Source organism: Marinobacter sp. MDS2 (assembly GCF_030718085.1).
Taxonomy (GTDB): domain Bacteria; phylum Pseudomonadota; class Gammaproteobacteria; order Pseudomonadales; family Oleiphilaceae; genus Marinobacter.
This window is the reverse complement of the sequence record NZ_JAVAJF010000003.1, coordinates 173015-288073: the sequence shown is the minus strand read 5'-3', so window position 1 is coordinate 288073 and position 115059 is coordinate 173015. Positions and strand designations below refer to the sequence as shown.

The window sequence follows — 115059 nt, the reverse complement described above, 5'->3', positions numbered from 1 at the left end:
ATAGCGAAGGACTTATTTCTTTATCGCAGTTCCGCGAAGAGCCGCGTTAATGAGGACAGTCTTACAGGTCTCCCGAGCCGTTCAACATTCGAAAACCGAATCCGCGATACACAGTATATAGGGGAGCAACTCGCGGCTGTTTTGATCATCAATCTGGACGACTTCGGTTCAGTTAACCGCCACCTTGGCCACGACATTGGTGACAGGTTGCTCCAAGAAGCGGCGAAACGCATAAATGAAGGTCTACAACCCGGCGATTTTCTTGCGCGCTTTGCAGGCGACGAATTTGCTTTGCTTCTGCCCAATATCGCAACCGAAGAGATTGCACTGCAGATTGCAGAAGGATACCTATACCTACTCTCCTGCCCATTCGTTATAGACCAACACGTACTTCAAATAACAGCCAGCATCGGAATTGCGTTCCACCACCGCCCCAATCCTCATACCGAGACTCTGATTCAGCGCGCCTGCATCGCTGTAACCGATGCAAAAACACAAGGTCGCAACACGTGGGGCTGGTATTCCGACGATTCCGATTCCGTGGTTTTGGAGCATATTTCGCTTCGCCGCGACCTAGCCGATGCCATTGAGACCAACCGGCTCGTTCTTCACTACCAACCGTTGGTGGATGCGCGAACCGGAGTAATAAGGTCGCTGGAAGCGCTGGTCAGATGGCAACATTCAGACCGCGGCTTGATGTCTCCTCAAGAATTCATTTCGCTGGCTGAAAAAACCGGACAAATCATCGATATCGAACGCTGGGTGCTTCGCCGGGCATGCAAGGATATTCAAGCACTCAATTCCGACCGCGAAGTTCCTATATCCATTGCCGTCAATATTTCCTCTGCTCATTTCGGGCGAAACGGCTTCATTGAGGAGATAGAACACATACTGCAGGTCAGCGGCCTAAATCCTCATCATTTGGAACTCGAGGTGACGGAGAGCTCATTGATGACCGACACACGAAAATCGGTCGAGCGCCTTCAGGCCCTGCGGTCTCTGGGAGTCAGAATCGCAATCGACGATTTTGGTACGGGTTACTCAAACCTCGCGTATCTGCACCGGTTCCCGATCAACAAGATAAAGATTGATCAAGCTTTTATCAGGAATATCGACTCCAACAATGCCAATGCTGCGATTGTCGAGGGAGTTATCACCATGGCTCACCGTTTGGACCTGGAAGTTGTTGCCGAAGGTATTGAAACAGCTGATCACCGAAATCATCTTGTTGAACTCAATTGCGACACACTACAAGGCTACCTGTTTTCCAGAGCTCTGCCGTTTGAGCAAATTGAGCAGCTCCCTGCTCATCTATATGACCAAACCGAGACCTATTAATGTGGAGTTCTGAATACCCGATCCATTTTCAGCGGACGCCTTGCCCCGCCATTGTGGCAATTGCCTTGGTGTACCAGCCGATATGTAGCTGTTAAAGTTCACACCAACCACTATTAATAACCAATTGCGAGTAGAAACCATTCTTTGCGGGCCGTAAGGAGGTCTTATGAAGACGCTATTTCCTAAATTATTATTGGCCATGTCATTGGTCGTAAGCATGCCTTTGTTGGCTCAAGAGGACCCTTTACGAGTTGGTATGTCTGGTTCCTACTTCCCTTTCACTTTCGTTGAACAAGACGAACTCAAGGGTTTTGAAGTTGACGTTATGAACGCCTTGGGCAAAGAAATGGGGCGTGAGATCCAGTACGAAACGGCGAACTTCTCCGGGCTGTTTGGCATGTTGCAATCCGGACGCATCGACACCGTTGCTAACCAGATAACGATCACCGAAGAGCGCAAGAAAGCCTACGTATTCAGCGATCCTTATGTTTATGACGGTGCGCAAGTGGTCACCAAAAAAGGCAACACTGAAGTGCGATCCGTTGAAGACCTCAAAGGGAAAACGGTTGCTGTAAACCTGGGATCTAATTTTGAAGACCTCCTTGAGCAACTTCCTTACGCCGACCAGATCAACATCAAAACCTATGAAAGCAATCTTGAGCGGGACACCGCACTGGGGCGTGTCGATGCATTCGTGATGGATCGAGTGAGTGCCAGCCAGATTATTAAAGAAAAACCCCTGCCCCTCGAACTAGCAGGCCCCACCTTCTCTCAAATCAAAAACGCCTACCCTTTCCACGACAATGAAGCCGGCCGCGCGCTCCGCGACGAAGTAAACAAGGCTATGGCAACCCTGCGTGAAAACGGCACTCTGGCCAACATTTCTGAAAAATGGTTCGGCACCGACATCACTCAGCCTTGAGCGGCTTACCGAGGACTAACACTATATGGACGTGTTGAACGTCGAGTACATGCTTGGCTTGGTACCTGTACTACTCAGGTACCTCCCCCTCACGTTACAGCTGGCAGGCATCGGGATGGTCTTTGCGCTGATCCTCGCATGCCTGTTTGCGGTTGTCCGGGTACTGCGCATTCCGGTCCTTAATCAGCTAACGATCGTCTTCATTTCCTTCTTTCGAGGCACCCCGTTATTGGTGCAGCTGTTCCTGTTCTACTACGGGCTGCCACAACTGTTCAGTGCATTAACCGTCATCGATGGCATTACCGCCACCATCATGGGACTTACCATGCACTTTGCAGCCTACATGGCCGAATCCATTCGAGCCGCCATTGTAGGCGTCGATCGCAGCCAAACCGAAGCCGCCTTATCCATCGGCATGACGAACGGTCAGCTGATGCGCAGAATCGTGCTCCCGCAAGCTACCCGAGTAGCTCTACCAACGTTGATGAATTATTTCATTGACATGATTAAAGCAACATCGCTCGCATTTACTTTGGGCGTTACCGAACTGATGGGTGCGACACAAAAAGAAGCCGCCGGAAGTTTCCTGTACTTCGAGGCGTTCATCGTCGCAGCCATCATGTACTGGATCGTGGTAGAAATTCTGTCCAAGCTTCAAACCTATCTAGAATCACGCCTGAACAAGGCCTATAACCGATGATCAAACTAGCCTCACTGAGCAAGCATTTTGGCAAAACAGTCGTACTCGACGAGATCGACCTGACCATTGAAAAAGGCGAGATTGTTGTGATCATTGGGCCTTCCGGCACAGGTAAATCCACCCTGCTCCGCTGCATTAATTTTCTGGAACAACCAACGGCCGGAACCATCACCGTTGGCGACCTGACGGTCGATGTAAAACAGGCCAGCCGCGCCGACATTCTTTCACTGCGCCGTCAAACCGCCTTCGTATTCCAGAACTACGCCCTGTTTGCCAACAAGACCGCCTTGCAAAACATCGCCGAGCGTCTGTTGGTTGTCGATAAATGGCCGAAAGAAAAGGCTTATGAGAAGGCTCGCGAGATTCTGGGGAAAATCGGTTTGGCGGAAAAAGCTGATGCCTATCCAGCATCTATGTCTGGCGGCCAGCAGCAACGAGTTGCGATTGGGCGGGCCATGGCTGCGGGCGCAGAGGTAATCCTGTTTGATGAACCCACTTCATCTCTGGATCCCGAGTGGGTAGAAGAAGTGCTGGGGCTAATGAAGCAGCTGGCTGCTGAGCGCCAGACTATGCTGGTGGTCACCCATGAAATGTCGTTCGCCCGAGATGTGGCTGATCGCGTGATCTTTGTCGATGGTGGCCATATTGTGGAACAAGGACCGCCCAGCGAGATATTCCAGAATCCGAAAGACCCTCGAACTCAGGATTTTCTCAAGAAGATACTCGCCACCAACCCCGTGTAACACCAGCTCTCATTCGTACATGGCAATTCAAAGGGGCGAAGCACCCAGCGGGTGCTTCTCCTTAGAGCGCCAGCTATTCAGTAGCCTGTTCGGCTTTGTCACCCAACTTTTCAGCGCCTTGTTTAACGTTATACCACGCTGAAGATGTTGCTTCTTTGGTATTCTCCCAAGCACTCTGAGCGCTCTTTCCGTAACTACGATCACTCTCCGGATCAAACGATCCGATAAACGATAGCGCATTTCCAACCTACCAAAGGCGTTGGTAACGACCAAGTGACGTTAAGGTAACAACCTGTACAGGAAAGCAAAAAAAGAATAGTTAGGATCGATATCTCGCTATCGCCGCGATGATTAAGAGGGCGAGACTCTGCTCGATATAAGACGAAAAATAAAAATGGAGGCGCGGGTCGGAATCGAACCGGCGTACACGGAGTTGCAGTCCGCTGCATAACCACTCTGCCACCGCGCCGGGTAAGCCTTTTCGGGCTTTGCTCTCAGGGGGCGTGAGAGACTTGGAAATTGGAGCGGGAAACGAGATTCGAACTCGCGACCCCAACCTTGGCAAGGTTGTGCTCTACCAACTGAGCTATTCCCGCTCTTCGTTTAAGAGGCTTTGCCTCGTCAACGGATGCGTATTCTACGGATTCCTTCGCCGCCGTCAACAACTTTTTTCAACCTTTTGTTTTTTAGCATGTTTTGGGCATTTTTTAGCCAAACGAGACGATTCTTTGCCGTTCATCTCCACAGCGAAGTCATTCGCGCCATAGATTCAGCCTGACTCATCCCCGAGAATCGCCGCCTATCGATAGTTCGTTCCATTAAAGGCTTGTGTTGACCATGCGACATTTCAATTTTTCGACCCTGGTTTTTCTCACTCTAACGCTGTTCAGTGTGAGTCCCACCCTTGCCTCTGACTGGGTCGTCAAACAACAGGGAGCAAAGCGTTCCGACATTACAACCTATGTTCGTGATGCAGAAAACTCTCCTATCAAGCAATTCCGCGGTGTGGTGGAAACTCAGCATTCCATATTCTCAGCGATGTCGGTCATAAACGACATTTCCCTGTGCCAACAATGGATCTACAACTGCCAAGAAGCTCGTTACCATCACGCGGATGACGGCGAGAAGTTTCTTTGGATGATGTTTGATGGCGTATGGCCGGCCTCAGACCGTGACCTTGTCATGAAGTCTTCATTCAACCAGGACGAAGTGGATGGCCCTGTCACTGTTCAATCGATTGGTCAGCCTCATGCCGCGCCGGAGCAATCTGACTATGTTCGCATTCCAATGCTGAACAACAGTTTTTACCTTGAGCCATTGGCAGACGGCTGGACACGCATTACGTTCACGACGCAGGTAGATCCGGGTGGGCTGGTTCCGGCATGGATTGCCAACATGGTCGCTACCGATGCGCCCATTCGAACTTTGGAAGGTCTTCAGAAGATGATGAACAAGGAGCCGTTCAGAGACTACAGCGATGAGAACGTGCCAACCGAATTAGTTGAGAAGCACAATCTGCGCTTCTCAACGCTGGGTTCCTAAGAACGCTCGTTGGCTTACGAGTTATTACCCTGCGCCGGAGTGGCTTCGGCCACTTGGGCGGGGGCATCGCAATTCAGGAAGCTGGAACTCTGAAGCCACTCCTGATCCGGATAGTAGGTGAATACCAGCTGCCCTCCCTTCAGATTATCAACAACTGAGCGAATCACTTTTCGGTCTACTGCCGGGCAGCCGTGGCTGCGGCCAATCCGCCCATAGTCTGCCACCCAATCGGGGCTAACGTAATCTGCGCCATGAATCACAATGGCTCTTTGGCGGGCCAGGTCGTTTACCCCAGGCTCCAATCCGTCCAGTCTCAGCGCGTAACCATGGGTTCCACTGTAGCTTTCGTTGCCTTTGAACAAACCGATGCTGGACTGGTGGCTGCCTTCGATGTTCGAGAAGGCGCTGGCTTCCAAATTTCCGGAATTCTTTCCATGCGCAACCAAATCCCTGAGCAACAAATCGCCCTTGCTCAGATCGAAGATCCACATACGCTCTTCACTGGATGGCAATGAAAAATCAATCACCGCCAGCCGCTCGGGCATGGCAACGCCATTGTTCACCGCGCACTGGGTTGCTTTATACGCTGCGCCCAACACCTCGGGGTTCAAGTAAGGTGCAGACTCTCCCAACTTATCGAGCAGAGCTTTATCAAAGGATGAGGCATTCGCTTGTACGGAAAACGACACAAGTAATGCCAAGCCCGATAACCATGTAAAAGGGCGTCGTTTGGTGTGCAAAGACATACGCACATAACCTCAAAAGTTGGAATAGCTTTGTAGCTGGCTGAAAAGTGCCTCATTCTAACAGCGAACTTTTAGACTTTCGTGTTTCCGTACATTTTTTAACCTTTAGCCTACAAACACCTCGAATTTGTCCTGCCCCGGCGCCATGGTAGAATCCCGGTAACTCAACGGGGTGCCCTCGTTAAAGGGCTGAGACCACACCCGCGGAACCTGACACGGATAATGCCGACGAAGGAATTGAGTCACGCTGAACATCACAGTGTGCGCCGCGGCATGGCCCCCTCTTATAAGGATGCCGCATATGTTTTATCGCCTATCCCTTTTGCTGCTGGCCATGACCTTGCCTTTGGCCGCGCACTCCGCCGACCGTACTGTTTTAAACGTGTATACCCATCCGTCGTTCGCGGCTGAATGGGGCCCCGGGCCCGGCGTTAAAGAGGCTTTCGAGAAGCAATGTGACTGCACGCTCAATTACACGGTACTGAACAGCGGTGGTGATATTTTGCAAAGGCTGCGATTGGAAGGTGCTTCAACTCCGGCCGATCTGGTTCTGGGGCTGGATACCGCCACCATGGAAACCGCTCTTCGAACCGGCCTTATAGGTGAGCACGGGCGGTCTTTAGAAGCACTGGACTTGCCTATCGACTGGGACGACGCCCACTTCATCCCTTATGACTGGGGTTACTTTGCGTTTGTGTACGACACCCAACAGCTGCCCGAACCGCCCACCAGCTTTGAAGAACTCATCAACGCACCCGATGATCTGAAGATCATTATTCAGGACCCCCGCACCAGCACCCCGGGGCTCGGCCTGTTACTGTGGATGCATTCCGTCTACGGCGAGGAAGCCTCTGCCAAGTGGGCGCAGTTGAATGACAAGGTTCTGGCCACCACTCAAAGCTGGAGCGATGGCTACTTCTCGCTGTTCATGAACGGCGAAGCCCCGATGATTCTCTCGTACAGCACTTCGCCCGCCTATCACATGGCGGTGGATAAGACCGACCGTTACCAAGCCGTTCAATTTGACGAAGGTCACTACCTGCAAGTCGAAGTGGCAGCGCTGGTTGAGTCTTCCGATCAGAAAACGCTGGCGCGGAGTTTTCTGGATTTCATGTTGACCCCGGAGTTTCAAACGCACATCCCGCTCAAGAACGTCATGTACCCGGCCATTGATCTGGGCGACGATCTACCCAGTGTTTTCGACCGGCTGATTACCCCTGAACACACTTTTTTCCTTCCCCCTGCAGAGGTTGCCGGGCAACGCCGCCAGCTCGTTAACAACTGGCTGGATGCGATGACCCGATAACCCTATGCACTCCACACCCACGAAAGCGCCCTTCAGCCACCCGGGATGGCAGCTCATCCCGGGTCAGCTAATCGGGTTGGCTTTGTTGATACTGGTTGCCCTTGGTCTTGGCAGTATGGTGTTGACCGCAGGCGGCCTTGACCTCTCAACGGTTCTCAACAGCCGTTATTTGCGGGGTGTGGTGTGGTTTACGGTTTGGCAGGCGACCTTGTCGGTTTTGCTTAGCCTGGCACTGGCGCTCCCCATAGCCCGAGCCTTGGCAAGGTACCGGCGTTTTCCGGGCCGTTCGGCGTTACTTCGGGTGATGGAACTCAGCCTTGTACTGCCGACCATCGTTGCGGTTTCAGGCATTATTGGCGTGTATGGCCGGCAAGGCTGGGCTACCGGTTTGTTGAACGAATGGTTGCCCGGAAACGGCTGGAATCTTTATGGGCTGAACGGCATTTTACTCGCTCATGTGTTCTTTAACGCGCCGTTAGCCGCACGAGTGATGCTGCAATCGCTGGAAGCCATCTCGCCAGCGCGACTCCGTATAGCATCGCAACTTGGGCTTCGTGGCTGGTGGCTCTGGCGTTCGGTTGAATGGCCAGCCCTGCGCGCCGTGTTACCGGGGCTGAGCGCCTTGGTCTTCACCTTATGCTTTACCAGTTTTGCCATCATCATGACTCTCGGTGGAGGCCCCTCGGCCACCACACTGGAAGTGGCGATTTATCAGGCTCTGCGGTTTGAGTTCGACTTCCCACAGGCTGCCGTTTTAGCGGTCATTCAATTGTTGATTTGCGGTAGCTTGTGGTGGTTGGTGTTTCGCCAGCGCGTGGAATCCGCACTTCTTCCCAACCGGCAAGTTTCTCACGCTGTGCCGTTGAGAGCCTGGCGTGCCCAACCGTTGCTGGCTGCAGCCTTACTGGCCTTGTTCAGCTTGTTCTTGCTGCTACCCTTATTGGCGATCGGCATCCGTGGATTACCGGCACTGTTGGCACTCGATGCCGGCGTGCCCATCTATAAACAACTGTTACCCGCTACCGGGCGCAGCTTGCTGATTGCCTTGCCCGCCGGTTTGGCATCGGTTGCGGTGGCATTAATGATTCTGGCCTCGGCTAACCGGGCCAAGAACCCGCTATTGAAAGGCATCCCCACAACCACCGGCTACCTGCCACTAATTGTACCGCCCATCGTACTTGGCACCGGGCTTTTTCTGCTGCTTCGCCCCGGCCTGGGTAATCATGCACAGGGTTGGGTACTGGTTGCTTTGATCAACAGCTTGATGGCCCTGCCCTTCGTGATCCAGGTACTGCGCGGCCCCCTGAGCAGTTTTGATCGCCACTCGCTTCGCGTGGCCGATCAGCTGGGTATATTGGGCTGGTACCGTTGGCGACGTATGTATTGGCCCCTGTTACGACGCCCGATGGCGCTGGGTTTGGCCTATGGGATTGCACTGTCAATGGGGGATTTCGGGGTAATCGCACTCTTCGGAAGCCCCGGCCAGCCTACCCTGCCGGTGTTGCTGTACCAACAACTGGGCAGCTATCAGGTAGTCGCAGCCGCTGGCACCGGTTTATGGTTGCTGATGCTATTGGTGTTCATTTTCGGGCTTCTATCGGCTATCGGACGGCCGCCCGCCCACCAAAGCAAATCCCGTTTACCTGAAACCACTCTGGAGCCCGAGCATGCTTGAGGTCGAACACCTGTGTTTTCGTTACCCGGGCCAAGCCAAAGGCTGGGAGTATCACTTCTCATTGCACCCCGGCCGTTGCGTGGCGATTCATGGTGCCAGCGGGAGCGGCAAAACCACTTTGCTGAATCTGATCGCCGGCTTTCTGCAGCCGGATTCAGGCCAGATTCTCTGGCAGGGTAAGCCGATCCAGAACCTAGAGCCTTGGAACCGCCCGGTGACCAGCGTGTTTCAAGAACACAATTTGTTTGAGCACCTGGATGTGGCCACCAATATTGGCCTGGGGCTTCACCCGGGATTGAAGCTGACCTCTGATCAAAAGCAAAGCATCGTCCAGGGGCTCGAGCGCACCGGGCTAGCAGGATTCGGCTCGAGAATGCCCGGCGATCTTTCCGGTGGGCAACGACAACGAGTGGCTTTGGTGAGAGCGATTCTGCGGCGACAGCCTCTATTGCTTCTGGATGAGCCACTCACCGGTTTGGACAGCGAGGCCAAAGACAGCCTCAGAGCCATGCTGCAGGAAGAGAAGTCTCGGGGCGTCGCCCTGATTCTCGCCAGCCACGACGAAGATGACCGAAAGTTATTGGCAGACTCCTACTGGAATCTCTAAGCTTGGAGTGAACGGCAGCAAGGATTTAATTTCGTAGTGGCACTCTCTTCGCGGCAATCTTCACGCTCACCCGAACCGTCCGCAGGTAACGTAGAACTGAGCGATTCAGGCCTGACGTTCAGCGGGGACTGGACACTTCCGAACTACACCACTCTGACCCGATTGGTCGGGCTGATCGAAACGAAGGATTTTGCAAACGTTACTCTCGATGTATCCCAGCTCCGCCGCGTGGATACCGCGGGTGCCTCTTTACTGGTAAAACTGGTCGGCTCCTCCGCACTGATACAAGCAGTCCAAAGCAGCAATCTTGCCACCGAACAACAAGCTTTGATTACAACGGTTGCGTCCGCCATGAAGGCAGAGGCACAACCAGCACCGAAGACCAACCCAATATTGGCGTTTCTGGCAAGTACGGGTAAAAAGGTCACCGATGTATGCCGCCTGGTTTGGCTATTGGCCGGCTTCATTGGCGAAACATTAGCCGCGTTGTTTTACATCCTGCCCCGCCCGAAACGCTGGCGCGTCACCTCGTTTGTCGCAGCCGTTCACGACACTGGCCTCAACGCCCTGCCGATTGTTGCCTTACTTACCTTTCTTGTCGGTTCCGTCGTCGCTTTTTTGGGCGCCACTGTGTTGCAGGATTTTGGTGCCACCATTTACACCGTGAACCTGGTGGCGTTTTCGTTCCTACGGGAGTTTGGCGTTTTGCTGGCCGCCATTCTGTTAGCCGGTCGCACCGCCAGCTCCTTTACCGCCCACATCGGCGCGATGAAGGTTAACGAAGAACTGGATGCCATTCGCACTCTGGGCCTGAATCCGGTCGAACTGCTAGTGGTACCCAGAGTACTGGCCATGATGGTGAGCCTGCCGGTACTCACGTTCGTCGGCATGATTTCAGGGATGATTGGCGGCGCGGTGGTCTGTGCCATTACGCTGGACATTCCACCAAGCCAGTATTTAGCCATCGTTGAACGGGACATTGGCTTGACGCACTTTCTGGTGGGAATTGGTAAAGCACCGGTGTTTGCCTTTCTGATCGCCGTAATCGGCTGCCTCGAAGGGTTCAAGGTGTCCGGCAGCGCACAATCCGTCGGTGAGCACACTACCTCTAGCGTCGTTCAGTCGATCTTCATGGTGATTCTGCTGGATTCAATCGCCGCTTTGTTTTTTATGGAAATGGGCTGGTAACGCATGACCGACTCCCAAGCCCGGCGCCATCCCCCGGGCGAAGCCATTATTCAGGTACGTGGTTTAAGCACACGTTTTGGCGACCACATCGTTCATCAAGATCTGGGCCTGGATATGTATCCGGGCGAGATCCTCGGGGTGGTTGGCGGCTCCGGAACCGGTAAATCGGTTCTGCTGCGAACCATTGTCGGTTTGAACAGCCCGACCGCCGGGCATATTCGGTTGTTCGATACGGATCTTACTGAATTACCCGCCGAAGAGCGCTCCCGGTATGAACAGCGATTCGGCGTCTTGTTTCAGGGCGGCGCTCTGTTCACCTCACTGAACCTGGTGCAAAACATTTCGGTTCCGCTGATCGAACATGCAGGGCTTGCTCGCGCTGATGCAGAAGAGCTGGCCCGCATGAAACTGGCGCTGACCGGATTGCCGCCAGAGGCGGCCTTGAAATACCCAGCCGAACTCTCGGGTGGCATGGTTAAGCGGGCCGCACTGGCTCGTGCACTGGCTTTGGATCCTGAAATACTGTTTCTGGACGAGCCTACCGCCGGATTGGATCCCATCGGCGCCGCAGCGTTCGATGAATTGATCGTTACGCTGAGCAAAGCACTGGGTCTGACGGTTTTTCTGGTCACCCACGATCTGGACACCCTCTATTCGACCTGCGACCGTGTGGCGGTGCTGGCACAACGTAAGGTCTTGGTCGCGGATACGCTTGACCGGGTTGCCCAAACCGATAACGCTTGGGTCCAAGAGTATTTTCATGGCCCCCGTGGCCGAGCTGCCATCGCTGCAGGAACGAAAGCACATCAAGAGGAGTTCCGTTAATGGAGCCGAAGGCCCATCACATCATAATTGGATTCTTCACGCTGGCCGCGGTGACGGCTGCTCTGCTGTTTGCACTATGGCTTGGTAAATCCTCGGCAGACCGGGAATGGGCATACTACCAGATCGGCTTTGACCACCCCGTAAGCGGTTTGGCCAAGGGCAACCCGGTTCTGTACAGCGGCATTCAGGTGGGCGACGTACTAGAACTGACATTGGCCCCGGATAACCCGGCCCACGTTCGCGTGCTGGTGCGCGTTGAGCAAGACATTCCGGTGCGCACAGACACCAAAGCCGGGCTGGTACTGGCCAACATCACCGGGAGCATGAGCATCCAGTTTACCGGGGGCACACCTCAGAGCGAGAGGCTTCAGGGCAACCGTGATAACCCACCATTGATTCACGCAGAACCGTCGGCCCTGAACAATCTCATGAATAACGGCGAAGCCATGCTCGCCCAGGCAGAGCAATTGCTGACGAATATGAACCGTTTACTGGCGACCGAAAACATCGAAAACGTGTCCGCTTTGCTTAATAACGCTCGTGAGGCGAGCGTATCCCTTCTGGAAAACCGAGAAGCGCTGATTGCCCTGATGGACCAATTCAACACCGCCGCGGTGCGCGCCGAGGAAGCGGCCATTAAGGTTTCCAGCGTATCTGACAATACCCGAGCGGTGCTTAATGACCGGGTCGTGCCCGTGCTGACTGCGATGGATACCGCCATTGCGACCCTGCAACCTTCTCTGGAGCGGGTTAACACCCTCACCGCCGATAATGAGCATTCACTGAACGCCGGGCTTCAGGGGCTTTCTCAGCTTGGCCCCGCGCTACGCGAATTAAAGTCTACCTTGCGCAACCTGAACAGCTTCACTCGCCGCCTTGAACAAGACCCGGCGGGCACCCTGTGGGGCGGGCCGAGCATCAAGGAGTTTGAGCAATGAAAACAAGCCTCACACGCATTGCCGTGCTGTTGGCAGCGCTTTCAACTGCCGCCTGCACGGTTCTCCCTCGGCCAGAACCGCCCCGAGTGATGGACCTGGCTCCGGCAAGCTCTCAGCCAAATCACGAAAACCTTTTGCCTGTCAGCCTGCGCATCAACACCCCGCTTGCTTCAGATCCCGTAGACAGCTCGGCAATTCTGCTGAAGCCCACCGCCTACGAGTTTCAGGCCTATCAGAAGGCCCGGTGGCGAGACAGCGCCCCGGTGCTGGTTCGCGATCATCTTGCCCGGCACCTTCGAAACAGTGGGGGATTTCGTAATGTTGTGATCGATACCAGTGCAACCAACACCGAGCACGCCTTACTCACCGAACTTTCGGCCTTTCAGGTGGAACAAAGCGGTAACACGTATCAGGTGATTCTTGAGCTGCATGCGGAGGTGATCAGTGAGCAAAGCGGCAGCAGTTTATGCGTTCGCAACTGGTCAATTCAAGAGATGGCCGCCAGCTCCGTGCTGGAATCGGCGGTGGAAGCCTTTTCCCGAGCCAGCAACACTCTGGCGAGCGAACTGACTCAGTGGGCTTGGAGTTGTGTGCAGCGGGCGCAGTAAACCGCGCCCGGAAAAAGCGAGTTTCTAGACCTCGCTTTGTTTCTCTTCAGCCGTCTCACCCGCCTTCGGAAACAAATCGTCCCAAGCGGCGTGCAAGTATAGATACATCGACCACAGCGTCAGTACCGCCGCCAGGTACAGCAGCCCAACGGCGATATCGGCCAGCAAATTCCCCGGCGGGAATGCCAGCAAGCCCACGATGGCGGCAATCTGAGCCGTCGTTTTAATCTTACCGATAAAGGAAACCGCCACACTGCCCCGGCTGCCAATTTCAGCCATCCACTCCCGCAACGCGGAAATCACGATTTCGCGGCCGATAATGACCGTCGCGGGGATGGTCAGTAAAACAGCGGAGTATTCTTCTATCAAAACCGCCAGCGCCACAGCCACCATTAATTTGTCTGCAACCGGATCCAAAAACGCGCCGAACGGTGTACTTTGGTTCAACCGGCGCGCCAGATAGCCATCCAACCAGTCCGTGATCCCTGCCAACGCAAAAATCGCCGCACTCGCCATGTAACTCCAGCTCGCAGGCAAATAAAACACCACCACGAACACCGGAATCATGACAATGCGGGACAGGGTAATCAGGTTCGGTAAATTCATTGTGTTCCTATTCGTTATGCAATGCTGCGTAAATGGTTTCGGCCAATGCTTTGCTGATGCCCTGCACCTTGGCAATCTCGTCTACTCCGGCTTTTCGGATACCCTGTATTCCACCGAAGTAACGTATCAACTCTCGCCTGCGTTTCGGCCCCACACCCTCAATGCCTTCAAGGGTGGATTGCCGGCGTTTTTTATCTCGCCGCGCCCGGTGGCCGGTAATGGCAAACCGGTGCGACTCATCCCGTATGTGCTGAATCAGGTGTAACGCCGGCGAATCGGCCGGCACCCTGAACACCGCATCGGTCATGGCATCGATCAATTGTTCCATGCCAGCCCGGCGAGTAACACCCTTCGCCACGCCAATTAGGGGAATATCTGAAATCTCAAGCTCATCAAACACTTCACGGGCAATGTTCAGCTGACCTTTACCGCCATCGATGAACACCAAATCCGGCTTTTTGCCTTCGCCATTCGCCAATCGACGGTAGCGGCGAGTCAGCACCTGGCGCATGGCGGCATAGTCGTCCCCGGCCGTCACACCTTCGATATTATACAGGCGGTAATCGCTTTTCAGGGGGCCATTCTCGTCGAAAACCACGCAGGATGCGACGGTATTTTCGCCATGGCTGTGGCTGATATCAAAACATTCCATGCGACTGGGCGTTTCGGTTAGTTCCAGCAGGTCCCGCAGCGCCAGCAAACGACGATACACGGTTTCCTTGCTGGCAAGGTGGCTCAGCAGTGTCTGCTGGGCGTTGGTCATGGCCAATTCAAGCCAGCGTTTACGTTCACCACGCACGTTGCCGCGTATTCTGGTTTCACGATTGGCCGCGTCCGTGAGAGCTTCGGCCAGAAGCTCCTGCCCCTCGACGTTAACCGGCACCAGTATATCGTTCGGGATCTCCCGGCGCGTATCACCCCCAAAATAATACTGGCCAAGAAACGAAGCCAGCAATTCGCCTTCCGTCTGTTCCAAAGAGAATTTCGGGAAGTAGTCCTTGGTGCCCAGCACCCGCCCCCCCCTCACAATGATCACCACGATACACACCACGCCGGCGTCTTGGGCGATGGCGATCACATCCGCATCGCCGCCCTCGCCGTCAACCGATTGCTGCTCCTGCACGTGACGCAGATGATTGACCTGATCGCGATAAGTTGCCGCTTTTTCAAACTCGAGCTTTGAAGCAGCCTCTTCCATCGCAGTCATCAGATCACGGATGATCGCCGGGTTCTTGCCCTCCAGAAACATGGTGGCTCGACGGATGTCCTGCTGGTACTCCTCGGGGCTGATGTACTCTACACAAGGCGCGGTGCACCGGTTAATCTGATATTGCAGGCAGGGCCGATTTCTGTTTCTGAAATAGCTTTCATTACAAGATCTTATCTTAAATACTTTCTGCAAAATATTAAGACTTTCTTTCACCGCTCCGGAGCTCGGAAAAGGTCCGAACCAAGTGCCACCGCCTTTTTTCGTGCGACCACGTCGAAAGGTCAAAGACGGGTAATCGCTGTGCGATGACAGGTAAATATAGGGGTAGGATTTGTCGTCCCGAAGCAGAATGTTGTAAGGCGGCCTCAGGGATTTGATCAGGTTTTGCTCAAGCAAAAGCGCTTCGGTTTCACTCCCCGTAATGGTCACTTCAATGGAGTGAATCTTGCCAACCAGGGCTTCAGTTTTCGGGGCCAGGCCGGTTTTTCGGAAGTAACTGCTGACGCGGTTCTTGAGATTTCGCGCTTTGCCGACGTACAGGATCTCCCCTGCACTATCGTACATACGATAGACACCGGCGCGTTCAGAGAGTTGTTTCAGGAAGCTCTTGCTGTCGAACTCCCCGGGGATGTAGTTGGGGTCAGACGGTATCGGCATCCAGCAACCCAAGCCGTACTGCCATCAGCGCAAGTTCTACGTCGCTGGAAATCTCGAGCTTTTCGAAAATCCGATAGCGGTAACTGTTCACGGTTTTCGGGCTCAAGCAGAGCTTGTCCGAAATATCCTGAACTTTCTGGCACTCCACCACCATCATGGCAATCTGCATTTCACGCTCGGATAAGCGCTCGAACTTCGACAGTTCGCCGTCTTCATCCCGGTCGCCGCCCCCCAGAGAATTCAACGCCATCTTCTGGGCAATCTCGGGGCTAATGTAGCGCTGGCCGGAATGGGCCTTGCGAATGGCGCGCACCATTTCCTGAATGTCTGCGCCCTTGGTGATATAAGCCGCGGCACCGCTTTGCATCACGCGCGCCGGATATGGGTCGTCCGCACAGGCGGTCACCACAATGATTCGAATCGAATCATCCAACCGAAGAATCCGCCGCGTGGCTTCCAGCCCTCCGATACCCGGCATCCGAATATCCATAAGAACGATGTCCGGCCGCGCGTTGCGCACGAAATCAATCGCATCTTCACCAGAAGACGCCTGACCAATCACATCAATGTCAGGATTGTCAGCCAGCATGCGGGTAATACCGGAGCGCACCAACTCGTGGTCATCAACAACCAGAACCCTGATCAAAGCTCACCTCACCAACAGAATAAAAACAACGCTCAGTAATTGTACCCATTACCGGAGTCACCGCATAGGTAAGGCGTTCAAAACCTTGGCCTTCGTCAACTCTTGCAATCTTTTGACGCAATACATCAGGCCGGAGAGCCCAAACTGGCGGTATTTTCGACCGGATCAAACCACACCACCAACTCCCCGGAGCCAACAGCCGCAAGCACCCGGCTGCGTTCGGCCAACGGATCCTCCGTATCATTTAGCCCGTGGTACCGAGTGCAATACTCCTCTGCCAGCCCTTCAAGCTGATCCTCGGTGAGCAAGCTGGCATCCACCACAAATTTTTCCTGGCGCGGATCCGACTCAGGTTCATTAGCATAATCGCTCATCATCAATCCTTTCGCACTATCTTCAAAAGCCACAAGCAATTCATTATCATCATGCCTTTTACAAAGTTTGGATGCTAATGAACCAGAACGTTTTCAAGCTAACACTCCCTATCCTCTTTGGCTACCTGCCATTGGGCACAGCCTTCGGCGTGCTGTTTTCCACCCAGCTGGATTATGCGTGGTGGATCGCGCCGCTTATGGGTGTGGTGATCTATGCTGGCGCCGGGCAAATCCTTGCTGTTAGCTTGCTGGCGGCTAATGCCGGGTTGCTCGAAGTGGCCGTTGCCATGCTGGTTCTCAATGCCCGCCATCTATTCTACGGCTTGTCATTACTGGGGCAATTCCGCGGCGCCGGCTGGCGCAAAGGTTACCTGATCTTCGGGCTCACCGATGAAACCTATTCGCTGCTTACTAGCCGAACACGATCCGGGGACACGCACCACGAGCAGCAAATCGATTTTCGCATTACGGCGTTCAATCAACTCTATTGGATAGCAGGCTGCGCACTGGGTGCCCTGCTGGGTGACTGGATCGCTTTCGATAGCACCGGCATCGAATTCGCACTGGTCGCTCTGTTCATCGTCTTGACCATCGAGCAGTTCAAGGCCTTGCGGAACGCCTTTCCAATCTGGGCCGGCGCACTGGCTGCCGGCGTTGCCATGTTACTGATACCGGCCACACATCAATTGATTGCCGCTATTGCAATCGTCACCGCTGTGCTGCTGATTCAGTACCGCTATCAGCGCGAGTCTGTTCTTGAGCCGGAGGCCAGCCATGAGTGAAAGCTATTATCTGGCGGCTTTCATTGCTGTCACGGCGCTCGCAACCTTCGCCACCCGCGTGGTGCCGTTTCTATTTTTCGAGCGCCATACCGAACACCCGCTGATCAAACACCTAGGAAGGTTTCTACCGGCGGCAGTAATGGCCCTTTTGGCTACGGTTTTCCTTCAGCGTTCGGCGAGTTGGGATGCAGGAATTCTGGGGTTGGACGCCCTGATTCCCGGCTTGCTTGTGGTAGCGGTCCATCTTTGGCGAGGTAATGCATTGCTGTCGATTGCGACAGGCACCGCCGCCTACATGGCTATTCAGCAAACCGGAATGATCGTTTCCGGAGGGTGATTACACGCCGCCTTCAACATTGGCGACCAAGCGGGAGTCTTCCAGTGCTGCGGTTCTATGTTTGAGAACCCCTTTGTAATCAGGACTTTCGATCATGGCCAAAAAGGCATCAGTCGAAGGGTAGCGAACCAATAACACTTGATCCCAGGCTTCGTCTGGCGGCGCAATGAGCGACCCGACACTACGGCCCGACCAAATAACTTCAGCGCCGACGGCTCTGACACATTCGGCCGCTTCCTTCATGTAGCGCTTATAGGCATCGCGCCCGGAACATTCTTCACTCGCGTCCTGGTATTCCGCGCGATCACGGAATCTCAGCAAGTTGAGCATGACCACCGGTTGATCTTTAGGGGTTTCCTGCAGGACTTTTTTCAGCTCTTCCTGGGAAGCGTCAACAGTCGCCATAAGTATCCTTTTTATTTGTTATTGAGGATGCCAAAGTTCGCAAGCACTTGGGCACCATAAACCAATTTTATCGACCATGCACCTCGAGAGAGTACTGTACTTTGAGCGGATTACTAGCCACATTCAGCTACACACTGGAAACCACCCTACCCGTCTTTGCCATGGTATTTTTGGGAATTGGTCTGCGCCGGCTGGGCTGGATTGATCAAAACTTTATTTCGACGGCATCGGCGCTGGTGTTTAAAGCCACTCTGCCCACCCTGGTTTTTCTTGCCATTATCAAAGCCGACCTAAGCGCCACGCTGAACGCCAACATGTTGCTGTTCTATCTGGCAGCGACACTCGGTAGCTTTTTCGCCGCCTGGCTGTGGGCGATCAAACGAGTGCCCAGAGATGACCGTGGAGTGTACGTACAGGGAGCGTTTCGAGGGAACTGCGGCATTGTCGGTCTCGCCCTTGCCGCCAACCTCTATGGTGATTACGGCCTCTCGGCCGGGGGACTCTTACTTGGCCTGATCATCATTTCTTACAACATACTGTCGGTGGTTGTGCTGCTTGCTTACCAACCGGGCAAACAGATGAACGTCTCAACAACGTTGCGCGACATTGTGCGCAATCCATTGATCATCGCTGTGGTGGTCGCCGTCCCCTTCGCGGGCCTGCAAATCACGCTTCCCGAGTGGATCATGACCAGCGGCGAATACTTTGCCTCGCTGACCCTGCCACTCGCCCTGCTTTGCATTGGTGGTGCCGTGTCGTTAAAAGCGATCCGAAACGACAGCGGACCCGCTCTGGGTTCAGCGGTTTGGAAGATGGTGACATTGCCGGTAGCCTGCACGCTGGCCGCTTGGCTGCTTGGATTCGAAGGGCGCGAGCTGGGGTTGATGTTTTTATTCTTCGCGAGCCCAACGGCCGCGGCCAGTTTCGTCATGGTGAAGGCTCTGGGCGGCAACGATCGCATGGCCGCCAACATCATTGCGTTAACCACTCTCATGGCGAGCGTTACTGTGACCGTGGGGGTGTTCGTGCTGCGGACAACGGGACTCGGGTGAGGAAACCGTTTTTTCTGAACCCCAACAAAAAACCCCAGCTTTCTGCTGGGGTTTAATTTGGCGGAGAGGGAGGGATTCGAACCCTCGATACGCTATTAACGTATACACACTTTCCAGGCGTGCGCCTTCAGCCACTCGGCCACCTCTCCAATAAACTGTTTCAAATCAGCGTACTCGCCGCTCATTTGAGGGCGCAAACTTTAATTGTTTTGGCGGCGTTTGGCAACCGTATCTGTAAAATTCTCTGAAATTTTCTTTCAGTACACCCGATAGGCCCTATTGGCGCGGCATTTTCGCTATGCTTAACAAGCTAACGCCCACTTATTTGGAGACACACCATGCTGATGAAAGCCGAGCAATCCACCTTGCTACTTATCGACGTACAAGAAAAGCTGATGCCGGCGATCAGCCAGGGCGCGGAGGTTATTGATCGCTGCACAACGCTGGCAATTATTGCAGGCCTTCTTGAAGTGCCCGTGATTGGCACCGAGCAGCTGCCCGAAAAGCTAGGCTCGAACGTCGAGTCCATTCGGGAACTGTGCAACACCACCGTGGGGAAAACCCACTTTGATGCCTGCCCCGATGGCCTGATCGACGAATTACCAGAGGGCCGCCAGCACATCATCATTGGCGGCTGCGAAACCCACGTTTGCATGCTCCAGACAGCACTCAGTTTGCTGGATGCCGGCTATAAAGTTTGGGTCGTTGCAGATGCCACAGGCTCACGCAACGATCTCGACCGGGATGTCGCTCTTGATCGCCTGCATCAAAGTGGCGCGCGGATTGTGACAACTGAAATGGTCGCTTTCGAATGGATGGGGCATTGCCAGCATCCGCACTTCCGCGACATTCAGGAACTGATCAAGTAACGAATTACGAGCGCCATTATGCTGAACATGGACTTTTCCGAACGCGTGGTCATCCGGACTCACGAACTTGAGTGGGCGCCGAGCCCTGCAGCCGGTGTGGAGCGCAAACCTCTGGCACGCGAAGAAGCGGAGCGCGGCCATGCAACGAGCATTGTCCGTTATAAGCCTGGCGCTTCTTTTAGCCGGCACGAACACCCTTTGGGCGAAGAAATCCTGGTACTTGAGGGGGTTTTCTCCGACGAGAACGGCCACTACCCCGCGGGCACTTACCTTCGAAACCCGCCGGGCAGCGGCCACGCCCCGTTCAGTGAAGAGGGCTGCACCTTACTGGTCAAACTGCATCAATTTGACCCGCGTGATCGTGCAACCGTATGCGTCGATACCACAGGCGCCGAATGGTTACCCGGTATCGGCGGTTTGCAGGTTATGCCGCTGCACGAATTCGAACATGAACACGTTGCGCTGGTGAAGTGGCCCGCCAATGAAGTGTTCCAGCCGCATCGACATTTTGGCGGCGAGGAAATTCTGGTGTTGTCCGGGGAGTTCTGCGATGAGCAAGGCCGTTATCCGCAAGGTACCTGGATACGCTCACCCCATATGAGCCAACACCATCCGTTCGTGGAGCAAGAAACCGTGATCTGGGTTAAGACAGGCCACCTGCCACTGGCATAAGCCAGGGGCAGATCGTTCAATCAAAGCAAGTCATTTTTTGCGGTAGATAATACCCGGCTGGCACTGCACCATCTCGTATAGTTCCGGCAGGCCGTTCAGGGACTCCGACGCCCCGAGAATCAGGTACCCACCGGGGTTTAGCGCGCCGTGCAGGCGAGTGAGGATGTCCTTCTTGGATTCAGCCGAGAAATAGATCAACACGTTGCGACAAAGAATTATGTCGAACTTTCCGAACATATAGCGTTCAAGCAAGTTCAGCTCTTTAAATTCCACCATCGCCTTGATCTGATCGTTAATCTGCCAGCCACCGTTCACCGACGGTTTGAAGTAGCGTTTCTGGCGCTCCGGCGACAACCCCCGACCGATCGCAATCATTTCATATTCGCCTTTGCGGGCAACTTCCAGGACACTTTTCGAGATGTCAGTCGCCGTTATGCGCACGTCCCTGAGTTTACCCGGGCGGGCCTGACGATACTCGTCCAGCACCATCGAAACCGAATACGGCTCCTGCCCTGTTGAGCAGGCAGCAGACCAAATTCGCAGTGGCTGCAACGATTTTCGTTCCGCGAATTCCGGCAGCAATTTATCTTGCAGAATCCGGAACGGGTGGTTATCCCGAAACCAAAGCGTCTCGTTGGTGGTCATCGCATCGATCACCACTTCACGCAACCCCATGCGCCCGGAACGTTTGAGTCGCTCCAACAGCTCACCAAGGGAGCTCAGGCCGTTATCCTCAAGAATTCTGCGTAAGCGACTTTTCACCAGATACTGCTTGTTATCGCCTAGCAAAATGCCACACGCATTCTGCAAGAACGTTTTGAACTCTTCGTATTCCCGAGGCGTAATTTCCGCGTTCATTGCATCTCTATCATGGGTAAAACGGTTAACCGAGGCATCAATCCTGACCGATCAATTCCATCACGCGCTCAGCCAACTCATCCGGGCTGAATTTTGCCATAAAATCGTCCGCCCCCACCTTCTTAACCATGGCCAGATTAAAAACACCGCTAAGCGACGTATGCAACATAATGAACGTATCTTTCAGGGCGGGGTCTTCTTTAATTCGAGTGACCAGTGTATAGCCGTCCATCTCGGGCATTTCGACATCGGAAATAATTAACGAAAGATGGTCTCGTATTGATGAACCATCCCGAACCAAGCCTTTCAGGTAATCCAGCGCCTGCCTGCCATCGTTATGAGTAATCACCTCCATTCCGATCGCAGTCAGACACCGACTGATCTGGCGTCTGGCTACGGAAGAATCATCCACCACGAGAACCGGCAGGTGACGCTTCTCCCTAGCAGCACTGCGGGTCACCAACTCATCATTGACGTCTTCACGTAGCGGAGAAACTTCTGAAAGAATCTTCTCTACATCAATGATTTCCACTAGTTTTTCATCAACCTTGGTGACCGCCGTCAGGTAAACATCTTTTCCGGCACCTTTCGGTGGGGGCAAGATCTCTTCCCAATTCATGTTCAAAATACGATCAACACCGGACACCAGAAACCCCTGAGTCTTCCGGTTGTATTCCGTGATGATGACGAAGCTTGTCGCGAGCTGCTCCTGCGGAATTCCGGGCAATCCAATAGCCATACTCATATCGACAATGGGAATGGTTTCTCCTCGGATATGGGAAACCCCCCGCACGACTGCGCGACTGTTAGGAATAGACGACAGTTTCGGGCACTGTAACACTTCTTTCACTTTGAATACGTTAATGCCGTACACCTGCCGACCACGGAGCCGGAACAGCAATAGCTCAAGCCGATTCTGGCCCACCAGCTGGGTGCGCTGATTAACGCTTTGAAGTACCCCTGTCATGTCGTTCTGCTCCTGGAATGCCCTAACCGGCACTGATTTTGCTTTGTAGCTTAAAGGCTCGGAATTAAGACTTAGTGTAACGGCCATATGCCGAGATTCTTAACTTTTTTTAAAGGGCGACAGACTTACCGACAGCATAGGACAAAGCACCCAAGATGCGTACCCTCATTTTCTTCGCGCTGACACTGGTTTTCAGTTTGCCCGTGTCCGCCGGGCAAAACACAACCGCCAGCGATATTCGCCAAATGGCAGAGCGTTTCCTGCACACATGGGCCGAAGAACAGCGCCAGCTCAATCGGCGAATTGAGTACAAAATAGGTAACGTGGATCGTCGTTTGAAGCTGGCGCCATGCGACGGGGAGCCTGAGCTGGAGTTTGTGAGTGATCCCCTGCGCACACCCAGTCCCTCGATTCTTATCAGCTGCACGGGCAAGCGCCCCTGGCGAATGTACGTAACGGCTTCCGTGGAGGCGTACGGCCCGGCGATTGTCGCCGCACGCCCGCTGACCCGTGGGGAGCGGTTATCGAGCGCGGCTTTGACCACAAGCGAAGTTCAACTGAACGCCAGCCGCCGAGGCACGCTCACCGACATAAACAATATTCAAGGGATGATGGTTAGACGCCCTGTGAAAACCGGCACCGTGCTGACACCAGACTTGCTGGAAGCGCCCGATGCCATCGAACGAGGCGACCATGTTATTATCCTTGCCCGATCCGGTTCTTTTTCGGTGAGCTCCAGAGGCAAAGCACTGGGCAACGCCAGCATCGGCGAGCAAGTGCTGGTAGAGAACCTTCGCTCCGCTCGAACCGTTAAGGCAACTGTTGTTGCACCGGGACGAGTCGAAATTCCCATGCAGTAACCCGCGGGAAGTGCGGGCGGAAATTTTTTTCCTCCATAGACTAAAGTCCGGCAACAACTTGCCGTTAACCAGATACAAACCCGATTCCGCCACTGTCCGATGTGGCCCCAGGCAAGTAGGTAATCTTATGTCAGTTGACTTAAATGGAATTGGCCCAGGCCAGGTCAACACCACCAGAACCCAGGCCGACAAAGCGTCGAGCAACACCACAACAGCACCTGCCGATCAAGCCAAGGCACAAGGCCCGGCGGCCCGTGGTGAGAACGTGAGCCTCAGCAGTCAGGCTAAGAACCTGAAACAGCTTGAACAAAAGCTCGGCGATTACCCGGAAATGGACGACGATCGAATTGCGGAAATCCGCGCTGCACTCGATAACGGCTCCTACAAGATCGACGCAGATAAACTGGCCCAGAAAATGCTTGAGATGGATGAAAGCATTTTTGGGTGAGTAGAGTATGGCCGCTATCGATGAATTGAAGACCCTTCTTCGTGAAGACATCCGCCAGTTGGACGTACTGGCGGATCTCCTCCTTCAGGAGAAAGAGGCATTGGCCTCTGCGGATATAACCCCACTGCACGAGCTCACGGAAGAAAAGAACCAAATACTTGGAACAATCCGTGATCGAGCTCGGCAAAAAATCCATCATCTTGTAAACATGGGCTACCGCCCGGACGCCGGCGAGCCTTCGCGTTTTATTCGGGCAGGCGGCATGGATGATTTGTATCAGCTCTGGAAAGCCGCCGATCAAAAAATGCGAGAGTGCCAGTCACTGAACCAGAACAACGGGCGGGTGGTCGGGCACCTGCAAAAACGGCTCGCACGGGTGACCGACATCTTCCGCGGCGCTTCCGGGCAACAGAAGCTCTACGGCGCTCAAGGCCAGCAGACCAACGTGTCCAGCAGCACCGTTTTTGCAAGCGCTTGACTCTCGTGATCCAACAAAAATGCCCGGCTAGTAGCCGGGCATTTTTTTGACCGCCAACTTTCGGTTAGCGGGTATAAATGGTCATACTGGACGCAGGGTGAAAACGAATATCCTGAATACTGACACTGCCCATCGATGCGCCATTGCTGCCTGCTACCCGGATATTGTCCATCCGGATTTCCTCGATACGCTCCGGCAGCGCCAGAGATATCGCACCATCGTCCCGGATCGAATATCGCTCTTCTCCTTCCCGGTATTTGACGCCCGATATCGTGAGGTCGGAATCCAGGAAGCTTAACACCGGCACAAACACGTTCGCCGCCAGGCGTACACCTTCAACCGCGTCCAAGCCGAGTTCCTCAGCACTGCCGCCATCCGCATCTGCAGCTTTCTCTGGCATGGCAGCCACTTTTTCAATTCGATCCAGCAAACCGACGCTGCGCTGCCCCGATACCGACGACATTTCATCGTCCGTCAAAGGTGCAAAGCCATGCCCTTCATACAACTGCCCTGCACTCGCTACAGCGTCAGCATCTTCCTGGCCCGTCGTCGTGGAGGCAAACGACACCAAGGGTTGAAAAGGCAGCGCCACAATCGTTACGAAAGCTGCGGTATTACGGTATCGAGACTGATGCTTCAACACCCGTAGCAAATCTTTCTCGCTGATACAGCCCGAGGCAAGCAGAACCTCGCCCAAGCGCTTGCCGGAGGTGCGCTGAAGCGTCAATGCGGCTTCAAGCTCCGACTCCGTCAAATACCCGCGATTGATCAACAACCGGCCTAGCCGTGACTTTTCTTCAAATCCTTTTTGGACTTTCACACGTGTTCTCCTGTGTTCGCCATGAACACCGTACAACCAGGCCCGGCATCGTGATTTTACGTCAAGCTATGGCAAGCGTAGCTGAGGGTAGCCTCACTTGCTGTTTGCTTTTACTCTTATCGACGTAAGGATCTGTTAATATCGTTAACTGCTTTGTAGCAACGATGATTATGTCACCTATTCCGACACTCACTGAAACAAAGAGCAGCCTTTAAATGACAAACTTCGTAAAACAACAATTCCTTGTGATTTATGCCGCACTACTCGTTATGTCGGCGTTGATTTTTTCCGGCGCAGCGCACGCGGACAGCCATCAAGCGTTACCCAAAGTGCGCTTCGTAACCTCCGAAGGTGCATTCGAACTTCTTTTACGCCCCGACGTTGCCCCCAAAACTGTCGAGAACTTCTTAAGCTATGTGGAAGACGGCTTCTACAGCGAAACCATATTTCACCGGGTCATCTCAGGTTTTATGATCCAGGGCGGCGGGTTTACCGCCGATATGAGCCGTAAGCCCACAAAAGCCCCGATCGTCAACGAAGGCAGTCAAACGCTCCCCAACCTGCGCGGCACTATCGCCATGGCCCGCACCAACGATCCGGACTCGGCCACATCGCAGTTCTTCATTAATGTGGTGAATAACGACTTTCTGAACGCAGGTGTGCGTGGCCCTGGTTACGCTGTTTTCGGGAAAGTGACCGAAGGCATGGGTGTGGTCGACAAAATTGCCTCGGTGCAAACCGGGCGCAAGCAAGGCATGGGGGATGTCCCCGTGTCTCCGGTGATCATTAAAAGTGTGACTCGGGTTACCGCTGAAGATTGATGGCTGTTACAGAAACTCTAAAACCGCCGGCCACAGAGCCGGCGGAATTGATTTGGCAAGACGGCGTTCCCGAGTCGGCTCGCTTCGGCGATGTTTACTTCAACCGCCACGATGGCCTGGCTGAAACACGGCATGTGTTTATTAGCCATAATAGGCTGTGCGAGCGTTTTGAGAAACTGCCAAGTCCTGGTCATTTCGTCATCGGAGAAACCGGTTTTGGTTCGGGGCTGAGTTTTTTAACAGCGTGGGCTGACTGGAAACAGCAAACCGCAAACCAGAAACACACTGTTCTGCATTTTATTTCATTTGAGCGCTATCCACTCACCCGCGAAGAGCTGAAAGCCGCGCTATCACGCTGGCCCGAACTCGCCCCGCTATCAGATCAGTTAACGAGCCAATACCCACCTCTGATGAACGGGGTTCACCGGCTGGTGTTCGAGGGCGGACGGGTCAGGCTAACTCTGTTTTTCGGTGAAATTCTGCACGGACTGAAGCAACTCCCGTTCTTCGCAGACGCATGGTTTCTCGATGGTTTTGATCCTCAGCACAATCCGCAGATGTGGTCCGATGAGGTGATTGAATCCGTTCGGGCTCATAGCCTGCCGGGTACCACCTTCGCAACGTTTACCGCAGTGGGTCGGGTTCGGCGATCTCTTGAAGCAGCGGGGTTTGAGGTTCGAAAACTGCCCGGCTTCGGCCGAAAACGGGAAATGCTTGCTGGCGCCCTGACGACGGATGCCGACATACCGGCACCTACAATTGCCCCCACTGACCCTGTGGCCATTATCGGCGCCGGAATTGCGGGAACGCTGTTAGCCCGAAATCTGGCTGAGCGCGGCGTCCCGGTTTTACTGATCGACAAAGCCGCCAACGCCGGCTCCGCGGCGTCCGGAAACGCTCAGGGCGCCCTCTATGCAAAGCTGGGCATCGAATACAACGCGCAAGCCGAGTTGGCGGCGACCGCACTGAGTTTCAGTCAGCGTTACTATCGCCCGTGGAAAGATGATTTCTGGCACCCTACCGGTTTGTTGCAACTGGCTACCACGGAAAAAGAGAGTGAGCGCCAACGCAAGTTTTGCGATCGAAATCAATACCCTGAAGACTTCTTGACGCCTGTAACGGCCAGACAAGCGTCGGAACTTGCCGGCATCGATATCCCTGTTGAAGGGCTTTGGTTCCCGCGGTCAGGCTGGCTTGAGCCGGCAAAAGCCTGCGCTCGGCTGGCCACGCATTCCTTGATTACCCCTCTTTTTGATTTTGAGGTTCAACATATTGAGCGCCTTGAAAGTGGCTGGTCCATTCAAAATACGGATGGCACACACCAACACGTTTCAAAATTGGTCATCGCCTGCGGCCACCAAACGGCCGAGATTGCCCCGGTAACGGGGACGCTAAGACTGAAGCCTATACGCGGGCAAGTCACGCATTTACCCGAAAGTACCGTTAACCCACCCGCAACCGTCATTTGTGGCTCAAAATATCTGAACCCTGTAGCCAATGGTCAAGCGACCACCGGCGCAACCTTCGACCTCAGAAATGACAACCCCGAGGCAACAGCCGAAGGCCACCAGGAGAACATGGATGAACTCCTGCGCATGCTGCCGAACCTGCCTGCCACCGGACTACCTTCAGCCGAGGACTTAAACGGCCGTGTCGCTTTTCGATGCACCACCCATGATTATCAACCTGTCGCCGGGGAACTGCGCACTGAATCCGGCGACAAAGTAGAGGGCGCATACCTTTTTACCGGGCTCGGTAGTAAAGGGTTGGTTTGGGGGCCGCTGCTTGCGGAATACCTGGGCGACCTACTCTGCGCACAACCACCCTGTTTGCCCAACCATCTTACCCGCCGCGTAGACACACGCCGCCTGTACGCGAAGCGGGAAATTGGGTAGTAAGAACAATGACTGAAGTTTACGGCCTTGCGGCCGATAAATAGCTAATCAAGTTCAAAAGGATTTGGTCGAGCGGCCACTAAAAGGTGTAGTTATGTCGATTCATGTTAGTGAACCCGGCCGTCCCATCGGCACTCGTCTCCCGGAGATTTTCCGGAACCGCACAGTGGGTGACGTCACCGAACTTGAAGCATCAAGTGCACTTTCGAATACCCATAATGAGGCTACGGATGCGGAGTTTCAACGAGCGGCGAACAGTGGCCGGCACAGGGCTCTACAACAATATGGCGCAGTGGCGGCCGGAGAGCGGAAGGAAGAGCGCGTTTACCTGCCCGTTTCGGAGATTGCGTCACCTGCCCAGTATACGGTTTCCGCAACAGCCACTATGGGCCAGGCACTTGCGGTCATGGAAGACAACGCCGTACATCATCTGGTAGTGATATCCGACGACAACGTCGCGGGATTAATCGATTTCAGATGGCTGCTGACCTGGATATACGAAAACCCTGAGGAAGCCCAGACTCAAAGCCTGTTAAACATCGAGTTACCGGCTTTTCTAACGGCATTCCCCGAAACCGACGCTCACCAACTAGCCCGGCTGATGCTTGCCCACCGCTTGAACGCAGCGTTGATTGTCGATGCCACCAGCGGCCAGCCGGCCGGCATTGTCACCAGCACCGACTATTTAAAACTTTATGCCAACGCAAGCAGGCAAGAGGGGGCGGTATAATCCTTCTTGGTTACTAAGGCGCTATCGGCGTCAGCAATTTTCCTTCGGGACTGAACACGATCAATTGCCGTTCCCCGGCCACGTCCACCAACGCCATCACTTCGTCATCGCGATAATTCACGAGATCCAGGAAGGATAAAGCTCTGGGGATTTGCGTGTTCCAGTTGCGATAATCCAGGTCATCCTGTGCGCTTCTTCGGGCCAGAATACCGTCATTACTGGTGAGCATTGGGCTATTGTCATCCAGCTGCCCATCGGTATTGCCAGCCAGCACGATGTCGTCATCGAATAGCAGGCTTTGGGTGAGCGTTTCGTTCGATGCATCAGCAAAATCATTAACCTGGTACGCATACTTAGGAACACCGTTTGCTGCTATGCCCCACACAAACCCTGCCTGACTGTTCAGGGTGCGGCTCCGTATCAATTCGTTATCGCCATCTTCGACTTCTTTGACGCCGTAAGCTAAACCACTTGAGTCACCCACTAACCATGCTAGCCCCGAACCATAAACGCCATGGCGCAACGTCTCTGAGGCATCTTCCCCGCTCTGCACTGTATTAAGTTCAGCGGTAGCCTGCCCGGTGGCAAAGAAGGGCCCGATCGCGCTGGTGCCGTCCAGCGTAACCGGCGCCTGGCCAAACAAAACCACAGAAGCTGCGTTCAAATCCCCCGCCGCCAAACGGTCATCGGCACTCGACCCGAGCAACCGGGACGCTTTCTCCTCGGGCACACCGCCGTTATCGGCGATTTCCACCAAAAACACATCCGTGCGACCTGCGTTGATCTGGGCTCCCCAACTTCCTCCGGTATCCCCGGCCAATGCCACAACGGGCTTGCCCCGGTCCGCACTTAAACCCAGCCACCGTACAAAATCATCAGCGCCTGAGCCCACTTCAAAGCCAGCACTCCAGACAGGAAGATAGGCCGAACCATCAAATCGGAACAAACCTGCGAATACGTCCTGACCGCCTATGCTTCCGGGCGCAGAGTAACCTACTGCCAATTCCTGATAGGTCACCCGCGGGGTTGCCGTGCTGTCAACTCGTTCAGCTACGCTGATATATACGTCGGTATTGGTCACACCAGAAGCGACCGTCACTGTCTCCAATAAAGTACCGTTCTGGTCGTAGATACGAACTTCCGTATCCGTACTGGTGTACCCCGCTACGAACAACCGACTGGCATGCCCCAGCTCTATGTCTGTCGGAGTAAAATCGGTAAAGGATTGTGGCGAAATCAAGCGATTCAGATTGACCCTAAGCAGGCTATCGCTTGCCCCCCTTGCATACCCCTGGCGGCCAGCTTGATAGGCATCATCGACAGCCAGATTTAAAAACAAATCGTCGAACCCGTCGTCTGTAGCCAGGCTGTAGGCTTTACCGCGAATACCAAACTCAATGTCGTTCTGGCCCACGGGAAACACGATCTCTGATACGGCAGAGCCGCTGGAATCTAGAATCTCATAGTGGGTATCTTTCTTGGCACCGGAACCTTTACCTTGCTCCGAAAACCGTACCTTTACCGGCCCGTCCCGCTGTCCGGTCAAAATGGCCTTGTAGGTTGTGGCGCTCCCGTTTCCGTCCGCATTGATGGTATCTTTTGCCCCGCCCTTGAGCGTTTGAACGGTAACCAAAGGCTCATTATCAAGAATGGTAATACCCGCTCGGGTGCCGGTGTTCTTAACTCCAAGCGAAGCAATGCCCTCACGCACTTCCGTTAAACGAATAAACGCCAGCTCGCTGGGTTCCGGAATGTCATCATCAACCACTTCCATCGGGATGTAGCATTCCGTGATTCCGGGTTCCAGGATCAGCACACCACGATCGTAAACTTGGGCGTTGTTTTTTTGGTAGACGATGTAGGACAGAGGATTACCCTCTTTATCGACCGCTTTATCCGACTCAGAGCCCAGAACGACTATGTCCTGGCCTACGATCGCCCGACCGGTATTGGATGTGCTGTATTCGCACTTCTGATGTGGCGCGCTCACGCCTGCATCGCAATTTTCCGGATCAAAATCGCTATCCAGCTGAAACGCGACGTGGATGCGCGTGACAGAAGGCTTTTCCAGGGTCACCTTGGCGAAGGTGCGGTAGGTTGTCGTGGTGATTTGATCGGTTTGCTTGAAGGTTCCGTCATCTTCGTAGGTGTTCAGCTCAAAAGAATGCTTTCCAATCGCTCCGAGAGCCGGTGCCGCACAGCTGTTCGCATTCCGGTTTTGTTCGACTTCGGCCGCCTCACCCTCAGTGAACTCAGCCACTTCGATTGACATCACATTGGGCTTTACTTCGATATCGAACGGCTGGAAGCCCGACATTTTGCCGTCAGTCGTGACGATTTCGATATTGGTGTTCTTGCCAAGATCCGCTTCACCGCGGTTGCCACCGGAAAGGCCGGGAACGCCCCGCATAATAATGCCTTGCCGGGCTTTGTTTGAGGTGTCTTCCAGAGCAAGCCAAGCAGGCGCATTTACCAGCGAGTAATCGAGAATATCCTCACCACCGTAGGCGCCCCAATTGTAATAATACTCAACGCCAAGATAGGCCGACGGTGCCGGGGCACCCAGTAACGTAGGCTGATCAGGATCTTTTTCGGTTTTGCAGCCAGCAAAAACCATAGCGATGAACGCAAGGCCGGCCAAGCGGCCAGCCGGGCAGATACGGGAAGACAAATCGGCACGCATGCAAAAATCCGTTTCTTGACGTTATTGTTAGGACGGTGGTCAGTCGCGCGTTCATACAACGCACTTACACACCGTTACAGATCAACGTCATGGTAGCCAATTTGCCCAAGGCAGGACCTGCGCGAGTTCTCAGATTCACCCGGCAGGCATGTAGTCAGATTTCAACGCCATGCTCGTTAAAAAAGGCCAGAAGCGCCTCTTCATCAAGCACCTTTACGCCGAGTTGTTCCGCTTTCGCGAGCTTTGAGCCCGCTGCTTCACCGGCGACTACACAAGCTGTTTTCTTGGAGACACTGCCTGCCACTTTTGCCCCTAATCTTTCGAGCTTTGCTTTGGCCTGATCTCGCGTCAGCTGTGACAACGTACCCGTCAGGACCCAGGTTTCGCCCGCCAATGGCTGCTCATCGGCGGAGGCGACCTGCTCTTCTTGCCAGACCACCCCCGCCTCCTTGAGTGCTGCAAGCGTTTCCTGGTTGTGAGGCTGATCGAAGAAGCTGCGAATATGCCCCGCCACAATTGGCCCGACATCCGGCACCTGCTGGAGCGCCTCTTCAGTCGCCTCGGAAATCGCCTCAAGAGTACCGAAATACGCCGCTAACGATTTCGCCGTAGCCTCACCGACTTCCCGAATACCAAGCGCGTACAAGAATTTCCACAATACAGGATTCCGGGAACGGTCAATCGCGGCAACAAGGTTGCTGGCCGATTTATCGCCCATCCGCTCTAAGCTGGATATCTGGAATTTGGTTAAACGATAAAGATCGGCAACGGTGGCGACCATACCCTCATCAACCAGCACTTCAATCAACCGATCGCCCAAGCCTTCGATGTCGAGCGCTTTGCGAGACGCATAGTGGCGAATGGCTTCTTTGCGCTGCGCGGGGCAATAAAGCCCCCCTGAACAGCGCGCCACCGCTTCCCCTTCGATTTGCACAATGTCGGACTCACACACAGGACATTGCGTGGGCATCACAACCCCTTCAGCGTTCTCGGGGCGTTTCTCGGGCACCACTTTAACAACCTGCGGAATGACATCGCCTGCCCGGCGAATAAATACCGTGTCACCGATGTGCACATCCAGCCGTCGAACTTCGTCCATGTTATGGAGCGTGGCATTGGAAACGGTCACGCCGCCTACAAACACTGGTTTCAAACGCGCAACCGGGGTTACTGCGCCGGTTCGGCCCACCTGGAATTCAACGCCTTCAATAATGGTGAGTTCTTCCTGTGCCGGAAATTTCTGGGCGATGGCCCACCGCGGCGCGCGGGATACGAAGCCGAGTTGGTTTTGCAGATCCAGCCGGTTCACTTTGAACACAATGCCGTCAATCTCATAGGGTAAGCTGGCTCGCTTATCCATCAAGTCGTTATAGGCTTCAAGGCAGGCTTTTGCCCCGGTCGCCAAGCGCATTTCCGGGTTAATTCGAAAGCCCCAGCCTTTCACCAGCTGTAAACTGTCCCAGTGGGTGGCCGGCAGCTGATCTTCATCCAAGACCGCCATGCTGTAGGCGCACATTTCCAAAGGCCGCTTCGCGGTGACGGTCGATTTCTTTTGTCGCAAGCTACCGGCGGCGGCATTACGGGGGTTTACGAAGGTTTTCTCGCCTTGGTCCGCCAGCCCCTTGTTGAGCTTTTCAAAACCGGCTTTAGGCATATAAACCTCTCCCCTGACCTCCACAAGATCAGGGTAACCGTTCCCGCGTAACTTCAGAGGCACCGATGGAATGGTTCGGATGTTGGCGGTGATGTCCTCACCGGTCGTACCGTCACCGCGCGTTGCCGCCCGTGTAAGCATGCCTTTCTCGTAATGCAGGCTTACAGCCAGCCCATCGAGCTTCGGCTCACACACGTATTCGATGGGCTCTTCAGCTCCGAGCCTGTCGCGCACGCGACGGTCGAACTCCTGCAGCTCTTCTTCACTGAACGCATTGTCCAGCGAGAGCATCGGCACACGGTGGGTTACCTCTGCAAAACTGGTATCCGCGGTGCTACCGACTCTGCGGGTGGGTGAATCGTCCGAGGCAAGCTGCGGATGTTCGGCTTCTAACGCCTGAAGCTCCCGAAATAAACGGTCGTATTCCGCGTCAGGAATTCTGGGGTCATCCAGTACGTAATATTGGTAGTTATGATCGTGGAGTGCAGCGCGTAGCTCTTCTACGCGCTGCTGCACTTCTGAGGGGATCTGTGTCATCAGGTGGGTGTCCTGGTTAAGCGTTACACCCGATGGAAACGCTGTTTACGTTCAAACTCACGGATGCGCTGTCGGCAATGCTCAATGGTTTGCGGAGTCATCACACTCCGGCGCTCATCTTTCAACTCACCACCCATGTTGCGAACCACACACTGGGCCGTTTCGAGCATGAACTCAAACGCTTGCAGCGCATTGGTCGGGCCCGGCAAGCTCATGAAGAAACTGATGCCTGGTGTACTGAGCGCTGGCATATCTTCTGGCCGGAAGGTGCCCGGCTCAACCGCACTGGCAACGCTAAACTGGACTGGGGTCGTGGTATCGCTGCCCTCATGACGGTGATAGATATCCAGATCACCGAATTCCAGCCCACAGGCTTCAAAAAGCTTTTTCAAAACCGCTCCTTCGAACGGTTTGTCTTGCGGCGACAGCACATTAATGACCAGAACTTCTTTGGCTTCTGGTCGATTTGCGCCGGCCAATGGCCGGTTGGCATCCCGCTGGGCGAATTGCCGATTTGCGGTATCTTCCTGAACATCCGAAACCACGTCTTTGCGCTGCGACGGCATGTCCTCTGCCACCGGATCAACATCGTCTGCCGAGCGATGTGAAGCTTCATCAGGAACTTCAACAGGCGCTGATTCGTGCGATCGAGTACGTTCTTCCGGTTGATCCGGGGAATACGCATCGTCTCGCTCAGCGCCCCATCCGGATTCGGGTGCAAAATCGCTGTCGTCATCCAGGCTATTCAGGGACTCCGAATGATCCGATTTCAAATAGCCATTCTCTTCAAGAGTTCCTCTGGACACAATTCGTGCCCCGCCGTTAGGTAGCTCAGGATTGAAATCCTGGTCCAGAGGCGAGTCGTCCAGCTCATCGACGCCCATTCCAGACGATATCGCGATGGATTCTTTCCGGGCACGATGCATTCTACGGATGCCGTCAACGACAATTCCGATAATAACCAGGGTACCTATGGCAATTAACCATTCCCTAAGTGACATAATTCTGCTGTCCTGTTTGCAGTTTGCAACGTTGTTACTCTAAAAAAAGCCCGTAGCGAATACAACGCGCACCGGGCCCAGATGGCCGTATTGTCATGGTTGGTGGCTTTTCCACCAGCTCTAGGCTTCAGCTAAAGCTGCCGCCTCGTCTACATCCACCGTTACCAATCGAGAGCAGCCGGGTTCATGCATGGTAACCCCCATCAGCTGATCTGCCATTTCCATAGCAATCTTGTTATGGGTAATGTAGATAAATTGTACCTGTTTGGACATTTCTTTCACCAGATTTGCGTAACGCCCTACGTTGGCATCGTCCAACGGTGCATCCACTTCGTCCAACATACAAAACGGTGCCGGATTCAGCTGGAAGATTGAAAACACCAGAGCAATAGCCGTCAGCGCCTTCTCGCCACCCGACAATAGGTGGATCGTGCTGTTTTTCTTGCCAGGCGGCCGGGCCATGATGGCGACACCGGTTTCCAGAAGGTCGTCGCTGGTGAGCTCCAGATACGCACTGCCACCGCCAAACACCTTCGGGAACAGTGCTTGCAAGCCCCCGTTGACCTGATCAAACGTTTCTCTGAACCGTTGCCGGGTTTCCCGGTCAATCTTGCGAATGGCGTTATCCAGCGTTTCCAACGCTTCCATCAGATCGTCGTTCTGCTCATCCAGATAGTTCTTACGCTCACTCTGAACCTGGTACTCCTCGATAGCGGCGAGGTTGATCGCGCCCAACCGCTGAATGCGGTTACCAATTTTGGTGAGTTCTTCCGCCCAGACCTTTTCTTCGGCGTCTTCGGGAAGCTGGCCGAGCACTTCCTGCAATTTCACACCCAGATCGGTGAGCTGCTCAATATGGTTGCCGGACCGAATCTCAAGGGCTTGCGATTCCATTTTAAGCTTTTCGAGATTCGCCCGAACATCCTGAACAACATGATCGGTGCGGCTACGCCCCTGCTCCCGGTCACGTACTTCTTTGTCAATATCTTCCAGGGCATCTCTGGCGGCACTCAGCTTTTCTTCTTCGGCCAGGCGACGCTCCAACAAGCCTTCCAATTGCAGCTTGAGATCTTCGATGGGCTCTTCGGAACCCTCGCGTGTTTCACGCAGCACCTCGAGGCGCTCTTCAAGGCGCTCGTTCTGCAGCTGCATCCGGTCAATGGTTTGCTTCAAAGCATCCCGCTGGCTGTGGAGGGTTTGCAACTGAAGCTGTAATTGATGCGCGTGATCGCGGTCGTGGCGGGCATCCTGGCGCAATCGATCAAGGTTTTCCCGGAGCGTATCCCGCTGTTCGAGCAAGCGTTCCTTTTCTTCATCACTGTCTTCGCTCGACGCCAACGCCATATCCCATTCTTCTTTGGCTTCCTGAAGTTGAATTTGCTGCTCTTCAAGATTGCCGGTCACGTCTTCGATGTCATCGTGAATCCGGGCGATACGGGCATCAATTTGTTCTGCCCGTGCCTTCAGTCCGCTTACCTGTGACGAAAGGTTCGACAACTCGCGTTGAACCTCGCTCAAACGCCCCTGGGCATCGTCGCGAGCGGTTTCAGCGCGCTCGCTCTGTTCCTGCAGCTGCTCCAATTTTGCCGTTGCCAATTCCAACTTGTCCTCAGCTGCGGCCAATTGTTGCTGAAGTTCATCAACCTTTTTCTGCCGTTCAATAACGCCAACCTGGCTGGTATCCGAATCCGGCATCAACACCCAGTCACGGCCAACCCAAACGCCTTCGGGTGTGATAACACTGCGGTTGACATCCAGGCTTGCGCGGAGGTCCAGTGCCTCCTCCGTGGAGTTCGCAGTATCGATATGGCTGAGCAAAGCTGCAATGGCGGCCAACCCGCTGACCTTGGCCGCAAGGCCCGATTTGCCTGCGCTGACCGCCGCATTCTTAGCAACCACCGCAACCCCTTTGGGCGCCCGTGCAATAACGTCACCGTGATCCTCGAGCCCCGGTAACGCCAAACCTTGAGTAAAGCGGCCAATCACCTGCTCTACAGCAAATTCCCAACCATTTTCTATGTTGAGCTGTGCCGCGACGCGGGGAGCGTCCGAGAAACCGTGCTCGGTAAGCCAGTGTTGCAAAGCATCATCCTGACCACCCATTTGTTCACTCAAAAGTGCTTGCTGGGATTCCAGCGACGCACGAAGGCTTTGTACGTGCTGGCGGTGGTTCAACACCTCTGCGTCAGCTTCTTTCAGATGCTGGCGGGCCTGATACACATTGTCCTGCAACATCTCAATTTGCTCAGACGCTTCTTCCCGTTGAAGCTCCAAGGTTTCCTGCTGCTCAAGCAATTCCTCAAGTTCGGACCGGTCCAGCTGACCCTCAAGCAACGCTTGCTCGTCTTTCAACCGTTGATGGCGGGTTTGCAGTTGCGCGATGGCTTCTTCCAGCGAACGTATTCGAGATTGAGCCAGCTCGGCTTGGCGGCGGGCATCAGAAGAGCGTGTGCTGAATTCGTCCCAGCGGTGCTGCCAGTCCGCCATGGCGTCCTCGGCCAGCTGTAGCTTCTCGCTCGACTCTTCCGACCGCATTGCCAAGGCTTCCTGCTCGGGCTCGATCATGCTGAGTTCTTCAAGAATGGTCGCAAGCTTGATGTCGTCTTGTTCGAGTTCGCGCTGTATTTCACGCTGATTGGCAACCGCCTGATCCAACTCCATGGCTGCCTGGCGGCTTCGGTCCCGATGATGCTCGAGACTCTGTTCGATGCGGGCAATATCGGCACCGGCTTCATAGTATTTGGCCTGGGCACGGTTAAAGTGCTCGGTGCGCTCGTGATGGGCCTCTCGCAACGATTCCAGAGAGGTTTCAAGATTAACCCGTTCAGTGAGCAGCTTTTCCAGCTCAAGTTCGGCATCACGAATTTTTTCTCGCCAGGTCTGCAGATCCTGATCGAGCGCCTTCCAACGAAGAACGGTCAACTCGGCCTTTTTCTGACGCTCTTCGTGTTTATAGGCTTTGTATTTTTCTGCCGCAGCGGCCTGACGCTCCAAATGCTGTAACTGCCGGCCGAGTTCTTCCCGCAGGTCCGTCAAACGTTCGAGGTTTTCCTGGGTACGCTTAATGCGATTTTCAGTTTCTCGGCGGCGCTCTTTATATTTTGAGATACCCGCAGCTTCTTCAATATAAACCCGCAACTCCTCGGGCTTCGCTTCAATCAAGCGGGAAATCATTCCTTGCTCGATAATCGCGTAGCTACGGGGCCCGAGGCCGGTGCCAAGAAACAGATCTGTAATATCACGGCGGCGGCATTTGGAGCCGTTGAGGAAGTATTCAGACTGCCCTTCTCGGGAAACCCGGCGTTTGACCGAAATCTCATTGAATTTCACAAACTCGCCGGGGGCTTTGCCGGCGTCATTATCAAAGACCAGCTCAATCGAGGCCTGGCCTACCGGTTTTCGCGCGGTGGAACCATTGAAGATGACGTCTGACATGGATTCGCCCCGCAGGTATTTCGCGGAGCTTTCGCCCATTACCCAGCGCACGGCATCAATGATGTTCGATTTGCCACAGCCGTTCGGACCGACCACCGCAGTGAGGTTAGTCGGGAATGGAACCGTTGTGGGATCGACAAACGATTTGAAGCCGGCCAGTTTAATGGACTTAAGCCTCATATCAGGCGTTCTCCTCCATGAGAATGGTCAAAATCTGCTGTCGTTGGTGCTCACCGTATTCTTGAATAACCTGCTGAAGCTCGGCTGCATCTTTGGTTGCCGCCGAATCCGCCAGCTTCAAAAACAGCTGGCCGGTTTTTGCCGCCTCACTCGGCCGGTTCTCAAGCACCATGTAATAGGTTCGGCTTATGGCCGGTCGAAAATTTTCGAGGGTTTCCTGCAGGAATGGGTTTTCAACCATCTGACAGGCATTGCGCACTAACTCAAAGCCGGCATCGATAACCTGTTCCGAGTCGTTGCGGGCCCCGTTCAAACCATCCAATAGCGAGGCGTGCGTTCGAACCTGCTCTGCCAATCCACTGATTTCGTGCCCGGACCAACGTTCCAACACCTTTCGCCCCAGCATGCACAGCAGATCAATATAAATATCGTAGAGAGCATTTACCGAGGCGAGGGTCATTTCTGAAACCACCGCCCCCCTTCGAGGGTATATCTCCACCAGATGACGACGCTCAAGTATGAGCAAAGCCTCCCGTACGGAGCCACGACTAACATTCAACTCGCCGGCCACTTTAAGCTCTTGAATACGCTCACCGGGCTCAAGACTGCGAACGACAATGCGTTGACCAATGTGCTGGGCTATCTGTTCAGACAGACTCTCTGGGGCCTCAAATCTCATACTAAAACTGCTCACCTGTGACGTTTTCGCTCAAGCGCGGAAGTTTATCACAGGCGTCCAAAGCCCCCACACCCTTGTCGGACATTTTGATGACAGCCGGTTATCGACCGGCAAACTCTTGCCAAAACATTGACACAAAAGAAGCTTACACCTGTCAAAACGGCAAACAATACGGGTATCTGTCTGGTTTTACTCCATAAAACAGCTTTGGCATCGAAGATGCATAAGTCCGACCATCTCTATTTCCCGGAACGAGCAAACTGCCGTGAAAAACCTGACCACAATCCAGTCTTCCAAATCTAAACCTGCCAAGCTGGCAGCACTTAGACAGGCATTTCAGGCATGGAGCCAAGAGCCGGATCCTCTGGCGCGATTAACCAAGAGACTCTCAACGACTTTATCGCTAGAAAAGCAGCTGGAGATAATCGCGGAAGAAATCTCCGCCATCATTCCCTTCGACTCCATGCAGTATCGCCACAGGATTGCCCGTCAGGACTTTGTTTTTTCTACCGGCGTAGGCGGCCCCCACCGCTGCGAATACCGTCTGTCCCTGGAAGACAGCCATTACGGTTGGCTCACCTTTCACCGGCGTCAAAGATTCAGCGAGGACGAACTGACAGGTTTCGAGATGATGTTGTCGGCCATCATTTGCCCCTTGCGCAACGCTTGCCAATTCATTGCTATCGAACAAGCTGCGTTGACCGATTCGCTTACGGGTATTGGCAATAAGCGGGCGCTGCAGGAAGAATTGACACGAGCAAGCTCCCTTTCAGACCGTTTAAATGCTCCTTGCAGCTTAATCTTGTGCGATCTGGACCATTTCAAGCGCATTAATGACAACCATGGCCACGTGGTGGGTGACCACATACTGGCTAAAGCGGCTGAAAACATAGAACGGGCGATACGAAACTCAGATTCTGTGTACCGCTTCGGCGGGGAAGAGTTTGCAGTCCTGCTGCCTCACACGGATATTCAGGAAGCCAGAACCGTGGCGGAGCGCATTCGAGTGGCGCTGGAAAGCATCCGGGTGGACGGAGGGGAAACACCGATTACGGTAACCGGCAGCTGCGGTATTGCAGCCCATCTAACCAACGAGCAGTCCGAACAATGGCTGGCACGCGCCGATGAGGCGCTGTATCAAGCTAAAGCCGGCGGCCGCAACTGCAGCCGCGTCTTTGCCTCTATACCTTAGCGGATCCGGGGTTAAGAACCCCGGTTGTTCCGAGCCGGGCGAGATCCGCCAGCCGTCTTCTTTTTGACGTCCCGCTTGGCTTTTGGCTGCCCTGCATCGCTGACCTGCCAACTACCGCGCTTGGATTTATGCACGGATCGACCCGGGCTCTTGCGCAGCTTCCGGTCATGTTCAGCCTGCTCTCCCGGGGTTTTCTGAGGGACAGGCACCGATTGCAGTTCGACAGTACGGCTGAGCAAATCAACCGCTTTCTGATCCAGCTCTTCCCACTTGCCCAAGGACAAACGACTTGGCAGGAAGATTGGACCATAACGAACACGTTTCAGCCTGCTCACTCGAACGCCCTGAGACTCCCAAAGCCGACGGACCTCACGATTACGGCCTTCGAGCAAGGTGACATGGAACCATTTGTTCATGCCGCTGCCACCCGCTTCGGAGATATCGGAGAACTGGGCCATACCATCTTCCAGCAGAACGCCCTGAAGCAGACGCTGAATCATGGCTTCGTCCACTTCGCCAAACACCCGTACCGCGTATTCACGGTCGATTTGGCGAGAAGGATGCATCAAACGGTTTGCCAACTCACCATCGGTGGTGAACAACACCAAGCCGGTGGTGTTCAAATCAAGACGCCCGATTGAGATCCAACGCTGGTCTTTCAAGCGTGGCAATCGGTCGAACACCGTTGGCCGGCCTTCCGGATCTTTGCGGGTGGTGACTTCGCCTTCCGGCTTGTTATAAATCAGCACTCGGCGAACAACCTGGCCAGCCGATGAGACATCCAGTTTTTTGCCATCGAGCTCAAAGGTATCTTCGATCGTTGCTTTCTGGCCGGGCACTGATGGTTGGCCATTAACCAGCAAACGGCCGGCATCCATCCAGCCTTCTATCTCCCGGCGAGAACCTACGCCGGCGCGGGCCAAAAGCTTCTGAATGCGCTCAGGGCCTTCAGTCAGTGATTTATCACCCTGTGCGACCTTTTTGCCTGCACGTGGTTTTCCGGGGCTAGATGCCGCCATGTATTCTTTCCTTCCTGAGTATCTGATGCCTTCGAGGCGTCAGTGAATTGTCTGCTCTGAGGGCGATTCGACTGGTTCCTGCACTTCGGCGGCCTCGCTGTCTGGTGAGGGGCCGTCCGCTTCAATCTCGCCCTGCATATTCTTTTCAATCTCACGCCCGATCTCTTCCAAATCCCGCACCTCTGATAAAGCGGGCAACTCGTCGAGACCGGCGAGATTGAAGTAATCCAAAAACTGTTTGGTGGTGGCATACATGGCCGGTCTGCCCGGTACATCACGGTGCCCCACAACCCGAACCCACTCTCGCTCAAGCAGGGTCCGAATGATATTGCTGCTTACCGTAACACCGCGAATTTCTTCGATCTCGCCGCGAGTGATGGGTTGCCGGTAAGCGATCAGCGCCAGCGTTTCCAACAATGCCCGGGAATACCGCTGCGGTTTTTCTTCAAACAGCCGGGCTACCCATGGCGCAAACTCTTCCCTCACCTGCAGCCGGTAACCGCTGGCCACTTGTTTCAATTCAAACCCACGGCCCTCGCATGCGTTTCCCAGCAACTCCATGGCCTGTTCCATAACCTGCCGGGTGGGCCGTTCGCTCTCCAGAAACAAATCCCGGAGTTGCTCAACCGACAAAGGCTTGCCTGCAGCTAACAAAGCTGCCTCCGCAATCGCCTGAATTTTGACAAGTTCGTCTGAGTTCATGGTCGTCGATTATCCTTCAGCTAACAGCCCGAGCCCTGACATGAATAGGGCCAAGCACCTCGGCCTGGACCAGCTCGATCAACTGCTCTTTCACCAATTCAAGCGTGGCCAGAAAACTCACCACCACGCCAAGCCGACCTTCTTCGACCGAAAACAGGCTTTCGAAAGTAACGAAACGATCTCCCTGCAACAGAGACAAGATATGCGACATGCGCTCTCGCGTAGACAGGCGTTCTTTCTCAACATGGTGACTGGTAAACAAATCTGCGCGTTTCAGCACCCCCTGGAGCGCGAGAATCAACTCTCGCATATCCACATCCGGATGCGGCTGACTCGAAGGCAGTTTAGGCAAAGCGCCCGAACCTATAAACGTGTCACGCTCCACGCGCGGCATCTGATCAATGTCTTCAGCGGCCTTTTTGAATCGCTCGTATTGCTGCAGGCGTCGAATCAGTTCGGCTCGAGGGTCCAGTTCGTCGTCATCGTCACTTTCCTGGCGCGGCAAAAGCATGCGGGATTTGATCTCGGCGAGCGTGGCCGCCATAACCAGGTATTCGGCCGCCAGCTCGAAGCGCATCGATTCCACCGCTCCGATGTACTCCATGTACTGACGGGTTATTTCACTGACATCGATGTCCAGAATGTTCATGTTCTGGCGCCGAATCAGATACAGCAACAAATCGAGAGGCCCTTCAAAGGCCTCGAGAAAGACTGCCAGGGCATCAGGCGGTATGTAGAGATCCTTTGGAACATCGACCAGCGGCTTGCCCGACACCAGAGCGAGGGGCACCTGCTCCATCTCGTTCGACGAAGCGTCGATTGGCTCCTTAATCTCGTCGGTCATACCACCGTCGCCCGTTTCCATGAATGGCCCGACTCAGCGGTAACTGAGCCCCATGGCTTCCCGAACTTCTTCGAGGGTGTCTCTAGCGGCATCCCGCGCGCGCTCCCGTCCTTCCTGGAGAATTGAGTACACCAAATCCGGATCGTCTTCGTATTCTTTAGCCCTTTCGTGCAGTGGCTTCTGCTCTTCCACGATGGCGTCGATTAAGGGCGCTTTACATTCCAGACACCCGATGCCGGCACTGCGGCAACCTTCCTGTACCCAAGCACAGGTTGCTTCGTCGGAGTAGACCTTGTGCATGCCCCAAACCGGGCATTTCTCGGGCTCACCCGGATCGGTTCTGCGCACACGCTGTGGGTCGGTCTGCATCGTGCGGATTTTCTGGGCAACGCTATCCGGCGCTTCGCGCAGGCCAATGTAGTTGTTGTACGACTTGGACATTTTTTGCCCGTCGAGCCCGGGCATTTTGGATTCCGGGGTCAACAATGGCTGGGGTTCCGGCAGGATCACCTTGCCGCCGCCTTCGATGTAGCCATACAAGCGCTCACGGTCACCCAACGAAATGTTCTGCTGCTCTTTCAGCAAGGCACGCGCGATTTCCAACGCCTCGGTACTGCCTTCTTCCTGATAACGTTTTTTCAGCGAGCGGTACAGCTTGGCGTTTTTCTTACCCATTTTGACAATGGCTGCCTCGGCAAGCTCTTCAAACCCGGGCTCTCGGCCATAGATGTGGTTAAAGCGGCGGGCAATCTCACGGGTAATTTCCACGTGGGAAACCTGATCGGCTCCAACCGGCACCTTGCCGGCGCGGTACATTAAAATATCCGCGGTTTGCAGCAACGGATACCCCAGGAAACCGTATGTGGCGAGATCCTTCTCGCGCAACTTTTCCTGCTGATCTTTGTAGGTCGGGATTCGCTCAAGCCAGCCCAGCGGGGTAATCATGGAAAGCAGCAAATGCAGCTCGGCGTGTTCCGGAACCTGGGACTGGATAAACATTGTGGACGAGCCCGGGTTTACTCCGGCGGCCAACCAATCCACAACCATGTCCCAGACACTTTGCTCAATGCCGGACGGATCGTCGTATTGCGTGGTTAACGCGTGCCAATCGGCAACGAAGAAGAAGCACTCGAATTCGTGCTGGAGTTTAACCCAGTTTTTCAGCACACCGTGGTAGTGGCCGAGGTGAAGCTTGCCGGTCGGACGCATGCCGGACAAAATTCTTTGCTGGGAATCGACGGAACTCAAAGCACAAACTCCTTCTTTCTATTTATAAAGCGCCTGAATGAACGTGAAACCGCGGGTTTCAGAATCAGGCTGACCGGGCATTATAGTCTTAACACCCCCTTGCGTTAAACAAACAGGATTAAAACATTCGCCTTCAAACGACAAACCCCCGGCATTCTTTCGAATCCGGGGGTTTGTCTCAGGTTGTGAAAAGGCTTACCAGCCAGTCACTTCCTGCAAAGCCTTGCCGATTTCAGCCAGGCTGCGCACGGTTTTAACACCGGCGTCGTTCAGGGCTGCGAATTTCTCGTCCGCGGTGCCCTTACCACCTGAAATGATGGCACCTGCGTGGCCCATACGCTTGCCTGGAGGCGCAGTGACGCCGGCAATGTAGGAAACAACAGGCTTAGTGACGTTATCTTTGATGAAGGCTGCCGCTTCTTCTTCAGCAGTACCACCAATTTCACCAATCATCACAATGGCTTCTGTCTGCGGATCGTCCTGCAGCAGCTTCAGGATATCGATGAAGTTGGAGCCCGGGATCGGGTCACCACCAATACCTACGCAAGTAGACTGACCGTAACCGAAGTCAGTGGTCTGCTTGACCGCTTCGTAAGTCAGGGTGCCGGAGCGGGATACGATACCGACCTTACCTGGCTTGTGAATGTGGCCCGGCATGATGCCGATCTTGCTTTCGCCCGGAGTGATAACACCTGGGCAGTTAGGCCCGATCATGCGCACGCCTTTACGATCAACGTATTCTTTGGCGTACAGCATATCGATGGTCGGGATACCTTCGGTGATGCACACGATCAGTTCGAGGCCGGCGTCTGCCGCTTCGATGATGGCATCTTTACAGAACGGTGCTGGCACGTAGATAACGGTAGCCTGAGCACCAGTCTGTTCTACGGCTTCACGCACGGTGTTGAATACCGGCAGACCCAAGTGAGTAGTACCGCCCTTACCCGGGCTAACGCCACCAACCATTTTGGTGCCGTATTCGATAGCCTGCTCAGAGTGGAAAGTACCCTGTGCGCCGGTAAAGCCCTGGCAGATTACCTTGGTGTCTTTATTAATCAGGATGCTCATTATTTACCCCCTGCGGCTTTAACAACTTGCTCAGCAGCGTCAGCAAGGCTGCTTGCGGCGATGATGTTCAAGCCACTGTCAGCCAGAACTTTGGAACCCAGCTCAGCGTTGTTACCTTCAAGGCGAACAACAACGGGTACTTTAACGCCTACTTCTTTCACTGCGCCGATGATGCCTTCAGCAATCATGTCGCAACGAACGATACCGCCGAAGATGTTAACCAGAACGGCTTGTACTGCATCGTCAGACAGGATGATCTTGAACGCTTCGGATACACGCTCTTTAGTCGCGCCGCCGCCTACGTCCAGGAAGTTGGCCGGCTTACCGCCAGACAGCTTGATGATGTCCATGGTACCCATGGCCAGCCCAGCGCCGTTAACCATGCAACCGATGTTGCCTTCAAGCGCAACGTAGTTCAGTTCCCAGGCAGCCGCTTCCGCTTCACGGGCGTCTTCCTGTGAAGGATCGCGCATTTCCTGCAGCTTCTTCTGACGGTACAGAGCGTTGCCGTCTGCGCCGATTTTTGCGTCCAGGCAGTGCAGATCACCAGCCGGAGTGATCACCAGCGGGTTAATTTCCATCAATGCCAGGTCGTAGTCTTCGAACAGCTTCGCCAGACCCATGAAGATCTTGGTGAACTGACCGATCTGCTTGCCTTCCAGACCCAACTGGAACGCCAGATCGCGGCCCTGGTATGGCTGAGGGCCTACCAGCGGATCAATTTCTGCACGCAGGATCTTTTCCGGAGTTTCTTCAGCAACCGTTTCAATCTCAACGCCACCTTCGGTGGACGCCATGAACACGATACGACGAGTACCACGGTCGACAACGGCACCCAGGTAAAGCTCCTGATCGATGTCAGTCAATGACTCGACAAGAATCTTGCTAACAGGCTGACCGTTTTCGTCGGTCTGGAAAGTCACCAGATTCTTGCCCAACCACTGTTCGGCAAATGCACGGATGTCGTCTGTGTTCTTGACCAGCTTTACGCCGCCAGCCTTACCACGGCCACCAGCGTGCACCTGTGCTTTGACAACCCAGCTGTCGCCGCCAATTTTTTCGGCCGCTGCAACTGCTTCTTCCGGGGTGTCACAGGCGATGCCTTGTGAGACAGGCAGGCCGTATTCAGCGAATAGCTGTTTGCCCTGATATTCATGCAAATTCATAGTTAATGTCCCGCTATTTGATGGAGGATAACCACGTACGGAGAAGAACCCGCTGCTTCCCTCATGGGAAGTCTTAAATGCGAATTCGGTTTGATGAGCAGGGGATCACCTCAGCTCATCATGTCCGCAACCAGAAATCGGTTGTTGTTATAGCGAAGGGGCGCTCTTTCGGGCGCCCCTTGCTTCTGGTCTGCGTTACTTCTTTTTGCGACGGTTGGCGACGTGAATCGCCCCGCCCGCAACGGCCAGAGCGGCTTCATGCACAGACTCGGACAGAGTCGGGTGCGCAAAGCACGTCAAGGCCAGATCTTCAGCGGTAGAACCGAACTCCATGGCGATCACGCCCTGAGCTACGATTTCTGACGCCTGCGGCCCCACAACGTGGAAGCCAAGAATGCGGTCCGTCTTCGCATCTGCGATGATCTTGACCAAACCACCGGTGGCGTTGGCTGCCATAGCACGACCGTTTGCAGCGAACGGGAAAGTACCAACGTTGTACTCTTCCCCTTCGGCCTTCAGCTGCTCTTCCGTTTTACCGACCCAAGCAACTTCCGGAGCCGTGTATATCACGTTCGGAATGCAGTCGTAATTAACCTGAGGCTTGTGGCCTGCGATACGCTCAGCAACCATGACACCTTCTTCAGATGCCTTGTGTGCCAGCATCGGGCCACGAACGATATCACCAACCGCCCACACGCCAGGCGCTTCGGTTTTGCACTTGTCGTCAACAAAAATGAAGCCGCGCTCGTCGAGACTTACGCCGGAGTCTTCAGCCAGCAGCCCGTCGGTATAAGGACGACGGCCAACCGCAACGATCAGCTTGTCGAACTTCGCTTCCTGCTTGCCTTTGGAATCTTCGTAGCTGACGTTTACCAGCTTACGCTTCACCTCGGCACCCGTCATACGAGCACCGGTGATGATGTCCAGGCCCTGCTTCTTGAACTGCTTGAGTGCGTCTTTGGCAATCTGCTGATCAACCACTGGCAGGAAGTTGTCTTGCGCTTCCAGAATGGTCACTTCGGAGCCCAAGCGCGCCCAAACACTGCCCAGCTCGAGGCCGATAACGCCGGCACCGATAACGCCCAAACGCTTAGGCACTTCGGTGAACTCAAGTGCACCTTCAGAATCGACGATGTACTCGCCGTCAAACGGCGCAGGTGGAATTTCAACCGGCTTTGAACCGCTCGCCAGGATGACGTTTTCAGCTTCGTAAGTCTTGGTTTTGCCGTCTTTATCGGTCACTTCTACCTTGCGACCGTTCAGCAACTTGCCATGACCGTGGATCGACGTTACGCCGTTGGCCTTGAACAGACCGGCGATGCCGCCGGTCAACTGCTTAACGATACCCGCCTTGCGCTCCATCATTTTGGCCACATCGATATCGACGCTCTTGGCCAAAATACCCATGGACTCGTAATCGTGGCTCGCTTCTTCGAACTTGTGAGTCACTTCCAGCAGCGCTTTAGAAGGAATACAACCTACGTTCAGGCAGGTTCCACCCAGCACCTGGCTCTTACCGTCTTCGGCAGTCCAGGACTCTACACATGCAGTTTTCAGGCCCAGCTGGGCAGCCTTGATAGCCGCCACATAACCGCCGGGGCCGGCACCAATGACAATGACATCGTACTTATCGGACATAATTATTCCTGTTCTCAGATTCGTTGCGTATCAGCTTACACGTCCAGCAGGATGCGCGCCGGGTCTTCAAGCATTTCCTTGATGGCTACCAGGAACTGAACAGCGTCTTTGCCGTCAATCATACGGTGATCGTATGACAGCGCCAGGTACATCATCGGCAAGATCTCAACCTTGCCGTTCACCGCCATCGGGCGCTCCTGGATCTTGTGCATACCAAGAATAGCCGTTTGAGGCGGGTTCAGGATTGGCGTAGAAATCAACGAACCAAAAATACCACCGTTGGTGATGGTGAAGGTACCGCCGGTCATATCTTCAATACCCAGCTTGCCACCTTTGGCCTTGGTACCGTATTCAACGATCTTCTTCTCGATATCCGCCAGACCCATTGCGTCAACATCGCGAAGCACAGGTACAACCAGACCACGCTCGGTCGATACGGCAACGCCGATATCCTGGTAGCCGTGGTAAACCATGTCGTTGCCATCGATCGAGGCGTTAACCGCCGGGAAACGCTTCAACGCTTCGGTTGCCGCTTTGGCGAAGAACGACATGAAACCCAGTTTGATGTCGTGGCGCTTAACAAAGCTGTCCTGATACTGCTTACGCAGTTCCATGATCGGTGCCATGTTCACTTCGTTGAACGTGGTCAACATAGCAGCAGTCTGCTGAGCTTCAACCAAACGCTTGGCGATGCTTGCACGCAAACGGGTCATCGGAACACGCTTCTCCGGGCGCTCACCCGGTGCAACGTTTACTTCCGGTGCAGCGGCAGGCTTAGACGCAGAAGAACCTGACGACTTTTTGCTATCGATGTGGCTCTGTACGTCTTCTTTGGTAACACGACCGTCTTTGCCGGTACCCTTAACAGCGGCCGGATCAACGTTGTTCTCGTCGGCCAGCTTACGCGCTGCCGGGCTCAAAATCGCGTCACCGGATGCAGGAGCCTCTTCGCTCTTCTCGGACGCTTCTTCGTCCTTGCTGCTATCGGCCTTGCTTTCTGCCGGTTTGGATTCACCAGCGGCACCTTCTTTAAACTTACCGATCACTTCGCCGCTTTCGCAGGTATCGCCTTCGGCTTTTACGATTTCTTCAATCACACCGTCAGCCGGAGCAACCACTTCGAGCACGACTTTGTCGGTTTCGATATCAACAATCAGCTCGTCACGTGAACAGGCTTCGCCTGGCTGCTTGTGCCAAGTCGCGACGGTGCCTTCGGCGACCGACTCAGGGAAAACTGGGGCTTTAATCTCTGTTGTCATTACAATTCCTTAGCTCGGTAGCTCGTCAGATTTCGAACGCGTCGTTAACCAACTTCTTCTGTTCTTCGATGTGGACAGACATGTGACCACACGCAGGAGCAGCAGAAGGCTCACGACCGGCATACTGAAGGTGGAGTTTTGGGTTCAGGCGCTGCAGCGCATTGCGCATATGGTGCTGACTTGGGTACCAGGCACCCTGGTTCATGGGCTCTTCCTGACACCACACCACAGATTTCAGCTTCGGATACTGACCCAGAATTTCATCCAGATCATCCGCCGGGAACGGGTAAAGCTGCTCAATACGAACCAAAGCCACGTCATCACGCTCATCTGCCTTCTTTTTATCCAGCAGATCGTAAAACACCTTGCCGCTGCACATGATGAGACGAGTTACCTTCTTCGGATCCGGCAGATCCTTTTCAGGCAACACGGTCTGGAATGTGCCAGAGGTCAAATCGTCCAGGTTTGAAGTCGCTTCTTTGTGACGCAACAAACTCTTCGGCGTAATGGCGATCAAAGGCTTGCGCAGCGGCCGCTTAACCTGGCGACGCAGCATATGGAACACCTGCGACGGAGTTGTTGGTACACATACCTGAATGTTGTGCTGAGCGGAAAGCTGAAGGAAACGCTCCAAGCGAGCAGAGCTATGCTCAGGCCCCTGCCCTTCATAACCGTGCGGCAACAGAAGTGTCAGACCGCACAACCGGCCCCACTTGTGTTCGCCACTGGTCAGGAACTGGTCGATAACCACCTGAGCACCGTTGGCGAAGTCACCAAACTGCGCTTCCCAAATGATCAACGCGTCCGGCTGAGTGGTTGCATAGCCGTATTCGAACGCCATAACCGCTTCTTCAGACAGCAGCGAGTCATAAATATCGAAATTCGGCTGGTCGTCCGACAACGCCTGAAGCGAGATGTGGGAGGATCCGTCTTTCTGGTTGTGCAACACCGCGTGACGGTGGGAGAAGGTACCACGACCCACGTCCTGACCGGTCAAGCGAATCTGGTGGCCTTCGTTGAGGAGTGTCGCGTACGACATCATCTCACCGTAACCCCAGTTCAGCGGAAGAGCGCCAGCGGTCATTTTCTCGCGATCGTTGACGATCTTGGATACCTGACGCTGCACACTGAATCCTTCCGGAACCTGCGTCAACTTCGTACCCAGCTTCTTGATCGTTTTAGCCGCTACGCTGGTTTTACACTTGGCTGTCCACTCATGGCCGAGGTAAGGCGTCCAATCCACGTACAAATCTTTGTTGGGCTCTTGTACCAACGACTTGACGACATGCTCGCCATTATCGAGTGCATCCCGGTACTCTGTTTCCATCTGCTTGACTTCATCCTCATTGAGGATACCGTCCTGCATCAAACGGTCAGCGTAGATATTGCGGGTGGTTTTCAGCTTACGAATCTTTTCGTACATCAACGGCTGGGTAGCAGCCGGCTCATCCGCTTCGTTGTGGCCACGACGGCGGTAGCAAACCAGATCGATTACGACATCACGCTTAAACTCATTGCGGTAATCAACCGCCAAGTGAGTTGCGAACATCACCGCTTCAGGATCGTCTGCATTCACGTGAAGAATAGGTGCCTGCACCATCTTCGCCACGTCAGTACAGTATTCTGTAGAGCGGGCGTCTTCCTGCCGGCTGGTGGTAAAGCCAACCTGGTTGTTGATCACGATGTGGATGGTACCACCGACTCCAAAGCCCCGGGTCTGGGACATCTGGAAGGTTTCCATCACCACGCCCTGGCCGGCAAAAGCCGCATCGCCGTGCATAACGATCGGCAACACCTTGCTGCCATCTGTGTCGTTACGACGATCCTGACGCGCTCGAACCGAACCCACAACAACCGGAGCAACAATTTCCAGGTGCGACGGGTTAAACGCCATTGCCAGGTGCACTTCACCACCCGGAGTCATGACGTTCGACGAGAAGCCTTGGTGATACTTAACGTCACCAGAGCCGGAATCCGCGAGTTTCTTACCCTCGAATTCATCAAACAATTCTTTCGGGTTCTTACCGAGCGTGTTAACCAACACGTTCAAACGACCACGGTGCGCCATGCCCAGCACGATCTCTTTGGCGCCGTATGATCCGGCACGCTGAATCAATTCGTCGAGGCAAGGAATCAGGCTCTCACCGCCCTCAAGACCGAAACGCTTAACACCCGGGTAACGGGAGCCCAGATACTTCTCAAGCCCTTCAGCAGCGGTCAGGCGCTCCAGAAGATGCTTGCGTGTTTCAGGCTCGTACTGAGGACGGGAACGTACCGGCTCCATGCGCTGCTGGAACCACCGCTTGATGCGGGTATCCACCACGTGCATGTATTCTGCGCCGATACTTTGACAATAGGTTTGGCGAAGCCCGTCGACAATGTCTTTGAGCTTCATCGTTTCGGAACCGAAGCTCAAAGAGCCGGTCTGAAACTCGAGATCCAGATCGGATTCATTCAGCTCGTGAAAAGCCGGATCAAGATCTTCTACGGGTTCACGCTGCCAGACACCCAGAGGGTCAAGCTTGGATTCCTGGTGTCCGCGGAAACGATACGCGTTGATCAGCTGAAGAACACGAATCTGCTTTTTGTCAGCATCGGATGTGGCGCTGGCCGGAACGCCGCCACTGGCCAAAAAGCGCTGATTACGCGAGATGTGTTCAAACTGTTCACGGATCGTCGAGTGGATAACGTCACGACCTTGTTGGCCATCGACACTCGGGAGCTTATCGAAGTAGCTCCGCCACTCTTCAGGAATAGCATTGGGGTCTGTCAGGTAGGTTTCAAAAAGCTGTTCAACATAGGCTAGATTTCCACCCTGCAAGTGGGAAGTCTGCCATAACTGCTCCATGATGCTTTCGTGCATTTTGAATAGCTCACCTTGGCTGGTGCGGGGGAGCGGGTATGGTCGGCCAGTGGTATTTTCCAGTCAATACGGGTTATTACGGCATGACAACCGGATACCACAACCATTACGGATGTTTCCGTCCCCTGTGATTTGTTGTACTCAGCGACACTGCGAGGAAACCATAGGAAGGGAACCAGGCAGCGGAGTCAGTTTGCATCCTGGTAAGACTTTTGACTATAAGCCTTTGGTTGAAGGCCCCGCATATGCGAGGCCTTCAGGAGTACTAACTGGCACCGGGGTACCAGTATAGCTATTTCTTCGGGATTTGCCCGTCAGGTGGCTCTTTGCAGCAACAAATTCCGAATATGACCAATCGCCTTGGTCGGGTTCAGACCTTTCGGACATACGCTGACGCAGTTCATGATGCCCCTGCAGCGGAATACGCTGAACGGGTCATCCAGCTCAGCCAAACGCTCGGCCTGAGCCGTGTCACGACTGTCTGCAAGAAAACGGTAGGCCTGCAGCAGACCTGCCGGCCCGATGAACTTATCCGGATTCCACCAGAACGAAGGGCACGACGTTGAACAGCATGCACAGAGAATACACTCGTACAGACCATCCAGCTTTTCACGCTCTTCCGGCGACTGCAGGCGCTCAATAGCTGGAGCTGGCTTGTCATTGACCAGGTACGGCATAACCTTTTCGTACTGCTTGTAGAAAAGACCCATGTCGACAACCAGGTCACGAATGACCGGCAGACCCGGTAACGGGCGCAAAACCAGTTTGTTGTTCTTGACCACGTCGGAAACCGGAGTGATGCAAGCCAACCCGTTCTTGCCGTTCATGTTCATGCCGTCAGAACCGCACACGCCTTCGCGGCAGGAACGACGGTAACTCATGGAAGGATCTTTCTCCTTCACGAGATTCAGAACATCCAGAACCATCAGGTCTTTGCCTGCAGGAATCTCAACCTCAACATCCTGCATGTAAGGGGCGTTATCAGCTTCTGGATTGTAGCGATACAGACTTACCAACATATTCAGAATCTCCCCTTAGTAGGTCCGGACTTTCGGCTCGAAGGTCGGAACAGTCTTCGGCGCAAAGTTCACGTCACGCTTGCCCACACGCTTCTCGAGCGGGAAGTACATGGAATGCTTCAGCCAGTTCTCGTCGTCACGCTCGGTGAAATCGTTACGGGCGTGAGCACCACGACTTTCTTTACGCTCATTTGCCGAAATAGCGGTCGCCAATGCAACCTCATACAGGTTATCGAGCTCAAGCGCTTCGATACGAGCTGTATTAAAGGCCTGACTGGTATCAGCCAGCTTGGTCTTGCGAACACGCTCGCCAATCGCTTCCAGCTTCTTGAGACCCTCTTCCATGCTCTTGCCGTCACGGAATACACCGAAGTACAGCTGCATGCAGTTCTGAAGATCCTTACGAACCGCCGCTACATCCTCACCTTCGGATGCATTGTTCAGGCGATCCAGACGCGCCATGGCACGCTTGATGTCTTCATCGCTGGCACTATCCACTTCAAAGCCGCCACGAATCTGCTCTTCAATGTGCAGACCAGCCGCACGACCAAAGACAACCAGATCCAGCAACGAGTTACCGCCCAGACGGTTGGCACCGTGCACGGATACACAAGCCGCTTCACCGCAAGCAAACAGACCCGGGATCGGCTTATCGTTGCCATTTTCGTCTTGGGTCAAGGCCTGACCACCAACGTTAGTCGGTACACCACCCATCATGTAGTGACAGGTCGGAACAACCGGAACCGGCTCTTTTACCGGATCCACGTGAGCAAACGTACGTGACAGCTCACAAATACCCGGCAAACGCAGATTCAGAGTTTCTTCACCCAGGTGATCCAGCTTTAGCAGTACGTGATCCTTTTCAGGGCCACAACCACGTCCTTCCAGAATTTCCAGAACCATGGAGCGCGCAACAACGTCACGACCCGCCAGGTCTTTTGCGTTCGGCGCATAACGCTCCATGAAACGCTCACCTTCGGAGTTGATCAGATAACCGCCCTCACCCCGGCAACCCTCGGTTACCAACGTACCGGCACCGTAGATGCCAGTTGGGTGGAACTGCCACATTTCCATATCCTGAACCGGGAAGCCGGCACGCAGCGCCATACCAATACCGTCACCGGTATTGATCAGTGCGTTGGTTGTAGACGCATAAATACGACCAGCACCACCAGTGGCCAGAACGGTTGCCTTGGATTTGATATAGGCAACTTCACCGGTTTCAATTTCGATGGCCACAACACCAACAACCTCGTTCTTGGAGTTTTTGACCAGATCGACGGCATACCACTCATTAAGGAAGCTGGTGCCGCCTTTCAGGTTTGCCTGGTAAAGAGTGTGCAGGAGCGCGTGACCAGTACGGTCAGCTGCAGCACACGTACGAGCCGCCTGAGTCGGGTTGTCCGGCCCCTTGGACTGACCACCGAAAGGACGCTGATAAATACGACCTTGCTCGGTACGGGAGAACGGCAGCCCCATATGCTCAAGCTCAAATACCGCCTGAGGACCTACAGAACACATGTATTCGATCGCGTCCTGGTCACCGATGTAGTCGGAGCCCTTGACGGTATCGTACATGTGCCAGCGCCAATCATCGTTGGGATCGGCACTTGCGATCGCACAAGTAATACCGCCCTGAGCGGATACTGTGTGCGAGCGGGTCGGAAATACTTTCGTGATACACGCGGTGTTAAGGCCAGACTCAGTCAGCTGGAGGGCGGCTCGCATACCAGCTCCACCACCACCGATAACAATCGCGTCGTAAGACATGGTTTTGATGTTAGACATCGATTAAAGCCCCCAAAGGATCTGAATGCCCCACACGACATATACGAACATCACTAGGATGCAAGCTGCCTGCAGCAAGAAACGCGGAAGTGCCGATTTGATATAGTCAGTGGAAACGGTCCACAAACCGACCCACGCATGCCCGGCAATAGAAAGCAGCGCCAGCAGGCTAAAGATCTTGAACCAACCCTGATTGAACAGCGCAGCCCAAGCCTGGTAATCAACGTCAGTCGTGGCAAAGAAGCCCAAAAGGAACAGCGTATAAAGAGCCAACACATAGGCTGTAGCACGCTGAATGATCCAATCTTGAATCCCGTTACGACCGATATTCGTTACACTGTTCATGCCCATACCCAGACTCCTGCCAGAACAATCAGAACAATGGAAACCACTAGCGTGATTTTCGCGGCAAGGCGACCGCTCTCAAGCTCTTCGCCAATACCAGCGTCCATCAGCAGGTGCTTAATGCCCGCAACGAGGTGGTACAGCAGAGCAGACAGGATGCCCCAGGTAATCAGCTTTGCCAGGAAGCTGTCCAGCAGTTCATTTACACGATTGAAGCCATCTTCTCCGGACAAGGAGAGATCCAAGCCGTACATCAGGAAAGCAACACCCACAAAGATGATGATGCCGCTGATGCGATGCAGGATCGAAGTAATGGCTGGCAGCGGAAAATGGAACTTGCCGAGATCGAGATTTACTGGTCGTTTGCTATTCACAGCGCTCTCACACTCTCTTTTGGTTCCGCAAAACCGATATTCCGGCAGCGGATGGTTAGTATGTTGGGACCGGAGAATCGATACGAAACCGATAACCGATTGGTTCAGGAGGGCGGATGGCAACCCGATAGCTTGCTATGCTATAGCCTGCAGGCAGGCGCATCCCCGATTCCGGGCTACGGATTATAAGGAGACACCTCGGTAATTACAAACCTGCAACCACGCTGAAAGCCTTGTCAGCCGCACACCAGATTTACCCATTCAGCTTATTGACAAATATTTTTCAGCGCGCAAAGCGCCGAATTCCCGCGCTTCAGAGCCAACTTTTGCCGATGTAAATCCGTGTTTTCATCATCAATAGATTGACAAAAAAAGCTAACGCCCTATATTTTGCCGCCAGTTTTGCGATAATACGCGCCTTCTCGCGCATCGATAAATGCAAAGAGCTGTTAAGCTAATTGAACAGGAGAGCACCATGACCGACAGGAAAGCCACGCTCTCGGTGGGAGATAAGTCCATTGAGCTTCCGGTTTACTCCGGCACCGTCGGCCCTGACGTTATTGACGTACGCGGGCTAGTCCAGGAAGGCGTTTTTACTTACGATCCAGGCTTTGTTTCTACCGCAGCCTGCGAATCCGCTATCACTTATATCGATGGCGCCAACGGCGTTCTGTTGCATCGGGGCTACCCGATCGACCAGCTCGCTGAAAAATCCGACTTCCTTGAAGTGTGCTACCTCCTCCTGAACGGCGAACTGCCGAGCGAAGAAGAGAACAAGCGCTTCCACACCACCATTAAAAACCACACCATGCTGCACGACCAGATGCGCAACTTCTTCAACGGCTTCCGCCGTGATGCGCACCCGATGGCAATTATGTGTGGGGTTGTCGGAGCGCTGTCCGCGTTCTACCACGACCAGATGGATGTTGGCGATCCGAAGCAGCGTGAGATCACCGCTCACCGCCTGATCGCGAAAATGCCAACCATTGCGGCCTGGTGTTACAAATACTCCGTAGGCCAGCCGTTCATGTACCCGCGCAACGACCTGTCATACGCAGAAAACTTCCTGCAAATGATGTTTGGCACACCGTGCGAAGAGTACAAACCGAACCCGGTTCTCGCGAATGCGATGGACAAGATCTTCATTCTGCACGCAGATCACGAGCAGAACGCCTCAACCTCCACAGTTCGCCTGGCAGGTTCCACTGGCGCCAACCCATACGCCTGCATCGCCTCCGGCATCGCGGCACTGTGGGGCCCGGCACACGGCGGCGCGAACGAAGCCGTTCTGGACATGCTGGCCGAGATCGGTGACGAATCCAATATTGAAAAGTTCATCGCAAAGGCGAAAGACAAAGACGATCCGTTCCGCCTGATGGGCTTTGGTCACCGGGTTTACAAGAACTTCGACCCGCGCGCCAAGGTTATGGCTCAAACCGCTCACGAAGTGTTGAGCGAGCTCGGCCTGGAGAACGACCCTCTGCTGAAGATCGCCCAGCGTCTGGAAAAAATCGCCTTGGAAGACGAATACTTCGTGAAGCGTCAGCTTTACCCGAACGTCGACTTCTACTCCGGCATCATTCTGAAAGCTATCGGTATTCCAACCTCCATGTTTACCGTTATTTTCGCAATGTCCCGGACAATCGGCTGGTTCTCACACTGGAACGAAATGGTCAGCGGCGCCAACCGCATCGGCCGCCCTCGCCAGTTGTACACCGGCTCGCCGAAGCGCGATTACCCGAACAAGTAATTGCTTTGGGCACACCGGAAAACACACAAAGGCCGCTGATTACAGCGGCCTTTGTGTTTGTAACGGAAAAAGGAGATCAATAATGACAACAACAGCCGCTTTTATTGGACTAGGCGTAATGGGGTACCCCATGGCCGGCCACCTGGCCAAAGCCGGCATTTTGGTGAAGGTGTGGAATCGATCCGGCGAAAAAGCCGAACAGTGGGCCGGCGAATACCCCGGAACCGCCTGCCGGACAATTTCCGAGGCGGTTCGGAACGCCGACTTCGTTATGACGTGCGTGGGGGCTGACAACGACCTTCTAGCCGTTTACGAAGGCCCTGAAGGCATTATCGAAAACGCACCCAAGGGCGCAACCCTGATTGACCACACCACCGCCTCAGCCGGCATCGCCGAACACCTTTCGGCAGCCGCGGCCCAAGCCGGCCAGGGCTTTATTGATGCCCCCGTATCCGGCGGCCAGCAAGGCGCCGAGAACGGCCAGCTAACCATTATGTGCGGCGGAGAACAGGTAGATTACGACAAAGCCGCACCCATCATGGAGCACTACGCCCGCGCCCTCAATCTGATGGGCCCGACTGGCAGTGGCCAGAAAACCAAAATGGTGAACCAAATCGCCATCGCAGGCCTGATTCAAGGGCTATCCGAGGCCCTGCACTTCGCCGAGGAAGCAGACCTGGACATCCGGAAAGTCGTGGACGTGATTTCCAAAGGGGCCGCGCAATCCTGGCAGATGGAAAACCGCTCAGCCACCATGGCGGACGGTAAATTTGACTACGGCTTTGCCGTGGACTGGATGCGTAAAGATTTGGGGATATGCTTGCAGGAAGCCAACCGGAACGGCGCAACCTTGCCGGTCACCGCGCTGGTGGATCAGTTCTATGGGGATGTACAAAAGATGGGCGGAAACCGTTGGGATACTTCTTCACTGATTCAACGGCTTCGCAAGAAATAATCAGTATGCAATCGCAGTAAACCACTTCGGACACCTGCAGGAAGCGCCCTTCTCTCCGGCACTTCCTGCAAGCTTCAATGCGCTGGACTATTTTTTCTTGTCCCTCGGCACCCAACGGCCGTTCTCATACCAGGCAGACCAGCCCGTCGCTTTGCCGTCTTTCTCCGACATGACGTACTGCTCTTTGGTTTTCCGACTGTAGCGAATCACGGTCGGGTTACCTTCGGGATCTTTCTCCGGCGCATCCATCAGATAATCGTGCTTCGGATCAATCTCCTTGCGATGCGGCTTAATTTCCATGACCAAAGGTGGCCGGGTTTCCCGGTTTTTCGGGAATTTGCTCGCAGCCAGGAACAACCCCGAGGCACCATCACGCAGAACGTAGGTGTCGTCTACCTTTTGACACTTCAACTCCGGCATAGGCACCGGATCCATTTTGGGAGGCGCCGGCTCACCGCTCTTCAGCAGCTTACGGGTATTTTTGCAGTCGTCACTGGTGCAACCGAAGTACTTACCGAAACGGCCTGTCTTGAGCTGCATTTCAGAGCCGCACTTGTCACACTCAAGGGTCGGCCCGTCGTAGCCCTTGATCCGGAACGTGCCCTGCTCCACTTCATAGCCAGAGCAGTCTGGATTGTTGCCACACACATGCAACTTACGGGTTTCATCAACCAGATAGCTGTCCATGGCCGTGCCACACTTACCACAACGACGCTTCATTCGCAGAAGACGGGTCTCACCTTCGCCTTCCACATCTTCATCGGCACTGACCACCTCATCACCAGACACCAGATTGATGGTTGTCTTGCAACGCTCTTTCGGCGGTAACGCATAGCCTGAACAACCCAGAAAAACACCGGTACTCGCCACGCGAATCTGCATGTTTCGGGCACAACTGGGACACGGTATGTCCGTTTCAGTGGGCGTATTGGCGCGCATCCCACCTTCCGCCTGGCTTGCGCCGTCAAGCTGCTTGCGGAACTTCGCGTAAAAGTCGTTCAGCACCTTCTTCCAGTTCACATCGCCGCCTGCAATATGATCCAGCTCATCTTCGAGGCGCGCTGTAAAATCATAATCCATCAGATTCGGGAAGGACTCAGCCAAACGCTCGGTGACAATCTCGCCCATCTTCTCTGCGTAGAAACGGCGGTTCTGCAATCGCACATAACCACGATCCTGGATGGTCGAAATAATCGAAGCATAGGTAGATGGCCGACCAATGCCCTGCTTTTCCAACTCTTTTACCAGACTCGCTTCGGTATAACGCGGCGACGGCTTGGTGAAGTGTTGCGTAGGATCCAGCTTGCCCAAATCGAGCGCTTCATCCACCTTGATGTCCGGCAACGCCACATCTTCATCCTTTTTGGACGACTGGGGAGCAGCCTTCAGGAAACCTTCAAACTTAACGATGCGCCCACGAGTACGAAGCTCGTAATCGCCATTCGCCACTACAATAGAGGTACTCAGAAACTCTGCGTCAGCCATTTGGCACGCGATGAACTGGCGCCAAATCAAGTCGTAAAGCTTCTCAGCGTCTTTCTCCAGACCGGAAATATCCGATGGCCTACGAGTCACATCAGACGGACGAATAGCCTCGTGCGCTTCCTGAGCGCCCTCCTTGCTGCCGTATAGGCGCGGCGCGTCCGGCAAGTAACGGTCGCCAAACTGCTTTTGGACAAACTCCCGACAACTTTCAACCGCATCTTTGCTCAAGTTGGTGGAGTCGGTACGCATATAGGTGATATAGCCCGCTTCGTACAAACGCTGCGCTAACATCATGGTCTTCTTGACACTGAAGCCCATCCGGTTACTGGCCGCTTGCTGCAGCGTCGAGGTAATAAACGGAGCCGAGGGCTTTGAACGGGTCGGTTTATCCTCCCGCTTGGCAACCTTGAAGCTACCCTCGTTAAGGCGAGCCACATGCTCGTTACTCTGAGCCTCGTTAGTCGGGCGATAAGGCTTACCGGCGTAGCGAGTGACCTCAAAGCGCACTGGCTGTTTTGCTTCACTTGCTTTCAGATCGGCATGCAACTGCCAAAACTCTTCCGGAACAAACTTACGTATTTCCCGTTCGCGCTCGACAATCAGGCGCACCGCAACAGACTGTACGCGCCCCGCCGACAAACCACGGGCAATCTTGCTCCACAACAACGGCGAAACCATGTAGCCCACCACCCGGTCGAGGAAACGACGAGCTTGCTGCGCGTTTACGCGATCGGTATCAAGATTACCCGGATCTTCAAATGCTTCCTGAATGGCACGCTTGGTGATTTCGTTGAACACCACCCGACGGTACTTTTCGGGCTCGCCACCAATGGTTTCCTGGAGATGCCATGCTATGGCCTCCCCCTCTCTATCCAAATCCGTTGCGAGATAGATGTGGTCTGCATTTTTGGCCAAACGCTTTAATTCACTGACCACTTTCTCTTTGCCCGGCAGGACCTGGTATCGCGCACTCCAGTCGCGATCCGGATCGACACCCATGCGCGCAACCAGCTGTTCTCTGGCTTTACGCTTCTTGTGCTCGACCTTTTCCTCAGGACTCAACTTACGTGTCGCAGCCGCCTGTTTGGCCCGCTCTTTGGGGTCAGACTGACTGCCACTGCCACTGACAGGCAGGTCACGAATGTGGCCAACGCTCGACTTAACAATGAAGTCCGAGCCCAGATACTTGTTGATGGTCTTCGCTTTCGCTGGAGACTCGACAATAACGAGACTTTTACCCATATCGGAGATCTATATCCTTGGCGGCGAATCGGTTAATAACTGAACAAACCGCAAACTCGCATAAAAATCAGGCAACTGGAAACGTAAAGGTTGCCATTATGTATAGGCTCACTGTTTTACAGGGTCAAGAATGGCAAGACAACCCATTCTTTAACTTGAAACAGTCTTTTTCTGATTTTTTGGCACCAAACAAGAGCACCAGAAACAGGAAGGCCCGGCATAAGCCGGGCCTCCTGAGAAAGCGTTACTGATCTCGGTTACTCGATCAGAGACGCTCCCAGACCGTCGCAATGCCCTGACCCAAACCGATACACATGGTGGATACACCAAGCTTACCGCCTTTGGCCTGCATAACGTTCAGCAGGGTGGTAGAGATACGGGCACCGGAGCAGCCCAGCGGATGCCCAAGAGCAATCGCGCCGCCGTTCAGGTTAACCTTCTCTTCCATTACACCCAGAAGCTTCAGGTCTTTCAGCACTGGCAGAGACTGACCAGCAAACGCTTCGTTCAGCTCCCAGAAGTCGATATCTTCAACTTTCAGGCCTGCACGCTTCAGCGCTTTCTTGGTCGCCGGAACCGGGCCGTAACCCATGATCGCGGGATCACAGCCGGCTACTGCCATGCTGCGGATCTTGGCGATTGGCTTCAGGCCAAGGGCTTCAGCACGCTCTGCGGACATCAGTACCATGGCAGCGGCACCGTCAGTCAACTGTGAAGAAGTACCTGCAGTCACGGTACCGTTCTTCGGATCAAAAGCCGGCTTCAGCTGGCCCAGTGATTCCGCAGTGGTTTCCGGACGAATGGTTTCGTCTTCTTCGATCAGCTTCACAAAGCCGTTTTCATCATGACCCTGTACAGGAACGATTTCGTTCTTGAAGCGGCCTTCAACCGTGGCTTCGTGAGCCAAACGGTGAGAACGCGCACCAAATTCGTCCTGCTGCTCACGGGTAATACCGTGCATTTTAGCCAGCATTTCTGCAGTCAGGCCCATCATGTTGGACGCTTTCGCAGAGTACTTGGATGCAGCCGGGTTGTGGTCGAAGCCAGCAGTCATAGGTACGTGACCCATGTGCTCAACACCACCAACCATGAACACATCACCGTTACCGGTCATGATGGCCTGGGCCGCAGTGTGGATGGCGCTCATAGCGGAGCCACACAGACGGTTTACAGTTTGTGCTGCAGACTCGTGCGGGATACGGGTCAGCAGAGAAATCTGCCGAGCCACGTTAAAGCCCTGCTCTTTAGTCTGGTTTACACAGCCCCAGATTACATCTTCAACTTCTTTCGGGTCGAGCTTCGGGTTGCGCTCGAACAGTGCGTCGATCAGCGTAGCCGACAGGGTTTCCGCACGTACGTTACGGAAGCAACCGTTTTTGGCACGACCCATCGGAGTCCGTACGCAATCGACGACGACAACGTCTCTCGGATTAAGGCTCATTGATCTTTCTCCGTTCGGAAATCTCTTTCAGGGTTAGCCAAAGAATTTTTCGCCAGTCTTGGCCATTTCACGCAGCTTCTCGGTCGGGTGATACAAAGGACCCAGATCTGCAAACTTGTCTGCCAGTTCAACGAACTTGTCTACACCCATATCATCGATGTAGCGCAGCGCACCACCACGGAACGGCGGGAAGCCGATACCGAAGATGAGGCCCATATCTGCGTCGGCAGGATCTTCTACGATGCCATCTTCCAGGCAGCGTACAGTTTCCAGACACAGAGGGATCATCATACGGGCAATGATGTCTTCGTCGCTGAATTCGTTCTTGGCTTGTACTACTGGCTCAAGCAGCTTGTAGGTTTCTTCGTCTACAACTTTCTTCTGCTTGCCCTTGCGGTCCAGCTCGTACTTGTAGAAACCAACATCGTTCTTCTGACCGTAACGGTTGTTTTCAAACATTACGTCGATAGCCGTGGTTTCTGCGTGCTTCATACGATCCGGGAAGCCGTCGGCCATGACTTCACCAGCGTGCTTGCCGGTATCCATGCCAACAACGTCCAGCAGATACGCAGGACCCATCGGCCAGCCGAACTTTTCCATAACCTTGTCGACTTTCTGGAAGTCGGCGCCGTCACGGACCAGGCCTACAAAGCCACCAAAGTACGGGAACAGTACACGGTTAACCAGGAAGCCCGGGCAATCGTTAACAACGATCGGAGTCTTGCCCATGGCCTTGGCGTAAGCAACGGTGGTCGCGATCGCGCGGTCACTGGTCTTCTCGCCGCGGATAACCTCAACCAGCGGCATCATGTGTACCGGGTTGAAGAAGTGCATGCCACAGAAGTTTTCCGGACGCTTCAGGTTTTTAGCCAGAAGGTTGATGGAAATTGTGGAGGTGTTAGAGGTCAGGATAGCGTCTTCGCGAACCGCATCTTCGGTTTCACGCAGAACGGCATCTTTCACCTTCGGGTTCTCAACAACTGCTTCAACAACCAGGTCTACGTTCTTGAAATCGCCGTAGTTTAGGGTTGGAGTGATGCTGTTCAGAACGTCGGCCATCTTGCCAGCGTCCATACGACCTTTATCAACACGCTTGGACAGAAGCTTCTTGGCTTCTTTCAGGCCCAGCGCGATGCCGTCCTGGTTGATGTCCTTCATGATGATCGGCGTGCCTTTCAGTGCGGACTGGTAAGCAACACCACCACCCATGATACCGGCGCCCAATACAGCGGCCAGTTTCACATCAGAGGCTTCTTTTTCCCATGCGCTGGCTTTCTTCTTCAGCGCCTGGTCGTTCAGGAACAGACCTACCAGACAAGCGGCAACATTGGTCTTGGCCATTTTGGCGAAGCCTTTGGCTTCGACTTCAAGAGCCTTGTCGCGAGTCATGCCGGCATGCTTCTGCATGGTCTTGATCGCTTCAACTGGTGCCGGATAGTTCTTACCCGCTTTGCCAGCAACAAACGCTTTGGAGATCTCGAACGCCATCATGCTTTCCATAGCGTTCAGCTTGATCTTGCCCTTTTTCTCTTCACGGCGCGCCTGATTATCCAGCTTACCTTCGTTGCACTGATTGATAATGGCAACAGCAGCGGCAACCAGTTGGTCTGGAGCAACTACGGCATCAACAGCGCCAACTTTCAGAGCGGCATCAGCACGATTCTCAGTACCACCGGCAATCCACTCAACCGCGTTATCAACGCCGACAAGACGCGACAAACGTACGGTGCCACCAAAGCCCGGGAAAATACCCAGCTTGGTTTCTGGTAGTCCTACCTTGGCTTTAGGTGCCATTACACGGTAGTCCGTAGCCAGACACATTTCGAAACCACCACCCAGAGCGATACCATTGATGGCGGTAACGGTCGGGAACGGCAGGTCTTCGATGGCGTTGAATACTTCGTTCGCCTTCAAGTTGTTGGCGACAAGCTCTTCCTCTGAACCCGCAAACAGCTCGGTAAATTCGGTGATGTCTGCACCGACGATGAAGCTGTCTTTAGAGCTGGTTACAACCAGACCCTTCAGGTTCTTCTGGGATTTGAGTGCTTCAGCTGCGGCGCCTAGCTCTTCGATAGTGAGACGGTTGAACTTATTGACTGACTCGCCTTGCAAGTCAAAGTCCAACTGAGCGATCCCACCGTCGATCTCTTTAACCGTGATGGCTTTACCTTCGTAAATCATCAACTGATCTCCAGTCTGTGTTTGGAACTGCTGACAACCAGCGAACGCGATGCGCTACACCGGCCGTTTGTGCAGCGAGATTTCGGTCACTGCCCGATCTTTCCGATCCAAAATTCATACAGTTGTTTGAATCGTGAGGGCACACGATGAAAAAAAATGGAGCGTTTGTCAATTTGTTTCTTTCAGAGGCGCCGCGAAACTCAGCGAGAACTTGAGCGGAACTAGCTCACGGAACCCTCCGTAACCGCCGGAAACTACTTGATAAGCCGACTCAGTTACTTTAACTTCGCTGAACGATGATAGTCCACAATAATAAAACCGCATTACGGAGACTCTTCCGATGACCGGCAGTCGCACGCGCTTTACCTCACTCCTCTCGGCAATTGTGTTGTTTTCACTGGTCGCTTTTGGCGCCCGGGCCCAAGAAACAGGCGGCGAGTTTTTGGCCGATCTACACGACTTCCGCGTCAACAACTACCTCGCCGTGGATGCCTTTTATAACTTCAGCGCAACGGGCGACACGGAAACCCTGAACCGGATTGTCGTAGCCATCAATAAAGCGAATGACGCCATGAATTCGGTAATTGCCAGCACCAGTGGCGTGCTTTCGCCAGACCAGATCGAGGGCCTCAATCAGTCGTTCGACAAGTTCAAGGACCTCATGCGCAGCAACATCAATGAGGTTCGTGATCGAGGCTACCCCGATCTTCGCTTGATGGCTGATATGGCTGACAAAGCTCTTACAATGAACGTAACAGCCACCGAGCTGTACGGTATCGCCCAAGAGAATAGCGGCGCGAAAGCCGACGACCGGATCGAATCTGCCAGGTCTGCATCGGTGCTCATGGCTCAGATGATGGCTCGTTACGCAGCGCGCACCCATTCATCGGTATCACAAACGTTCCAGGGCGCTACCACCGAAGTCCCCCTGGATGAGCAAGCCAAAACATTCGATACCTACCTGGAAAACGTAAGCGCAGGCTCACCCACTGGCGAACTCAAGGCGATTCTGAGCGACATTTCGTCAAAGTGGCAATTTATTCGAAGCTCATACGTCAACTACAACGACAACAACGTGTCGTTCATCATCGACCGCTACTCCAAAGGCATTATTAAGGGTTTGGCGTCCGCCATTGAACTGATGAACAACAACAGCTAGACCATCTGCCGTCAGGGCAGAAGCGTCTTTCTGCCCTCACTCCCCCTTCCCTTTCATCCGCTACCGAACGGTACTATGCTTGGTTTATGCGTTATAAATCACATAGGAGTGAAAGCATGCCGACGTACAAACGAATGCTGGTGGCAATTGATTTAACGGAAGAGGCCCCGCAAGTTTTGGACAAAGCGAAAGCGATCTGTGAAGCCCATGGCGCCAAGCTAATTCTTGCACACGTCGTGGAGCCGGTTGGTTATGCTTATGGCGGTGACATCCCCATGGACCTTTCGGAATTGCAGGACCAACTGGACAAAGCGGCCAAAGAACAACTCGGGAAGTACGGGGAGCAGTACGGTATCAGCAAAGACGATCAGATTGTGACCGTAGGCCGGCCTGAGTCTGAGATCCACCGCTTGGTAGACGAACACGATATTGATCTGACTATTGTGGGCAGCCATGGCCGGAAAGGCTTTCAGCTTCTGCTAGGTTCCACGGCGAACGGGGTATTGCACGGAACCGAGTGCGATGTCCTGGCCATCAGAATTCACTGAGCCGAAATAAACGGGGGCATTTTCGTGCCCCCTTTTGGTCCCTATTGGCTAGCCTGCTCTTCCAGCTCCATCCAACGTTCGATGACGCCCTCGAGTTGCGCTTCAGCTTCGCTCAAGGCTTCCAAGGTGGCAGCCACCTCTTCAGGCGATTTGGCATAGAAATCTGAAGCAGAAACCTCACCCTGCAAAGCCGCCACTCGAGTTTCGAGCGCCTCAATTTTGCCCGGTAACTGCTCGAGCTCAAGCTTGAGTTTGTAACTGAGCTTGACCGGCTTGGGCTTTGAAGAGCGCGCTGCAGCCTCATCAGATTTCGTGCTCCCAGCCTCACCGGCTTCCTTGCCTCGCTTATCCTGCTTATCAGGCCGGCTCCCCGAGGCCTCCGATGGGAAGGTTCCGCCTTGGCGGCGCCAGTCACTGTATCCACCAACATACTCCCGCGCCGACCCCGTGCCATCCAGGAAGATCACATCCGTTACGACGTTATCGAGAAACTCACGGTCGTGACTAATGACCAGTACCGTACCCTTGAACTCGGATACCTGCTCTTCCAGCAGCTCGAGCGTTTCTACGTCCAGATCGTTGGTCGGCTCATCCAACACCAGTATATTTGCAGGCTTGCTGAACAACTTCGCCAACAACAGTCTCGCCCTTTCGCCCCCGGAAAACACACTGACCGGCGAGCGTGCACGCTCGGGGGTAAACAGAAACTCCTGCAAGTAGCCGAGCACGTGCTTACTTTGGCCATTGATCTCGATGAATTCACGCCCTTCCGAGAGATTGTCTAGCGCGTTCTTCTCGAGATCCAACTCACCACGCAGCTGATCAAAGTACGCAACTTTCAGATTGGTACCCAACCGTATACTGCCGGAGCTGGGCTCCAGCTCGCCCAAGAGCAATCGCACCAGCGTTGTTTTACCGGTGCCATTTTCGCCCACCAGACCAATTTTATCACCACGAAGAACCGTGAGATCCAAATCCCGAATGATCGGCGACTGCTGAGGATAAGCAAAATCCGCATGACTGGCTTCCGCGACCAATTTTCCGGAGCGCGCTGCTTCTTCCACTGCAAAGCTGGCAGTCCCTCCACGAACGCGCCTCTGCCGATGCTCTTCGCGCATCGCCTTCAAATGCCGAACCCGCCCCATGTTCCGGGTTCGCCGCGCCTTGATACCTTGGCGGATCCACGCCTCTTCCTGTTTCAGTCGCTTGTCGAACAAGGCATTCTGTCGCTCTTCTTCTTCCAGCGCCTTTTCCTTGAGCTCAAGGTATTTATCGTAAGTTGCGGAAAAACTGACCAACTGACCACGATCCAACTCAACGACACGCGTCGCCATGCGCCGGATAAACGCCCTATCGTGACTCACAAACAGCATCGCGCCGCGGAACTGGCCTAACGCATCCTCAAGCCAGGCAATGGCCGGAACATCCAAATGGTTCGTTGGCTCATCCAACAACAAAACATCCGGCTCAGCCACCAGAGCTTTAGCCAGCAACACACGCCGCTGCCAGCCACCCGACAGAGTATTCAGCGGCCGGTCCGGCTCTACACCGTATTGCGCCAGAATAGTGGTAACTTTTTGATCAAGGCGCCAGCCATCCAGTGCCTCCAAACGCTCCTGAACAACCATCATTTTATTCAGACTGTCTTCGTCGGCCTGCTGGGAAAGGTGATGAAACTGAGCCAGCAACTCGCCTGTTTCGGGGAAGGCTGACGCTACCACCTCATAGGCCGTTCGCGAATCTTCTGACGGCAGGTTCTGAGGCAACACCGACAACACAGCGCCCTCTTCCAATCGAACCACGCCGCTCTCTGGTACGACATCACCTTTAACAATTTTGAGCAGCGTCGATTTACCCTCGCCGTTCCGACCAAGCAAACAGACTCGCTCGCCCGGCTCAACAACCAAAGACGCTCCATCTAACAGCGGATGCATTCCAAACGACAGGGAGATTTTATCCAAGGTTAACAAAGGCACTGTAACTAACACTCCTGCTCAAAAATAGAAACGGAATCCCCAACTGAAACTCTGCCACATCCATCGTGCACAGCATTTTGGCCGAAGATCACGCCGTCCCCGGTTTTTCGGTAGCCCGACAGAGTCTTGAGCGGTTCCGTATCAGGATCTTTCTTTCCGGTATCAGGATCAACGGTCGTCAACACACACCGAGAGCACGGCTTAACCACGCGAAAGTTAACACCGCCAACGGTGAGTGCACGCCAGGCATCTTCAGCCCAAGGGCCTGCGCCGGAGATCACAATATTTGGACGAAACCGACGAATATCGACTGCTGTCGGAAGCCGACCATTCAACTCTTCCAGCGATGCGGCATTGGCTATAAGAAAAGGGAAGCCATCCGCAAACCCGACTCGACGAACATCCGAAACCCGCTCCGGATCCACTCTGCGAAACGTTGAATCCGGCATATATACTAGCCGCAATGGCTCACCACAAAAGCCACTCAGCGCTTCATTTACAGCTTGTTGCGCTTCACTGGCAAGAACCTGATCGCGCCACACCGTTACTTCCTGCTGCTGAGATGTGGGCTTCAAAGCGAATTCACCTTGCCCCGGAATACCAATGCTCACCACTCCGTCATGCAGGCTGACCTCAATCAATGCCAAGCGGGGCAATCGCCTCTGGGTGACAAACTTCCCAAGCCCATCAACGATCATCCAACGGCGATCTCCGGAAGGACCAAAATCATCCAGCTCCAGATATGGCACGGAGATACCGGAAAGGGATTTTACCGGGTAGATAAAGAGAGACAGCACGTTCATAGAAAAGACCTGGGACACGCGGTTACGAAAACGAGACGACAGAGTATAACCGACGCGGATAGCTAAAACAGAAAGGAGACAAATTGCCAAGCATGAATAGCAAAAAACCCGACACAAAGGTCGGGTTTTTCTAAATTCTGGAGCGGGAAACGAGATTCGAACTCGCGACCCCAACCTTGGCAAGGTTGTGCTCTACCAACTGAGCTATTCCCGCTTTTCAGTTGCGAGGCATTGCCTCTCAACGGCTGCGTATTCTACTGATCCCGGCCCGGTCGTCAACCGTTTTTAATAACTTTTTTTCAAAAAAACAGATTGCTCAAATATCAACCTGCCATGGTCCGCAGCAATGCCTACATTCCAGCAAAGCTGGCAGCCCCACCGCTCAGCTATTGCCCATATCGGGAACCGCTGCGCAAATAGGCTTCTTCCTCCTCTGTGGAAACCCGCCCAAGCGCCCGGTTACGGTGCGGGAACCGGCCATAGTTCAGGATAACCTGCCGATGGTCTTCTGCAGACTGCACAAAACTTTCGAGAAATTCACCAAGCAGGCCAGACTCCGTAGCCGCCAATTGCCGATAGCACTGTACCGACAATTCCTGATCATCCCGCTTTTCGGAGTGCTGCAGTGGCATGTACATAAACGCACGCATAACCGATGGCAAGGCGACATCAAAGCCTCGTCGCATGGCTGCCTTACAACGTTCTCTGGCAAACCGGTCGTGCTCAAAGGCAAGCGAGGTGCCCCGGTAGATGTTTCGGGTGAACTGATCCAGCAAAATGATCTCCGCCAACGCTCCGCCAGCCTGAGCTCTCCAATTCTCCAGCCCCTGCTCTGACGCGAACACAACCAGAGACATAAAACGCCGTCTTATTTCCTGATCAAAAGCGCGGTCGGACCGGAACCAGCGATTCCGATGAAATGTATCCGGTAATCCCTGCTCATCTAATTCGCCAAACCAGAAGTCCAAAAGCTCTTTCCAATCGAACATTACTCAACTCCCTGATACATTAACCATAGACTGATAAACCGTTCCGGAGATGCTATGACCAGTACGCACCATATCATTTTGCTCGCCCACGGCAGCAGCGACAGACGCTGGTGCGAAACCTTCGAGAAACTCGCCGAACCCACACTAAATTCCATAGAAAACTCTACCATTGCCTATATGGAGCTCGCCGAGCCTTCGATGGATACGGTTGTTACGCAGGCGAAATCGCAGGGCGCCAGCCAGTTTACCGTGGTCCCCCTGTTTCTTGCCGCCGGCCGGCATTTACGCAAGGACGTACCGGCAATGCTCAAGGCGATCTCTGAAGAGCACGCGGTGACGATGCGGTTGGCGGACCCGATTGGCTATAACCCTCAACTCGGGCTAGCAATAAGAGATGTCGTGCAGGAAGAACTGGCGAAACCGGCAGAATAGAAACACCGACGGTTAACAGATAATCGGGAGATCGGCATGTCCAAGAAAATTTTGATCACCGGAGGTACGGGCTTCATCGGTCGGGTGTTATGCAAACACCTACTAAAGGCCGGGCATACACTCACGGTACTGAGCCGGCAAAAACCAGCGACGGTGAAAGCCATCTGCGGCAAAGTCGAGCCAGTCGCTGACCTTAATCTGTTAAAAGCTCACCCAGGCTTCGATGCCGTCTTTAATCTTGCCGGGGAAGGCATTGCAGACAAACGCTGGTCACCGGAACGAAAAGCCAGCCTGCTGGATAGCCGAGTCGCACTGACCCTCGCACTGGTGAGCGTGATCAGATCCTGGGAAAAATTACCCGAGGTTTTGGTTTCAGGCTCAGCGGTTGGCTTCTATGGCGACCAACAGGATCACCTTGTTACTGAAGACACCCCACCGAATCCAGAATTCACTCATCAACTCTGTTCGGAATGGGAAGACGCGGCGCTTTCCCTGCAAGCGGATGGAGTAAGGGTATGTCTTTCGCGCACAGGGCTCGTTGTCGGCAAAGGCGGGGGCTTCCTTGACCGCATGATCCTGCCCTTCAAGTTAGGCCTGGGCGGCAAGTTAGGCAGCGGACATCAATATATGCCCTGGGTGCATCGTGAGGATGTTGTCGCTGGCCTGATCTGGATGCTTGAGAACCAACTGAGCCATGGTCCATATAACATGGTTAGCCCAAACCCGGTCACCAACGAGGAATTTACGCGCACACTTGCACGCGTGTTAAAGCGGCCCGCAATCCTCCCGGCACCGGCGCCCATTCTAAAACTGGCTCTGGGCGAAATGGCAGGATTGCTTCTTACCGGACAGAAGGCAGTACCAGCGCGCCTGCAGTCGGACGGATTCGAGTTTAGCCACCCCGATTTAAAGGCGGCCTTAAACGCCAGCGTAAAAAAATAAAACTTTTTGAAAATAATCGTTGACAGCCCCGCGGTCGATACTTAATATACGCGCCATCTCGACGAGGCAAGTCAAGAAAACGTTGCGTCCCCTTCGTCTAGTGGCCTAGGACTCCGCCCTTTCACGGCGGCAACAGGGGTTCGAACCCCCTAGGGGACGCCAATTTTTTTCTTCCTACGACAAGCCCATTTGGCTTCGGCCTATCCCGCTTTTCGCTTTCTTATCGTGTCGCTCCTGGTCTTTGACGATAAAGACAGCAACACCGACAAAAAAGCTGATCATCAGCAATACAGTTGCAATTCCTGCAAACACGACCACATCCATAAACATAAACACCTCCAACAACGCTTTAGCTGTTTCAAATTGAATAAGCTCAGCTTACGCGCTGCACGGAATTGAGTATTGATCTGCATCAAATACGGGTCGCTGCCAGAGCTGCCCACCGAAGCTGAGAAGTGCACCTCCTTTTGCTATTACCAAGACGCAAATCCTAAGCATTTGAAAAAGACTGCTGCTATAGTCAGTTTTTAACAACTTGTTTACATGCTCAAATTAGGGATTGCCAGGGATATGGCGGCTCATCTCGGAACCACATGCGGTGACCAAACTAAAAACATGCCCGATATCTCCAGTCGATTAAGACGATTTCGACGCACCTCTCCCCTTTCATTCCGGCTGCTTAGCTGGATACTCATCTTTAGCTCGGCTCTGACACTGCTGGCATCCGGTATCCAGATATACTTTGATTACCGACAAGACCTGAACGATATCGAAGACAGAATGGATGTCATTGAGTCTGGTTACGCATCCAGCCTCACCCGAAGCTTGTGGGCACTGGATCAAAAGCTTTTGCAAACCCAGATGGAAGGCATTCTGAGCCTGCCAGACATATCCCATCTGCGTCTGCGCATCGAACCCGATTCAGAATTGGTCATGGGACATCTCAACAACGGCTCGAAAACGCTCAGCCACAGTTTCGATCTTAACCATCAGGAAGGGGAGCTCTTCAGACTCGGGCGCCTGACCATCACGGCCAGCCTTGATCGCGTGTACGCAGACCTGAAAACAAAGATTGGCGTTACCCTGATTACCCAATTCCTGACTATTTTTGTGGTCTCAATCGTTATCCTGTCCATTTTCCGGCATTTGGTTACCCGTCATTTAACTGCGATGGCCGAGTACACCCGCGATCTATCACTCGATGACCTCAGTCGTCCCTTGCAATTGGACCGCCCGGAGCCCGTAAATCATTTCAAAGATGAGCTTGGCATGGTGACCGATGCCATCAACCAGATGCGAGAGCGACTGAATGAAGACATCGCGCGCCGTGAACACGATGCCGCGGAAATTCTGAAGTTCTCCGAAGCGATAGACCAAAGCCCTTCGTCCGTTCTGATTTGTGATAAAGACTGGCAGATTGAGTACGCGAACCGAAAGTTCCTGCAACTTACCGGACACCGCTCCAAAGACATAAAGAACCAACATCCATCCAGCCTCATCAGCCAAAGTGTGGATGAACGTGAAGCCCAACAACTTTGGCAATCGATACGCCTCCAGGTTCAGCGAGTAGGCGTTTGGCAAGGCGAGGTCAATAGCACTCGATCTAATGGCGAACGTTACTGGGAGCAGCTGGTGATCACACCGATCAAAGGTGCCAATGGCCAAACCACGGGCTACCTCATACTCGGGGAAGACATCAGCATCCGAAAACGCTATGAACAGCAACTGCTCAGGCAAGCGAATTACGATATCCTCACCGGTCTGCCGAACAGAATGCTTGCCCTGGACCGCTTGAAGCTCGCCATTGCACAAGCGCGCCGGGACACAACACAAGTTGGCGTCATGTTTCTCGACCTCGACAATTTCAAGCACATCAACGACACGCTCGGCCATGACGCAGGCGACACCCTGCTGGTGGAGGCAGCCCGAAGAGTATCCAGCTGCCTTCGAGGTACAAGCACGGTTGCAAGGCTGGGCGGTGATGAGTTTCTGGTTATACTCCCCGGCCTGACTGAGCAGAACGATGCCCTGCAGGTTGCTCAGCGTATTTTGCTCACCTTCTCCGCCCCTTTCATGCTTCATGCACAAGAAGTCTTCGTGACAACCAGCATCGGCATCGCCATTTTCCCCAATGATGCCGACACCAGTGGAACACTGCTCCAACACGCCGATGCCGCTATGTATGAAGCCAAGCACCAAGGCAAAAGCTCTTACGCGCTCTTCACTCCGGAAATGACCGAGGTATCCCACGAACGCCTTCACATGGAGTCTCACATGCGAAAGGCGTTAGAGCTGAATGAGTTCCAGTTGGTATTCCAGCCCATTGTCGAGACATCGTCAGGCAAACTGGTCGCCGCCGAAGCGCTGTTGCGATGGAACAATCCTTCGCTCGGCACTGTGATGCCGGATCGTTTCATCCCATTGGCGGAAGAAACAGGGCTTATTATTCCCATCGGTGAGTGGGTGATTCGTGAAGCCTGCAAGGCGGCCCAGTGCTGGCAAGCGTTGACCGGTTACGACATCGGGATTGCCGTGAACGTTTCACCCAGACAGTTCCGGGACCCCGGCTTTACGGATGTGGTACACAAGGCACTGGCTGACAGCCACCTCAAACCCGAGTTGCTCGAACTGGAAATTACCGAACGACTGATTCTGGATAACACCATCGAGACAGCCGACATTCTCCGACAACTTGATGTCGCCGGCATTCGTCTGTCAGTTGATGATTTCGGAACCGGTTACTCGGCGTTGAGCTACCTCAAGACGTATCCCTTCGATACGCTTAAGATTGACAAGTCGTTCGTTCAGGATGTTCTTACCGATACCGACGACCTCGCACTGGTCCGGGCCATCATTAACATGGCCCACAGCTTAGGCTTAAGAGTCATTGCTGAAGGCGTCGAAGACGAAGCACAAACACACTTCCTGAAATCAGAAGATTGTGATTATTCCCAAGGCTACTTTTACAGTCGCCCCCTGCCTGAGCAGGACTTTATCCACTGGCTCGAGAACAATCACCGAGCACATATATAAGCACCAAAACGGCCTTACCCATGGACGAATCAATACTGGTTGTAAACAGCGGCAGCTCCTCTGTGAAGCTCGCACTCTTCGACAAACACCATCAGAAGAAAGCATCAGCGCTGGCCGAAAGGCTAAACCAAGCAGACGCAATTGCTCGCATAAACGGCAGCAATGAGCCGGTTGAACTGCCCGCGCACGCGAATCATCAAAACGCACTCCAAGTGCTGATCGAAACCTTCAGCCAGAAAGAACTGCTCCAAGGTCAGCCGATCGCCATCGGTCATCGCGTTGTTCACGGCGGCGAAACGTTCCGTGAATCCGCGTTGATTGACGCGGGCACCATACAAGCCATCAAAAAGGTTTCGGGTCTTGCCCCACTCCACAACCCAGTGAACCTGGTGGGCATGGATGCCATGCAAGCGTTGTTTCCATCGGTGCCTCAGGTCGCGGTTTTTGACACCGCTTATCATCAAACCCTGCCCGAAAAAGCCTATCGATATGCATTGCCTAAGCACTGCTACGAAGATTGGGGCGTGCGCCGCTACGGTTTTCACGGCACCAGTCATCACTTTATGGTTCAGGAAGCAGCCCGGCTACTGGGAAAGCCTATCGAGAGCACATCGATTATTTCCGCCCACTTGGGGAACGGCTGCAGCATCACCGCCATACAAGACGGTAAAAGCGTCGATACCAGCATGGGTCTAACCCCTCTGGAAGGGCTTGTGATGGGCACGCGCAGCGGTGACGTTGATCCGGGATTGTTCGATTATCTGTCTGGCCGCGGGGTAAGCGCCAGCGAAGTTCACACTATGCTCAACAACGACAGCGGGCTATTGGGCCTATCCGGTCATACCAACGACATGCGCACTCTGTGCGAACTTGCCGAACACGGTGACGAACCCGCGCGATTAGCGATAGATGTATTCTGTTTCAGATTGGCCCGGTATATCGGTGCGATGACTGCGTCCCTCACCCATCTGGATGCCGTAGTCTTCACCGGTGGTATTGGTGAGAACAGCGCACAGGTAAGGCAGGAAACCATCAAACACCTGTCGCTGCTCGGTCTGGCGATCGATCCTGAGCGGAATCAACAGCACGGTAAAAACACCGATCATCGCGTGAGCCATCCCGATTCGCGATTTCCGATTCTCACTATCCCGACCAATGAAGAACTGGTGATCGCCCAAGAGGCCAGCCGACTGGCTGGCATCTGACAACACACGACCGTAATTTGGATACATCATGGCAAAAAGTCTTTTTATTGCGCCAACCTCAATGAACTCAGGGTTGACCTCGGTGTGCCTCGGGCTGCTTAGAGCTTTGGAACAAGAAGGCGTTAGCGTTGGCTTTTACAAGCCCTTTACTCAATCTGTCCACCAGGGCGAGGCCATACACAACGGCGGAAAAAACTCCTCCGTCGCGTTTGTAAGAGCCCACGGCGAACAACAGGTGCCGGACCCTATCCCGTTAAAAGAAGCGCAACAGCTACTGAACCGAGGTAAAGCAGACCTGCTACTGGAGAACGTGGTTGGTGAGTACCAGAAAGTCGCCAAAGACGTCGATGTCGTTATCATCGAAGGGCTCGTGCCAGACAGTGGCGAGACCTACATTGCCCGATTAAACGTAGAGGTAGCACGCAACCTCGGTTCCGAAGTGGTTCTGGTGAGCGCTCCCAAAGACTGCTCAGCCAAGGAGCTCGATGAAGAGCTCGACTTCTCGGCACGGTTATTCGCAGCACCGTCTGACCCCGAAGTGATTGCCGTCATCCTCAATAAAGTGGGCGAGCCGCGCCAATCCCGCCCGGACTTGTCGTTGCATTCGAAGGCTCAAACACCCGAGACCGATTTCCGAACTTCCTGCAACGTCTTTTCATCCAAGCGTTTCCACCTGCTTGGCCAAATCCCGTGGGATCCCCAACTCCTTGCACCGCGCGTATCAGACGTGGCCCGCGAGCTCGGTATAAAGGTATTGCACGAAGGCCAGATGCATCAGCGCCGGGTGCAAAAAGTGTCCGTGTGCGCGCGCACCATTCGCAACATGACAGACATATTGAAGCCCGGCACCCTGCTGGTCACACCGGGCGATCGCGACGATATCATCGTGACCACGGCCGTTGCCGCCCTGAATGGCGTGCCACTTGCCGGCTTGGTGCTAACCGGTGGCTTAATGCCTGATGACAACATTATCGAGCTATGCCGGCGCGCACTCGATACCGGGCTCCCGATCCTGGGCTCGGATAACAACACCTATGAATCTGCAAACAGGCTGGCCGGCCTTTCCCCATCGGTACCTATCGATGACACGGAACGGGTTGAGCAGACTATGGAAGCCATCGCGAAAAACATCGACACCGCCTGGCTTGAAGAGCACCTGAAAGTGGCCCGACAACGTCGGCTGTCGCCTCCAGCCTTCCGTTACCAACTGTCCGAGCGCTCTCGTGCCGCAGATAAACGCATCGTTTTGCCGGAAGGTAGTGAGCCCCGAACCGTCCAGGCAGCCATTGTCTGCCACGAAAGACGCCTTGCTCGCTGCGCGTTGATCGCTGCGCCTCACGAAGTGCAGTCGGTTGCGGATTCTCTGGGTATTCAAATCCCGGACGATATGGAGATTATCGATCCTCAGGCCGTTCGAGAACGCTACATTGAACCTATGGTCGAGCTTCGCAAACACAAGGGACTCACCACGGATCAAGCCGAAGCGCTCCTCGAAGACAACGTGGTTCTCGGCACTATGATGGTGGCCATGGACGAAGCCGACGGACTGGTTTCGGGCGCCATACACACCACGGCCAACACCGTCCGCCCTGCTCTGCAGCTGATCAAGACGCACGATAACGCCAAGGTGGTTTCGTCTGTATTTTTCATGCTGCTGCCGCAACAGGTGCTGGTATACGGCGACTGCGCCATTAACCCTGACCCGAACGCTGAGGAGCTGGCAGACATCGCCATACAGAGCGCCGAGTCGGCAGAAGCTTTCGGGATTGAGCCGGTTGTCGCTATGATCAGTTACAGCACAGGAGAGTCCGGAACCGGACAAGATGTAGAGAAAGTGCGGGAGGCCACACGTATTGCCCGTGAACGCCGGCCAGACCTGCTGATCGACGGCCCTCTTCAGTACGACGCAGCGGTAATCGAGAGCGTGGGCAAATCAAAGGCTCCCGACAGCAAAGTGGCGGGCAAGGCGACTGTATTCGTCTTTCCTGACCTCAACACCGGCAACACAACCTACAAGGCCGTTCAGCGAAGCGCTAACGTGGTCAGTGTAGGCCCGATGTTGCAGGGTTTGAGAAAACCGGTGAACGACCTCTCGCGAGGCGCCCTGGTAGAAGACATTGTCTTCACCATCGCCCTGACAAGTGTTCAGGCGAAACAAGTTGAAGATGCGGGAGCGGCCTGAGCCGCTCGTTGATCAAGCAAAACCCGGCAGATCAGCGTTTGGTGCTTTTCTGCCGGACTCTCTTCACGATACGACCTTTCTTCATATCGTTATCTTTCTTGACTCGCTGCCTCGGCGTAAGGCGATCCACTTTGTTTGCAAAGGGGTTTTCACCGCCACGGAACTCGAAGCGAATGGGTGAGCCAACCACTTTCAACACCTTGCGGAAGGTATTTTCCAGGTAACGCTTATAGGCACCCGGCAAGGAACCAACCTGGTTTCCGTGCACCACAATAACCGGCGGGTTGGACCCACCCTGGTGAGCGTACCGAAGCTTAATGCGTCGGCCATGAACCATGGGCGGCTGGTGCTGGGCAATCGCGTCTTCGAGAATGGCTGTCAGGCGATTCGTTGGCCACTTGGCCATGGATGATTCGTAGCTAGCCTGAACAGACTCGTACATGGTGCCGACACCGGTACCGTGCAATGCAGAAATATAGTACTTGTCTGCGTAATCGAGGAAGTCCAGACGGCGCGCTACCTGCTCTTTGACCTTGGCCCGGTCTTCCGAATCCATGCCATCCCACTTGTTGATCGCAATGACAAGCGAACGGCCAGCATCCAGCACAAAACCGATCAGGTGCAAATCCTGATCGACCAACCCTTCCCGCGCGTCGATCACCAGAATGACTACATGGGCATCATCAATGGCTTGCAACGTTTTGATGATGGAAAACTTCTCAACGACTTCTTTCACGTTCTTACGACGGCGAACACCCGCGGTATCAATCAGGGTGTACTCGTGACCGTGCCGCTCGTACGGGATATAAATGCTGTCACGCGTTGTGCCGGGCATGTCATAAACCACAACCCGTTCTTCTCCGAGCATGCGGTTAACCAGCGTGGACTTGCCCACGTTCGGGCGCCCCACCACGCCGATACGAATCCCCGGATAACGATCCGCACGGTCTTGCTCCGAAGGCTCTTCAGGCTCCGGAAGCAAATGTTCAAGCAAGGACCGGACACCTCGGTTATGGGCAGCTGCAATCATGAAAACCGATTGAAAACCCAACTTGTAGAAGTCAGCTGCTGCCACGTCGGGATCTTGCCCATCGGTTTTATTAACCACCAAATGGGCTTGTTTGTCGGAGCGGCGCAGGTGGTCGGCAATGACCTCATCGCCGGCGGTCAGACCGGCTCGGCCGTCCACCAAAAACAATACGATATCCGCCTCGTCCACGGCCTGAAGGGACTGCTGAGCCATTTCCGAGTCCAAACCGGCCTCTTGGCCTGTGAGCCCACCAGTATCAATAACAATAAACTTTCGATCCTCGTAGAAACCTTCGCCGTACTTCCGATCGCGAGTCAGGCCCGGAAAATCCGCAACCAACGCATCCCGAGTCCGGGTCATTTGGTTAAACAAGGTGGACTTGCCTACGTTTGGGCGTCCTACAAGGGCAATTACTGGGGTCATAATTATCTGCTATACAAAGAAACAAAAACCCGGCCTGAGCCGGGTCATTTCAGCGGGGCTTCAGTCTTCTTGCTCAAGCTTGAGAACCGACATTTTGCCACCGTTACCATAAACCAACAGGTTACCATTACTCAGTACCTGGACAGGTACGCGGATACCGTCACTGTCATACTTCGTTTGGCCAACCAGGCGACCATCGCTCATCTGCAAGACATGCAGATAACCTTCATAGTCTCCGACAACCAGATGTTCACCGGTCACGGCTGGACGCGTCACCTGGCGCCATGCCAAATCACTTTGCACCCAAAGCTCTCGGCGGTCATTACCCCGCAATGCCACAATGTCTCCGTTTGCCACTGCAAGGAAGATATTACCGTTACCTATGGCCGGTGAATAGAAGCTGGATGCTGTGCGGCTCCAGATCTCCTGCCCTGATCGGATGTCGATCAACGCCAGTTTTCCCTGGTAACCGACTACCATAATAGCGGAATCCAGCACCAGTGGCTGGCCGCCAATATCAACCAACCGCTCCAACTCTGTGCGCCCTTGGGCCTGGCCCACCTGATACTGCCACACTGGTTGGCCATTCTCTGCCGTCAAGGCTATCACTCGCCCATTGGCGAACGACGCGATTACAATATCAGCCCCTACCAGAGGTGCTGCAGCTGTGCGCATGGTCAGCACCGGCACTTGCGCCTCATACTGCCAGAGCTGCTCGCCCTTCGCGGTATCGAAACTGATCACTCGCCCATCCGTGGTTTGAACAACCACCAAAGAACCATTGGATTGGGGCGCTGCCAGCACCTCTGTCGGCAAATCGACACGCCAGTTTTCACTGCCGTTTTCACTAGACAACGCAATCAATTCTGCGTCGCGGGTGACTAAGTAAAGCTGTCGCCCGTCGGCACCGGGGCCCGCAAAAACCCGTTCATCGAGCTCTTTCTCCCAAACGACTTTTCCGTCTTCGGCGGCGACAGTAACCACGTGGCCATCCGCAGAAGCCGCGTAGATCACATCTCCCGCATAAAGCGGAGCCAACTGCAGAAACTCGCCGTCGTGCCCGTCGCCAACGGACATTTTCCAAACCCGCTCAAATTCAACAGAGGTTTCAATTTCCGGCACTGGCGCCGGCTGCTCAAACGTGTCGTTGGAACTGCACCCAGCCAGCAACACGGCCAAGGCCGCGCACAATGAAATCAGTCCGAACGGTTTGTTGCGCCCCAAAGGCATCAAGCGCCCTCCCCGACACCAAGGTCAGACAGTTTGAGTTCCAGCAGATCTCCACCACGAGACGGGCCTTGCTCTCTAGCCGTAAGATAAGCTTCTCGAGCTCCTTCCATATCGCCTTTGGCGAGAAGGATGTCGCCTCTCAGCTCGGAAAAAACTGCTGAGAAGGTTTTCGCGTCACTCGCACCATCCAGGGTTTCCAAAGCTCCGTCGTGCTGGCCAGCAGCAAACTGAGCTTGCGCCAGGCGATGACGAATCACCAGCGACAATGCCTTATAGTCAGTCGCTTTTTCCAAAGCCCATTGCAACGATTCGACGGCTGCTTCAGGGTTGTTCTCTACCATCATCTGCTGACGGGCCAACACGAGATTACCGTAAATGGCGTAAGCGCTGCTATCGTGCTCTTCACGCAACGACTCGGCTACAAATTCAACAGTGTTGTTGCTGTCTTCGTCGCCTGTCGAGAATGCTGTCAGCAGCGTTGTAAACTGATTCGCGGCTTCTGCGCGCTCTTGGGCCTGATGGTTTTGCCAAGCCTGCCAACCGAACACGATCGCCAAGGCTGCACCAATACCGATTAGCAGTGAGCTACCGTTCTTTTTCCACCAGTCCTTGATCGCCTGAACCTGTTCTTCCTCGGTGCGTAACTCAGCCATGAAAACTCCTGTTAATTATTAGTTGTTGCCCGTTAATCGGTCGAATTTTTATAGCAGTGGCGCCAGAACATTAGCTAACTCTGACTGCGAGACTTCCTGTTGGGCCTGATCATCCCGCAACGGCTTTAACCCTACGGTGCCATTCGCCACCTCATTTTCGCCAAGAATCACCGCATAGCGAGCACCGCTGCGATCGGCCTTCTTCATCTGGCTTTTGAAACTTCCACCACCGCAATGGGTAATCACCACTTTGCCGGGCAACGCATTTCTCAACGTATTCGCAATCGCCATCGCCGGGGCCACACTCTGCTCACCCATCGCGGTGACATAAACGTCGGCCTGATTATTGACCTCGCCCGGAATCAGGTCGAGAGTTTCCAGAAGCAAAATCAGACGCTCCAGGCCCATCGCAAAGCCGACCGCCACCGTGGGTTTGCCGCCCAACTGCTGAACCAACCCATCGTAACGACCGCCGGCACAGATTGTTCCTTGTGCACCCAGACTTTCGGTAACCCATTCAAACACCGTCTTACCGTAGTAATCGAGGCCACGAACCAGCGCCGGATTAACGGTATAAGCCACACCTGCGGCATCCAGCAATGCTTTGAGCTGTTCAAAGTGAGCCACAGACTCTTCGTCCAGGTACTCACCCAAGCTCGGCGCATTCTCGAGCAACTTGCGAGTATTCGGGTCTTTGCTGTCCAGAATTCGAAGCGGGTTGGTGGTTAAACGGCGCTTGCTGTCTTCATCCAGCTCATCATGATACTGCTCGAGATAGCTGACCAATGCTTCCCGGTATACTTTTCGGGCTTCGCTGGTACCGATGGAGTTAATCTCGAGGCGAGCATGTGCCGTCAAGCCAAACTCATCCCATAAGCGAGCCGTCAACATCAACAGCTCAGCGTCGATGTCCGGACCCGCCATGCCGAAACACTCTACGCCAATCTGATGGAACTGGCGGTAACGGCCTTTCTGCGGGCGTTCATGACGGAACATCGGGCCGGTGTACCACAGGCGGCGCGTCTGATTGAACAGCAAACCATGCTCTTCAGCAGCACGCACGCAACCTGCTGTGCCCTCGGGGCGGAGGGTCAGGCTGTCACCGTTGCGATCCTCGAAGGTATACATTTCTTTTTCGACAATGTCGGTGACTTCGCCGATGGATCGCTTGAAAAGATCGGTCTGCTCCACAATCGGCATGCGTATTTCCTGATAGCCGTATTGGGAAAGCACTTTGCGAACCGTTGATTCAACGTACTGCCAGACAGGTGTCTGGTCCGGAAGAATGTCATTCATCCCCCGGATTGCCTGAATTTTAGCCAATGTAAAACCCTGATTGCTTCTTTAAATAAGTGTTTGGAGATCAGTCTTCGGACTTAGCGATCAACAACGAGTCCTGCTCTTCGCGACGAGCAATCTCTTCTCGAATCAACCGTTCCAAGTCATCCGTCAGCGTTTCATTGACCAACTTTTGGTTTGGCTTTCCGTGAAGATAAAACAGATTCTTCGGCGAACCACCGGTCAAACCGATGTCTGCTTCGCGAGCTTCGCCCGGACCATTAACGATGCAGCCGATGATTGCCACATCCAACGAGCGGTTCACGTCTTCCAACCGCGCTTCCAAATCGTTCATGGTCTGAATCACATCGAAGTTCTGTCTGGAACAGCTCGGGCACGCAATAAAGTTAATACCGTGGCTGCGCAAGCGCAGACTTTTCAGGATATCAAAGCCGACTTTGATCTCTTGAACCGGATCAGCTGCCAGCGATACACGTATCGTGTCGCCAATGCCGTCCATCAACAACATGCCCAAACCGATAGAAGATTTCACCGTACCTGAACGGAACCCGCCGGCTTCAGTGATGCCGAGATGCAAAGGCTGCTCAATTTGTTCTGCAATCAAGCGGTAGGCCGCGACCGTCATAAACACTTCAGACGCCTTCAAACTTACCTTGAAATCCTGAAAATCGTGTCGGTCCAGAATATCAATGTGGCGCATGGCGGATTCAACCAACGCCTCGGGCGTGGGCTCGCCGTACTTACGCTGCAGCGCTTTTTCGAGAGAGCCCGCATTGACGCCGATACGAATGGGAATATTGCGATCTTTGGCGGCATTGATCACAGCGCTCACTCGATCGTCACGGCCGATATTCCCCGGGTTGATCCGCAAACAGTCAACACCAAGCTCAGCAACCCGAAGTGCGATTTTATGATCGAAATGGATATCCGCAACCAACGGCACCGAAACCTGCTTGCGAATTTGACCGAAGGCTTCTGCGGCTTCCATAGACGGCACGGAGACCCGAACGATATCTGCGCCGGCCTCCTGAATGGCGTTAATTTGCCCTACCGTCGCAGCGACATCGCAGGTATTGGTGTTGGTCATGCTTTGAACCGCGATAGGTGCATCGCCACCTACGGGCACATCACCAACCATGATCTGCCGGGATTTACGTCTTTTGATCGGGGAATCTTGTTTCATTGACAGGAACCAACACTATATCCGGACGTTTAATTCAGGGTTCGAGTGTGAACTCTGACCGATTGTTCACAACGCGAAAGTTACCCTTGTCGAGTATTTCATTTTGGAACTGGATAACTTCCACTGCACTCATAGCACCGACAACCACGTTCAATGGTGGTGTGCCGCGCACATCTAATTTATCACCCTGTCGGCGTAATCCACTAGCGAGACGCTCACCTGTGGCATCGGTAACTTTTATCCAGCAGTCACCACGAAAGGTCATCTCGAGCCGCCCCGCAGAGGAAACCGCCGCGGCCTGGTCAACATCGGGTGTCTGAGCCGGCTCTAGCGGCGCCTGCAATGGTTCAACGGGATCAGTCGAATCGGCCGACACCGCAGGCTCCCCGGCACTGCTCTGTAGGCCAGCGTCTTCAGCCAACGGCTCTGCCGCGTCTGAAGTATCCGTCGCCGCCACCTCTTCGGCAGGCTCATCAATCAGCATTTCATTGGCGGGTTCTGCCGCAAGCGGTTCCGGCAAACGATCACTCACCTCGGTTTCGTCATTCATCGTAGTTTCAGCCGAAGGTGCAGCACGATCATCGATAGCCTTTTCTTTCTGCGTCACGAAATACAAAGCGATAGACACCACCACACCGATCAACAAAAGCCATAAGATGGCCTTGGCGACTCGCTGTTTCCGTTTCTTACGGCGCTCGATATCAACCAACGGGTTAGCTTGCAACGCTTCTTCACGACGCTTTCGGGCCGGAGCCAATTCAACATCAAGATCACGTATCACCGAGTCGGCATTCAAACCCACCTGGCGGGCATAGGCCCTGACATAGCCTTTCAGAAACAACTCGGTGTCAATCTTTTCGTAATCTCCGGCTTCGATAGCCTGAACAACCGAAGGCCGTAGATGCTGCTGCTCGGCAATCGCCGACACGGAAAGGCCTTTCGCTTCCCGTGCCCGTTTTAACTGTTGGCCAACAGGCTCCGCAGGCGTGTAATTTTCCGGCTTTTCACTGACCATTCGCAACCAGCACCTTATATTGTTGGTATTCATCTGACTCAGCGAATTCGTTTTTCAGCAAGAGGGCCAAACTGGCCTCTTGATCACGATCCTGAAAATGTCGCGCAATCCGAATACCTGTATACAAACTCTCTGCAGAATGCACCAATCTGGGCGTGTTCTGAATCATGACCTGAAGGCGGGAGTAATAACGCGAAGCGGCCGAGTAATCACCCTGCTCCACCAAGACACGCGCCAACGATAGCAGAGTACGCGCCTCGCCACGGGTCAACTCTACCGCCCGGCGATATGCCTGTTCGGCTTGTTTGAGATCGCCAAGCTTTTCCTGCGTCATGCCCAGGTTGTAAAAAACACCACCCCGGTCTTTGTAGGCAGTATCTTCAGACGCTTTCGCGAATTGCGCCCCGGCTTTGTCATATTCGCCCTGACTGTATAGAAACGCACCGTAATACACCCTGCCGCGAGTGTATTTGCCATCGGCAGAAACGGCATCTTTGAAACTTTGCTCGGACAGCCGCTCGTCCCCTTCAGCGCTATAAACCAACCCCATAGTCGCTAATGCGGGTGCATAGTCGTCATCGATTTCAAACGCGCGCTCAAGGTGATGCCGCGCACGCGTCAGATTTCCCTGAGCAATATACCGGGAAGCCAGTTTGACGTAATTCTCAAGGGCTTTTTCGCGGTCGGCTTCACGGGTAAACCGGCTGTCTGTAGTGGTTACGCAACCTGAAACAAGCAATCCCAAAACCAGTAAGGAAAGAGCGGCCAGTTTTACGGCTGTGTTCTTAACCATCTACAAACACCTTCTGTTGTGACTGACACCCCGTTCCGATCACGGGTTCACTTGTTGCACGGCGATATAACGCTGACTGCGCTTGGTCCGGTCTTCCACAAGACCAACCAGCTGGCCACAGGCGGCATCAATATCATCACCGCGCGGTGTGCGCACCGTGGTCACGTACCCCGCCTCAGTCAGTGCATTCTGGAACCGCCTTGTGGCGTTCATGCTCGGGCGTTCGAAATCGCTTTCCGGAAACGGATTAAACGGAATCAGGTTGATCTTGCACGGCAACCCTTTCAAGACAACCGCCAGCTCTTTCGCATGTTCCAGCTTGTCGTTGACGCCTTGGATGACCGTGTATTCGATGGTCGCCTTCCGCTTATCCGGCAACCTGGCAAGATAACGGCGGGTGGCGGCCAACAACTCCGAAATCGGGTACTTTTTATTCAGCGGAACCAACTGGTTACGCAGCTCATCATTAGGCGCATGCAATGAGATGGCCAGTGAAACATCGGTAACCTCACCCAGTCGATCCAGTGCAGGAACCACTCCGGATGTACTCAGCGTGACACGGCGTTTGGAAATCCCGTACGCGAGATCTTCCATCATCAGGTTCATGGCATCGACAACGTTGTCAAAATTGAGCAGCGGCTCTCCCATGCCCATCATGACAACGTTTGTAATCGGTCGGCTACTTGGTTCATAAGGCATGAACGCCTTGCGGGCGACCCAAACCTGGCCAATGATCTCAGCAGCGGTGAGATTTCGGTTGAATCCACGCTTACCGGTCGAGCAGAAGGTGCAATCAAGGCTGCATCCGATCTGAGAGGACACACACAGCGTGCCCCTTTCACCGTCGGGGATCAGAACGGTTTCGACATTATTGCCGTTGTCCATTCGCATGACCCATTTACGGGTGCCGTCTTTGGAGGTTTCGTCATAAACCACCTCCGGACCACGAACCTCAGCAATTTCCTTGAGTTTCTCACGCAGAGCCACGCTCATATTGGTCATTTGATCGAAGTCATCAACGCCACGCTGATGAATCCACTGCAGGACCTGCTGCGCACGAAACTTCTTTTCGCCCAGAGTCTCGAAGAAGGCCTCGAGCTTCGCTTTTGGCAGTCCGAGAAGATTGGTTTTTTCAGCAGGGGCAGTCATGGCATAACCTCGATCAGATAACCAATTCAGGAGTGACACCCGTCACCCCTGAACAAACAACTTTAGCCGCGCGGGCAGATTTCGTTGTCGTTAAAGAAGTATGCCACTTCGCGCTCCGCAGAAGCTGCAGAGTCGGAGCCGTGAACGGCGTTGGCATCAATAGATGAAGCGAAATCAGCACGGATGGTGCCGGCTTCAGCTTCTTTCGGGTTGGTAGCACCCATCAGATCACGGTTCTTCAGGATGGCGCCTTCGCCTTCCAGAGCCTGAACAACGACAGGACCAGAGGTCATGAACGCTACCAGGTCGTTGAAGAAAGGACGCTCTTTGTGCTCGGCGTAGAAACCTTCAGCTTGCTCCTGGGTCAGGTGCATCATCTTGGCGGCTACGATTTGCAGGCCAGCTTTCTCGAAACGGCTGTAGATTTCGCCGATTACGTTTTTGGCTACCGCGTCGGGCTTGATGATAGAGAGCGTGCGCTCGTTTGCCATGTCATTTCTCCAGTCTGGTTAGGGGTAAAAATCAGGGCGTAGATTATACGCAGTCAATAGGCCACTGCCTACCGCACCGTGCGAAGTCGAGTAACCACATCAACAATTTGGCTGCTCGCACATTCGATTTCTTCATTCGTTGTGTAACGGCCCAACGAAAACCTCAATGCCCGATGAGCAAGTTCATCGCTCAGACCAATTCCGCGCAACACAAAAGACGGCTCAACCGATGCTGAGGCGCAAGCAGAGCCGGAAGACACCGCCATGTTCCGCAAACCAAGCATGAGAGATTCTGCCTCAACACCCTCAAAAGACAGATTCACAATGCCCGGCACTCGATGCTCTTCGCTGCCATTAAAATACACACCCTCCAAAGCACTCAAGCCCGACAAGAAACGCTGGCGCAGCTCTTCCAGCCTGGCCATCTCATCCTCAAGACCTTGCCCTGCCATTTCAAACGCCTTGCCCATACCCACTATCTGATGGGTAGCAAGGGTGCCGGAGCGCATATTCCGCTCGTGACCGCCGCCATGCATTTGCGCCTCTACACGAACGTCTGGCGATCGGCGCACATACAACGCGCCGATTCCTTTTGGCCCATACACCTTGTGAGCCGACAGGGACAGCAAATCCACGTTAAGACGAGTCACATCTACAGGAATCTTTCCCGCGGCCTGGGCGGCATCCACGTGAAACCGTACGCCGCGCTCGCGCAACATTGCACCGATAGAAGCGATATCCGTAATGCAGCCAAGTTCGTTATTCACCAGCATAAGGCTGACGAGAACGGTATTGTCTTTTAATGCCTGCTCGACGGATTCGGGTGAAACACGACCATCCGCCTCAGGCGTTAACCAGGTAACCTCAACACCCTGCTGTTCCAGCCACTTGCAGGTATCAACCACTGCTTTATGTTCGATGATCGACGTCACAATATGCGGCTTGCCAGCAATATCCACCGAGCCTTTTATCGCCAGGTTGTCGGACTCGGTCGCCCCCGATGTCCATACGATTTCACGGGGATCAGCATGAATCAGGCCCGCCACCTGGCGTCGGGCATTCTCGACTGCTGCCTCCGCCTGCCAACCAAACCCGTGGGATCGCGAGGCAGGGTTTCCAAAAACACCATCCAATGTGAGGTGCTTGGCCATTAATTCAGCGACAACGGGGTCAACCGGCGTGGTCGCCGCATAATCCAGATATACAGGCTTTTTCATAATTTAACGGGAGTACGTTGTTGTCAGGCCGGAGCCTGGTCTGTCAGTTGGCGGGTATTGATGGTATCCGCATCGGTTTCTGACTGCTTTCGATTCTGACGGTCAGCCACCAATTGAATTTCGCGCTTGCGCATCAAGTCACCAAGGCTGATATCACTCAGGAATTGATGAATTTGATCGCTCAAGTCGGACCAAAGATGATGGGTCAGGCACTTTTCGCCGTTTTGACAATCACCTTTATTGCCACATCGGGTGGTGTCTAGCGATTCGCTAACGGCATCGACCACTTCAGCAACAAACACCTCATCCGCGTGACGACTCAAACGGTACCCTCCTCCGGGCCCGCGAATACTTACAACCAACTGGTGCCGACGCAAGCGTGAAAAGAGCTGTTCCAGGTAGGATAAAGAGATTTCCTGGCGCGACGAAATGTCGGCCAGACTCACCGGCCTTTCACTGCTATGCAGCGCCAGATCCAGCATTGCTGTTACGGCATAGCGGCCTTTTGTGGTGAGCTTCATATTCTCAGCCCCGACAGTGGGTTTGAATATTGGTTTCCACCGCTGAGTATGAATTGACCTACTAAAACAGTCAAGTATTCAGACTTTACCGTCGCGTTCGGGCTCATCGCGCACACAATCAAAATCCTCTTCATCCAATTGCGGCAAATCCCCGTTCTGATATTCGCTGTTAACCTTGCGCAACGCCTTGCACATCACCTCCAATCGCTCATCTACAGCGTGCATATGGTCAAGCAATGCACGAACGGAACGAGCCACCGGGTCAGGCATTTCTTCGGTGACGCCGTATGCGTCGAAGCCCATGCGCTCTTCCATCACCTTGCGGCGAGGGTTATCTTCCGCCTCGGCCTTACGCTTGACAATAATCCGCCCCGGAATGCCGACAACGGTTGCGCCGGCGGGTACCGCCTTGGTGACTACAGAATTGGAACCCACCTTGGCACCCGCACCCACTTCGAACGGCCCAAGGATCTTTGCCCCGGCACCGACCACCACACCATCACCGATGGTCGGATGGCGTTTACCTTTGTTCCAGCTGGTACCCCCGAGGGTCACCCCCTGATACAGCGTTACATCGTCACCGATAACGGTGGTTTCACCAATCACCACTCCCATACCATGATCGATAAAGAACCGCCGGCCGATTGTCGCTCCCGGATGAATTTCGATGCCGGTAAACCAACGAGTGAGCGTCGAGATCGTGCGCGCCAACCATTTCAGACCAAGCCCCCAAATCCAATGGGCCAAGCGGTGCAACAACAATGCGTGCAAGCCCGGGTAGTTGGTCAACACTTCAAAGGTATTTCGTGCCGCAGGATCGCGGTGGAAAACGCTGCTTACATCTTCCCTTAAACGTTCAAGCATAACTCTACTCCTGACCTTTATCTTGGGAGCCCTCAGAGCTCCCGGCGCGCTGCTCTTTACCTTTTTGCGGGCCGGCCGCCTTCTGGATGGAAGAAAGAACCCCGCGAAGAATATTAACCTCCATCTGGTCCATGCGAGCTCTCTGGAACAGGCGCCGCATACGTGCAATCAGATGGCGAGGATTCTCCCGTCGGTGGAAGTTGACATCCACCAGCGTCTGCTCGAAATGCCCGAAGAAGCCTTCCACTTCGCCCGCCGTTGCGGGAGGCGAATCCCAGCCTTCGTCGCCCGGTGCAACCATGGGCTGAAGGTAGGGTCGAGATTCCCCATCTTCAAGATTCTTCAGATGAAACATCCTCAGCTCATAGCTAATGACCTGAACGGCCATCGCCAGATTCAAAGAGCTGTAATCCGGATTCGAAGGTATGTGAATGTGGTAATGGCAACGCTGCAGTTCCTCGTTGGAAAGGCCATGATTCTCTCGACCAAAAACCAGTGCCACTATGCCGCTCTGTGCTTGCTGCACTGCCGTTGCCGCTGCATCTGGTGGCGGAATAACCGGCCAAGGCACCTTGCGCCCGCGCGCACTGGTTCCCATCACCATTACGCAATCCGCTACTGCTTCATCCAGCGACGAAACTACATTTGCGCGATCCAGAACGTCGCTTGCTCCGGCAGACCGGGCGTAAGACGTTTCATCCGGGAAGGAGGCCGGGTTCACCAACCACAGGTTACCAAGCCCCATATTCTTCATAGCCCGCGCTACGGCTCCGATGTTTCCGGAGTGGGACGTTTCCACCAAAACAATACGGATCTGGTCGTTGAAGGAGTCATTACTTTCCGGCGAGAGCGCGGGTTCATGCATGATATCTGGGCCTGTTACTCATCAATATTTTTAAAAAAGAGGCGAATCATAACAGAAACCCCAAAAAAACGGTTCCCGGAATATCCCGAAACCCTGTGGTATGCGTGCATTTGCTGAGGCAAAAAGCATACAAGCACACTAAGTTTTTGCTATGATGGCGGCCCTTCACACATTCGGATAATGAACTCTCAGATGCAACCAGCAATTAAAATGGCCCTGCGCGTTGCCCGCCAGGGGTCTGACTACCTCAAAGCCCATTTCGAGCGTCAGGAACCCAACGGCAAAGACGAAGCCGACCGTTACCGACAGCTGGAACGGGTAGAGCAATCTATCTACGACAATTTCACAGAACAGCTGGCGAAAGCGTATAAAGATCACACCATCGCACCGATGGGTGAAGCCGACGCCAATGGCAGCGAAAGAAGCTGGCACATATTTCCGATTCTCGGCCGGGACAACTTTGTTCGCGGCATTCCCGAGTTCGCTCTGGCCCTGTCGCAGAAAAAGAACAACCGCACCGAGAACCTTCTGGTTGTTAACCCTATTACGGGCGAAGAATATTCGGCAAGCCGCGGTCACGGAGCTGCTTTGAATAGTCGCCGGGTTCGCGCTTCAGACGTGAAGATGCCTGCCAAATCAGCGCTCGCCACCAACCTACTCGACCAGAGCCGACAGGGCGATGACCCAATGATCTGGGGTGAGATGGCGGCCACGTTAGCGCGCGAGACAGCTATGTTCCGCACATCCGGCTGCGTCGTACTCGATATTGCTCGCGTTTCTGCAGGCCTGCTGGATGCCGCCGTTATTTTCCGGCCTTCCGCTGCCGATCTCGACCTGGGCGTAACCCTGGCCATGGAATCCGGCGCTTTGACCGGTGACTTTTCTGGCAACCCGTCGGCGGGCTCTGCAAGACAGCTGATCGTCGCCAATCCCAAATTGTTCCGGGAAATCCTGAAGGTAATGAATCCGTTCCGCGGACGTCTGCCTCGCTAACAATTCCCCGAGCACAAAAAAACCGCCATCATTTGAACTGATTGGCGGTTTTTTTTATGCGCCGGCATATACCGGCACAGGGCACATCACATACGATTCAACCATTCTGGCGGCTGCTCTTCTTCCGCTTCATCTCCGGCACCTTCTTTCGCTGGCACCATAAGATCTTCACGGGTAACACCCATCACCATCAACATGTTTGCCGACACGTAAATCGAGGAATAGGTACCGACAACCACACCAATGATCAACGCCAACGCAAAGTTGTTAATCGCTTCACCACCCAGGAAATATAGCGCAATCAGAACGACCAAGGTTGTGCCCGACGTATTGATCGTACGGGAGATCGTTTCATGGATGGACTGGTTGATGACATCCCAGGGCTCTCCCACTCGCAACTTACGGAAGTTCTCACGAATACGGTCCGCGACAACAATCGTGTCGTTAAGCGAGTAACCGATAACCGCCAGAATCGCCGCGAGCACTGTGAGATCGAAGGTCCACTGAAACAGCGCAAACATACCCAGAACGATCAGCACGTCGTGCGCCAGCGGAATCACCGAGGCGATGCCGAACTTGAACTGAAAGCGCATACCAACGTAGATCAGCACCACCGCAAGCGCGATGAGCAGACCCAGGCCACTATCTTCTTTCAACTCTTCCCCAACCTGGGAGCCGACAAACTCTGAACTGACCAGCTCCAGATCCTCGCCCGATTCGGACAGTGCGGCGGTCACTTCACGGGCCAACTCATCATTGCCCGCTTCTGCCATCCGAATCAGAACGGTAGTATCCGCCCCGAAATTCTGAACCGAAAACTGCTCGTATCCAGCTTCAGTTAGCTGGTTTCGGATCGTGTCCAGACTAGGCGCCTCAGCATATTCGAATTCAACGGAGGTACCGCCCGTGAAGTCCATGCCCAAATTCAGGCCACGAACGCCAAGCAACACAATGGAGCCGATAACCAGCACCAGCGATAACACTGACGCGGCTTTTCGAAACCCCATAAAATCAAACGGTTGTTTCTTCATATCAGACATTGGCGAGCTTACCCCCGATCGACAGTTTCTCGACCCTACGGCCGCCGTATACCAGATTGACGATGCCTCGGCTGACCATCAAACCACTAAACATGGATGTGAGTATGCCGATACACAGCGTAACGGCGAAACCCTTGACCGGGCCAGAACCCATCGCAAACAAAATAACGGCCACCAGCAGCGTCGTGATATTCGCATCAAAAATCGACACGAATGCACGCCCGTAACCCGAGTTAATAGCCGTTTGAGGCGGCACCCCTGCCCTCAACTCTTCCTTGATTCGCTCAAAGATAAGAACGTTGGCATCGACCGCCATACCCACGGTAAGAACAATCCCCGCGATACCCGGCAAAGTTAGCGTCGCGGAAAGAATCGACATGCACGCCACCAGGAGCATCAGATTCAATGTCAGGGAAATGTTGGCGATCACGCCGAAGCCGCGGTAGAACGCCAGCATATAGAGAAGCACCAAACCAAAACCCAGAGCTACCGACATAACACCGGCATCGATGTTCTTCTGACCCAAACTTGGCCCGATGGTGCGCTCTTGCACGAAGTACATCGGCGCGGCCAATGCACCTGCTCGCAGCAACAAGGCCAGTTCGGCTGCTTCAGGAATTGAGTCCAGACCGGTAATCCGGAAGCTGCTACCCAGTGCCGACTGCACCGTCGCCAGACTGATCAGGCCTTTCTCTACAACGCGCTTTTCAACCTGTTTCAGCTCACCATCAACCTGCCGGGTTTCCGTTTCTGTCCGAAACTCGATGAACAGCACAGCCATGCGGCGACCGATGTTGTTGCGGGTCGCCCTGTTCATCAAATCACCACCGACCGAATCCATGGTGATGTTAACCTGAGGCTGACCATTTTCGTCGAAAGCTTGCTGAGCGTTCGCAACGTTATTACCGGTCGCAATCACATCACGCTGCAATCGTGCGGTACGCTGAGGCGTGTCACGGAAACTGAACTGCTCGATTTCAGATGAAGAGGTGTCCTGACGAGCCTCCATACGGAACTCCAGGTTTGCCGTCGCACCCAGCACCCGCTTTGCTTGCGCGGTATCCTGCACACCGGGCAACTCGACAATAATGCGATCCGATCCCTGACGCTGCACCAAAGGCTCGGCAACGCCCAGCTCGTTCACCCGGTTCCGGATGGTGGTGAGGTTCTGCTCCAATGCGTATTCTTTAATGCCCTGAACTTCGGCATCCGACAAGGTCAGCGTCAAGAGAAACTCTCCGCCTTCCGAGCTCTCGTTTAACAAAAATTCGTTGTACTGATCACGAACCAGCGAGAAAGCTTCTGCACGCGTTTCCGAATCCCGGAAGCTCAGAACGATGTCTCGGCTGTTTCGAATGTCACCACCACGGTAACGAATCCTCTCTTCACGCATATCCTGCTTGATCTGACCCGACAACGCTTCCAAACGCTGAGTCACCGCGGTATCCATATCCACTTCCAGCAAGAAGTGGACACCACCCCGAAGATCAAGGCCCAGTTTCATCGGCCCAGCACCCAAGCTACGCAACCAACCCGGTGTGGATGGCGCCATATTCAATGCAACCAGGTAATCATTTCCCAGTGCCGCCTGCACCGCCGGGCGTGCCCGTAATTGAGCATCAGAGCTGTTAAGGCGGATCAAAGCATCACGCTCTTCAACAGTACTGGATTTTACTTCTATGCCCTGACTTTCAAGCGCACCTAAAGCACGATCAAGTACGCGCTGGTCAACCTCGGTGCTACCCCGAGAACCAGTGATCTGAATGGCGTAATCGTCAGGGAAAAAATTAGGTAAGGCGTATATGAATCCGATGATAAGCGCGAACACGATCACCAGATTTTTCCAGAGAGGATACTTATTTAGCATGGGATCCCTTTGAGCCGGCTAAGCCGCCAGCCTTGGTGTTTCAGCCAGAATGATTCCGGCCGGCGCGCGGCGCACCGGCCTTTAATCGGCTCAGATATCCTTGAGCGTGCCCTTGGGCAGAGCACCGGCAACCGCAACTTTCTGAATCTTGATTTCGATGTTGTCGGCCACTTCCAGAACGATGAAATCATCGGAAACCTTGGTGATGCGACCAACCATGCCACCAGAAGTCACAACTTCGTCACCTTTGTTCAGGCTAGACATCAGATTCTTATGCTCTTTTGCGCGCTTGGACTGCGGACGCCAGATCAAGAAGTAGAAAATCAGAATGAAGCCTGCGAAAAAGATGACCTGACCCATAACACCCATGGACTGGCCTTCAGCGCCTTGAGCCATGGCCAGGGTCGGCAGAAGAGACAGCAGGCCAGCGATTAGCAGTTTGATTGATTTCATTCAGGTTCTCCGTTTATAGACTGTTCTTTAGTCAGAATTGATCACTCATCACCCAACGGCGGCACTGTTTCACCGCGTAAGGCGTAGAATTCGCTTACAAAGTCGGACAATGTACCTGCTTCAATGGCACCACGCAATCCACTCATCAGGTTCTGATAAAAACGCAGATTGTGGATGGTGTTCAGTTGAGAGCCGAGCATTTCGCCGCACTTATCGAGATGGTGCAGATAGCTTTTCGAAAAGTTTTTGCAGGTGTAACAATCGCATCGCTCATCCAAGGGACCAGCATCGTGGCGATTCTTTGCGTTCCGGATTTTTACGATCCCGGTTGAGGTAAACAGGTACCCGTTGCGTGCGTTACGGGTTGGCATCACGCAGTCAAACATATCAACGCCGCGACGCACCGCTTCCACAATATCCTCCGGACGACCTACCCCCATCAAATACCGCGGTTTGTCCTCCGGCATCTTGGGCGGCAGATGATCCAGAATCCGGATCATATCTTCTTTTGGTTCACCCACCGACAACCCGCCAATGGCGTAGCCGTCAAAGCCAATTTCAGTCAGGCCTTCCAGAGAGCGATCACGCAGGGATTCGTACATTCCACCCTGAACAATACCAAACAGCGCAGACGGATTTCCTTCATGAGCTTTCTTGCTGCGAGCAGCCCAGCGCAACGACAGCTCCATAGAGTCTTTCGCTTGCTTTTCGGTAGCCGGGTACGGGGTACATTCGTCGAAAATCATTACGATATCGGAACCAAGGTCGCGCTGAACCTGCATCGCAATTTCAGGATTAAGCTCTACCTTGGCACCATCGACTGGCGAGCGGAAGGTCACACCGTGCTCGGTGATCTTGCGCATTTCACCCAAACTGAACACTTGAAAACCGCCGGAATCCGTCAGGATGGGACCATGCCACTGCGTGAAGTCATGCAGGTCGCCGTGAGCCTTTACCACCTCAGTACCCGGGCGCAACATCAAATGAAACGTGTTACCGAGAATAATCTCAGCACCGATTTCTTCGATATCACGAGGTAGCATGCCTTTTACCGTGCCGTAGGTTCCAACGGGCATGAAGGCCGGGGTTTCCACCGTGCCGCGAGGAAAAGTCAGGCGACCACGACGGGCCTTGCCGTCTTCACCCAGCTTTTCAAAGGACATAAAACAGGATTCACTCACAAGCGTTCTCCACTGGAATCTGAGCTTGCCAACCTACCACGGCTCGGTTCCTGAGCCGTCAGGAACATGGCATCGCCGTAGCTGAAAAATCGATACTTCTGCTCTACCGCTTCACGGTAGGCATTCATAATGTTGTTGTACCCGGAAAATGCGCTGACCAACATGATCAACGTTGATTCGGGCAGGTGAAAGTTGGTCACCATGGCATCGACGGTATTAAACCGATAACCCGGAAAAATGAAAATATCCGTTTCGCCCCGGAAGGTACTCAATTGTCCGGATTGGCTTGCCGACTCCAGCGAACGCACAGACGTGGTGCCTACTGCCACTACTCGCCCACCCCGCGCTCGCGTTTGGCGAACCGCTTCAACCGTCTCTTCCGGCACATGCGCGACCTCACTGTGCATCACGTGCTCTTCGATCTTGTCGACGCGTACCGGCTGGAAAGTACCCGCACCAACGTGCAAGGTTACATAGGCGAATTCTATGCCTTTGGCCTTCAGCGTTTCGAGCAGCGCGTCATCAAAGTGCAATCCAGCCGTAGGTGCGGCAACCGCTCCGGCTTCTTGGGCGTAAACGGTCTGATAACGCTCGCGATCAGACAGGTCGTCATCACGCTCCATATAAGGAGGAAGCGGCATGTGGCCGATACGTTCCAACAGATCGAGTATCGGCTCATCACCTTCATTCACAAACCGGAACAAGGCATCTTCCCGACCAATCATGGTCAACGAGGAGCCGTCTTCCAGAATAACCTTCTGCCCTTCTTTCAGCGCCTTGGAGGCTCGCGCATGGGCAAGAATCTCTCGTTCGCCCAACAACCGCTCAACAAGAACTTCAACACGGCCACCGGTTTCTTTTTGACCGAACAGGCGCGCGGGAATAACACGGGTGTTGTTGAAAACGAGAAGGTCACCGGGTTCGAGTAAATCCGGAAGATTCGTAAACTGGAGATGCTGCGTGTGGCCGGAAACCCCATCAAGGGTCAGCAAACGAGAGGCACTGCGTTGTTTAAGCGGATAACGAGCGATCAACTCGTCCGGCAAGTCAAAATGAAAATCGGAGACGTTCATGGGCCGGCTATTTGAGATGCCGTAGGATACGGCCAATAAGTGGTAGCGGCGGGCGGACTCGAACCGCCACTCCCGTTAAGGAAACGGATTTTGAATCCGTCGTGTCTACCAATTTCACCACGCCGCCATCAGGAAGTGGTGGGAATTATACTGAGCCTGAGACTGAAAGCAACACGCACAGAAAAAAAATTTCCCACCGCCTCAAACAATTACAATCGATCAAATAATGACAGCCGCGAGATCTGCGCAAACGACTGTTGAGCAGCTTGCAACACGAAGCTTTGGAAGCTCAGATTACTGATTGCCTCGGCATAATCAACATCTTGCAGCTGCGACCGAATCTCTTTGGTGTAGAGGGCGGAATCTTCCAAAAACGCACTGGTTGATTCCACTGCATTCATGCGGCCACCCAATTCAGTTTGTTTCTGAAGTATGGATTCCTGGCCGTTGTCGAGGTTGGCTAAGGATTCTGAAATCAGAGCATCGTATTCCGCATTACCTTTTGGCGTACCCTTCGAGATGTTGTCCAGACCGGTTATGAGATTTTCAATGGTGCCGAAGATGGACTGTTTGTCGTTGATGCCGATTGTGAACTGATCACCGGCGACCGCATCATTGACGGTCATTTCGATCCCAGCCACTTGAAACGTATCACCTAGGCTGGGAGCCGGCGCTGGCGTCAAATCCAAGGCGCCGCCATTTGCTGTGTTTGCTGTGATAGACAACTCACCCGACGCATTCACCACAGATACCGTTAGGTCATTAGGTACATTCGGAGTCGCTGAATCAAAAGCCGTCTGAAGCGCACTTTCATTCTTCAGCGATAGGCCGGAAATAAATCCGTTGCCGGATGTAGTTTTCGTCACCGAAACCGTCGCGGGCACGTCGCCAAAAATCCCTTTCCCGTGATCGCTGATCGGCACTGTCACGCCATCATCTATTTCAAGAACCCGCTGCCCTTCATCTCCGTTATAAGTCCAGGCACCATCTTCTTTAACGAAAGCCGGCGATCCACCCTGGAACCCACTAAAAATATACTCACCCGAAGCATCACGCGTGTTGGCGACATCAGCTAACTGCCCTAGCCGCTCTTTAAGTTCAGACGAAATTGATTTGCGATCATTGGCAGACAGCGAGCCGTTACCGGCTTGTACCGTCAGCTCCCTTACCCGCTGAATAATGTCGATGGCACTGCTCAGCGCACTCTCTTCCTGCTTCAGCCGATTGTTCGCCAGATCGGCGTTACGCTGATAGGTTTCAACGCGGCTCAGATTCTGATCGAGCTTCAGAATACGCGCTGCCGCTACCGGGTCGTCAGAGGGTTTATTGACCTTTTTACCGGTGGAGATCTGTTGCTGCGTTTTGACCAGATCACTATTGATATCCTGCATCCGGTTAATACCACCGGAGAAGATTTGCTGTGATGAAATACGGACCATTTTACCTTACCCCACCTTACCGGAAGCTTTGCAGCAACGTGTTGAACAAGTCCTGCGCCACCGACATCACTTGCGCCGACGCGTTGTAGGCCGCCTGATACTGGATCAGCTTACCTGCTTCTTCATCCAAATTGACACCGGATACCGACTCACGCTGGTTATTGGACTGCTCCAGCAGCGTTTGGCCAGCCGCCTTATCAAGCTGGCTCTGGCGGGTTTTCACGCCCACGTCTTCCACCAACCCCGCGTACCCTTCGGCAAAGTTCTGGCTGCCACCGTTCAAGGTGTTGGCTGTACCTAACGCCGCCAGCAATTCGGCGTTTCGGTTATCGGAAACGCCGTTTTTATTAAAATCGATGACAAATTCATCGCCCTGAGCGGGCTCTCCAGTCATTTCAAACTGATAGCCTTGGTAACGGGTGCCGTCTGACGGATCGTCGCTAAAAAACGTATGGACCCCTTTGGGATCATAATTTCCTGACTCCAGTACCGTGTTTGAACTGTCCGTGATCGTGTAACTATACGTACCGTTATTCGAGTCAAACGCGCCAAACTCTATCTGTATCGGACCGTTGGACAACTCGCCGCGAGTTTGGAACCCAGGCAGCAACGCGTTTGTGTTGGGGTTTCGGACGTTCAGCATCTTGCCCTGAGAAATAGCTGCCGTTCCGAGATTTCCTTCCGCTGCACTGGCCCGAATCGGACTCGCAAACGCAAGATCCTCCTCCCGGCGAACATTAAGCGCAATATTCGCCGCCGCGTTGCGGCTGGGCTGTATCAGGAACTCGTCTCCGGGATTAAAATCTCCGCCCTCAATCCGTACGTTAAAGCCCGGCATACTGATTTCAGACTGAACCGGATCTGGCAACCGCCCTTGACGGGCCACTTCGCCAGTTTCGGCATCGACCAACTGATAGCTTTTGCCGTCGCCACTGAACTTCAATGACCAGGTGCCGGCCGCCAACAAGCTGCTATCGGTTATCTCGACGGCCAGCTGCGCGTTTTGTGGCTCGGCGTTATTGCCATTGGCGATCACTCGGCTGCGCTGAAACTCAACGCTGTTTATATCGGTGAAGAAGTTGCCGCCCAAATCACCTTCCAGATCCATGCCGATTTCATGCTGATGATTAATCGCGGCAGAAATCCCAATCGCCAAACGGCCAAGCTCATCAAACGCCGGGCGCAAAGCTTCTCGCTCGAAGCGGCGCAAGCCACCCAATGACCCACCCTGAATCTGGTCATCAACCTGCAACATACGCCCACCGCTGGTAAGCGTGAACTCCAACTGGGCCGGGTCTTGCGCACTGGTTCGCGTGCCCAATTGCGCCGCATCGGAACCAGTCACGAGCGACTGCCCGTTAGCCAACGACACGTTCACTTGGCTGCCATCCGTATGGGTCACCCGTATCCCGACCAGCGCCGACAACTCCCGAAGGTTTTCGTCCCGCTTATCCATCAACTCAAGCGGCATCTTCCCTTGTGCGATACCGGGCGATTCGGAAATGGCCAGATTCAGATCGGCAATATTTTTCAGCAGCGTATTGGCGTCCTTCACCCCCTGCTGCATTTGCGTTTTAACGGATTCCCGCTGCTGAATAAACTGTTCGTTCAGTGCTTGAAAACGATTCACCACCTGCTGGGCTTCACTCAACACCAACTGGCGCTGTGGCAGCGACGTGGGATCTTCAGCGGCATTTTGCAGGGAGGCAAAGAAGTTGTTCAGCGCATTACTCAGTCCGGTGCTTTCACCGCCAAGCAGGTTGTCCAGCTGGGTAAGCTCGGCATTAAGGGCGTTCTGCTCCCCAAACAACGTGCTGTCTTCGCGCAACTGCTGCGTGAGGTATTCGTTTGCCAAACGGCGGATGTTTTCGATCGAGACACCCGTGCCCACCGTACCAGCTCCGGTGCGGTTGCCTTCCTGCGTGGCAAACTGAACTTCCTGGCGGCTATAACCCGGCGTATTCGCGTTGGTAATGTTATTGGCCGTGGTATTGAGCGCACTCTGGTGACTGAGCACACCCGACAAGCCTATCCCGATTAATCCTGCCATGACCTGTTACTCCTTTACCCCGCCGTTGCCCATAGACAACGTCATCAGGGAAGCACGATTCATTATCCGGCGAATTTTGGAGCCGTATTCCGGATCGGTGGCGTATCCAGCTTGCTGCAGTTTCTCTGCGAATACTTCAGGCTCGCCTGCTGAAGAAAGCACATCTTTATATCGAGGGTTGCTTTGCAAAAACGCTACATAGTCACGGAAACTGGCTTCGTAATCCGGATAAGCCCGGAAATCCGCGCGCTCTTTCATGGCAACCCCACCACGAAACTCGGTGGTTGTAATGGTGACGGCATCTCCATTCCAACGGCTGTCAGCCTTGATGCCAAACAGGTTGAAGCTCGGCTCATCACCATCACCTTCAATCATGTGCTTACCCCACCCTGTTTCCAGCGCTGCTTGAGCAACCATCAAGCGAGGGTCAATGCCACTCTCTCGGCCAATGCGCTGCGCAAATGGCATCAACTCGCTGACAAAATGCTCGGGACTTTCAAAGGTGGCAGGCAATTGAGTATTAGGAGTCGATTTGGCAACACCACCGGGCAAAGACTGCGCCACTTCTTCTACCGCTTTCATCCGTTCTGGCAAGGCCGGAGAAATAGCAGGCAAGGTACGGTCGTAATCCGCCAGCGTCGCCTTGTGGCCCGCCAGTTTTTCGCCGTTCGATGCAACGCCGGGAATGCTCTCGCCCAGCTGCCGAACCAAAGCGTCCGCCAAGCCGGTCCCGGACCCGCTGGCCATGCTCAGACTGATCTGGCTATCAAACATATCCCGATAGAATTCGCTCTCATTGCTGTTCAGGTAATTGCCTTCAGCAAATACTTCACCGGCTTTACGCATGGACTTCAGCATTTCCGACAGGAACAGGCTTTCAAACTGTTTAGCCACCTCTTCGAGCGCTGCCTTTTTATCGCTGCGCGCCTGGGTTTTCAGTGCGTTAAGGCCACTGAAGTCGGTGTATACCTGAGCTTGTTGAACGCGATGATCCTGCATGGTTACCCCTAGATCACAATCAACTCGGCTCGCAACGCGCCAGCCTGTTTGAGAGCTTCCAGTACAGCCATCACATCACCGGGCGCTGCCCCCACCTGATTGACCGCCTGCACGATTTCATTAAGCGTGGTTGCCGGGCCAAACTGGAACATTCGGGCCGGATCTTCAGTGATCGCAATTTGAGTGTTGGCCTGCACTTCGGTATCGCCGCCCGCAAACGGGTTAGGCTGAACCACCTCAGGGTTTTCCTGAATCGTGACCGTCAGGTTGCCGTGGGTGATAGCCGCCGGACTCACTTTCACGTTCTGACCCACCACAATGGTGCCGGTACGGCTGTTGATCACCACCTTGGCAGACTCTTCCGCCGGATCTACTTCAATGTTTTCGACGATCGACAAAAAGCTCACTCGCTGGGACGGATCCCTGGGCGCCCTGACCGAAATCGATGTCGGATCGTGGGCATAGGCCATGTCTGGCCCTAAGTGGCTGTTGATGGCCTCAACCACTCGTCGAGCCGTGGTAAAGTCCGCGCGCAACAGGTTAAAGGTAATGGTATCGCCACGGTTGAAGGGGGAAGCGACTTCCCGCTCAATGGTTGCGCCGTTAGGAATTCGCCCCACGCTCGGCACGTTCACGGTAATCCGCGAACCGTCTTGCCCCTGAGCCCCAAAACCGCCCACCACCAAGCTGCCTTGAGCCATGGCATATACCTGACCATCTGCACCTTTGAGCGGGGTCATTAACAAGGTGCCACCGCGCAGGCTGTCAGCGTTACCAATCGACGAAACGGTAATATCCAATTCCTGACCGGACTTGGCGAAGGCCGGCAGTGTGGCGCTCACTGTGACCGCCGCAACGTTTGCAAGCTTCGGGTTAACACCGTCCGGAAGGGTGATGCCGAACTGGTTCATCATGTTCCGGAAGGTCTGGTTGGTAAACGGCGCTTTATCGCCGGTACCGCTGAGCCCTACCACCAAGCCATAACCAATCAGCTGGTTGTTTCGAACCCCTTTAACTTTCGCCAGGTCTTTCAGCCGGTCTGCCGCTACGGGCGATGCCATAACCGCCAACATCGTAAAGACCACACAAAGTTTGCGAATCATAACGGCCACCACTCACTGTTAAAGAAGCGGGCCAGCCAGCCCATTTGATTGGCTTGGTCAAAGTCGCCCGTACCGCCATACGCAAAGCGAGCATCTGCGATTCGGTTTGAGGCTACGGTGTTATCGGGCGCAATATCCTGCGGGCGCACCATACCGGTGAGGCGGATGTACTCATCGCCATTGGTAAGAGAAAGCCACTTCTCGCCACGGATGCGCAGTACGCCGTTCGGCAATACTTCCGTTACCGTCACGGTGATGCTTCCGGCCAGGCTGTTGCTTTGGTCCGCCTCGGCGGCGCCTTGGAAATCCCGTTCAAGATTGGCCGAGGCATTCAGGCCAATGTTGTTCTTTCCGAAGATATTGGGCTCGGGAAGACTCAGTTCCTGATCTTTGGTGATGGTGGTTTCAGCGTTCTTGCTGGCGCGAGTGGACTCTTCCAATAACACCGTCAGCACATCTCCAACGTTCAGGGCTTTGGTATCCCCGTATATGTTGTAGTTGCGGGACACCTGATAGATAGAACCGGAGTCCGGGTCACGCTGCATCATCGCCTGGGCACGCACCGGCGCATAGGCCGGATCATCCGGCACTGCACGAGGACGGGACATGGCTGTGCAGCCCTGTAGAATCATCAGGCCTCCCACCAATACCAGTGTGGCCACGCGCTTTGCTGTCCAGGTTTGATGTATGCGTTTCATAACTTACCCAATATTGTTGGTAATGAACTGAAGCATTTGGTCTGTGGTGGAAACCACCTTGGAGTTCATCTCGTAAGCCCGCTGGGTGGTGATCATGTTGACCAACTCTTCCACCACTTCCACGTTGGAGGACTCAACGGTGCCCTGCTCGATGGTGCCAATTCCCGCCAAACCCGGCTCCCCTTCCTGAGGATCGCCACTGGCATTGGTTTCCTTAAACAGGTTGTTACCAATCGCCTGCAAACCCTGCGGGTTTATAAAGTTCACCAGCGTAATTTGGCCGAGATTGACCGGTGCCGCTTGATCATTCGTGACCGCAGTAACTGTGCCATCACGACCGATGGTTACATTGGTGGTGTCTTCCGGCACGTTGATGTTTGGCTCCAGCGGGTAGCCGTCCGGGGTGACCACATCACCATCGGAATTCAATTGGAACTGGCCATCCCGGGTGTAGGCAATTTGGCCGTCAGGCATGGCGATCTGAAAGAAACCGCGGCCGTTTACCGCCATATCCAGTGGTTGCTCGGTAATCTGCAGATTACCTTGACTGAACTGTTTTGCCGTACCAACCACTCGCACACCGGTACCCAGCTGCAGGCCGGACGGAAGCTCGGTGTTCTCGGTACTCATACCGCCGGGTTGGCGATTGATCTGATACAGCAGATCCTGAAACACCGCCCGGTCCCGCTTGAAACCGGTGGTGTTCACGTTCGCCAGGTTGTTGGAAATGGTCGACAGGTTGGTGTCCTGCGCGCTTAACCCGGTTTTACTGACCCATAGTGCTGGATGCATGTTTCTACTCCTTACCTTGCCGGCTGCCGAAGCGGCCATTGTTTGCCGCTTAGTGCCGGCCGGTGATGCTTAATTCAGCGTTATCAGAGGTTCTGCAACAGCCGTGCCGTTGCCTCGGAATTCTCGTTAGCGGTGGACATAACCTTCACTTGCATCTCGTATTGGCGAGATAACTGCAAGTTGGAGATCATCTCTTCCACGGCATTGACGTTGGAACTTTCCAAAAATCCGGTGGCCATGCGCATGTTTGCGTCGGCAGGCTCAACCCCGCCAATAGCCTGATCCGGCTTTCGACGGATAAATCCATCCAAACCTTTTTCTAAAGCATCTGCCGGCGGGTTCACCAACTTCAGGCGATCAACTTCCACCAGCTGATCCGGCGGACCACCCACTGGCACAACAGATACGGTGCCGTCAGCCCCGATCAACAGGTCGTCGAACGGCGGCAAAGCAACCGGGCCACCGTTACCTAACACCAACTCGCCACTGGGCATGCGAACCAAGCCGTTCACATCGACCTGCAAGCTGCCACTGCGAGTGAACACCTCTTCGCCTTGATTGTTCTGAACCGCCAGCCAACCGTCGCCTTCAACCGCAACGTCGAGTTTTCGGCCGGTATCCATTAAAGCGCCAGCGGATAGATCAGTACCCGGGCGCTCCGTCATGGCATAGGCGCGGGTGGGATGATGCTCACCAAACACCGGCATGCTGCGGGCCTGAGCAAAATCCTTCTTGAACCCCGTGGTGTTCACGTTGGCGAGGTTGTTGGCGTGGGCACGCTGGGCCAGCATGTTCTGCTTAGCGCCAGACATTCCAATGTAGAGGGCTTTGTCCATGGGCAAACTCCTGCCGGAATTTTGACTGTTTCCAGTCTTCCTGCAGGAGTCATGCCATGTTTACATGGAAGGATTAGCGGAGGTTGATGATGGTCTGGGTGACCGCATCCGAGGTTTCAATAGTCTTGGCGTTTGCCTGATAGTTGCGCTGGGCAATGATCAGGTTGACGAGCTCTGCCGAAAGATCAACGTTGGACTCTTCTACCGAACTTGCCTTGATCGAGCCCAGAGTTCCGGTATCCGGAGCGCCGATGACCGGCTGGCCGGATTCGAAGGACTCAACCCAGGTGGTATCGCCTACCGGAGATAAACCGTTCGTGTTATTGAAGGATGCAAGCGCGACCTGCCCCAGAGCTTTCGATTGACCGTTGGTATAGCGAGCAAAGATCACCCCCTCTCCAGAAACATCCAACCCCGAAAGCCGGCCTGTCGTATAACCGTTTTGCTGCTGATTGTTCACACCAAATGTGGCGCCATACTGCGTAGCTCTGCCAAGATCCAGAACAAAGGCGGAGCTGTCAGCGGGCAGCGGAATCGGGCTCACCACACTTGAAGGATTCGCTGGTGGACCATCAGCACCATTCGGGGCACCGTTCGGATCTTTCGGCACCCAGTCAGCGATAATAATTTCGCCATTCACATCGCCGTTAATGGACTCCAGCTGACCGTCCTGGTTGAACAGAGCGGTGTATGGCTGCTGGTCCGTACCTGCAACCATCTCTCCATCAATCTCAATATAAATAGACCACTGACTTTGGCCCACACCGCCATTTGGCGATGGCTCTTTCACGAAAAACTGGGTCATTTCGTGAGTGTTGCCCAGGCTGTCATAGATCTTTGTTGAAGTGGCGTGGTTATAGGTGCGCTGGTCTATGGGGTTGAAGGCATTTATCTCGGTAAAGTCAGTTGCGTTAAAGGCAACCTCGAACGAAGTACTGCCGGAATCGGTTGTGACCCCATCCACGCTACGGTCAGTGGTTACGACCAATTCTCCGTCATAGGCTTGATTGTTCGCCAATGGCGTTCCGTTGGGAGCATCGCCATAAGCCACCTCCAAGAGCTCTCCGCTATCCTGAACAATCCTCAATACTGGGTCGGTATTAGGATCATCATCATGATCGATGACCGACGCCGAGACTGAACTCTGACTGCTATTATTAATAGCCGCAGCGACATCTTCTAAGGTAGCTACGTTTTGCAGGTCAAGAGCGATTGGCGCGGACCCGCCAATCTTAATTTCCATGCGAAAATTCGCAGCATTGCTGACATCTGAATCGCTCAACGCGGTTAACGTCGCCGACGTGCTCGCCGTCGCCGTCACACCCGGAGCGGCATTAATTGAACTGGCCGCCTCTGCAGCGGATGCGTTCGCTCCTATGGGGGAAACCTGGTAATTGCCAGTGCCGTCGTTATAGTTGAACGTAAATTCCGAACCTCTCAATGAGGCAACATTAATAGGAGCTATATTGCGAATTCGCTGCTCCAACACCGGCTGCCGCGAATCCAAATTCAAATCCGTAACCAGATTCGTAGTTCTACGCGGCGCAAGGTTTCCAGTCTCAATAGCGAGATCGCCACGCACACCAGACAAATTCCCGTCATCATCCGCCGTGTAACCCTGCACCTTCATGTTCTGGTTATTCACCACGAATCCGTCTTTATCAATCCCGAACTGACCAGCGCGGGAGAAACGGGTTTCACCATTATTACTCAGAATGAAGAAGCCATCGCCGCTGATGGCCATGTCCAGCCCACTATCGGTGAAACTAATGTTGCCCTGACCGAACGACTGCTTCACATCCTGCACCCGAACACCGTCACCAATCGGGTTGGTGCCACCACTTAAAAATCCGTTGGCGTACAGATCACCGAACTGCACCTTACTGCCTTTAAAACCGACGGTACTGGCGTTAGCAATGTTGTTGCCGGTTACATCCAGATCCACCGATGCGGCCCGCAGACCACTTAATCCTGTATTAAATGCCATGACTTATACCTCCTGGTCCGACACCGGTTCAGTTAATTTGCTTGACGTCAGACAGGGCAATCGAGCCCATGCCAGCAAGATTCAATGTAATCGAGCCACCGTTATTCAAAGACACACTGTCTACGTTCGCACTGACCATGGTGCCCAACTGCTGCGGCCCGGATGGGTAACTACCCTGTGCAACAATCTGGTACGGGCCGGGCGGCAAAGCATTGCCGTTGCCGTCTTGACCATCCCAACGAAAAGACACCACACCAGCCTTGCTGCTACCCATATCAATCTGCCGAACAAGCTCGCCTGACTGGCTCATAACCGACAGCCGCAAACCACCTGTGGAAGCAGGAACTTCAATCGTGCCGGTCACTTCGCCCTCTGCGCCCAGAATGCCCACACTGGACGGAGCCAGAACGGTCTTGCCCACCATGGCCGACGCCTGCAGCGCCTGACTAGAACGGAACTGGCCGGCCACTTCGCCTACGGTGCCAGTCAGATTCTGCATTTCTTCCAGAGAACTGAACTGAGCTAGCTGAGAAATGAAATCACCGTTGTCCTGCGGCTCCAGCGGGTTCTGATTCTTCATCTGCGCCAACATCAACTCCATGAAGGCATCTTTACCAAGCTCGCTGCCCCCCTGGGCTTTGCTGTCTTGCTGAACTCGGTACTGGCCCAGCACATCGGCGGCAGACGCTGAATTTACTGCACTCATCACTTTCTCCTCGCCCTATTACTGCTGACCCAGCGTCAAGATACGCTGCATCATGGATTTCGCGGTATTCATCACATCCACGTTCATCTGAAAACTTCGCGATGACGACATCATGTCCGCCATTTCTTCCACCACATTGACGTTCGGATAGAACACGTAACCGTCTTCGTTTGCTGCCGGATGGTTAGGCTCGTACCGCATTTGCAGCTCGGCATCGCTTTCCACGATTCCTTCAACCCGAACGCCCGCACCCGCGCCTTCTTGCGGGTTGGTACCAAAGGCTTGTTGCTCCGGGTTCAGCATGGACTGCTGAATCGCCGCGAACACGGGTTTGCGCGCTCGATAGGTGCCCTCCGTGCTTGAACTGGCGGTTTCGGCGTTGGCAATGTTCGAGGCGGTGGTGTTCAGCCGCAGTGACTGCGCGGTCATGCCCGAACCCGCGATGTCGAAAATGTTACCCAGTGACATGACTGTCTCCTTCACTCAAAAATGGCTGCGGCTTACTCACCCTTTAGGGCTTTGGTCAGTCCGGAAAATTTACTGCTGAGAAACTGGAAGCTGGCTTGGTAATCCATGGCGTTGCGCATAAAGCGGGTTTGTTCCTGTTGCGCATCTACGGTATTCCCGTCAACCGAGGGCTGGTGAGGGGTGCGGTACAACAACTCACCATCGGCCCCGGATCCTGAGGCTTCCATGTGAGAGCTGTGGGTGGTGGTCATCTGAACGCCACTCATTTCATTCTGCGCCTTCTGCATCATGGCCCGAAAGTCGATATCACGCGCCTTGTAGCCCGGGGTATCGGCGTTTGCCAGATTATTCGCCAGCACTTCTGCCCGCTTAACGCGGCCCTGAAGAGCCTGCTCATGAATACCCAATGCGCTATCGAATGAAATTGCCATGCCTGCCTCCTGAAATCTGCCCCGGCTTTCTGATCAGTCAGTGATTGCCGGTTTTGCGTTCTGAAGGGGATAAAGCAAGCAGGATGCCAAAAACAGAAAAGCCTGCAGGAACGCAGGCTTCATAGGGGGTGGGTTGAAATATTCGTGCCGTTTCAAGTCGGCAGTTCGGCAAAAACCAGGAAAAGGCGGCAAGCTGTTTCCTCATCCTGCCACCCAGCCGTCAAGCGCTCCAGGGGCGGGATTGTTCGGGCCCCAACCACTCCTCGACGAACTCTCCACTCGATGGTCGGGGAACGGGAGGCTTACGGGAAGAAACGGTTCCGGTATAAAGGAAACCTGTAATAATCTCATCTTCTGCCAAGCCCAGCCCTTCACGAATAACGGGATCGTAGGCAAAGGCGCCTGAACGCCACATGATGCCATAGCCGGCATCAGAGAGTGCCAGCGACAAGAACGACATCCCAGATGCCGCCGACATCACCTGTTCAACATCCGGTACTTTTTTGTGGGGCTTAGGCGATGCGATACCCACGATCACCATCGGCGCACGAAGCGGCGCTTTCCTGGCATTTTCACGGGCCTTCTCAGTGGCATCCACGCAGCCCGATCTCGCAAACAGCTCTCCAAGCGCAACCAATGCTTCACCTTCGATAACGAGGTACCGCCACGGACGCAGCAGCGCATGATCTGGCGCTCGAGCAGCGCACTGAAACGCCAGATCGACCACATCACGGGGCGGAGCCGGTGCCTCTAGCCGCGGTTCCGACGAGCGCTCCATAAGAAACTGGGTAATAGAACTCATATACTCTCGCTATTCATACAAGTGTGTGCAAAATCGTCGTTTCTGTTGACCTGGGTTAATTGTGGGTAATACGTAATACTGTTAACCTTTAGTCGCAGATACTACCAATAAAAAACTTTCGGCACTCACCATGAGCCACACTCAACCAAATCACAGCGCTGACAAACAGGACGTATCTACGTTCAGCGTGACCGTATGGGTGCGCCAGTAAGATGATGAGTGCTCCGGCAGAGCTTCGCAACGTTTCCGCCAGCTCCGGAAAGGTTTTATCAAACGACCCCTACGATAACACCGTCGTTATTCCCCCTATGCCAGACTACAGTGGTCGCATTCTGGCGTATGCATCTACCTCGATCATTACTGTAACCGGCGTTATCCAGGATATATTTGCACTGTGGTTTCTGTGGTTAGTGGCAATCGCCATGGTTTGGCCGCACCTTGCCCATCTGATCACCCGACGCACGTTCCTGAGAAATTCTCCGCGTATTCGCCAAAAAATGCTTCTGCTGGACTGTATTTTTGGTGGCGCGCTAATCGGTGCGCTGGGCCTGGTTGCCATTCCCTCCACCGCCATCGTTTTAATGCTGATGTTCAGCTGCCTGATTATCGGCGGCATTCGACAATGGCTGTTCGGAACAGCACTGACCGCTGCCTCACTGGCCGCTGCCGTAGCAACCTTTGGCACCGCAGACAATCTGCAAGCCCCGCTTCTGACCAGCGTCGTAGCCCTGTTGGCTACCGGCGTTTACATCTGCGTGACCGCTTATTACTCCCACGTTCAGGCAAGAGCCCTGCTCTACGCGAAAACCCAAATCCAGAACCAGCGAGAGCAATCCATTGCGCTCTCTCATAAATTGTCGAAATACCTCTCGCCACAGGTGTGGCAGTCCATCTTTACCGGCGAACGCGATGTTCGGCTGGAAACCCAGCGCAAAAAGCTGGCGGTCTTTTTTTCCGACATCAAAGGCTTCACAGAGCTGTCAGAAGAGATGGAACCCGAAGCCCTTACCGAGCTCCTGAACCACTACTTCAATGAAATGTCCCAGGTAGCGCTGCGCTATGGAGGCACCATCGACAAGTTTGTTGGCGACTCCATTATGGTATTTTTTGGCGACCCGACCAGCCGCGGTCAGCGTGAAGATGCCTTTGCGTGCGTATCCATGGCCATCGACATGCGCAAACACATGAAGATCATGCGGCAGAAATGGCGCAGTCAGGGCATTAAAACCCCGCTGGAAATACGCATGGGAATCAGCACGGGATACACCACCGTCGGCAACTTTGGCGCCGAGAACCGTATGGATTACACCATCATCGGCAAAGAAGTGAACCTGGCCAGCCGGCTTGAATCACTGGCCGAAGCTGGCGAGATTCTAATTTCCTACGAGACCTTCTCGCTGATCAAAGACCGCATCATGTGCCGGGACAAAGGCGAAATTACCGTAAAAGGCTTCGGCAAGCCGGTGCCGATTTACGAAGTCGTCGACTTCCGCCGGGACATGGGGCCCAACCGCAGCTTTCTGGAACACGAACACAGCGGCTTTGCCATGTATCTGGATTCGGACAAGATCACCGAGCGCGAGCGCAGAGCGATTCTGACCGCACTCGAAGATGCCGCCGATCGCCTCCGACAGGAAGACGACTCAGACTAACCTCGCCTACTGCCGAACCAGCCTCGGCCCCACGCCATCCTCAGGGCAAGTGCTTCGCCAAGGGTTAATATCCAACCCGCCCCGGCGAGTGTATCGGGCACACACCATCAATTCCGTGGGCTTACAACGCTGCATCAAATCGGTAAACACGGTTTCTACACAGTGCTCATGAAAGTCTTGTTTCTGGCGGAAGCTGATGATGTAACGCAGCAATCCAGCCCGATCAATGGCCGGACCGGTATAGCGGATAAAGATCGTTGCCCAATCGGGCTGCCCCGTGACCGGGCAGTTACTCTTCAACAAGTGAGAACAGAGCCCCTCCGTTACCTCGGGACCATTCGCCAACAGCGAATCCGGCGCGTATTCGTACACGACATCGCCCACCGCCTCGTTATCGATCAACTCGCAGCCGTCTGGCCGGCCCACCGCCGGGGCAGTTTCATCGACACTACGCATCTGCACGTGAACAGCACCGCCACACACCTTGGACAAATCCCGGATGATCGTTTCTGTGACTTGCGCTTCAGACGAAAAAACTTGCTGATTCAGAGAGTTGAGATACAACTTTAAAGATTTACTCTCAACAATCGAAGGCGAGGCAGCGGGGAAGCGAATCTCCGCCCACGCCACCACAGGCACGCCACCGGGGCGCAGCCAGGACAGCTCCCATGCCTGCCACATATCTTCGCCAAACCAGGGCCAGCGCCCATCCTCAAGTCCAATACGCCGGCGATTCTCTTCCCGGGCTACCGGAAACAACAGCGAAGGATCGTACTGATCCGGGTAGTCGCTGGATTTCCCCAGCGGAGCGTTATCAAGTGCCATATCGGTTACCGGGTTCCAAATTAGTGTCGAATGCCTTTGCCGCGCGCCAACATGCGCAAGGCAATAACGGAAAGCAGAACAATAAAGCCCAGAATCATACCAAGCGAAACGAACGGATTAACATCCGAAACACCCAGTATGCCGTAGCGAAAGCCATTCACCATGTACAGAATCGGGTTGGCTAACGATACGTTCTGCCAGAACGTTGGCAAAAGATCGATGCTGTAAAACACCCCGCCAAGGTAGGTTAGCGGCGTGAGCACGAACGTCGGTACAATCGAGATATCATCGAACTTGGTTGCCAACATGGCGTTGATAAAACCACCCAGCGAGAACAGCGCCGAGGTCAGGAAAACGGTAATAATCACCATCGGCAAGTTATGGATTGCCAGCTGCGTAAAGGCCAGCGACAACAGCGTTACAATCAGCCCGATAATCAGTCCACGGGACATGCCACCAACAACATAGCCGGCCAGAATCGTCCAGTTAGGCACCGGCGACACCAACAACTCTTCGATGCTGCGCTGGAACTTCATCGAGAAAAACGACGACACCACGTTAGCGTATGAGTTGGTGATCACCGCCATCATGATCAGCCCCGGGACAATAAACTGCATGTAGTCAAAGCCGCCCATATCACCAATGCGTGAGCCAATCAAACTACCAAAGATGATGAAATACAGCGTCATGGTGACCGCGGGTGGCAGCAGTGTCTGCGGCCAGATCCGTGTAAACCGCCGAATTTCTCGCAGAACGATGGTCTGAAACGCCGTCCAGAGTGCCAGAGGTGTCATGCTGCGCCCTCCTTCGTCTTTTTGGCTTCAGCCGCATTCTCTTCCACCATTCGCACAAACAACTCTTCGAGGCGGTTAGCCTTGGTTCGCATACTGCTAACCTTGATACCTTGCTTTTCCAATTCCATGAAGAGTGCGTTGAGCCCCTGCCCTTTCGCCACCTCGACTTCCAGCGCACCATCGCCGTTAATCGCGCATTTAAATCCGCCCAGCTCGGGTGCGGCATCCAGTGTTTGTTCGGTATCCAGAATAAAGGCCTCGACACTCAATTGCTGAAGCAATTCCCGCTTGCTGGTGTGACGAATGATCTCGCCATGGTCAATGATGGCGATATTCCGGCACAGAGCTTCCGCTTCTTCCAGATAATGGGTGGTCAGGATAATGGTGGTGCCCTGCCGGTTAATTTCTTCAAGAAACTGCCACATGGAGCGGCGCAGCTCGATGTCCACACCGGCGGTGGGCTCATCCAGTATTAACAACCGCGGCTCATGCACCAATGCTCGCGCTATCATAAGACGCCGTTTCATGCCTCCAGACAACATGCGGGCCGGAGTATCGCGTTTGTCCCACAATCCCAGTTTTTTCAAATATTTCTCGGCGGACACGCGGGCCTTTTTCAGGGGAATTCCGTAGTACCCCGCCTGCGTGGTGACAATATCAAATACCTTTTCAAACTGATTGAAATTAAACTCCTGAGGCACCACACCGAGGTTAAGCTTCGCATCCGATAACTCAGTATCAATATCCTTGCCGAATACTCGGACCTTACCCGACGACTTGTTCACCAGCGACGACACGATTCCCAGTGTGGTCGATTTGCCCGCGCCATTAGGGCCCAACAAAGCAAAAAAATCGCCCTCAGCGACCTGGAGATCGATTCCTTTCAGGGCGTAGAAACCATCGCCATAACGTTTCTCAAGTCCTTCAATTTCCAATGCATAGGTCATAAGTGGAACCGCTGTTAATGAATGCACCGCACGAGCGAAAAATATGTAGTGCGCTATGTGATTGAGGCATTTCACCAAATTTCAAGGCAGTGCGCGACATTCATCAGCCACGCACGAAACCCCCAAACTGCGACAGGTTTCCCGATATAGACGAACCACCCTCCCTATAATGCCGTTACAACAACTTACAAAGCCTGTAACTGCCTCTGGCTAATCAGGTGACCGCGAAGGGATTGTACGACACACCATGGAACTCGCTCATCTGCGCCATCTACTACTGACACTCTCCACCGCCTTTCTATTGTCAGCATGCTTTGACGATGGAGGCTCCGGTTCAGACGATGCCCTCACCGGCCAAATCCAAAGCCGCGGCATAAGCGGCCTGACTTACACGACCAGCTCCCGTCAAAACACAACCGATGCCCAAGGCAGGTTTCAATATTACCCCGGCGAAACCTTGTCTCTGAAAGTCGGCGCACTTTCAATCGCGGAAAACATACCGGCGAAAGCATTTGTCAGCTTTCTCGACTTTCAACCAGAACTTCGCGATGCGTTAGAAACCGCCAAGATTGATAGTCAAAATCTCAGCGATCACGCGTTAACCGAGTCATCGCTGCTCAATAACCAAGAACTGCTAAACCGCACCCGATTCCTGATGGCGCTGAACTGGACGGAAATCATCCAAGACAGCAAAGGCATCGACATCCGGCATCGGGTGATCGACCAGCTTAACGCTGCGATAAACGACCCGGCTCTCCCCTCGGAGGTCGATTTCGCGATACCCACGGCCGAGTTTGAAGCACCAGAATCTGCTGCAAACCAGTTGTTAGCCAGCATCTGTTTTTACGAAAAAGACGATCAGTTGTGCCAACAACCTCCTACGCTGACAGATATTGAAAGTGCGCCAGAACGGCCCGACAACGACGAAGAAATCGACCCCGACACAACCTACAAGCAGGACCTAAAAGCCTTGCGAGAGCGCATATTACAATCCGTTCGGAGCATCGAGGACATCGACACCCAGGGCGCCAAAGAGTATCTGACCAAAGAGCTGGCAGGCATCACTAATGCAATCAGCAGACAATACTATCTTTCAGGCCATGCCGCCTCGCACCCGGCAAGTGACACCGCCTTGAAACCCCTCTCGATTCGAAAAGTGGGCGGCGATATCGCCCTGGCAAAGAATGGAATCGAAGCAATCAGTACACGCCCACAAGACGTATCCGTTCATACCTGGAGCTGGCAAGAAGCGAGCGTCGAATACTTCGTGGACGGCAGCGCTGGCAGCGAGTCTGAAATTCTGATCAACTTCAAGCCGGCAAAAGACTATCGCTGGATTCGAAAGTCGCTCCGGGTACTGGTCACCGAGTAAAAATCTTGCCGAGCGACCAGCGAGGCTCGTTGGTCGCATCCAGAGCCATCAGGTCCAGACCCTCGGTACCATGCGGCAGACACTCTCGAACCGCAAGAACTTCGCCTTGTGTTCTTGCTTCGTTATAACGTGCAAGATCAACCACCCTCCCGCTCTTGAAGGAACCTTTCTCGCTC

At 54.1% G+C, this 115059-nt stretch carries 104 protein-coding genes, 6 tRNA genes and 1 riboswitch (2 of these 111 only partly in view); of the genes, 37 read left to right on the top strand and 73 right to left on the bottom strand.

All coding sequences use genetic code 11. The features are described 5' to 3' along the window. The 4 genes from Q9245_RS14555 to Q9245_RS14540 form a co-directional block, all read left to right on the top strand. Positions 1–1338, top strand: the 3' portion of a protein-coding gene (locus Q9245_RS14555) for a bifunctional diguanylate cyclase/phosphodiesterase (protein ID WP_305897859.1). Its footprint begins 384 nt before the window's first position; the window shows 1338 of its 1722 coding nt (coding positions 385–1722); its start codon lies beyond the left edge, outside the window; the stop codon is at positions 1336–1338. Positions 1339–1504: 166 nt separating this feature from the next. Beyond that, positions 1505–2260, top strand: coding sequence for an amino acid ABC transporter substrate-binding protein (locus Q9245_RS14550; RefSeq protein WP_305897858.1), 756 nt, complete (start codon positions 1505–1507; stop codon positions 2258–2260). Positions 2261–2285: 25 nt separating this feature from the next. Further along, the gene (locus Q9245_RS14545; RefSeq protein WP_305897857.1) at positions 2286–2960 is read left to right on the top strand and encodes an amino acid ABC transporter permease; all 675 of its coding nucleotides are present in this window, start codon (positions 2286–2288) and stop codon (positions 2958–2960) included. Continuing rightward, complete coding sequence (locus Q9245_RS14540) at positions 2957–3703, top strand: amino acid ABC transporter ATP-binding protein (protein WP_305897856.1); 747 nt, start codon at positions 2957–2959, stop codon at positions 3701–3703. The genes Q9245_RS14545 and Q9245_RS14540 overlap by 4 nt, the downstream gene beginning before the upstream one ends. Positions 3704–4098: 395 nt before the next feature. Here Q9245_RS14540 and Q9245_RS14535 read toward each other — a convergent pair. Next, positions 4099–4172, bottom strand: a tRNA-Cys gene (locus Q9245_RS14535). A 51-nt stretch (positions 4173–4223) separates the two neighbouring features. After that, a tRNA-Gly gene (locus Q9245_RS14530) sits at positions 4224–4299 on the bottom strand. 295 nt (positions 4300–4594) lie between these two features. On the opposite strand from Q9245_RS14530, the gene Q9245_RS14525 reads away from it, so the two are divergent. Beyond that, on the top strand, positions 4595–5245 hold the full coding sequence (locus Q9245_RS14525; protein ID WP_305897855.1) for an START domain-containing protein: 651 nt from the start codon (positions 4595–4597) through the stop codon (positions 5243–5245). 14 nt (positions 5246–5259) lie between these two features. Here Q9245_RS14525 and Q9245_RS14520 read toward each other — a convergent pair whose 3' ends face one another. After that, positions 5260–5991, bottom strand: a complete 732-nt coding sequence (locus Q9245_RS14520) for a murein L,D-transpeptidase catalytic domain family protein (RefSeq protein ID WP_305897854.1) — start codon at positions 5989–5991, stop codon at positions 5260–5262. Between the two features lie 158 nt (positions 5992–6149). Then, a riboswitch (TPP riboswitch) is annotated at positions 6150–6245 on the top strand. A gap of 47 nt (positions 6246–6292) precedes the next feature. Here Q9245_RS14520 and thiB point away from each other — a divergent pair. From thiB to Q9245_RS14485, 7 genes are all read left to right on the top strand, one after another. Next, on the top strand, positions 6293–7297 hold the full coding sequence (gene thiB / locus Q9245_RS14515) for a thiamine ABC transporter substrate binding subunit (protein WP_305897853.1): 1005 nt from the start codon (positions 6293–6295) through the stop codon (positions 7295–7297). Between the two features lie 4 nt (positions 7298–7301). After that, positions 7302–8972, top strand: a complete 1671-nt coding sequence (thiP, locus tag Q9245_RS14510; protein WP_305897852.1) for a thiamine/thiamine pyrophosphate ABC transporter permease — start codon at positions 7302–7304, stop codon at positions 8970–8972. Then, the gene (locus Q9245_RS14505; protein WP_305897851.1) at positions 8965–9579 is read left to right on the top strand and encodes an ATP-binding cassette domain-containing protein; all 615 of its coding nucleotides are present in this window, start codon (positions 8965–8967) and stop codon (positions 9577–9579) included. The genes thiP and Q9245_RS14505 overlap by 8 nt, the downstream gene beginning before the upstream one ends. Positions 9580–9675: 96 nt before the next feature. Next, positions 9676–10767 carry an MlaE family lipid ABC transporter permease subunit gene (locus Q9245_RS14500; RefSeq protein ID WP_371824828.1) on the top strand — a complete coding sequence of 364 codons (1092 nt, stop codon included), beginning with the start codon at positions 9676–9678 and terminating at the stop codon, positions 10765–10767. Between the two features lie 3 nt (positions 10768–10770). Beyond that, on the top strand, positions 10771–11592 hold the full coding sequence (locus tag Q9245_RS14495) for an ABC transporter ATP-binding protein (RefSeq protein WP_305897850.1): 822 nt from the start codon (positions 10771–10773) through the stop codon (positions 11590–11592). Continuing rightward, positions 11592–12530, top strand: a complete 939-nt coding sequence (locus Q9245_RS14490) for an MlaD family protein (protein ID WP_305897849.1) — start codon at positions 11592–11594, stop codon at positions 12528–12530. The genes Q9245_RS14495 and Q9245_RS14490 overlap by 1 nt, the downstream gene beginning before the upstream one ends. Further along, positions 12527–13138, top strand: a complete 612-nt coding sequence (locus Q9245_RS14485) for an ABC-type transport auxiliary lipoprotein family protein (protein WP_305897848.1) — start codon at positions 12527–12529, stop codon at positions 13136–13138. Before Q9245_RS14490 ends, Q9245_RS14485 begins: the two co-directional genes overlap by 4 nt. Positions 13139–13162: 24 nt before the next feature. Here the strand turns inward: Q9245_RS14485 and pgsA are convergent, their stop codons facing one another. The 4 genes from pgsA to Q9245_RS14465 all read right to left on the bottom strand — a co-directional run bounded on the left by pgsA (position 13163) and on the right by Q9245_RS14465 (position 16631). Beyond that, a complete protein-coding gene (pgsA, locus tag Q9245_RS14480; RefSeq protein ID WP_305897847.1) occupies positions 13163–13744 on the bottom strand; it encodes a CDP-diacylglycerol--glycerol-3-phosphate 3-phosphatidyltransferase in 582 nt (193 codons plus the stop codon). A gap of 7 nt (positions 13745–13751) precedes the next feature. Then, positions 13752–15611: an excinuclease ABC subunit UvrC gene (gene uvrC / locus Q9245_RS14475; protein ID WP_305897846.1), complete on the bottom strand. Its 1860-nt coding sequence runs from the start codon at positions 15609–15611 to the stop codon at positions 13752–13754. After that, entirely contained in the window at positions 15595–16257 is a 663-nt protein-coding gene (gene uvrY, locus Q9245_RS14470) for a UvrY/SirA/GacA family response regulator transcription factor (RefSeq protein ID WP_133005379.1), read from the bottom strand. The genes uvrC and uvrY overlap by 17 nt, the downstream gene beginning before the upstream one ends. 125 nt (positions 16258–16382) lie before the next feature. Beyond that, positions 16383–16631, bottom strand: a complete 249-nt coding sequence (locus Q9245_RS14465) for a hypothetical protein (protein WP_305897845.1) — start codon at positions 16629–16631, stop codon at positions 16383–16385. Positions 16632–16708: 77 nt separating this feature from the next. Between Q9245_RS14465 and Q9245_RS14460 the strand changes: the two genes are divergently transcribed. Further along, positions 16709–17413: an AzlC family ABC transporter permease gene (locus tag Q9245_RS14460; protein ID WP_305897844.1), complete on the top strand. Its 705-nt coding sequence runs from the start codon at positions 16709–16711 to the stop codon at positions 17411–17413. Further along, positions 17406–17750 (top strand): branched-chain amino acid transporter permease, encoded by a 345-nt coding sequence (locus tag Q9245_RS14455; RefSeq protein WP_305897843.1) that lies wholly within the window; start codon positions 17406–17408, stop codon positions 17748–17750. The genes Q9245_RS14460 and Q9245_RS14455 overlap by 8 nt, the downstream gene beginning before the upstream one ends. On the opposite strand, the gene Q9245_RS14450 is transcribed toward Q9245_RS14455, so the two are convergent. Continuing rightward, positions 17751–18155, bottom strand: coding sequence for a DUF1330 domain-containing protein (locus Q9245_RS14450; RefSeq protein WP_199007259.1), 405 nt, complete (start codon positions 18153–18155; stop codon positions 17751–17753). A gap of 101 nt (positions 18156–18256) precedes the next feature. Here Q9245_RS14450 and Q9245_RS14445 point away from each other — a divergent pair, with 101 nt between their 5' ends. After that, a complete protein-coding gene (locus tag Q9245_RS14445) occupies positions 18257–19207 on the top strand; it encodes an AEC family transporter (RefSeq protein WP_305897842.1) in 951 nt (316 codons plus the stop codon). A gap of 58 nt (positions 19208–19265) precedes the next feature. On the opposite strand, the gene Q9245_RS14440 is transcribed toward Q9245_RS14445, so the two are convergent. Then, a tRNA-Ser gene (locus Q9245_RS14440) sits at positions 19266–19356 on the bottom strand. A gap of 189 nt (positions 19357–19545) precedes the next feature. Here Q9245_RS14440 and Q9245_RS14435 point away from each other — a divergent pair. Further along, positions 19546–20076 carry an isochorismatase family protein gene (locus Q9245_RS14435; RefSeq protein WP_305897841.1) on the top strand — a complete coding sequence of 177 codons (531 nt, stop codon included), beginning with the start codon at positions 19546–19548 and terminating at the stop codon, positions 20074–20076. An 18-nt stretch (positions 20077–20094) separates the two neighbouring features. Then, a complete protein-coding gene (locus Q9245_RS14430; protein ID WP_305897840.1) occupies positions 20095–20748 on the top strand; it encodes a cupin domain-containing protein in 654 nt (217 codons plus the stop codon). A 30-nt stretch (positions 20749–20778) separates the two neighbouring features. Here Q9245_RS14430 and Q9245_RS14425 read toward each other — a convergent pair whose 3' ends face one another. Then, positions 20779–21606, bottom strand: coding sequence for a protein-glutamate O-methyltransferase CheR (locus Q9245_RS14425; protein WP_305897839.1), 828 nt, complete (start codon positions 21604–21606; stop codon positions 20779–20781). 37 nt (positions 21607–21643) lie between these two features. Further along, positions 21644–22573 carry a chemotaxis protein CheV gene (locus tag Q9245_RS14420; RefSeq protein ID WP_305897838.1) on the bottom strand — a complete coding sequence of 310 codons (930 nt, stop codon included), beginning with the start codon at positions 22571–22573 and terminating at the stop codon, positions 21644–21646. A 155-nt stretch (positions 22574–22728) separates the two neighbouring features. Here Q9245_RS14420 and flgA point away from each other — a divergent pair, with 155 nt between their 5' ends. The 3 genes from flgA (at position 22729) to Q9245_RS14405 (ending at position 24359) form a co-directional block, all read left to right on the top strand. Further along, the gene (flgA, locus tag Q9245_RS14415) at positions 22729–23433 is read left to right on the top strand and encodes a flagellar basal body P-ring formation chaperone FlgA (RefSeq protein ID WP_305897837.1); all 705 of its coding nucleotides are present in this window, start codon (positions 22729–22731) and stop codon (positions 23431–23433) included. A 127-nt stretch (positions 23434–23560) separates the two neighbouring features. After that, the gene (flgM, locus tag Q9245_RS14410; RefSeq protein ID WP_305897836.1) at positions 23561–23881 is read left to right on the top strand and encodes a flagellar biosynthesis anti-sigma factor FlgM; all 321 of its coding nucleotides are present in this window, start codon (positions 23561–23563) and stop codon (positions 23879–23881) included. 7 nt (positions 23882–23888) lie between these two features. Beyond that, on the top strand, positions 23889–24359 hold the full coding sequence (locus Q9245_RS14405; RefSeq protein ID WP_305897835.1) for a flagella synthesis protein FlgN: 471 nt from the start codon (positions 23889–23891) through the stop codon (positions 24357–24359). 64 nt (positions 24360–24423) lie between these two features. Here the strand turns inward: Q9245_RS14405 and Q9245_RS14400 are convergent, their stop codons facing one another. Further along, on the bottom strand, positions 24424–25179 hold the full coding sequence (locus Q9245_RS14400) for a pilus assembly protein PilB (protein ID WP_305897834.1): 756 nt from the start codon (positions 25177–25179) through the stop codon (positions 24424–24426). Positions 25180–25394: 215 nt separating this feature from the next. Between Q9245_RS14400 and Q9245_RS14395 the strand changes: the two genes are divergently transcribed. The 3 genes from Q9245_RS14395 to Q9245_RS14385 all read left to right on the top strand — a co-directional run bounded on the left by Q9245_RS14395 (position 25395) and on the right by Q9245_RS14385 (position 28625). Further along, positions 25395–26000, top strand: a complete 606-nt coding sequence (locus Q9245_RS14395; protein WP_305897833.1) for a peptidylprolyl isomerase — start codon at positions 25395–25397, stop codon at positions 25998–26000. Then, entirely contained in the window at positions 26000–27895 is a 1896-nt protein-coding gene (gene mnmC / locus Q9245_RS14390; protein WP_305897832.1) for a bifunctional tRNA (5-methylaminomethyl-2-thiouridine)(34)-methyltransferase MnmD/FAD-dependent 5-carboxymethylaminomethyl-2-thiouridine(34) oxidoreductase MnmC, read from the top strand. Before Q9245_RS14395 ends, mnmC begins: the two co-directional genes overlap by 1 nt. Before the next feature lie 94 nt (positions 27896–27989). Further along, positions 27990–28625 (top strand): CBS domain-containing protein, encoded by a 636-nt coding sequence (locus tag Q9245_RS14385; protein WP_305897831.1) that lies wholly within the window; start codon positions 27990–27992, stop codon positions 28623–28625. 13 nt (positions 28626–28638) lie between these two features. Here Q9245_RS14385 and Q9245_RS14380 read toward each other — a convergent pair whose 3' ends face one another. From Q9245_RS14380 to Q9245_RS14360, 5 genes are all read right to left on the bottom strand, one after another. Then, positions 28639–31308, bottom strand: a complete 2670-nt coding sequence (locus tag Q9245_RS14380) for a hypothetical protein (protein WP_305897830.1) — start codon at positions 31306–31308, stop codon at positions 28639–28641. Between the two features lie 154 nt (positions 31309–31462). Then, entirely contained in the window at positions 31463–33499 is a 2037-nt protein-coding gene (gene ligA / locus Q9245_RS14375; protein WP_305897829.1) for an NAD-dependent DNA ligase LigA, read from the bottom strand. A gap of 23 nt (positions 33500–33522) precedes the next feature. Further along, positions 33523–34500, bottom strand: a complete 978-nt coding sequence (gene zipA / locus Q9245_RS14370) for a cell division protein ZipA (protein WP_305897828.1) — start codon at positions 34498–34500, stop codon at positions 33523–33525. A 120-nt stretch (positions 34501–34620) separates the two neighbouring features. Next, positions 34621–38115, bottom strand: a complete 3495-nt coding sequence (gene smc, locus Q9245_RS14365) for a chromosome segregation protein SMC (RefSeq protein ID WP_305897827.1) — start codon at positions 38113–38115, stop codon at positions 34621–34623. A 1-nt stretch (position 38116) separates the two neighbouring features. Further along, positions 38117–38794, bottom strand: a complete 678-nt coding sequence (locus Q9245_RS14360) for a GntR family transcriptional regulator (RefSeq protein WP_305897826.1) — start codon at positions 38792–38794, stop codon at positions 38117–38119. Positions 38795–39059: 265 nt separating this feature from the next. Between Q9245_RS14360 and Q9245_RS14355 the strand changes: the two genes are divergently transcribed. Beyond that, complete coding sequence (locus Q9245_RS14355; protein WP_305897825.1) at positions 39060–39986, top strand: GGDEF domain-containing protein; 927 nt, start codon at positions 39060–39062, stop codon at positions 39984–39986. 11 nt (positions 39987–39997) lie between these two features. Here the strand turns inward: Q9245_RS14355 and rluB are convergent, their stop codons facing one another. From rluB to sdhC, 13 genes are all read right to left on the bottom strand, one after another. Next, entirely contained in the window at positions 39998–41005 is a 1008-nt protein-coding gene (gene rluB, locus Q9245_RS14350; RefSeq protein WP_305897824.1) for a 23S rRNA pseudouridine(2605) synthase RluB, read from the bottom strand. 39 nt (positions 41006–41044) lie between these two features. Beyond that, a complete protein-coding gene (gene scpB, locus Q9245_RS14345; protein ID WP_305897823.1) occupies positions 41045–41707 on the bottom strand; it encodes an SMC-Scp complex subunit ScpB in 663 nt (220 codons plus the stop codon). 16 nt (positions 41708–41723) lie between these two features. Next, entirely contained in the window at positions 41724–42551 is an 828-nt protein-coding gene (locus Q9245_RS14340; RefSeq protein WP_305897822.1) for a ScpA family protein, read from the bottom strand. A gap of 33 nt (positions 42552–42584) precedes the next feature. After that, positions 42585–43799, bottom strand: coding sequence for a tryptophan--tRNA ligase (locus Q9245_RS14335; protein ID WP_305897821.1), 1215 nt, complete (start codon positions 43797–43799; stop codon positions 42585–42587). 195 nt (positions 43800–43994) lie between these two features. Next, on the bottom strand, positions 43995–44867 hold the full coding sequence (sucD, locus tag Q9245_RS14330; RefSeq protein WP_305897820.1) for a succinate--CoA ligase subunit alpha: 873 nt from the start codon (positions 44865–44867) through the stop codon (positions 43995–43997). Beyond that, entirely contained in the window at positions 44867–46033 is a 1167-nt protein-coding gene (sucC, locus tag Q9245_RS14325; RefSeq protein WP_305897819.1) for an ADP-forming succinate--CoA ligase subunit beta, read from the bottom strand. Before sucC ends, sucD begins: the two co-directional genes overlap by 1 nt. A gap of 195 nt (positions 46034–46228) precedes the next feature. Continuing rightward, positions 46229–47671 (bottom strand): dihydrolipoyl dehydrogenase, encoded by a 1443-nt coding sequence (lpdA, locus tag Q9245_RS14320; protein WP_305897818.1) that lies wholly within the window; start codon positions 47669–47671, stop codon positions 46229–46231. A gap of 35 nt (positions 47672–47706) precedes the next feature. After that, positions 47707–48930 carry a 2-oxoglutarate dehydrogenase complex dihydrolipoyllysine-residue succinyltransferase gene (odhB, locus tag Q9245_RS14315; RefSeq protein WP_305897817.1) on the bottom strand — a complete coding sequence of 408 codons (1224 nt, stop codon included), beginning with the start codon at positions 48928–48930 and terminating at the stop codon, positions 47707–47709. Positions 48931–48955: 25 nt separating this feature from the next. Then, positions 48956–51793 (bottom strand): 2-oxoglutarate dehydrogenase E1 component, encoded by a 2838-nt coding sequence (locus Q9245_RS14310; RefSeq protein ID WP_305897816.1) that lies wholly within the window; start codon positions 51791–51793, stop codon positions 48956–48958. Between the two features lie 314 nt (positions 51794–52107). Continuing rightward, on the bottom strand, positions 52108–52812 hold the full coding sequence (locus Q9245_RS14305) for a succinate dehydrogenase iron-sulfur subunit (protein ID WP_247063327.1): 705 nt from the start codon (positions 52810–52812) through the stop codon (positions 52108–52110). A 15-nt stretch (positions 52813–52827) separates the two neighbouring features. Then, the gene (gene sdhA, locus Q9245_RS14300; RefSeq protein ID WP_305897815.1) at positions 52828–54600 is read right to left on the bottom strand and encodes a succinate dehydrogenase flavoprotein subunit; all 1773 of its coding nucleotides are present in this window, start codon (positions 54598–54600) and stop codon (positions 52828–52830) included. Positions 54601–54603: 3 nt separating this feature from the next. Further along, a complete protein-coding gene (gene sdhD / locus Q9245_RS14295) occupies positions 54604–54945 on the bottom strand; it encodes a succinate dehydrogenase, hydrophobic membrane anchor protein (protein WP_371824827.1) in 342 nt (113 codons plus the stop codon). Beyond that, the gene (gene sdhC, locus Q9245_RS14290) at positions 54942–55319 is read right to left on the bottom strand and encodes a succinate dehydrogenase, cytochrome b556 subunit (RefSeq protein ID WP_305897813.1); all 378 of its coding nucleotides are present in this window, start codon (positions 55317–55319) and stop codon (positions 54942–54944) included. The genes sdhD and sdhC overlap by 4 nt, the downstream gene beginning before the upstream one ends. 475 nt (positions 55320–55794) lie before the next feature. Here sdhC and gltA point away from each other — a divergent pair, with 475 nt between their 5' ends. Then, a complete protein-coding gene (gene gltA, locus Q9245_RS14285) occupies positions 55795–57069 on the top strand; it encodes a citrate synthase (RefSeq protein WP_199007289.1) in 1275 nt (424 codons plus the stop codon). An 82-nt stretch (positions 57070–57151) separates the two neighbouring features. Beyond that, positions 57152–58024 carry an NAD(P)-dependent oxidoreductase gene (locus Q9245_RS14280; protein WP_305897812.1) on the top strand — a complete coding sequence of 291 codons (873 nt, stop codon included), beginning with the start codon at positions 57152–57154 and terminating at the stop codon, positions 58022–58024. Between the two features lie 87 nt (positions 58025–58111). Here the strand turns inward: Q9245_RS14280 and topA are convergent, their stop codons facing one another. The 3 genes from topA to fadB form a co-directional block, all read right to left on the bottom strand. Then, positions 58112–60751: a type I DNA topoisomerase gene (topA, locus tag Q9245_RS14275; RefSeq protein WP_305897811.1), complete on the bottom strand. Its 2640-nt coding sequence runs from the start codon at positions 60749–60751 to the stop codon at positions 58112–58114. A gap of 265 nt (positions 60752–61016) precedes the next feature. Beyond that, positions 61017–62192 carry an acetyl-CoA C-acyltransferase FadA gene (gene fadA / locus Q9245_RS14270; protein ID WP_305897810.1) on the bottom strand — a complete coding sequence of 392 codons (1176 nt, stop codon included), beginning with the start codon at positions 62190–62192 and terminating at the stop codon, positions 61017–61019. A gap of 33 nt (positions 62193–62225) precedes the next feature. After that, on the bottom strand, positions 62226–64373 hold the full coding sequence (gene fadB / locus Q9245_RS14265; protein ID WP_305897809.1) for a fatty acid oxidation complex subunit alpha FadB: 2148 nt from the start codon (positions 64371–64373) through the stop codon (positions 62226–62228). 340 nt (positions 64374–64713) lie between these two features. Between fadB and Q9245_RS14260 the strand changes: the two genes are divergently transcribed. Then, entirely contained in the window at positions 64714–65532 is an 819-nt protein-coding gene (locus Q9245_RS14260) for a hypothetical protein (protein WP_305897808.1), read from the top strand. 116 nt (positions 65533–65648) lie between these two features. Next, a complete protein-coding gene (locus Q9245_RS14255; protein WP_305897807.1) occupies positions 65649–66080 on the top strand; it encodes a universal stress protein in 432 nt (143 codons plus the stop codon). A gap of 41 nt (positions 66081–66121) precedes the next feature. On the opposite strand, the gene Q9245_RS14250 is transcribed toward Q9245_RS14255, so the two are convergent. From Q9245_RS14250 to Q9245_RS14235, 4 genes are all read right to left on the bottom strand, one after another. Then, positions 66122–68056: an ATP-binding cassette domain-containing protein gene (locus Q9245_RS14250; RefSeq protein ID WP_305897806.1), complete on the bottom strand. Its 1935-nt coding sequence runs from the start codon at positions 68054–68056 to the stop codon at positions 66122–66124. Between the two features lie 5 nt (positions 68057–68061). Further along, positions 68062–68859 (bottom strand): MOSC domain-containing protein, encoded by a 798-nt coding sequence (locus tag Q9245_RS14245; protein ID WP_305897805.1) that lies wholly within the window; start codon positions 68857–68859, stop codon positions 68062–68064. Positions 68860–68997: 138 nt separating this feature from the next. After that, a tRNA-Gly gene (locus Q9245_RS14240) sits at positions 68998–69073 on the bottom strand. A gap of 172 nt (positions 69074–69245) precedes the next feature. Then, positions 69246–69848 carry a DUF924 family protein gene (locus tag Q9245_RS14235; RefSeq protein WP_305897804.1) on the bottom strand — a complete coding sequence of 201 codons (603 nt, stop codon included), beginning with the start codon at positions 69846–69848 and terminating at the stop codon, positions 69246–69248. Between the two features lie 54 nt (positions 69849–69902). Here Q9245_RS14235 and Q9245_RS14230 point away from each other — a divergent pair, with 54 nt between their 5' ends. From Q9245_RS14230 to Q9245_RS14220, 3 genes are all read left to right on the top strand, one after another. Further along, a complete protein-coding gene (locus Q9245_RS14230) occupies positions 69903–70280 on the top strand; it encodes a sirohydrochlorin chelatase (protein ID WP_305897803.1) in 378 nt (125 codons plus the stop codon). A gap of 36 nt (positions 70281–70316) precedes the next feature. Beyond that, positions 70317–71222: a TIGR01777 family oxidoreductase gene (locus Q9245_RS14225; protein ID WP_305897802.1), complete on the top strand. Its 906-nt coding sequence runs from the start codon at positions 70317–70319 to the stop codon at positions 71220–71222. A gap of 86 nt (positions 71223–71308) precedes the next feature. After that, positions 71309–71384 (top strand) — tRNA-Glu (locus Q9245_RS14220). Positions 71385–71396: 12 nt separating this feature from the next. Here Q9245_RS14220 and ccoM read toward each other — a convergent pair. Continuing rightward, complete coding sequence (gene ccoM / locus Q9245_RS14215) at positions 71397–71552, bottom strand: cytochrome c oxidase subunit CcoM (RefSeq protein ID WP_305897801.1); 156 nt, start codon at positions 71550–71552, stop codon at positions 71397–71399. 285 nt (positions 71553–71837) lie between these two features. On the opposite strand from ccoM, the gene Q9245_RS14210 reads away from it, so the two are divergent. Genes Q9245_RS14210 through pta form a run of 3 tightly spaced genes read left to right on the top strand, consistent with a single transcriptional unit; the run spans position 71838 to position 77642 of the window. Then, positions 71838–74255 carry an EAL domain-containing protein gene (locus tag Q9245_RS14210; protein ID WP_305897800.1) on the top strand — a complete coding sequence of 806 codons (2418 nt, stop codon included), beginning with the start codon at positions 71838–71840 and terminating at the stop codon, positions 74253–74255. Between the two features lie 20 nt (positions 74256–74275). Further along, on the top strand, positions 74276–75460 hold the full coding sequence (locus Q9245_RS14205) for an acetate/propionate family kinase (RefSeq protein WP_305897799.1): 1185 nt from the start codon (positions 74276–74278) through the stop codon (positions 75458–75460). Between the two features lie 28 nt (positions 75461–75488). Then, positions 75489–77642: a phosphate acetyltransferase gene (gene pta, locus Q9245_RS14200; RefSeq protein ID WP_305897798.1), complete on the top strand. Its 2154-nt coding sequence runs from the start codon at positions 75489–75491 to the stop codon at positions 77640–77642. 31 nt (positions 77643–77673) lie between these two features. On the opposite strand, the gene der is transcribed toward pta, so the two are convergent. The 13 genes from der to trmJ all read right to left on the bottom strand — a co-directional run bounded on the left by der (position 77674) and on the right by trmJ (position 90375). After that, the gene (gene der, locus Q9245_RS14195; RefSeq protein ID WP_305897797.1) at positions 77674–79095 is read right to left on the bottom strand and encodes a ribosome biogenesis GTPase Der; all 1422 of its coding nucleotides are present in this window, start codon (positions 79093–79095) and stop codon (positions 77674–77676) included. 60 nt (positions 79096–79155) lie between these two features. Next, positions 79156–80325 carry an outer membrane protein assembly factor BamB gene (gene bamB, locus Q9245_RS14190; RefSeq protein ID WP_305897796.1) on the bottom strand — a complete coding sequence of 390 codons (1170 nt, stop codon included), beginning with the start codon at positions 80323–80325 and terminating at the stop codon, positions 79156–79158. After that, on the bottom strand, positions 80325–80978 hold the full coding sequence (locus Q9245_RS14185; RefSeq protein WP_305897795.1) for a tetratricopeptide repeat protein: 654 nt from the start codon (positions 80976–80978) through the stop codon (positions 80325–80327). Before Q9245_RS14185 ends, bamB begins: the two co-directional genes overlap by 1 nt. A gap of 48 nt (positions 80979–81026) precedes the next feature. Further along, positions 81027–82301 (bottom strand): histidine--tRNA ligase, encoded by a 1275-nt coding sequence (gene hisS, locus Q9245_RS14180; protein WP_305897794.1) that lies wholly within the window; start codon positions 82299–82301, stop codon positions 81027–81029. 40 nt (positions 82302–82341) lie between these two features. After that, complete coding sequence (ispG, locus tag Q9245_RS14175; RefSeq protein WP_371824823.1) at positions 82342–83460, bottom strand: flavodoxin-dependent (E)-4-hydroxy-3-methylbut-2-enyl-diphosphate synthase; 1119 nt, start codon at positions 83458–83460, stop codon at positions 82342–82344. 34 nt (positions 83461–83494) lie between these two features. After that, positions 83495–84475, bottom strand: a complete 981-nt coding sequence (locus Q9245_RS14170; RefSeq protein ID WP_305897793.1) for a RodZ domain-containing protein — start codon at positions 84473–84475, stop codon at positions 83495–83497. Then, positions 84465–85268 carry a type IV pilus biogenesis/stability protein PilW gene (gene pilW / locus Q9245_RS14165; RefSeq protein WP_305897792.1) on the bottom strand — a complete coding sequence of 268 codons (804 nt, stop codon included), beginning with the start codon at positions 85266–85268 and terminating at the stop codon, positions 84465–84467. Before pilW ends, Q9245_RS14170 begins: the two co-directional genes overlap by 11 nt. Positions 85269–85307: 39 nt before the next feature. Beyond that, positions 85308–86417 carry a 23S rRNA (adenine(2503)-C(2))-methyltransferase RlmN gene (gene rlmN / locus Q9245_RS14160; protein ID WP_305897791.1) on the bottom strand — a complete coding sequence of 370 codons (1110 nt, stop codon included), beginning with the start codon at positions 86415–86417 and terminating at the stop codon, positions 85308–85310. Positions 86418–86479: 62 nt separating this feature from the next. Next, complete coding sequence (ndk, locus tag Q9245_RS14155) at positions 86480–86908, bottom strand: nucleoside-diphosphate kinase (protein WP_199007313.1); 429 nt, start codon at positions 86906–86908, stop codon at positions 86480–86482. Between the two features lie 68 nt (positions 86909–86976). Then, entirely contained in the window at positions 86977–88125 is a 1149-nt protein-coding gene (locus Q9245_RS14150; protein ID WP_305897790.1) for an IscS subfamily cysteine desulfurase, read from the bottom strand. A gap of 23 nt (positions 88126–88148) precedes the next feature. Then, entirely contained in the window at positions 88149–88646 is a 498-nt protein-coding gene (gene iscR, locus Q9245_RS14145) for a Fe-S cluster assembly transcriptional regulator IscR (RefSeq protein WP_305897789.1), read from the bottom strand. 78 nt (positions 88647–88724) lie between these two features. Then, a complete protein-coding gene (gene cysE / locus Q9245_RS14140) occupies positions 88725–89510 on the bottom strand; it encodes a serine O-acetyltransferase (RefSeq protein WP_305897788.1) in 786 nt (261 codons plus the stop codon). A gap of 4 nt (positions 89511–89514) precedes the next feature. Continuing rightward, positions 89515–90375, bottom strand: coding sequence for a tRNA (cytosine(32)/uridine(32)-2'-O)-methyltransferase TrmJ (gene trmJ / locus Q9245_RS14135; protein WP_305897787.1), 861 nt, complete (start codon positions 90373–90375; stop codon positions 89515–89517). A gap of 192 nt (positions 90376–90567) precedes the next feature. On the opposite strand from trmJ, the gene Q9245_RS14130 reads away from it, so the two are divergent. After that, positions 90568–91368: an inositol monophosphatase family protein gene (locus Q9245_RS14130; protein WP_305897786.1), complete on the top strand. Its 801-nt coding sequence runs from the start codon at positions 90568–90570 to the stop codon at positions 91366–91368. 86 nt (positions 91369–91454) lie between these two features. Here the strand turns inward: Q9245_RS14130 and secF are convergent, their stop codons facing one another. The 18 genes from secF to Q9245_RS14040 all read right to left on the bottom strand — a co-directional run bounded on the left by secF (position 91455) and on the right by Q9245_RS14040 (position 109293). Further along, positions 91455–92408, bottom strand: coding sequence for a protein translocase subunit SecF (gene secF / locus Q9245_RS14125; RefSeq protein ID WP_305897785.1), 954 nt, complete (start codon positions 92406–92408; stop codon positions 91455–91457). Next, the gene (gene secD / locus Q9245_RS14120; RefSeq protein WP_305897784.1) at positions 92401–94275 is read right to left on the bottom strand and encodes a protein translocase subunit SecD; all 1875 of its coding nucleotides are present in this window, start codon (positions 94273–94275) and stop codon (positions 92401–92403) included. Before secD ends, secF begins: the two co-directional genes overlap by 8 nt. Before the next feature lie 90 nt (positions 94276–94365). Next, on the bottom strand, positions 94366–94728 hold the full coding sequence (yajC, locus tag Q9245_RS14115; protein WP_199007321.1) for a preprotein translocase subunit YajC: 363 nt from the start codon (positions 94726–94728) through the stop codon (positions 94366–94368). A 41-nt stretch (positions 94729–94769) separates the two neighbouring features. After that, positions 94770–95891 carry a tRNA guanosine(34) transglycosylase Tgt gene (gene tgt / locus Q9245_RS14110; protein WP_305897864.1) on the bottom strand — a complete coding sequence of 374 codons (1122 nt, stop codon included), beginning with the start codon at positions 95889–95891 and terminating at the stop codon, positions 94770–94772. Positions 95892–95905: 14 nt separating this feature from the next. After that, positions 95906–96982, bottom strand: coding sequence for a tRNA preQ1(34) S-adenosylmethionine ribosyltransferase-isomerase QueA (gene queA / locus Q9245_RS14105; protein ID WP_305897783.1), 1077 nt, complete (start codon positions 96980–96982; stop codon positions 95906–95908). Positions 96983–97022: 40 nt separating this feature from the next. Further along, a tRNA-Leu gene (locus Q9245_RS14100) sits at positions 97023–97109 on the bottom strand. Positions 97110–97191: 82 nt separating this feature from the next. Then, entirely contained in the window at positions 97192–98421 is a 1230-nt protein-coding gene (gene flgL / locus Q9245_RS14095; protein WP_305897782.1) for a flagellar hook-associated protein FlgL, read from the bottom strand. A 16-nt stretch (positions 98422–98437) separates the two neighbouring features. Further along, the gene (gene flgK, locus Q9245_RS14090; RefSeq protein WP_305897781.1) at positions 98438–100471 is read right to left on the bottom strand and encodes a flagellar hook-associated protein FlgK; all 2034 of its coding nucleotides are present in this window, start codon (positions 100469–100471) and stop codon (positions 98438–98440) included. Positions 100472–100477: 6 nt separating this feature from the next. Further along, positions 100478–101470, bottom strand: a complete 993-nt coding sequence (gene flgJ / locus Q9245_RS14085) for a flagellar assembly peptidoglycan hydrolase FlgJ (protein WP_305897780.1) — start codon at positions 101468–101470, stop codon at positions 100478–100480. A gap of 8 nt (positions 101471–101478) precedes the next feature. Further along, positions 101479–102573, bottom strand: a complete 1095-nt coding sequence (locus Q9245_RS14080; RefSeq protein WP_305897779.1) for a flagellar basal body P-ring protein FlgI — start codon at positions 102571–102573, stop codon at positions 101479–101481. Further along, positions 102570–103271: a flagellar basal body L-ring protein FlgH gene (gene flgH / locus Q9245_RS14075; RefSeq protein ID WP_305897778.1), complete on the bottom strand. Its 702-nt coding sequence runs from the start codon at positions 103269–103271 to the stop codon at positions 102570–102572. The genes Q9245_RS14080 and flgH overlap by 4 nt, the downstream gene beginning before the upstream one ends. 3 nt (positions 103272–103274) lie before the next feature. After that, positions 103275–104063, bottom strand: coding sequence for a flagellar basal-body rod protein FlgG (gene flgG / locus Q9245_RS14070; RefSeq protein WP_114335603.1), 789 nt, complete (start codon positions 104061–104063; stop codon positions 103275–103277). Between the two features lie 83 nt (positions 104064–104146). After that, a complete protein-coding gene (locus Q9245_RS14065; protein ID WP_305897777.1) occupies positions 104147–104899 on the bottom strand; it encodes a flagellar basal body rod protein FlgF in 753 nt (250 codons plus the stop codon). Positions 104900–104972: 73 nt separating this feature from the next. Continuing rightward, positions 104973–106886: a flagellar hook protein FlgE gene (locus Q9245_RS14060; RefSeq protein ID WP_305897776.1), complete on the bottom strand. Its 1914-nt coding sequence runs from the start codon at positions 106884–106886 to the stop codon at positions 104973–104975. Between the two features lie 28 nt (positions 106887–106914). After that, the gene (locus Q9245_RS14055) at positions 106915–107592 is read right to left on the bottom strand and encodes a flagellar hook assembly protein FlgD (protein ID WP_305897775.1); all 678 of its coding nucleotides are present in this window, start codon (positions 107590–107592) and stop codon (positions 106915–106917) included. 18 nt (positions 107593–107610) lie between these two features. Further along, positions 107611–108060 carry a flagellar basal body rod protein FlgC gene (flgC, locus tag Q9245_RS14050; RefSeq protein ID WP_199007332.1) on the bottom strand — a complete coding sequence of 150 codons (450 nt, stop codon included), beginning with the start codon at positions 108058–108060 and terminating at the stop codon, positions 107611–107613. A 32-nt stretch (positions 108061–108092) separates the two neighbouring features. After that, the gene (gene flgB, locus Q9245_RS14045) at positions 108093–108491 is read right to left on the bottom strand and encodes a flagellar basal body rod protein FlgB (RefSeq protein WP_305897774.1); all 399 of its coding nucleotides are present in this window, start codon (positions 108489–108491) and stop codon (positions 108093–108095) included. Positions 108492–108711: 220 nt separating this feature from the next. Beyond that, a complete protein-coding gene (locus Q9245_RS14040) occupies positions 108712–109293 on the bottom strand; it encodes a nitroreductase (protein ID WP_305897773.1) in 582 nt (193 codons plus the stop codon). 212 nt (positions 109294–109505) lie between these two features. On the opposite strand from Q9245_RS14040, the gene Q9245_RS14035 reads away from it, so the two are divergent. After that, the gene (locus tag Q9245_RS14035; RefSeq protein ID WP_305897772.1) at positions 109506–110945 is read left to right on the top strand and encodes an adenylate/guanylate cyclase domain-containing protein; all 1440 of its coding nucleotides are present in this window, start codon (positions 109506–109508) and stop codon (positions 110943–110945) included. A 6-nt stretch (positions 110946–110951) separates the two neighbouring features. On the opposite strand, the gene queF is transcribed toward Q9245_RS14035, so the two are convergent. The 3 genes from queF to Q9245_RS14020 are packed head-to-tail and all read right to left on the bottom strand — an operon-like array spanning position 110952 to position 113511. Further along, entirely contained in the window at positions 110952–111770 is an 819-nt protein-coding gene (gene queF, locus Q9245_RS14030; protein WP_305897771.1) for an NADPH-dependent 7-cyano-7-deazaguanine reductase QueF, read from the bottom strand. 20 nt (positions 111771–111790) lie between these two features. Beyond that, the gene (locus tag Q9245_RS14025) at positions 111791–112564 is read right to left on the bottom strand and encodes an ABC transporter permease (RefSeq protein ID WP_305897770.1); all 774 of its coding nucleotides are present in this window, start codon (positions 112562–112564) and stop codon (positions 111791–111793) included. Then, entirely contained in the window at positions 112561–113511 is a 951-nt protein-coding gene (locus Q9245_RS14020; protein ID WP_305897769.1) for an ABC transporter ATP-binding protein, read from the bottom strand. Before Q9245_RS14020 ends, Q9245_RS14025 begins: the two co-directional genes overlap by 4 nt. A gap of 247 nt (positions 113512–113758) precedes the next feature. Here Q9245_RS14020 and Q9245_RS14015 point away from each other — a divergent pair, with 247 nt between their 5' ends. Beyond that, a complete protein-coding gene (locus tag Q9245_RS14015) occupies positions 113759–114883 on the top strand; it encodes an organic solvent ABC transporter permease (RefSeq protein ID WP_305897768.1) in 1125 nt (374 codons plus the stop codon). On the opposite strand, the gene Q9245_RS14010 is transcribed toward Q9245_RS14015, so the two are convergent. Beyond that, positions 114873–115059, bottom strand: partial view of an HD-GYP domain-containing protein gene (locus tag Q9245_RS14010; protein WP_305897767.1) — the 3' end only. The gene runs 1118 nt beyond the window's last position; 187 of the gene's 1305 nt are visible here — the last part of the coding sequence; its start codon lies beyond the right edge, outside the window; its stop codon occupies positions 114873–114875. The genes Q9245_RS14015 and Q9245_RS14010 overlap by 11 nt on opposite strands.

What these genes read in the sequence shown, in the direction of transcription:
- Q9245_RS14550 (WP_305897858.1), top strand. Translation starts at nt 1,505, where the DNA reads ATGAAGACGCTATTTCCTAAATTATTATTGGCCATGTCATTGGTCGTA.
- Q9245_RS14545 (WP_305897857.1), top strand. Translation starts at nt 2,286, where the DNA reads ATGGACGTGTTGAACGTCGAGTACATGCTTGGCTTGGTACCTGTACTA.
- Q9245_RS14540 (WP_305897856.1), top strand. Translation starts at nt 2,957, where the DNA reads ATGATCAAACTAGCCTCACTGAGCAAGCATTTTGGCAAAACAGTCGTA.
- Q9245_RS14520 (WP_305897854.1), bottom strand. Translation starts at nt 5,991, where the DNA reads ATGTCTTTGCACACCAAACGACGCCCTTTTACATGGTTATCGGGCTTG.
- thiB (WP_305897853.1), top strand. Translation starts at nt 6,293, where the DNA reads ATGTTTTATCGCCTATCCCTTTTGCTGCTGGCCATGACCTTGCCTTTG.
- thiP (WP_305897852.1), top strand. Translation starts at nt 7,302, where the DNA reads ATGCACTCCACACCCACGAAAGCGCCCTTCAGCCACCCGGGATGGCAG.
- Q9245_RS14505 (WP_305897851.1), top strand. Translation starts at nt 8,965, where the DNA reads ATGCTTGAGGTCGAACACCTGTGTTTTCGTTACCCGGGCCAAGCCAAA.
- Q9245_RS14495 (WP_305897850.1), top strand. Translation starts at nt 10,771, where the DNA reads ATGACCGACTCCCAAGCCCGGCGCCATCCCCCGGGCGAAGCCATTATT.
- Q9245_RS14490 (WP_305897849.1), top strand. Translation starts at nt 11,592, where the DNA reads ATGGAGCCGAAGGCCCATCACATCATAATTGGATTCTTCACGCTGGCC.
- Q9245_RS14485 (WP_305897848.1), top strand. Translation starts at nt 12,527, where the DNA reads ATGAAAACAAGCCTCACACGCATTGCCGTGCTGTTGGCAGCGCTTTCA.
- pgsA (WP_305897847.1), bottom strand. Translation starts at nt 13,744, where the DNA reads ATGAATTTACCGAACCTGATTACCCTGTCCCGCATTGTCATGATTCCG.
- uvrC (WP_305897846.1), bottom strand. Translation starts at nt 15,611, where the DNA reads ATGCCGATACCGTCTGACCCCAACTACATCCCCGGGGAGTTCGACAGC.
- Q9245_RS14465 (WP_305897845.1), bottom strand. Translation starts at nt 16,631, where the DNA reads ATGAGCGATTATGCTAATGAACCTGAGTCGGATCCGCGCCAGGAAAAA.
- Q9245_RS14460 (WP_305897844.1), top strand. Translation starts at nt 16,709, where the DNA reads ATGAACCAGAACGTTTTCAAGCTAACACTCCCTATCCTCTTTGGCTAC.
- Q9245_RS14455 (WP_305897843.1), top strand. Translation starts at nt 17,406, where the DNA reads ATGAGTGAAAGCTATTATCTGGCGGCTTTCATTGCTGTCACGGCGCTC.
- Q9245_RS14450 (WP_199007259.1), bottom strand. Translation starts at nt 18,155, where the DNA reads ATGGCGACTGTTGACGCTTCCCAGGAAGAGCTGAAAAAAGTCCTGCAG.
- Q9245_RS14435 (WP_305897841.1), top strand. Translation starts at nt 19,546, where the DNA reads ATGCTGATGAAAGCCGAGCAATCCACCTTGCTACTTATCGACGTACAA.
- Q9245_RS14430 (WP_305897840.1), top strand. Translation starts at nt 20,095, where the DNA reads ATGCTGAACATGGACTTTTCCGAACGCGTGGTCATCCGGACTCACGAA.
- Q9245_RS14425 (WP_305897839.1), bottom strand. Translation starts at nt 21,606, where the DNA reads ATGAACGCGGAAATTACGCCTCGGGAATACGAAGAGTTCAAAACGTTC.
- Q9245_RS14420 (WP_305897838.1), bottom strand. Translation starts at nt 22,573, where the DNA reads ATGACAGGGGTACTTCAAAGCGTTAATCAGCGCACCCAGCTGGTGGGC.
- flgA (WP_305897837.1), top strand. Translation starts at nt 22,729, where the DNA reads ATGCGTACCCTCATTTTCTTCGCGCTGACACTGGTTTTCAGTTTGCCC.
- flgM (WP_305897836.1), top strand. Translation starts at nt 23,561, where the DNA reads ATGTCAGTTGACTTAAATGGAATTGGCCCAGGCCAGGTCAACACCACC.
- Q9245_RS14405 (WP_305897835.1), top strand. Translation starts at nt 23,889, where the DNA reads ATGGCCGCTATCGATGAATTGAAGACCCTTCTTCGTGAAGACATCCGC.
- Q9245_RS14395 (WP_305897833.1), top strand. Translation starts at nt 25,395, where the DNA reads ATGACAAACTTCGTAAAACAACAATTCCTTGTGATTTATGCCGCACTA.
- mnmC (WP_305897832.1), top strand. Translation starts at nt 26,000, where the DNA reads ATGGCTGTTACAGAAACTCTAAAACCGCCGGCCACAGAGCCGGCGGAA.
- Q9245_RS14385 (WP_305897831.1), top strand. Translation starts at nt 27,990, where the DNA reads ATGTCGATTCATGTTAGTGAACCCGGCCGTCCCATCGGCACTCGTCTC.
- Q9245_RS14380 (WP_305897830.1), bottom strand. Translation starts at nt 31,308, where the DNA reads ATGCGTGCCGATTTGTCTTCCCGTATCTGCCCGGCTGGCCGCTTGGCC.
- ligA (WP_305897829.1), bottom strand. Translation starts at nt 33,499, where the DNA reads ATGACACAGATCCCCTCAGAAGTGCAGCAGCGCGTAGAAGAGCTACGC.
- zipA (WP_305897828.1), bottom strand. Translation starts at nt 34,500, where the DNA reads ATGTCACTTAGGGAATGGTTAATTGCCATAGGTACCCTGGTTATTATC.
- smc (WP_305897827.1), bottom strand. Translation starts at nt 38,115, where the DNA reads ATGAGGCTTAAGTCCATTAAACTGGCCGGCTTCAAATCGTTTGTCGAT.
- Q9245_RS14360 (WP_305897826.1), bottom strand. Translation starts at nt 38,794, where the DNA reads ATGAGATTTGAGGCCCCAGAGAGTCTGTCTGAACAGATAGCCCAGCAC.
- rluB (WP_305897824.1), bottom strand. Translation starts at nt 41,005, where the DNA reads ATGGCGGCATCTAGCCCCGGAAAACCACGTGCAGGCAAAAAGGTCGCA.
- scpB (WP_305897823.1), bottom strand. Translation starts at nt 41,707, where the DNA reads ATGAACTCAGACGAACTTGTCAAAATTCAGGCGATTGCGGAGGCAGCT.
- Q9245_RS14340 (WP_305897822.1), bottom strand. Translation starts at nt 42,551, where the DNA reads ATGACCGACGAGATTAAGGAGCCAATCGACGCTTCGTCGAACGAGATG.
- sucD (WP_305897820.1), bottom strand. Translation starts at nt 44,867, where the DNA reads ATGAGCATCCTGATTAATAAAGACACCAAGGTAATCTGCCAGGGCTTT.
- sucC (WP_305897819.1), bottom strand. Translation starts at nt 46,033, where the DNA reads ATGAATTTGCATGAATATCAGGGCAAACAGCTATTCGCTGAATACGGC.
- lpdA (WP_305897818.1), bottom strand. Translation starts at nt 47,671, where the DNA reads ATGTCCGATAAGTACGATGTCATTGTCATTGGTGCCGGCCCCGGCGGT.
- odhB (WP_305897817.1), bottom strand. Translation starts at nt 48,930, where the DNA reads ATGACAACAGAGATTAAAGCCCCAGTTTTCCCTGAGTCGGTCGCCGAA.
- Q9245_RS14310 (WP_305897816.1), bottom strand. Translation starts at nt 51,793, where the DNA reads ATGCACGAAAGCATCATGGAGCAGTTATGGCAGACTTCCCACTTGCAG.
- Q9245_RS14305 (WP_247063327.1), bottom strand. Translation starts at nt 52,812, where the DNA reads ATGTTGGTAAGTCTGTATCGCTACAATCCAGAAGCTGATAACGCCCCT.
- sdhA (WP_305897815.1), bottom strand. Translation starts at nt 54,600, where the DNA reads ATGTCTAACATCAAAACCATGTCTTACGACGCGATTGTTATCGGTGGT.
- sdhD (WP_371824827.1), bottom strand. Translation starts at nt 54,945, where the DNA reads ATGAACAGTGTAACGAATATCGGTCGTAACGGGATTCAAGATTGGATC.
- gltA (WP_199007289.1), top strand. Translation starts at nt 55,795, where the DNA reads ATGACCGACAGGAAAGCCACGCTCTCGGTGGGAGATAAGTCCATTGAG.
- Q9245_RS14280 (WP_305897812.1), top strand. Translation starts at nt 57,152, where the DNA reads ATGACAACAACAGCCGCTTTTATTGGACTAGGCGTAATGGGGTACCCC.
- topA (WP_305897811.1), bottom strand. Translation starts at nt 60,751, where the DNA reads ATGGGTAAAAGTCTCGTTATTGTCGAGTCTCCAGCGAAAGCGAAGACC.
- fadA (WP_305897810.1), bottom strand. Translation starts at nt 62,192, where the DNA reads ATGAGCCTTAATCCGAGAGACGTTGTCGTCGTCGATTGCGTACGGACT.
- fadB (WP_305897809.1), bottom strand. Translation starts at nt 64,373, where the DNA reads ATGATTTACGAAGGTAAAGCCATCACGGTTAAAGAGATCGACGGTGGG.
- Q9245_RS14260 (WP_305897808.1), top strand. Translation starts at nt 64,714, where the DNA reads ATGACCGGCAGTCGCACGCGCTTTACCTCACTCCTCTCGGCAATTGTG.
- Q9245_RS14255 (WP_305897807.1), top strand. Translation starts at nt 65,649, where the DNA reads ATGCCGACGTACAAACGAATGCTGGTGGCAATTGATTTAACGGAAGAG.
- Q9245_RS14245 (WP_305897805.1), bottom strand. Translation starts at nt 68,859, where the DNA reads ATGAACGTGCTGTCTCTCTTTATCTACCCGGTAAAATCCCTTTCCGGT.
- Q9245_RS14235 (WP_305897804.1), bottom strand. Translation starts at nt 69,848, where the DNA reads ATGTTCGATTGGAAAGAGCTTTTGGACTTCTGGTTTGGCGAATTAGAT.
- Q9245_RS14230 (WP_305897803.1), top strand. Translation starts at nt 69,903, where the DNA reads ATGACCAGTACGCACCATATCATTTTGCTCGCCCACGGCAGCAGCGAC.
- Q9245_RS14225 (WP_305897802.1), top strand. Translation starts at nt 70,317, where the DNA reads ATGTCCAAGAAAATTTTGATCACCGGAGGTACGGGCTTCATCGGTCGG.
- ccoM (WP_305897801.1), bottom strand. Translation starts at nt 71,552, where the DNA reads ATGTTTATGGATGTGGTCGTGTTTGCAGGAATTGCAACTGTATTGCTG.
- Q9245_RS14210 (WP_305897800.1), top strand. Translation starts at nt 71,838, where the DNA reads ATGCCCGATATCTCCAGTCGATTAAGACGATTTCGACGCACCTCTCCC.
- Q9245_RS14205 (WP_305897799.1), top strand. Translation starts at nt 74,276, where the DNA reads ATGGACGAATCAATACTGGTTGTAAACAGCGGCAGCTCCTCTGTGAAG.
- pta (WP_305897798.1), top strand. Translation starts at nt 75,489, where the DNA reads ATGGCAAAAAGTCTTTTTATTGCGCCAACCTCAATGAACTCAGGGTTG.
- der (WP_305897797.1), bottom strand. Translation starts at nt 79,095, where the DNA reads ATGACCCCAGTAATTGCCCTTGTAGGACGCCCAAACGTAGGCAAGTCC.
- bamB (WP_305897796.1), bottom strand. Translation starts at nt 80,325, where the DNA reads ATGCCTTTGGGGCGCAACAAACCGTTCGGACTGATTTCATTGTGCGCG.
- Q9245_RS14185 (WP_305897795.1), bottom strand. Translation starts at nt 80,978, where the DNA reads ATGGCTGAGTTACGCACCGAGGAAGAACAGGTTCAGGCGATCAAGGAC.
- ispG (WP_371824823.1), bottom strand. Translation starts at nt 83,460, where the DNA reads ATGAAACAAGATTCCCCGATCAAAAGACGTAAATCCCGGCAGATCATG.
- Q9245_RS14170 (WP_305897793.1), bottom strand. Translation starts at nt 84,475, where the DNA reads ATGGTCAGTGAAAAGCCGGAAAATTACACGCCTGCGGAGCCTGTTGGC.
- pilW (WP_305897792.1), bottom strand. Translation starts at nt 85,268, where the DNA reads ATGGTTAAGAACACAGCCGTAAAACTGGCCGCTCTTTCCTTACTGGTT.
- rlmN (WP_305897791.1), bottom strand. Translation starts at nt 86,417, where the DNA reads ATGACTGCCCCTGCTGAAAAAACCAATCTTCTCGGACTGCCAAAAGCG.
- ndk (WP_199007313.1), bottom strand. Translation starts at nt 86,908, where the DNA reads ATGGCAAACGAGCGCACGCTCTCTATCATCAAGCCCGACGCGGTAGCC.
- Q9245_RS14150 (WP_305897790.1), bottom strand. Translation starts at nt 88,125, where the DNA reads ATGAAAAAGCCTGTATATCTGGATTATGCGGCGACCACGCCGGTTGAC.
- iscR (WP_305897789.1), bottom strand. Translation starts at nt 88,646, where the DNA reads ATGAAGCTCACCACAAAAGGCCGCTATGCCGTAACAGCAATGCTGGAT.
- cysE (WP_305897788.1), bottom strand. Translation starts at nt 89,510, where the DNA reads ATGCTTGAACGTTTAAGGGAAGATGTAAGCAGCGTTTTCCACCGCGAT.
- trmJ (WP_305897787.1), bottom strand. Translation starts at nt 90,375, where the DNA reads ATGCATGAACCCGCGCTCTCGCCGGAAAGTAATGACTCCTTCAACGAC.
- Q9245_RS14130 (WP_305897786.1), top strand. Translation starts at nt 90,568, where the DNA reads ATGCAACCAGCAATTAAAATGGCCCTGCGCGTTGCCCGCCAGGGGTCT.
- secF (WP_305897785.1), bottom strand. Translation starts at nt 92,408, where the DNA reads ATGTCTGATATGAAGAAACAACCGTTTGATTTTATGGGGTTTCGAAAA.
- secD (WP_305897784.1), bottom strand. Translation starts at nt 94,275, where the DNA reads ATGCTAAATAAGTATCCTCTCTGGAAAAATCTGGTGATCGTGTTCGCG.
- yajC (WP_199007321.1), bottom strand. Translation starts at nt 94,728, where the DNA reads ATGAAATCAATCAAACTGCTAATCGCTGGCCTGCTGTCTCTTCTGCCG.
- tgt (WP_305897864.1), bottom strand. Translation starts at nt 95,891, where the DNA reads ATGTCCTTTGAAAAGCTGGGTGAAGACGGCAAGGCCCGTCGTGGTCGC.
- queA (WP_305897783.1), bottom strand. Translation starts at nt 96,982, where the DNA reads ATGAACGTCTCCGATTTTCATTTTGACTTGCCGGACGAGTTGATCGCT.
- flgL (WP_305897782.1), bottom strand. Translation starts at nt 98,421, where the DNA reads ATGGTCCGTATTTCATCACAGCAAATCTTCTCCGGTGGTATTAACCGG.
- flgK (WP_305897781.1), bottom strand. Translation starts at nt 100,471, where the DNA reads ATGGCAGGATTAATCGGGATAGGCTTGTCGGGTGTGCTCAGTCACCAG.
- flgJ (WP_305897780.1), bottom strand. Translation starts at nt 101,470, where the DNA reads ATGCAGGATCATCGCGTTCAACAAGCTCAGGTATACACCGACTTCAGT.
- Q9245_RS14080 (WP_305897779.1), bottom strand. Translation starts at nt 102,573, where the DNA reads ATGATTCGCAAACTTTGTGTGGTCTTTACGATGTTGGCGGTTATGGCA.
- flgH (WP_305897778.1), bottom strand. Translation starts at nt 103,271, where the DNA reads ATGAAACGCATACATCAAACCTGGACAGCAAAGCGCGTGGCCACACTG.
- flgG (WP_114335603.1), bottom strand. Translation starts at nt 104,063, where the DNA reads ATGCATCCAGCACTATGGGTCAGTAAAACCGGGTTAAGCGCGCAGGAC.
- Q9245_RS14065 (WP_305897777.1), bottom strand. Translation starts at nt 104,899, where the DNA reads ATGGACAAAGCCCTCTACATTGGAATGTCTGGCGCTAAGCAGAACATG.
- Q9245_RS14060 (WP_305897776.1), bottom strand. Translation starts at nt 106,886, where the DNA reads ATGGCATTTAATACAGGATTAAGTGGTCTGCGGGCCGCATCGGTGGAT.
- Q9245_RS14055 (WP_305897775.1), bottom strand. Translation starts at nt 107,592, where the DNA reads ATGAGTGCAGTAAATTCAGCGTCTGCCGCCGATGTGCTGGGCCAGTAC.
- flgC (WP_199007332.1), bottom strand. Translation starts at nt 108,060, where the DNA reads ATGTCACTGGGTAACATTTTCGACATCGCGGGTTCGGGCATGACCGCG.
- flgB (WP_305897774.1), bottom strand. Translation starts at nt 108,491, where the DNA reads ATGGCAATTTCATTCGATAGCGCATTGGGTATTCATGAGCAGGCTCTT.
- Q9245_RS14040 (WP_305897773.1), bottom strand. Translation starts at nt 109,293, where the DNA reads ATGAGTTCTATTACCCAGTTTCTTATGGAGCGCTCGTCGGAACCGCGG.
- Q9245_RS14035 (WP_305897772.1), top strand. Translation starts at nt 109,506, where the DNA reads ATGATGAGTGCTCCGGCAGAGCTTCGCAACGTTTCCGCCAGCTCCGGA.
- queF (WP_305897771.1), bottom strand. Translation starts at nt 111,770, where the DNA reads ATGGCACTTGATAACGCTCCGCTGGGGAAATCCAGCGACTACCCGGAT.
- Q9245_RS14025 (WP_305897770.1), bottom strand. Translation starts at nt 112,564, where the DNA reads ATGACACCTCTGGCACTCTGGACGGCGTTTCAGACCATCGTTCTGCGA.
- Q9245_RS14020 (WP_305897769.1), bottom strand. Translation starts at nt 113,511, where the DNA reads ATGACCTATGCATTGGAAATTGAAGGACTTGAGAAACGTTATGGCGAT.
- Q9245_RS14015 (WP_305897768.1), top strand. Translation starts at nt 113,759, where the DNA reads ATGGAACTCGCTCATCTGCGCCATCTACTACTGACACTCTCCACCGCC.